Annotated in this window: 116 protein-coding genes and 1 pseudogene (2 of these 117 running past the window's edge); 27 read left to right on the forward strand and 90 right to left on the reverse strand. The window is 46.8% G+C overall.

Features of this window, described 5'->3' with window-relative positions; genetic code table 11:
- Positions 1-544, forward strand: the 3' portion of a protein-coding gene (locus MHH76_RS19165; RefSeq protein ID WP_020453178.1) for a class I SAM-dependent methyltransferase. 224 nt of this gene lie to the left of the window's left edge; the window shows 544 of its 768 coding nt (coding positions 225-768); its start codon lies off the left edge, out of view; its stop codon occupies positions 542-544.
- Between the two features lie 120 nt (positions 545-664).
- Here MHH76_RS19165 and budA read toward each other — a convergent pair whose 3' ends face one another.
- Both budA and alsS read right to left on the reverse strand, forming a co-directional pair.
- Positions 665-1,426, reverse strand: coding sequence for an acetolactate decarboxylase (budA, locus tag MHH76_RS19170; RefSeq protein ID WP_020453179.1), 762 nt, complete (start codon positions 1,424-1,426; stop codon positions 665-667).
- 52 nt (positions 1,427-1,478) lie between these two features.
- Positions 1,479-3,197 carry an acetolactate synthase AlsS gene (gene alsS / locus MHH76_RS19175; protein WP_020453180.1) on the reverse strand — a complete coding sequence of 573 codons (1,719 nt, stop codon included), beginning with the start codon at positions 3,195-3,197 and terminating at the stop codon, positions 1,479-1,481.
- A gap of 160 nt (positions 3,198-3,357) precedes the next feature.
- Between alsS and alsR the strand changes: the two genes are divergently transcribed.
- Positions 3,358-4,236: an acetoin biosynthesis transcriptional regulator AlsR gene (gene alsR, locus MHH76_RS19180; protein WP_020453181.1), complete on the forward strand. Its 879-nt coding sequence runs from the start codon at positions 3,358-3,360 to the stop codon at positions 4,234-4,236.
- Between the two features lie 86 nt (positions 4,237-4,322).
- Here alsR and ggt read toward each other — a convergent pair whose 3' ends face one another.
- On the reverse strand, positions 4,323-5,900 hold the full coding sequence (ggt, locus tag MHH76_RS19185) for a gamma-glutamyltransferase (RefSeq protein ID WP_020453182.1): 1,578 nt from the start codon (positions 5,898-5,900) through the stop codon (positions 4,323-4,325).
- A 237-nt stretch (positions 5,901-6,137) separates the two neighbouring features.
- On the opposite strand from ggt, the gene MHH76_RS19190 reads away from it, so the two are divergent.
- From MHH76_RS19190 to MHH76_RS19200, 3 genes are read left to right on the forward strand one after another with little or no spacing between them, the layout of a single operon-like run.
- Positions 6,138-6,614 (forward strand): Lrp/AsnC family transcriptional regulator, encoded by a 477-nt coding sequence (locus tag MHH76_RS19190; protein ID WP_020453183.1) that lies wholly within the window; start codon positions 6,138-6,140, stop codon positions 6,612-6,614.
- A 21-nt stretch (positions 6,615-6,635) separates the two neighbouring features.
- Positions 6,636-7,220, forward strand: a complete 585-nt coding sequence (locus tag MHH76_RS19195) for a chromate transporter (protein ID WP_020453184.1) — start codon at positions 6,636-6,638, stop codon at positions 7,218-7,220.
- Positions 7,217-7,753 carry a chromate transporter gene (locus MHH76_RS19200; protein ID WP_020453185.1) on the forward strand — a complete coding sequence of 179 codons (537 nt, stop codon included), beginning with the start codon at positions 7,217-7,219 and terminating at the stop codon, positions 7,751-7,753. Before MHH76_RS19195 ends, MHH76_RS19200 begins: the two co-directional genes overlap by 4 nt.
- Before the next feature lie 98 nt (positions 7,754-7,851).
- Here MHH76_RS19200 and MHH76_RS19205 read toward each other — a convergent pair whose 3' ends face one another.
- The 3 genes from MHH76_RS19205 to MHH76_RS19215 form a co-directional block, all read right to left on the reverse strand.
- Positions 7,852-8,604 carry a CpsB/CapC family capsule biosynthesis tyrosine phosphatase gene (locus tag MHH76_RS19205; RefSeq protein WP_020453186.1) on the reverse strand — a complete coding sequence of 251 codons (753 nt, stop codon included), beginning with the start codon at positions 8,602-8,604 and terminating at the stop codon, positions 7,852-7,854.
- 26 nt (positions 8,605-8,630) lie between these two features.
- The gene (locus tag MHH76_RS19210) at positions 8,631-9,353 is read right to left on the reverse strand and encodes a Wzz/FepE/Etk N-terminal domain-containing protein (protein WP_020453187.1); all 723 of its coding nucleotides are present in this window, start codon (positions 9,351-9,353) and stop codon (positions 8,631-8,633) included.
- A gap of 225 nt (positions 9,354-9,578) precedes the next feature.
- Complete coding sequence (locus MHH76_RS19215) at positions 9,579-9,722, reverse strand: hypothetical protein (RefSeq protein WP_020453188.1); 144 nt, start codon at positions 9,720-9,722, stop codon at positions 9,579-9,581.
- A 215-nt stretch (positions 9,723-9,937) separates the two neighbouring features.
- Here MHH76_RS19215 and MHH76_RS19220 point away from each other — a divergent pair, with 215 nt between their 5' ends.
- Together MHH76_RS19220 and MHH76_RS19225 are read left to right on the forward strand one after the other, a co-directional pair.
- Positions 9,938-11,536, forward strand: a complete 1,599-nt coding sequence (locus tag MHH76_RS19220; RefSeq protein ID WP_023857144.1) for an SWIM zinc finger family protein — start codon at positions 9,938-9,940, stop codon at positions 11,534-11,536.
- Entirely contained in the window at positions 11,523-14,288 is a 2,766-nt protein-coding gene (locus MHH76_RS19225) for a DEAD/DEAH box helicase (RefSeq protein ID WP_023857143.1), read from the forward strand. The genes MHH76_RS19220 and MHH76_RS19225 overlap by 14 nt, the downstream gene beginning before the upstream one ends.
- A 38-nt stretch (positions 14,289-14,326) precedes the next feature.
- On the opposite strand, the gene MHH76_RS19230 is transcribed toward MHH76_RS19225, so the two are convergent.
- The 15 genes from MHH76_RS19230 to MHH76_RS19300 form a co-directional block, all read right to left on the reverse strand.
- Positions 14,327-15,130 (reverse strand): YwqG family protein, encoded by an 804-nt coding sequence (locus MHH76_RS19230; RefSeq protein WP_023857142.1) that lies wholly within the window; start codon positions 15,128-15,130, stop codon positions 14,327-14,329.
- A gap of 50 nt (positions 15,131-15,180) precedes the next feature.
- Entirely contained in the window at positions 15,181-16,128 is a 948-nt protein-coding gene (locus MHH76_RS19235; RefSeq protein WP_025810669.1) for an ATP-binding protein, read from the reverse strand.
- Between the two features lie 11 nt (positions 16,129-16,139).
- Complete coding sequence (locus MHH76_RS19240; RefSeq protein WP_023857140.1) at positions 16,140-16,805, reverse strand: hypothetical protein; 666 nt, start codon at positions 16,803-16,805, stop codon at positions 16,140-16,142.
- 21 nt (positions 16,806-16,826) lie between these two features.
- Positions 16,827-17,816: a tetratricopeptide repeat protein gene (locus tag MHH76_RS19245; RefSeq protein ID WP_131824705.1), complete on the reverse strand. Its 990-nt coding sequence runs from the start codon at positions 17,814-17,816 to the stop codon at positions 16,827-16,829.
- A gap of 321 nt (positions 17,817-18,137) precedes the next feature.
- A complete protein-coding gene (locus tag MHH76_RS19250) occupies positions 18,138-19,016 on the reverse strand; it encodes a Cof-type HAD-IIB family hydrolase (RefSeq protein ID WP_023857138.1) in 879 nt (292 codons plus the stop codon).
- A gap of 15 nt (positions 19,017-19,031) precedes the next feature.
- Positions 19,032-19,802, reverse strand: coding sequence for a DeoR/GlpR family DNA-binding transcription regulator (locus tag MHH76_RS19255; protein WP_023857137.1), 771 nt, complete (start codon positions 19,800-19,802; stop codon positions 19,032-19,034).
- Between the two features lie 142 nt (positions 19,803-19,944).
- Positions 19,945-20,610: a transaldolase family protein gene (locus MHH76_RS19260; RefSeq protein WP_023857136.1), complete on the reverse strand. Its 666-nt coding sequence runs from the start codon at positions 20,608-20,610 to the stop codon at positions 19,945-19,947.
- 20 nt (positions 20,611-20,630) lie between these two features.
- Positions 20,631-21,416 (reverse strand): sorbitol-6-phosphate dehydrogenase, encoded by a 786-nt coding sequence (gene srlD, locus MHH76_RS19265; protein WP_023857135.1) that lies wholly within the window; start codon positions 21,414-21,416, stop codon positions 20,631-20,633.
- A gap of 14 nt (positions 21,417-21,430) precedes the next feature.
- Entirely contained in the window at positions 21,431-21,802 is a 372-nt protein-coding gene (locus tag MHH76_RS19270) for a PTS glucitol/sorbitol transporter subunit IIA (RefSeq protein WP_020453199.1), read from the reverse strand.
- 23 nt (positions 21,803-21,825) lie between these two features.
- Complete coding sequence (locus MHH76_RS19275) at positions 21,826-22,833, reverse strand: PTS glucitol/sorbitol transporter subunit IIB (protein ID WP_020453200.1); 1,008 nt, start codon at positions 22,831-22,833, stop codon at positions 21,826-21,828.
- A 16-nt stretch (positions 22,834-22,849) separates the two neighbouring features.
- Entirely contained in the window at positions 22,850-23,398 is a 549-nt protein-coding gene (locus tag MHH76_RS19280) for a PTS glucitol/sorbitol transporter subunit IIC (RefSeq protein WP_020453201.1), read from the reverse strand.
- A complete protein-coding gene (locus MHH76_RS19285; RefSeq protein ID WP_023857134.1) occupies positions 23,395-23,838 on the reverse strand; it encodes a transcriptional regulator GutM in 444 nt (147 codons plus the stop codon). The genes MHH76_RS19280 and MHH76_RS19285 overlap by 4 nt, the downstream gene beginning before the upstream one ends.
- Positions 23,835-24,797 (reverse strand): sugar-binding transcriptional regulator, encoded by a 963-nt coding sequence (locus MHH76_RS19290; protein WP_020453203.1) that lies wholly within the window; start codon positions 24,795-24,797, stop codon positions 23,835-23,837. The genes MHH76_RS19285 and MHH76_RS19290 overlap by 4 nt, the downstream gene beginning before the upstream one ends.
- A 219-nt stretch (positions 24,798-25,016) precedes the next feature.
- Complete coding sequence (gene ssb / locus MHH76_RS19295) at positions 25,017-25,364, reverse strand: single-stranded DNA-binding protein (protein WP_020453204.1); 348 nt, start codon at positions 25,362-25,364, stop codon at positions 25,017-25,019.
- Positions 25,365-25,468: 104 nt separating this feature from the next.
- Positions 25,469-25,840: a hypothetical protein gene (locus MHH76_RS19300; RefSeq protein ID WP_023857133.1), complete on the reverse strand. Its 372-nt coding sequence runs from the start codon at positions 25,838-25,840 to the stop codon at positions 25,469-25,471.
- Positions 25,841-26,021: 181 nt separating this feature from the next.
- Between MHH76_RS19300 and MHH76_RS19305 the strand changes: the two genes are divergently transcribed.
- On the forward strand, positions 26,022-26,435 hold the full coding sequence (locus MHH76_RS19305; RefSeq protein ID WP_020453206.1) for a YwpF-like family protein: 414 nt from the start codon (positions 26,022-26,024) through the stop codon (positions 26,433-26,435).
- A gap of 39 nt (positions 26,436-26,474) precedes the next feature.
- On the opposite strand, the gene mscL is transcribed toward MHH76_RS19305, so the two are convergent.
- From mscL to spoIIID, 6 genes are all read right to left on the reverse strand, one after another.
- On the reverse strand, positions 26,475-26,855 hold the full coding sequence (gene mscL, locus MHH76_RS19310) for a large conductance mechanosensitive channel protein MscL (RefSeq protein ID WP_023857132.1): 381 nt from the start codon (positions 26,853-26,855) through the stop codon (positions 26,475-26,477).
- A 70-nt stretch (positions 26,856-26,925) separates the two neighbouring features.
- The gene (gene fabZ, locus MHH76_RS19315; RefSeq protein ID WP_003185902.1) at positions 26,926-27,360 is read right to left on the reverse strand and encodes a 3-hydroxyacyl-ACP dehydratase FabZ; all 435 of its coding nucleotides are present in this window, start codon (positions 27,358-27,360) and stop codon (positions 26,926-26,928) included.
- 181 nt (positions 27,361-27,541) lie between these two features.
- The gene (locus tag MHH76_RS19320) at positions 27,542-28,369 is read right to left on the reverse strand and encodes a flagellar hook-basal body protein (RefSeq protein WP_023857130.1); all 828 of its coding nucleotides are present in this window, start codon (positions 28,367-28,369) and stop codon (positions 27,542-27,544) included.
- Between the two features lie 43 nt (positions 28,370-28,412).
- Positions 28,413-29,252 carry a flagellar hook-basal body protein gene (locus tag MHH76_RS19325; RefSeq protein WP_023857129.1) on the reverse strand — a complete coding sequence of 280 codons (840 nt, stop codon included), beginning with the start codon at positions 29,250-29,252 and terminating at the stop codon, positions 28,413-28,415.
- Between the two features lie 206 nt (positions 29,253-29,458).
- Positions 29,459-30,460 carry a cell shape-determining protein Mbl gene (gene mbl / locus MHH76_RS19330; RefSeq protein WP_003185909.1) on the reverse strand — a complete coding sequence of 334 codons (1,002 nt, stop codon included), beginning with the start codon at positions 30,458-30,460 and terminating at the stop codon, positions 29,459-29,461.
- Between the two features lie 185 nt (positions 30,461-30,645).
- Positions 30,646-30,921: a sporulation transcriptional regulator SpoIIID gene (gene spoIIID, locus MHH76_RS19335; protein ID WP_003185911.1), complete on the reverse strand. Its 276-nt coding sequence runs from the start codon at positions 30,919-30,921 to the stop codon at positions 30,646-30,648.
- A gap of 336 nt (positions 30,922-31,257) precedes the next feature.
- On the opposite strand from spoIIID, the gene MHH76_RS19340 reads away from it, so the two are divergent.
- From MHH76_RS19340 to MHH76_RS19350, 3 genes are all read left to right on the forward strand, one after another.
- Positions 31,258-31,686: a MarR family transcriptional regulator gene (locus MHH76_RS19340; protein WP_023857128.1), complete on the forward strand. Its 429-nt coding sequence runs from the start codon at positions 31,258-31,260 to the stop codon at positions 31,684-31,686.
- 3 nt (positions 31,687-31,689) lie between these two features.
- Complete coding sequence (locus MHH76_RS19345; RefSeq protein WP_035337863.1) at positions 31,690-32,883, forward strand: MFS transporter; 1,194 nt, start codon at positions 31,690-31,692, stop codon at positions 32,881-32,883.
- Between the two features lie 149 nt (positions 32,884-33,032).
- Positions 33,033-33,611 (forward strand): undecaprenyl-diphosphatase, encoded by a 579-nt coding sequence (locus tag MHH76_RS19350; protein ID WP_023857126.1) that lies wholly within the window; start codon positions 33,033-33,035, stop codon positions 33,609-33,611.
- 46 nt (positions 33,612-33,657) lie between these two features.
- Here the strand turns inward: MHH76_RS19350 and MHH76_RS19355 are convergent, their stop codons facing one another.
- On the reverse strand, positions 33,658-34,587 hold the full coding sequence (locus MHH76_RS19355) for a manganese-dependent inorganic pyrophosphatase (protein WP_025810664.1): 930 nt from the start codon (positions 34,585-34,587) through the stop codon (positions 33,658-33,660).
- 130 nt (positions 34,588-34,717) lie between these two features.
- Positions 34,718-35,539, reverse strand: a complete 822-nt coding sequence (locus MHH76_RS19360) for a manganese catalase family protein (protein ID WP_026580215.1) — start codon at positions 35,537-35,539, stop codon at positions 34,718-34,720.
- 129 nt (positions 35,540-35,668) lie between these two features.
- On the opposite strand from MHH76_RS19360, the gene MHH76_RS19365 reads away from it, so the two are divergent.
- The 3 genes from MHH76_RS19365 (at position 35,669) to MHH76_RS19375 (ending at position 38,056) form a co-directional block, all read left to right on the forward strand.
- The gene (locus tag MHH76_RS19365; RefSeq protein WP_039073053.1) at positions 35,669-36,397 is read left to right on the forward strand and encodes a DUF2071 domain-containing protein; all 729 of its coding nucleotides are present in this window, start codon (positions 35,669-35,671) and stop codon (positions 36,395-36,397) included.
- 118 nt (positions 36,398-36,515) lie between these two features.
- Positions 36,516-37,031: a TetR/AcrR family transcriptional regulator gene (locus MHH76_RS19370; RefSeq protein ID WP_035400336.1), complete on the forward strand. Its 516-nt coding sequence runs from the start codon at positions 36,516-36,518 to the stop codon at positions 37,029-37,031.
- Between the two features lie 77 nt (positions 37,032-37,108).
- Positions 37,109-38,056, forward strand: a complete 948-nt coding sequence (locus MHH76_RS19375; RefSeq protein ID WP_039073054.1) for an NAD(P)H-binding protein — start codon at positions 37,109-37,111, stop codon at positions 38,054-38,056.
- A gap of 81 nt (positions 38,057-38,137) precedes the next feature.
- Here the strand turns inward: MHH76_RS19375 and MHH76_RS19380 are convergent, their stop codons facing one another.
- Entirely contained in the window at positions 38,138-38,545 is a 408-nt protein-coding gene (locus tag MHH76_RS19380) for a CBS domain-containing protein (RefSeq protein WP_035337869.1), read from the reverse strand.
- 60 nt (positions 38,546-38,605) lie between these two features.
- Positions 38,606-39,562, reverse strand: coding sequence for a magnesium transporter CorA family protein (locus MHH76_RS19385; RefSeq protein WP_023857119.1), 957 nt, complete (start codon positions 39,560-39,562; stop codon positions 38,606-38,608).
- 160 nt (positions 39,563-39,722) lie between these two features.
- On the opposite strand from MHH76_RS19385, the gene MHH76_RS19390 reads away from it, so the two are divergent.
- From MHH76_RS19390 to MHH76_RS19400, 3 genes are all read left to right on the forward strand, one after another.
- Entirely contained in the window at positions 39,723-41,021 is a 1,299-nt protein-coding gene (locus tag MHH76_RS19390; protein ID WP_023857118.1) for a hemolysin family protein, read from the forward strand.
- 148 nt (positions 41,022-41,169) lie between these two features.
- The gene (locus MHH76_RS19395; protein WP_023857117.1) at positions 41,170-42,381 is read left to right on the forward strand and encodes an ammonium transporter; all 1,212 of its coding nucleotides are present in this window, start codon (positions 41,170-41,172) and stop codon (positions 42,379-42,381) included.
- An 18-nt stretch (positions 42,382-42,399) separates the two neighbouring features.
- Positions 42,400-42,750, forward strand: coding sequence for a P-II family nitrogen regulator (locus tag MHH76_RS19400; RefSeq protein WP_039073055.1), 351 nt, complete (start codon positions 42,400-42,402; stop codon positions 42,748-42,750).
- A gap of 47 nt (positions 42,751-42,797) precedes the next feature.
- Here MHH76_RS19400 and MHH76_RS19405 read toward each other — a convergent pair whose 3' ends face one another.
- The 3 genes from MHH76_RS19405 to MHH76_RS19415 form a co-directional block, all read right to left on the reverse strand.
- The gene (locus MHH76_RS19405; RefSeq protein ID WP_025810658.1) at positions 42,798-43,370 is read right to left on the reverse strand and encodes an ATP-dependent Clp protease proteolytic subunit; all 573 of its coding nucleotides are present in this window, start codon (positions 43,368-43,370) and stop codon (positions 42,798-42,800) included.
- A gap of 13 nt (positions 43,371-43,383) precedes the next feature.
- Entirely contained in the window at positions 43,384-43,989 is a 606-nt protein-coding gene (locus tag MHH76_RS19410) for an RNA polymerase sigma factor (protein WP_020453224.1), read from the reverse strand.
- 135 nt (positions 43,990-44,124) lie between these two features.
- Complete coding sequence (locus MHH76_RS19415; RefSeq protein ID WP_020453225.1) at positions 44,125-45,000, reverse strand: M23 family metallopeptidase; 876 nt, start codon at positions 44,998-45,000, stop codon at positions 44,125-44,127.
- A 193-nt stretch (positions 45,001-45,193) separates the two neighbouring features.
- Between MHH76_RS19415 and MHH76_RS19420 the strand changes: the two genes are divergently transcribed.
- Positions 45,194-45,691 carry a GNAT family N-acetyltransferase gene (locus tag MHH76_RS19420; protein WP_023857112.1) on the forward strand — a complete coding sequence of 166 codons (498 nt, stop codon included), beginning with the start codon at positions 45,194-45,196 and terminating at the stop codon, positions 45,689-45,691.
- A 50-nt stretch (positions 45,692-45,741) separates the two neighbouring features.
- Here MHH76_RS19420 and MHH76_RS19425 read toward each other — a convergent pair whose 3' ends face one another.
- The gene (locus MHH76_RS19425) at positions 45,742-46,185 is read right to left on the reverse strand and encodes a YwnF family protein (protein ID WP_025810657.1); all 444 of its coding nucleotides are present in this window, start codon (positions 46,183-46,185) and stop codon (positions 45,742-45,744) included.
- 247 nt (positions 46,186-46,432) lie between these two features.
- Here MHH76_RS19425 and cls point away from each other — a divergent pair, with 247 nt between their 5' ends.
- The gene (gene cls / locus MHH76_RS19430; protein ID WP_025810656.1) at positions 46,433-47,881 is read left to right on the forward strand and encodes a cardiolipin synthase; all 1,449 of its coding nucleotides are present in this window, start codon (positions 46,433-46,435) and stop codon (positions 47,879-47,881) included.
- 52 nt (positions 47,882-47,933) lie between these two features.
- Here the strand turns inward: cls and MHH76_RS19435 are convergent, their stop codons facing one another.
- The 12 genes from MHH76_RS19435 to MHH76_RS19490 all read right to left on the reverse strand — a co-directional run bounded on the left by MHH76_RS19435 (position 47,934) and on the right by MHH76_RS19490 (position 67,143).
- Positions 47,934-49,367 (reverse strand): MDR family MFS transporter, encoded by a 1,434-nt coding sequence (locus tag MHH76_RS19435; RefSeq protein WP_039073056.1) that lies wholly within the window; start codon positions 49,365-49,367, stop codon positions 47,934-47,936.
- Positions 49,364-49,588 carry an MbtH family protein gene (locus MHH76_RS19440; protein ID WP_023857108.1) on the reverse strand — a complete coding sequence of 75 codons (225 nt, stop codon included), beginning with the start codon at positions 49,586-49,588 and terminating at the stop codon, positions 49,364-49,366. The genes MHH76_RS19435 and MHH76_RS19440 overlap by 4 nt, the downstream gene beginning before the upstream one ends.
- A gap of 2 nt (positions 49,589-49,590) precedes the next feature.
- Positions 49,591-56,757 carry a non-ribosomal peptide synthetase gene (locus MHH76_RS19445; protein ID WP_035337875.1) on the reverse strand — a complete coding sequence of 2,389 codons (7,167 nt, stop codon included), beginning with the start codon at positions 56,755-56,757 and terminating at the stop codon, positions 49,591-49,593.
- Between the two features lie 14 nt (positions 56,758-56,771).
- A complete protein-coding gene (locus MHH76_RS19450; RefSeq protein WP_043054495.1) occupies positions 56,772-57,698 on the reverse strand; it encodes an isochorismatase family protein in 927 nt (308 codons plus the stop codon).
- 25 nt (positions 57,699-57,723) lie between these two features.
- The gene (locus MHH76_RS19455; RefSeq protein WP_020453232.1) at positions 57,724-59,346 is read right to left on the reverse strand and encodes a (2,3-dihydroxybenzoyl)adenylate synthase; all 1,623 of its coding nucleotides are present in this window, start codon (positions 59,344-59,346) and stop codon (positions 57,724-57,726) included.
- Positions 59,347-59,360: 14 nt separating this feature from the next.
- Positions 59,361-60,551, reverse strand: a complete 1,191-nt coding sequence (gene dhbC / locus MHH76_RS19460) for an isochorismate synthase DhbC (RefSeq protein WP_025810653.1) — start codon at positions 60,549-60,551, stop codon at positions 59,361-59,363.
- A 24-nt stretch (positions 60,552-60,575) separates the two neighbouring features.
- A complete protein-coding gene (locus MHH76_RS19465; protein ID WP_031305134.1) occupies positions 60,576-61,355 on the reverse strand; it encodes a 2,3-dihydro-2,3-dihydroxybenzoate dehydrogenase in 780 nt (259 codons plus the stop codon).
- A 221-nt stretch (positions 61,356-61,576) separates the two neighbouring features.
- Positions 61,577-62,425, reverse strand: coding sequence for an alpha/beta hydrolase (locus MHH76_RS19470; RefSeq protein ID WP_020453235.1), 849 nt, complete (start codon positions 62,423-62,425; stop codon positions 61,577-61,579).
- Between the two features lie 40 nt (positions 62,426-62,465).
- A complete protein-coding gene (locus tag MHH76_RS19475; protein ID WP_023857102.1) occupies positions 62,466-63,485 on the reverse strand; it encodes an iron ABC transporter permease in 1,020 nt (339 codons plus the stop codon).
- Positions 63,478-64,482 (reverse strand): iron ABC transporter permease, encoded by a 1,005-nt coding sequence (locus tag MHH76_RS19480; protein ID WP_020453237.1) that lies wholly within the window; start codon positions 64,480-64,482, stop codon positions 63,478-63,480. Before MHH76_RS19480 ends, MHH76_RS19475 begins: the two co-directional genes overlap by 8 nt.
- Positions 64,483-64,499: 17 nt before the next feature.
- On the reverse strand, positions 64,500-65,456 hold the full coding sequence (locus MHH76_RS19485; RefSeq protein WP_023857101.1) for an iron-hydroxamate ABC transporter substrate-binding protein: 957 nt from the start codon (positions 65,454-65,456) through the stop codon (positions 64,500-64,502).
- A gap of 91 nt (positions 65,457-65,547) precedes the next feature.
- A complete protein-coding gene (locus MHH76_RS19490) occupies positions 65,548-67,143 on the reverse strand; it encodes an AraC family transcriptional regulator (protein ID WP_023857100.1) in 1,596 nt (531 codons plus the stop codon).
- Positions 67,144-67,475: 332 nt separating this feature from the next.
- Between MHH76_RS19490 and MHH76_RS19495 the strand changes: the two genes are divergently transcribed.
- Positions 67,476-67,862, forward strand: coding sequence for a DUF5362 family protein (locus MHH76_RS19495; RefSeq protein WP_031305133.1), 387 nt, complete (start codon positions 67,476-67,478; stop codon positions 67,860-67,862).
- A gap of 45 nt (positions 67,863-67,907) precedes the next feature.
- On the opposite strand, the gene MHH76_RS19500 is transcribed toward MHH76_RS19495, so the two are convergent.
- Together MHH76_RS19500 and MHH76_RS19505 are read right to left on the reverse strand one after the other, a co-directional pair.
- Complete coding sequence (locus tag MHH76_RS19500) at positions 67,908-68,549, reverse strand: NAD(P)-dependent oxidoreductase (RefSeq protein WP_023857098.1); 642 nt, start codon at positions 68,547-68,549, stop codon at positions 67,908-67,910.
- A 74-nt stretch (positions 68,550-68,623) separates the two neighbouring features.
- On the reverse strand, positions 68,624-69,025 hold the full coding sequence (locus tag MHH76_RS19505) for an Rrf2 family transcriptional regulator (RefSeq protein ID WP_020453242.1): 402 nt from the start codon (positions 69,023-69,025) through the stop codon (positions 68,624-68,626).
- A 174-nt stretch (positions 69,026-69,199) separates the two neighbouring features.
- Between MHH76_RS19505 and MHH76_RS19510 the strand changes: the two genes are divergently transcribed.
- Entirely contained in the window at positions 69,200-69,583 is a 384-nt protein-coding gene (locus MHH76_RS19510) for a PH domain-containing protein (RefSeq protein WP_023857097.1), read from the forward strand.
- Positions 69,584-69,621: 38 nt separating this feature from the next.
- Here the strand turns inward: MHH76_RS19510 and MHH76_RS19515 are convergent, their stop codons facing one another.
- From MHH76_RS19515 to fdhD, 3 genes are all read right to left on the reverse strand, one after another.
- Positions 69,622-70,101, reverse strand: a complete 480-nt coding sequence (locus MHH76_RS19515) for a hypothetical protein (RefSeq protein ID WP_023857096.1) — start codon at positions 70,099-70,101, stop codon at positions 69,622-69,624.
- Between the two features lie 152 nt (positions 70,102-70,253).
- Positions 70,254-71,279, reverse strand: a complete 1,026-nt coding sequence (gene moaA, locus MHH76_RS19520) for a GTP 3',8-cyclase MoaA (protein WP_023857094.1) — start codon at positions 71,277-71,279, stop codon at positions 70,254-70,256.
- A gap of 14 nt (positions 71,280-71,293) precedes the next feature.
- Positions 71,294-72,085, reverse strand: a complete 792-nt coding sequence (fdhD, locus tag MHH76_RS19525) for a formate dehydrogenase accessory sulfurtransferase FdhD (protein WP_023857093.1) — start codon at positions 72,083-72,085, stop codon at positions 71,294-71,296.
- A 266-nt stretch (positions 72,086-72,351) separates the two neighbouring features.
- Here fdhD and MHH76_RS19530 point away from each other — a divergent pair, with 266 nt between their 5' ends.
- Together MHH76_RS19530 and MHH76_RS19535 are read left to right on the forward strand one after the other, a co-directional pair.
- The gene (locus MHH76_RS19530; protein ID WP_023857091.1) at positions 72,352-73,614 is read left to right on the forward strand and encodes an OFA family MFS transporter; all 1,263 of its coding nucleotides are present in this window, start codon (positions 72,352-72,354) and stop codon (positions 73,612-73,614) included.
- Between the two features lie 33 nt (positions 73,615-73,647).
- Positions 73,648-75,999: an FdhF/YdeP family oxidoreductase gene (locus MHH76_RS19535; RefSeq protein WP_023857090.1), complete on the forward strand. Its 2,352-nt coding sequence runs from the start codon at positions 73,648-73,650 to the stop codon at positions 75,997-75,999.
- Between the two features lie 50 nt (positions 76,000-76,049).
- On the opposite strand, the gene MHH76_RS19540 is transcribed toward MHH76_RS19535, so the two are convergent.
- The 28 genes from MHH76_RS19540 to MHH76_RS19675 form a co-directional block, all read right to left on the reverse strand.
- A complete protein-coding gene (locus MHH76_RS19540) occupies positions 76,050-76,706 on the reverse strand; it encodes a VWA domain-containing protein (RefSeq protein WP_043054609.1) in 657 nt (218 codons plus the stop codon).
- Positions 76,707-77,112: 406 nt separating this feature from the next.
- Positions 77,113-77,799 (reverse strand): VWA domain-containing protein, encoded by a 687-nt coding sequence (locus MHH76_RS19545; RefSeq protein WP_023857087.1) that lies wholly within the window; start codon positions 77,797-77,799, stop codon positions 77,113-77,115.
- A gap of 316 nt (positions 77,800-78,115) precedes the next feature.
- Positions 78,116-79,132, reverse strand: coding sequence for a stage II sporulation protein D (gene spoIID, locus MHH76_RS19550; protein WP_023857085.1), 1,017 nt, complete (start codon positions 79,130-79,132; stop codon positions 78,116-78,118).
- A gap of 196 nt (positions 79,133-79,328) precedes the next feature.
- On the reverse strand, positions 79,329-80,639 hold the full coding sequence (gene murA / locus MHH76_RS19555; protein ID WP_023857084.1) for a UDP-N-acetylglucosamine 1-carboxyvinyltransferase: 1,311 nt from the start codon (positions 80,637-80,639) through the stop codon (positions 79,329-79,331).
- Positions 80,640-80,671: 32 nt separating this feature from the next.
- Positions 80,672-81,415, reverse strand: a complete 744-nt coding sequence (locus tag MHH76_RS19560; RefSeq protein ID WP_020453253.1) for a YwmB family TATA-box binding protein — start codon at positions 81,413-81,415, stop codon at positions 80,672-80,674.
- Positions 81,416-81,551: 136 nt separating this feature from the next.
- Positions 81,552-81,785, reverse strand: a complete 234-nt coding sequence (locus MHH76_RS19565; protein ID WP_003186001.1) for a DUF1146 family protein — start codon at positions 81,783-81,785, stop codon at positions 81,552-81,554.
- A gap of 382 nt (positions 81,786-82,167) precedes the next feature.
- Positions 82,168-82,563: a F0F1 ATP synthase subunit epsilon gene (locus MHH76_RS19570; protein WP_020453254.1), complete on the reverse strand. Its 396-nt coding sequence runs from the start codon at positions 82,561-82,563 to the stop codon at positions 82,168-82,170.
- 23 nt (positions 82,564-82,586) lie between these two features.
- Positions 82,587-84,008: a F0F1 ATP synthase subunit beta gene (atpD, locus tag MHH76_RS19575; RefSeq protein ID WP_020453255.1), complete on the reverse strand. Its 1,422-nt coding sequence runs from the start codon at positions 84,006-84,008 to the stop codon at positions 82,587-82,589.
- 25 nt (positions 84,009-84,033) lie between these two features.
- Positions 84,034-84,888 (reverse strand): ATP synthase F1 subunit gamma, encoded by an 855-nt coding sequence (atpG, locus tag MHH76_RS19580; protein WP_020453256.1) that lies wholly within the window; start codon positions 84,886-84,888, stop codon positions 84,034-84,036.
- Between the two features lie 88 nt (positions 84,889-84,976).
- Complete coding sequence (gene atpA, locus MHH76_RS19585) at positions 84,977-86,485, reverse strand: F0F1 ATP synthase subunit alpha (protein ID WP_020453257.1); 1,509 nt, start codon at positions 86,483-86,485, stop codon at positions 84,977-84,979.
- 7 nt (positions 86,486-86,492) lie between these two features.
- Entirely contained in the window at positions 86,493-87,047 is a 555-nt protein-coding gene (locus MHH76_RS19590) for a F0F1 ATP synthase subunit delta (protein WP_020453258.1), read from the reverse strand.
- Entirely contained in the window at positions 87,044-87,562 is a 519-nt protein-coding gene (atpF, locus tag MHH76_RS19595) for a F0F1 ATP synthase subunit B (protein ID WP_020453259.1), read from the reverse strand. The genes MHH76_RS19590 and atpF overlap by 4 nt, the downstream gene beginning before the upstream one ends.
- Positions 87,563-87,736: 174 nt before the next feature.
- On the reverse strand, positions 87,737-87,949 hold the full coding sequence (gene atpE / locus MHH76_RS19600; protein WP_020453260.1) for a F0F1 ATP synthase subunit C: 213 nt from the start codon (positions 87,947-87,949) through the stop codon (positions 87,737-87,739).
- A 49-nt stretch (positions 87,950-87,998) separates the two neighbouring features.
- On the reverse strand, positions 87,999-88,730 hold the full coding sequence (atpB, locus tag MHH76_RS19605) for a F0F1 ATP synthase subunit A (RefSeq protein WP_023857083.1): 732 nt from the start codon (positions 88,728-88,730) through the stop codon (positions 87,999-88,001).
- A 7-nt stretch (positions 88,731-88,737) separates the two neighbouring features.
- A complete protein-coding gene (locus MHH76_RS19610) occupies positions 88,738-89,121 on the reverse strand; it encodes an ATP synthase subunit I (protein ID WP_020453262.1) in 384 nt (127 codons plus the stop codon).
- 400 nt (positions 89,122-89,521) lie between these two features.
- Positions 89,522-90,151, reverse strand: coding sequence for a uracil phosphoribosyltransferase (gene upp, locus MHH76_RS19615; protein ID WP_020453263.1), 630 nt, complete (start codon positions 90,149-90,151; stop codon positions 89,522-89,524).
- 127 nt (positions 90,152-90,278) lie between these two features.
- On the reverse strand, positions 90,279-91,526 hold the full coding sequence (gene glyA, locus MHH76_RS19620; RefSeq protein ID WP_025810647.1) for a serine hydroxymethyltransferase: 1,248 nt from the start codon (positions 91,524-91,526) through the stop codon (positions 90,279-90,281).
- A 227-nt stretch (positions 91,527-91,753) separates the two neighbouring features.
- The gene (locus tag MHH76_RS19625; RefSeq protein ID WP_020453265.1) at positions 91,754-92,296 is read right to left on the reverse strand and encodes a TIGR01440 family protein; all 543 of its coding nucleotides are present in this window, start codon (positions 92,294-92,296) and stop codon (positions 91,754-91,756) included.
- 15 nt (positions 92,297-92,311) lie between these two features.
- On the reverse strand, positions 92,312-92,761 hold the full coding sequence (gene rpiB, locus MHH76_RS19630) for a ribose 5-phosphate isomerase B (RefSeq protein WP_020453266.1): 450 nt from the start codon (positions 92,759-92,761) through the stop codon (positions 92,312-92,314).
- A 137-nt stretch (positions 92,762-92,898) separates the two neighbouring features.
- On the reverse strand, positions 92,899-93,354 hold the full coding sequence (locus MHH76_RS19635) for a low molecular weight protein arginine phosphatase (RefSeq protein ID WP_023857079.1): 456 nt from the start codon (positions 93,352-93,354) through the stop codon (positions 92,899-92,901).
- A 150-nt stretch (positions 93,355-93,504) separates the two neighbouring features.
- On the reverse strand, positions 93,505-94,065 hold the full coding sequence (locus tag MHH76_RS19640; protein WP_023857078.1) for a manganese efflux pump: 561 nt from the start codon (positions 94,063-94,065) through the stop codon (positions 93,505-93,507).
- A gap of 74 nt (positions 94,066-94,139) precedes the next feature.
- A complete protein-coding gene (locus tag MHH76_RS19645) occupies positions 94,140-95,183 on the reverse strand; it encodes an L-threonylcarbamoyladenylate synthase (protein WP_025810646.1) in 1,044 nt (347 codons plus the stop codon).
- Positions 95,184-95,340: 157 nt separating this feature from the next.
- Positions 95,341-95,784, reverse strand: a complete 444-nt coding sequence (locus MHH76_RS19650) for a hypothetical protein (RefSeq protein WP_023857076.1) — start codon at positions 95,782-95,784, stop codon at positions 95,341-95,343.
- A gap of 343 nt (positions 95,785-96,127) precedes the next feature.
- Complete coding sequence (spoIIR, locus tag MHH76_RS19655; RefSeq protein ID WP_020453271.1) at positions 96,128-96,787, reverse strand: stage II sporulation protein R; 660 nt, start codon at positions 96,785-96,787, stop codon at positions 96,128-96,130.
- A gap of 120 nt (positions 96,788-96,907) precedes the next feature.
- Positions 96,908-98,092: an MFS transporter gene (locus MHH76_RS19660; RefSeq protein WP_025810645.1), complete on the reverse strand. Its 1,185-nt coding sequence runs from the start codon at positions 98,090-98,092 to the stop codon at positions 96,908-96,910.
- A 74-nt stretch (positions 98,093-98,166) separates the two neighbouring features.
- A complete protein-coding gene (locus tag MHH76_RS19665) occupies positions 98,167-99,213 on the reverse strand; it encodes a Gfo/Idh/MocA family oxidoreductase (RefSeq protein ID WP_025810644.1) in 1,047 nt (348 codons plus the stop codon).
- A gap of 13 nt (positions 99,214-99,226) precedes the next feature.
- Entirely contained in the window at positions 99,227-100,075 is an 849-nt protein-coding gene (locus MHH76_RS19670) for an HAD-IIB family hydrolase (RefSeq protein WP_025810643.1), read from the reverse strand.
- Positions 100,062-101,375: a DegT/DnrJ/EryC1/StrS family aminotransferase gene (locus MHH76_RS19675; RefSeq protein ID WP_043054496.1), complete on the reverse strand. Its 1,314-nt coding sequence runs from the start codon at positions 101,373-101,375 to the stop codon at positions 100,062-100,064. The genes MHH76_RS19670 and MHH76_RS19675 overlap by 14 nt, the downstream gene beginning before the upstream one ends.
- Positions 101,376-101,481: 106 nt before the next feature.
- Between MHH76_RS19675 and MHH76_RS19680 the strand changes: the two genes are divergently transcribed.
- Both MHH76_RS19680 and MHH76_RS19685 read left to right on the forward strand, forming a co-directional pair.
- A complete protein-coding gene (locus tag MHH76_RS19680) occupies positions 101,482-102,471 on the forward strand; it encodes a LacI family DNA-binding transcriptional regulator (RefSeq protein ID WP_020453276.1) in 990 nt (329 codons plus the stop codon).
- A gap of 487 nt (positions 102,472-102,958) precedes the next feature.
- A pseudogene (locus tag MHH76_RS19685) lies at positions 102,959-103,197 on the forward strand (IS3 family transposase); the annotation flags it as partial.
- 41 nt (positions 103,198-103,238) lie between these two features.
- Here the strand turns inward: MHH76_RS19685 and prmC are convergent.
- Positions 103,239-104,105, reverse strand: a complete 867-nt coding sequence (gene prmC / locus MHH76_RS19690; RefSeq protein ID WP_025810639.1) for a peptide chain release factor N(5)-glutamine methyltransferase — start codon at positions 104,103-104,105, stop codon at positions 103,239-103,241.
- 1 nt (position 104,106) lies between these two features.
- Positions 104,107-105,177, reverse strand: coding sequence for a peptide chain release factor 1 (gene prfA / locus MHH76_RS19695; protein ID WP_020453279.1), 1,071 nt, complete (start codon positions 105,175-105,177; stop codon positions 104,107-104,109).
- Positions 105,178-105,312: 135 nt separating this feature from the next.
- Between prfA and MHH76_RS19700 the strand changes: the two genes are divergently transcribed.
- Both MHH76_RS19700 and racA read left to right on the forward strand, forming a co-directional pair.
- Entirely contained in the window at positions 105,313-105,696 is a 384-nt protein-coding gene (locus MHH76_RS19700) for a VOC family protein (RefSeq protein ID WP_020453280.1), read from the forward strand.
- A 135-nt stretch (positions 105,697-105,831) separates the two neighbouring features.
- Entirely contained in the window at positions 105,832-106,392 is a 561-nt protein-coding gene (racA, locus tag MHH76_RS19705; RefSeq protein WP_043054497.1) for a chromosome-anchoring protein RacA, read from the forward strand.
- Between the two features lie 51 nt (positions 106,393-106,443).
- Here racA and MHH76_RS19710 read toward each other — a convergent pair whose 3' ends face one another.
- The 8 genes from MHH76_RS19710 to fsa form a co-directional block, all read right to left on the reverse strand.
- Positions 106,444-107,400 (reverse strand): AEC family transporter, encoded by a 957-nt coding sequence (locus tag MHH76_RS19710; RefSeq protein ID WP_020453282.1) that lies wholly within the window; start codon positions 107,398-107,400, stop codon positions 106,444-106,446.
- A 177-nt stretch (positions 107,401-107,577) separates the two neighbouring features.
- Positions 107,578-109,281 (reverse strand): oxaloacetate-decarboxylating malate dehydrogenase, encoded by a 1,704-nt coding sequence (gene malS / locus MHH76_RS19715; RefSeq protein WP_023857066.1) that lies wholly within the window; start codon positions 109,279-109,281, stop codon positions 107,578-107,580.
- Positions 109,282-109,619: 338 nt separating this feature from the next.
- The gene (locus MHH76_RS19720; RefSeq protein ID WP_020453284.1) at positions 109,620-110,204 is read right to left on the reverse strand and encodes a thymidine kinase; all 585 of its coding nucleotides are present in this window, start codon (positions 110,202-110,204) and stop codon (positions 109,620-109,622) included.
- 78 nt (positions 110,205-110,282) lie between these two features.
- Positions 110,283-110,483, reverse strand: a complete 201-nt coding sequence (gene rpmE, locus MHH76_RS19725; RefSeq protein ID WP_003186051.1) for a 50S ribosomal protein L31 — start codon at positions 110,481-110,483, stop codon at positions 110,283-110,285.
- Positions 110,484-110,610: 127 nt separating this feature from the next.
- Entirely contained in the window at positions 110,611-111,894 is a 1,284-nt protein-coding gene (gene rho, locus MHH76_RS19730; RefSeq protein WP_003186053.1) for a transcription termination factor Rho, read from the reverse strand.
- A gap of 450 nt (positions 111,895-112,344) precedes the next feature.
- On the reverse strand, positions 112,345-113,310 hold the full coding sequence (gene glpX, locus MHH76_RS19735; RefSeq protein ID WP_023857065.1) for a class II fructose-bisphosphatase: 966 nt from the start codon (positions 113,308-113,310) through the stop codon (positions 112,345-112,347).
- Positions 113,311-113,376: 66 nt separating this feature from the next.
- Positions 113,377-114,666 (reverse strand): UDP-N-acetylglucosamine 1-carboxyvinyltransferase, encoded by a 1,290-nt coding sequence (locus tag MHH76_RS19740; RefSeq protein WP_023857064.1) that lies wholly within the window; start codon positions 114,664-114,666, stop codon positions 113,377-113,379.
- 256 nt (positions 114,667-114,922) lie between these two features.
- Positions 114,923-115,343: the 3' portion of a fructose-6-phosphate aldolase gene (fsa, locus tag MHH76_RS19745; RefSeq protein ID WP_020453287.1), read on the reverse strand. Its footprint extends 215 nt past the window's final position; the window shows 421 of its 636 coding nt (coding positions 216-636); its start codon lies off the right edge, out of view; it ends in the stop codon at positions 114,923-114,925.

Below are 115,343 nucleotides of genomic sequence, written 5' to 3' on the forward strand. Positions count from 1 at the left end.
AACCGCGGCTCAATTTGCCAAACAGAAAAATGCTGAAAATGTGGTTTTTCTTCAAGGCGATGCAGCACAATTGGATTTTGCAGACGAGTCCTTTAATATTGTCACATGCCGGTATGCAGCCCACCATTTCCCGGAGATCAGCCGGGCCATGCAGGAAATAGCGTGCGTCTTGAAAAAAGGCGGCTCCTTTCTCCTCATCGATCATTGTGCTCCGGAGGACGAAGCTTTAGACCGATTTATAAATCGGCTCAATCAATTGAGAGACCCGTCACACGTAAGGGAATATTCAGAGAGCGAATGGCAGAAGCTGTTTAAAGAGAACGGACTTGATTTTGCCGTCCGGGAGAGATGGAATCTTCCGATCGATTACGAGAGCTGGCTTCGAAGAGGCGCCGTACCTGAACAAAGAAAGGCAGCCATCCATGCCCATTTGTCAGAACCGTCCCAGTCGTGCCGTGACATGTTTAACATCGTCCACGATGAAAACGGGCATCCGGTGTCTTTTTGTCTGAAAGCGGTATTGATTGCCGGAATGAAAGCATAAGCAAAACGGCCCGCTGGATTCCGGACTTTTTCACCGTCACCTCTCAGCATACGCAACAGTATTTTTAAGGAAGCAAGCGAACGCAAAAAAGCCCCCTTTTCAAAGAGGGGGCTTTTTCATTTACTCGGGATTGCCTTCGGCCGCTTCGATTCCGGCTGCAAGATCATGTTTATTGAGATCCGCTTTAAAGAAATCTTGCGTATTCGGCAATCTGAGATTCATATTGAGTTTTTGAGAAATTTGCACCGTGCATTCTTCGATTTCATAATCGAAAACGTGTCCGCCGACATTGCGGTCTTCATCAATAAAGTGAAGATGGAAGCCGGAAACTGCGATTCCGTTGGCATATTGCGGCGTCCAAAAGCCGACGATCGTCCCTTTAATATCATTAAAATCAAAGATCGGCTGCGATTTTACCGCATCGACCATCGGCACGTACGGTTTTTCCTGCAGTTCAACCGTTCTCGTTTTGACTTTCTTAAAGATTCCGTCCATGCGGATCGCGTAAAACAGGTTTTCACTCGGCATGATCCGTTTCATTTCTTCCTCGAACGCCTTAAGCGGCATCCGCTGCTTGATTTCGTGATAAATATCCGGCCGGAAGAAAGCGAGCGAGCAAAACGGAGAACAATCGCTTCCTTGAACAGGATAGGCTTTGCCATCGGAACGAAGACGGTAAAACTCACCGTCGAAACCGATCAGCTCACCGTCGAGCCGGTTGAATGTTCCGATTCCGAAGTCTCCGTAATCCTTTGCTTCAGACATGTAAAAATCCCCGTCATAAATCCCGTCCAATAACGATATCATCGTTGAGACCTGAAAGACCTGGTCGAGGTTCTTGTCAACGGGCTGAACCACTTTTTGTTTGCTTGCACTTTTCATTTTCCTCTTTTCACTCCCTTGATTTTGTTTGTTATGACTGGACTTGCTGTGATCAAGATTGCTTAGAGGCTTGTTTACTAAAATGTTCCTCAAAGTTTTTTGGAAAACGCTGATCAGCCAAATGAACGTTGTCGCTGTAATCAACCGGAATATCAATGACAACCGGACCCTCTGCATCAAGACCAGCTTTAAGCACCTCTGCCAATTCGTCTGGCGAATTGACCCTTAAACCTTTTGCTCCAAAGCTTTCAGCATATTTTACAATATCGATTCCGCCGAAGTCGACTCCGGACGTCCGCTTGTATTTCATCTCCTGCTGAAACGCAACCATATCGTATGTGCTGTCATTCCAGACAATGTGAACGATCGGCGCTTTCAATCTGACCGCTGTCTCAAGCTCCATCGCGGAGAACAGGAAGCCTCCGTCCCCGGAAACAGACACGACTTTCTGTCCCGGATTGACCAGTGTTGCTGCGATCGCCCACGGCAAAGCAACGCCCAGCGTCTGCATGCCATTTGAAGTCAGCAGTCCATACGGACGGTATGTGCGGAAATATCTCGACATCCAAATCGCATGGGAGCCGATGTCGCAAGTCACTGTTATATCATCGCTCAGCAAATCACGCAAATCGCGAACGATTTGCAGCGGATGAACAAGATCCGTTTTTGTTTCTTTAGGCGGCTCGCTTTGCTCCTCCAGCGCTTTCTTCAAATAATCAAGTACAGGTGCAAATGATTCATCGATGGAAACCGGCAAAGAATCATGTTCAATATGGTTTAATGTCTCTGCGATATCGCCGATCAGCTCAATTTCAGGCTGATAGTCATGATCGATATCGGCTTGTATTTCATCAAGATGAATCACGCTGCGCTCGCCTTTTCCGTTCCAAAAGACGGGGTCGTATTCAATCGGATCATAGCCGACCGTCAAAACGAGATCCGCTTTTTCCAACAAAATATCTCCGGGCTGATTGCGGAATAATCCGATCCGGCCGAAGTACTGGTCTTCTAAATCGTGAGACAGCGTACCCGCTGCTTGGTATGTTTCAACAAACGGCAGTTTCACTTTTCTCAGCAGACGGCGGACCGCTTCAATCGCTTCAGGTCTTCCGCCTTTCATCCCTACAAGCACGACGGGAAGGTTCGCATTGTGAATTTTGGCGATAGCCGCGCTGATCAGTTCATCCGGAGCCGCGCCCAGCTTCGGCGCCGGCATGGTTTTCACCGGCTTGGCAGTTGCCGGACCGGCCGTAACGTCCTGCGGAAAGCTGAGAAACGCTGCCCCGGCCTGTCCGGAAGCTGCCGCTCTGAATGCATTGGTTACCGCCTCAGGGATGTTGTTCGCATCTTCCACTTCTGCGCTATATTTTGTAATCGGCTGAAACAACGCCGCATTATCCATCGATTGATGAGTTCTTTTGAGACGATCCGCTCTTTTTACAGCACCCGCCAGGGCAACAACCGGATCTCCTTCTGTATTGGCTGTTACAAGACCGGTCGCTAAATTAGACGCTCCCGGACCCGAAGTCACCAGGCAAACACCGGGCTTTCCAGTCAATCGTCCGACTGCCGCCGCCATAAATGCTGCATTCTGCTCGTGACGACAAACAATCAGTTCAGGCCCCTTGTCTTTCAATACGTCATATACCGCATCGATTTTCGCTCCCGGAATACCGAAAACATGAGTGACACCTTGCTGAATGAGACTATCCACCACAAGCTCTGCTCCTCTTACAGTAAGAGTTTCATTTTTAGCGGCTACATTTTTCAAAGCCCTCACTCCTCCATTTTCATTCGTTTACAATGAATTTTTAATAAAATTATTGTATTATTAAATATACATCTTGTGGAAATTGTTTTCCAATACTTCTTTGTCTTACAATTAATATGTAAAACGACTGAAATCGCATTCAGAAAGGAATGAGTGAATAATGGAGCTGCGCCATCTTCGTTATTTTATGGTTGTTGCCGAAGAACTGCATTTCGGAAAAGCAGCTCTTCGGCTGAACATGACTCAGCCTCCGCTCAGCCAGCAGATTAAACAGCTAGAAAGTGAAATAGGCGTCACCTTGCTGAAGAGGTCAAAAAGAGCCGTCAGGCTGACGGCGGCAGGCGGGGTCTTTTTAAAACAAATCAAGGAAGGACTTTCCCAGATTGATCAAGCCGTCGACATGGCTCAGCGGACGGCCCGCGGGGAGCTGGGTAGACTCGTGATCGGCTTTGTCGGCTCCGCAACATACGAGATCATGCCTCCCATCATCAGGGAATACCGAAACCGGTACCCGTCCGTCCAGATTGATCTTCGGGAGCTTTCAACCCCCAATCAGGTCGAAGCACTGCTAAACGGACACATTGACATCGGCGTGCTGCATCCCCCGTTGGGAAACGACGAGCTAAAGTCATACACAGTGAAGAAAAGCCACTGTGTCCTTGCACTTCCGAAACACCACCCGCTGACAGAAAAACCCCGGGTACATTTGAAAGATCTTGAAGACGAATCGCTGATCGTCATTGCCAAAGAAGCGTGGCCCTCTTTATACACGGAATTTAATTTCTTGTGTGAAAAAGCCGGGTTTATCCCCAACATCGCCCAGGAAGCTACAGAATACCAAATGGTGATCGGCCTCGTGACAGCCGGAATGGGAATCGCCGTTGTGCCTACAGCGGCTAAACGATTATTTAACCTCGATGTTGTATACAAAGAAATCGAAGACTTTCCCCTTCGCGCAGAATGGATTACCGCACATCGAAAAGACAACCGCAATCCGGCGCTTAAGCATTTCATCGAAATCTCGGATCAATACTCATAGCCGGATAGAAAAAAACCCGTGGACAATTCCTCCTTGTTCACGGGGTTTTTTTCTCATATTGACGTTTGCGCGTTTTGAAAACGGAGTTAACTGCCGATTGCCGCCCCATCGCTTCTCGGATCGCTTCCCCCTCTCAGGAAACCTCGATCATCAATCTCGATGATGCCGGCATGACCCATCACACCGTCAAAGTCGCCGACAATGGTTATATGATGCCCATGCTTTCGCAGTTTTTCAATCACTTCGGGCGCCACTCTGCTTTCCATTCTTACACCTTCCACCCGTTCTCCCCATGTTCTGCCCCACACCCATCTCGGTTCATGAACGGCGGTTTGCGGATCCATCCCGTAATCTATCATTCTCGTGATAAGAGCCGTCTGCGTCTGCGGCTGTCCTTCTCCCCCCTGCGTTCCGTAAAGAAATTTCGGCTTGCCGCCTTTGAACGCCATGGCGGGCATCAGCGTATGAAAAGTTCTTTTTCCCGGCTCCAGTGAATTGACATGGCCGGGATCAAGCGAGAAAAACGACCCTCTGTTCTGCAAAATGACACCGGTATCTCCAGCTGTCACACCTGAGCCGAATTCGAAATACAAACTTTGAATAAACGAAACAGCATTCCCGTCTTCATCTACTGCTGCAGCATAAGCCGTATCGCTGCCGAGCGGCTGGCTCTCCGCCTGAAGAGCCGGCAGTCCGATTTTTGCGGCCAGCTCCCGCGCATACCCTTTGTCAAGCAGGCGCCCCAGCGGAATTTGGGAAAATGCCGGGTCAGTCAATACTTTATTGCTGTCGGAAATACTTAATTTCAATGCTTCGATGAGCAGATGATAATACTCGAAAGAACCGTGCTCGATCATGCCAAAGTCGTAGTTTTCCAAAATATTCAATGCCATAAGACCGGTAAATCCTTGTGAATTCGGAGGCATTTGATAGATCGCATATCCTCTGTATGTAGAGGAAAGCGGAGACACCCATTCCCCTTGATGCCGCTCGAAATCTTCCAGGGTCAAGATGCCTCCGTTGTTTTGCAGATAGGCTGCTGAAGCTTGGGCAATTTCCCCTTTATAAAAGGCGTCTCTTCCTTTCTCAGCGATCATCGCCAAAGTGCGCGCGAGCTCTTTTTGCACAAAGCGCTCACCTGGAGAGGGCGGGTTTCCTCCCGGAAGATAAATATCTGCAGTGATCGGCATACCGGAAAGCCACTCGGCGTTTTTCACCGTGTTTTGACATTGATCCGGCGAGACCGGGAAACCCTTTTCTGCATACATGATCGCCGGCTTCAGCACCTCCCGAAGTGATAAACGGCCGTATGCCGCCAGTATTTCGGCCCAGCTGTCCGCCATCCCCGGCACGGTAATCGCACTGCTCATGCCCCTGACCGGAATGGCGCGCTCTCCTTTATACTGATTCCGGTCCGCTTTCCGCCCCGACCGCCCGCTGCCATTGTATCCTTTGATCTCGCCGCTTCCATTGTGATACATCAGCCAAAAAGCATCCCCTCCGAGTCCTGTCATATGCGGATAGACAACAGCAAGGCACGCGCTTACTGCCACAGCCGCGTCAAACGCGTTTCCTCCCTTCTCCATGATGCTGTGCCCTGCAAGCGAAGCGAGATAATGAGGACTGACAACCATTTGTTTCGAACCGATCTTCAGCTTCTCCATAGCTCCCTTCCTTTCTTTCAAGCATCCATTTGTGTTTGAAGTATAGTGGCCCGTTTAAGGAGGCGCTACTTTCAGGGAAGAAAAACTAACAACCCTTTTTCAATAAGTATTAAAAAAACGTTAAAATGATTCATATCGAAATCCGTATTATGATACAATTTACAAAATGTTCATTTATAACGTGATTGACAAGCAATTTCGTATGATCAATGACCAAACAGAAAGGAAGGGACATTTGTGAGCCTCGACTACCATATGCCAAATTTAATTCTTGATGAAACGGATAAAAAAATCCTTTCGATCTTGCATGAGGAAGGAAGAATCTCTTATACGGATTTAGGAAAGCGCGTGGGACTTTCAAGAGTTGCCGTACAAACGCGGATCAACAACTTGATTGAAGAAGGCATCATTGAAAAATTCACAGCCGTCATCAATCCAGTCAAAGTTGGAATTCATGTATCGGTGTTTTTCAATGTTGAAGTCGAACCCCAATATTTAGAGGCTGTTGCCGTTGCTTTAGAAAGAGAGCCCGCCGTGACAAGCCTCTATCATATGACAGGGCCGAGCAAACTGCATATGCACGGCATTTTCGCAAATGATCAGGAGATGGAGGAATTTTTGACGAAGCGCCTGTACCCTCTGAAAGGCGTCGTGAGTGTCGACTGCCAGATGCTGATTAAACGATATAAGAGCCGAATGGGAATGAAGCTTTAACTGAATAGGAGGAAACGCGAAATGAAGCACCCTTACCGGGAACTGATCATCGCAATGACAAGAACGGGGATATTGGGATTTGGCGGCGGACCGTCCGTTATCCCGCTGATCCGTCATGAAGCCGTTTCAAAGTTCAATTGGATCGATGATGATGAATTCGGGGAAATTTTGGCGATTGCCAATGCGCTGCCCGGACCGATCGCTACAAAAATGTCGGCATATTTAGGTCATAAAGTCAAAGGCGTTCCGGGCGCTGTCGTGGCTACAGCGGCCCATATCTTGCCGACGTGCGTTGCGATGGCCGCCTTGTTCGCAGCCGTTAATGTGCTCAGCCACTCCAAAATCGTAAGCGGCATGATCGGCGCTGTTACCCCTGTCATCGCCGTCATGCTCGGCATCATGGCTTACGAATTTGGGCAAAAAGCATTGAAAGGCTTCGGGTTGCTTGCCGGCGTGCTTTTCTTTATTCTTGCATTTTTGGGTCTTCAGGTGTTTTCCATCCATCCCGGCATCATTGTCATCCTGTTTTTAACGTATGGCGCGTTCCACTTTAAATTAAAAAGAAAAGCGGCCCGGGAAAAAGATAAGGGAGTGTCCGCTTCATGATCATCTTTTATTTATTTTGGGCTTTCTTTATTGCAAATTTATTGGGCTACGGGGGCGGTCCGGCTTCAATTCCGCTTAATTTTGAAGAAGTTGTTCAGCATTTTCACTGGCTGTCAAAAGAAGAATTTTCAAACATGCTTGCGCTCGCAAACGCACTGCCGGGTCCAATCGCGACAAAAATCGCCGCTTATGTCGGCTACAGCGTGCTCGGATGGCCCGGTGTCTTCATTGCTCTTATCGCAACTGTGCTGCCTTCGGCCATCGCGCTCGTTTTGCTGCTCAAGCTGATCGGCCGCTACCGCCAGTCGCCGGTCGTCAAAGGAATGACTTTGGCGGTTCAGCCGGTTATCGCCGTGATGATGCTTATTTTGACATGGGAAATCGGCGGTGACGCGATCCGGTCGATCGGCATGGTTCAATCACTTGTCATCGCGCTGATCTCTTTGGCGGCCTTGACGAAGTTCCGCGTCCATCCGGCTTTCCTGATCGTGGCCGCCTTCGCTTACGGCGGGCTTGTCATTCCGCTGTTGTAGAGAGGGATATCCGGTCGCTTTCTAACAGATGATATAAAAAATCAGCGCCGCATAACCGACGCTGATATTCTGGCTGACGGGCTTTTGTGAACAACCTTTCACAGCAGGCCCATCAGCTTTTTCTTTTTGACGGGACGGGGTGTTTCTTTATGAATCTCCCGGTTTTCCAGGAGAAGGCCCGCGTTTTTTGTAAACACGTATAAGAAATCGCGGCCGTAATCGCTTTCCACTGCATCAAAAAAGAAAGATCGGCTCGTGAGGTTGTGGGCGTCTGATGCGATAAAGTGGACGAGGTTCGCTTCAAGAAAGCGGCGGGCAAGCCGTTTCACGCTTCTGCCAAAGCGGCCTGTAAGACTTGAACATGTCAGCTGGGCGCACGCGCCGTTTTTGACGAGGCGGTACAGCAGATCAGGATTCTCCATCAATTCAAGGTTCCGCTCGGGGTGTGCGATAATCGGAATGTAACCATTTAACTGTAGATCGAACAACAGCTTTTCGGCATATCGCGGAACATGGTGGTAAGGAAGTTCAATCAGCAAATACTTTGTGCCGGCGAGGCTGAGCAGTCTGCCGCGCTCAAGATCACGCTTCAATTCGCCGTACAGGCGGATTTCCTGTCCGGGAGCAATAAGCACCGGGATGTTTTCCTTTTGCACCCGCGTCTTTAAACTCGAAACAGCTGCCAGAATGGCCTCTTTTTGGTGTTCGTATACACCGTTTCGGTGGTGAGGTGTGGCGATAATCGTATGAATCCCTTGACGGGCGGCTTGTTTAGCCATTTCTATACTGTCATACATACATGCTGCCCCATCATCAATGTCCGCTAGAATATGGCAATGAATATCGATCATAGGCGGCCTCCCCGTGTTTTCCCGTTTTAGATCGTATGGTCTTTACCGATAAAGCTTTCCAGCTTCCGGGCTTGTCCTTTTTTCGGTTTTACATACAGAATATTTCCCAACACATGAACGTTCAGCTCTTTTTCGATGTCTTCTTCATTTCGAACGGTATTTTTCAAAAGCTCGAGTAAAAATGCAAGCCCTGCGCCAAACAGCAGGCCGAATCCCGTAGAAACAGCGATGTTGAACTTCTTGTTCGGGCTGACGGGAGCAGGCGAATGTTCGGGGTTTGCTTTCGCAACAAGGCTGACTTCGGTATTTTCACCCATAATGCCGTCAATGTCCCTTTGGAATACGGCGACGACCGTGTTCGCGATGTCCGCCGCCTTGGAATAATCCTTGTCAGTCGCGGAGATACTGACAATCTGTGATTCATTTTCGCTGATAACTGTGATTTTTTGCTTCAAGTCTTCAGCCGTTTCCGGAAGGTTTAGTTCGTCTTTAACCTTATTTAAGATGAGCGGGCTTTTCATAATCACGTTATAAGTGTTGATTAGCTCAAGGTTGGTCTGAATATCGGTGAAGTTCGACGTTTGACGGCCGTTGATGAGGATTTGGGCGGATGCCTGGTAGACGGGTGTGAGCCAATAAAAGTTGACGGCAGCGCTGGACAGAGCGGCCGCAATGGTGATCAGTGCGATCAGAACGAATCTTTTTTTCAAAATGATGAACACATCTTTAAAGCCGATATGATCTCTCATAAAAGCCTCCCTCTAGGATTCGCGTATTTATTTAAATTTTCAGCAAATTAAACACCTCCCTTTGATTATACATGGTTCTTTCGTTTCCGAAAGAAATGAATCCTGACAAATAACGGGAGATACCGGGGAAATCGCGTCTTTATATGGTATTAAATATCGACTTTTGCAGGACCTGCGCGCTTTTTGCTGAACGAAAAAGTGTGCAAACCGAAGTTTGCACACCTTTTACGTCGTATATCCATTTTTGATATGAAGAATGAGATCTTCAAGAAGTTCTTTCGTCGTTATGTCTTTTGATTTTTCACCAATGTCATACGCATGCATAAGAATTCTCAAAAATTCTTCCTGATTCAATTCCTTGTCATCCATATCCTTTTCCTTTCAGATTCCATAAATTAAAACATTTCTGATTATATTTCAAATTATATGATGTAAAGAATCAATTTGCCATAGTCTATTACATTATTCGACAGCCATCCGTTTTTATGTCCTTTTCCTGAGAAAATCTTTTTTGGACGGATTGATTAAGCTATAATAGAGAGATTGGAAACTTTTTAAAAGCCATTCGGTTAGGAGCGATAGACATGCTTCAAGACATGATTTCAAAAACGGTTGTGATGGATGCAGCTGAACAGTTTAAGCATGTACTGCCGTGCACAGAAGCTAACATTCAGCTCATGAAAAAAGCCCTTATTTTATACAGACAGGATTCCGTCTATCGGGTCAAGCCGATGAGCGGGCATACGGTCAGTGCTTACGTTCAGGATGTGGTCCCGGTGAAGGTCTTCATCGACCTCGCCGACGTTAAAAAAAGCAGCTGTTCCTGCCCTGCTCAAAACATCTGCCGGCATGTGCTTGCCGTTTATTTATATCTGTATGCACAATATGATCGATTGGGAACGTTTACGGAGTTTTGGAAAGAAGCGCAAAAACGCCGCGAAAACAGGGATATTCTCGGACAGCTTCAGCGTGGAATGAAACCCCGCAGCCACACGCTCGATCAATGGACATCGTTTTTCAAAACGGAGTTCAGACGATGGGAAGAGCATACGCCTAAAAACCAGCAAACGATGCAATACCTTTACTACGGGTATTTTTCAGCTTTAAAAAAGCGGACGCCTGCGGAGCCGGAGCTGAAAAAAATGTACCAAATCCACGCGGCTCTTGCGACATGGCTTGCCATGCATTCGCTCGTCGAGAAAGGGCGCATTGATCCTGAAAAAGATTTTTACTCGCTGAATCCTTATATCGAACAGCTGATGGACACGATCTACAGCTCAATCGATGAACTGAAAACATATGCGCTATCGTTCTCCCTTGATCCGTTTTTAGAAAAAACCCCCGGCGCGATTCGGGAACTGCTGCTCAAGAAAGACATTTTTCAGTATGAAAGGCTGCGGATTTTCGGGGAAATCTGGAGTGCGCTTCTGTCCCGGCCAAACTGGCTGAAGCGGGAGCTCGATGTGCTGAACGATCTGGAGCCGTCGCCTGAAATACAATTCGGCAGGCTGCATCTTGAATTTCTGCTAAAAAACGACGATGTGATTCTTGATCAAGCCGGATCGTTTTCACCTGAGATTCTTCCTTATACATTTCAATGGCTCAGCGTCATGACCGCCAAAAAAGACTGGAAGCGCCTTAAAAAATGGTACGAACACCTTGAACAGCTTGCATCCGGCTTCTGCAGACTGGATAAACCGTACCGGGAAATACGCGATGTTTTAAGCGAATTCTTCCTGTTTCTGAGCGATTACAGCAAAAACGCAAAAGAAGAGCATGTATATGAACGGTACTGCAAAAAGTGCCTTCCTTATACGTTTACTGAATACAGCCATTTTTTATATAACAAAAACCGCTTTACGGAGTGGATGGAGATCCACAGCCTTGTCGGTTTTTCTATCTCTGAGATCGGACAGAACGCCTTGAAAGATATCGCAGCAGCAGCCCCTGAAGCTTTGATTCCTTCCTATCACAGAGAAATTTCCGGGCTGGTTGAACAAAAAAACCGCTCAAGCTACAAAGAAGCCGTCAAACAATTAAAAAAACTGCGCTCCCTCTATAAGAAATCGAAAAAACAGGATGTCTGGAACCGGTTTATGGAGCAGTTTTCAGCTCGCTATAAACGGCTGAGAGCCTTCCAGGAGGAACTTAAGAAAGGAAAGTTGATCGATGGCGAGTCTTAAGGAAATCGTGATACATGTCGAACAATCAGAAGACTATACATTCATTTTATCTTGTCATGACGAGGATCATCAGTTTCTTACGCGGAATGAAATGGAAAGGTATTTGTTTCAGTGGCACGAATCGTCTTTTTACGGAACGTTTCTCGAAGATGCCGGTTTAGAGACTCCAGCGGTTCTGCTGTCTCCGTGGATGGCGGTCGAATTTCTCGGCAAAAACTCATTTAATTCGTACAGCGACATCAATCTCACCGAGGAAACCGAACCTTTGATGAAAACGGCTTCCACCATTTATGAGTTTATCGCAGATGAAGATTTTCTTCCCGACTATGAAGCATGGAAGCAAGAGGTGCTGCGTTGGAAAGATAAAGAAGGGATTTTGGAAGGCTATACAGCTGAATGGTTTTCACACGCTGTCGAAGACTACATCAACTACAATGACGAGTTAAAAGCAAAATGGGAATCGATTGTCGCACATTCTCCCGCCGTCACCACATTTCAGGGCCACTTTCTTGATGAAGACGATTTTCTTGAAACGATCGGCTGGCATGAAAACCCTGTGCCGTTTACTGTCGGACTCCGCTTAAATGAACCTGACTTTGACGGAGACGATTGGAAAATCGAACTGTTTTTGCGCGACAAAAAAAGCGGAGCCATTCAGTTCTTTGAAGGCTTGAACAGGCTGAAAAAATCGTGGCAGGCATACGCTGATAAAATCGCTCGGGAACAAGACAGATTCCGCCAAATCGTGCCGTGGCTAACGATCGACTCGGGAACGACGCTTTTAACGGAAGAGGAAGCATGGATCTTCCTATCCGAAGCAAGTGAAACTCTTGTCAGCATGGGGATTGAAATTTTGCTGCCGTCATGGTGGCAAATCGTCAGAGACAGCAACATGCTGCTGAAAGCGAAAGTGTCATCGGCTCCCCGCGGCGAGTCCTTTGTCGGAATGAATGCATTGATGGACTTCAACTGGCGTTTTGCTACGAACGGAATCGAACTCACAGAAGAAGAATTCGAGCAGCTTGTCGCCAATAAAAGACGGCTTGTCAACATACGCGGGCAGTGGATTAAAATCGATCCGAATTTTATCAAACAAATGAAAAAGCTGATGGAGCGAGCAGAAACAGAGGGGCTTCATATGTCTGACATCCTGGCGCGCGAGCTGACGGAGCGGAGCGAAACCCGCGAGGATGATGATCTGTTCGATGCTTCCGCATTCAGCGAGGTGCGGTTTGAACTGTCCTATCAGCTGAAAAACATGATCAAAAAGCTGAGCCAGCGCGATGATCTCCCGTCATACCCGGTCAGCAAATTTTTTGACGGAACGCTCAGGGCTTATCAGGAAGACGGTTTGAACTGGCTGATCTTTCTCAGAAACTGCGGCTTCGGCGCCTGCCTGGCAGACGATATGGGTCTTGGAAAAACCATCCAGATGATCGCCTATTTCGCCTATTTAAAAGAACAGGGACAACAAACGCCATCTCTCATCATTGCGCCGACTTCCGTCCTCGGGAACTGGCAGCGCGAACTTGAGACCTTCGCGCCCGACCTGACGGCGGCGCTCCATTACGGGCCAAAACGCCCTAAAGGTGAAGCGTTTCAGGAATGTTACAAAGATGCAGATATCGTCTTGACGTCATACGGCCTCGCCCAATCCGACTTTGACGATCTCAGCAGCGTCGCCTGGAACTGCATCTGCCTTGACGAAGCCCAGAATATTAAAAATGCGCACACGAAACAATCCCGCTCAATCAGAAAGCTGAAAGGCATGCATCATATCGCGCTCAGCGGGACTCCGATGGAAAATCGCCTGACGGAGCTGTGGTCGATCTACGATTTCATGAACAAAGGCTATCTCGGAAGCCTTGGCAGCTTCCATAAGCGATTTGTCCTGCCGATTGAAAAAGACCGCGACGAAAAACGGATCGAACAGCTCCAGCAGCTGATCAAACCGTTTTTATTAAGGCGGACAAAGCAGGACAAGGAAGTCGCGCTCAACCTGCCTGAAAAACAGGAAGAAAAAGAGTTCATCCCGCTCTCGGCAGAACAGGCCTCACTATATGAACAGCTTGTCAAAGATACGTTTGAACATATGTCAAGCCTCGCCGGAATGCAGCGCAAAGCTCTCATCTTAAGCATGCTCGGCAAGCTCAAACAAATCTGCGGCCATCCTGCCCTTTACTTAAAAGAGACCGGGAGCGAGCTCCTTAACGGAAGGTCAGTCAAGCTCGAAAAACTGTTGGAACTGACGAAGACGATTCGCGAAAGCGATGAAAGCTGCCTGATTTTCACCCAATATCTCGGGATGGGAGATATGATGAAACGCCTGCTCGAGAAATCATTCGGCGAACCGGTCAAGTTTCTGAACGGCAGTTTATCCAAGCTAGAACGGGACAAAATGGTGGAGCAGTTTCAGAACAAGGAATTTCCGATTCTGATCTTATCATTAAAAGCCGGCGGCACAGGCCTCAATTTGACGGCCGCCAATCACGTCATCCACTATGACAGATGGTGGAATCCCGCGGTTGAAAATCAGGCGACAGACCGCGCCTACAGAATCGGACAGAAACGGTTCGTCCACGTTCATAAACTGATCACCACCGGCACAATTGAAGAAAAAATCGACCACATGCTCGAATCGAAGCAATCGCTGAACGATCAAATCATCCAAAGCGAAAATTGGATCACCGAGCTTTCCGAACATGAACTAGAAGAGTTATTTACCCTGAACGCTTCGGCTATTACGGGTTAAACAAAACAGCTGTCTGAAATAGACAGCTGTTTTTTGTGTTAATGACAGTCCCAATTATATAATACGTTTGAAAAGTCCTTATTCTTTAAATCATCAGGCCTTATAAAAAAATTGGCAATCCCGACATCTCCCCACATCGCGTCAATGTTCTCATCAGAATCAATTTGCAATAGCAGAACGGTATGATCCGGATAATCGCCTTCCCGCGGATCATCTTGCGTAAAGGCTGCGTAGCCCCCGATCTTATGGGAGAAGCCGCCGTACATTTCACTGTATTCTTCGAACACCGTTTCCTCTTGATCGCCGAATTGCTCAAAGAACGTCCAAGCATCCTTTCCCGCGTATCGCTCAAATTGAAAGTCGGACGCAGAGACAAGTTCAGACCCTGTGTCAGGTGTGAGTGAGGATTCGCATCCAATCGGAAAGGCCAGCTCATCCTCAAGCTTCACAAACGAAAAATCGTCGACAAGCTCGTCTTCATTTTCGATGACATTCTCAAAATACTTGATGCAAAAACTCGACTGTTCACACGGATCATCAAAATTCAATCCGTAAACATCATCACTGACAGAGATAAAAAAAAGCAGAATACCGGATTCCGGGAAATTCTCAAGGCGGGGCATGTCTGAAAAATTAATTTGCGCAAGCAGTTTCATCGGTTTTCCCTGTGAATCGACAGGATACTGTTCAGACTTTGGAAAATAAGGATCTCCGGCCAGTTTGCTTTCATATCGGCCTGTTTTTCCTTTTCTCGTGTCCAGCTTCAAAAAATCCCGCGCTGATTGTTCAAATTGCCCGCGGTATCGGGCCATTTTTTCGGGCAATTGAAACGGCTTTTTCATACTTATCATTCTCCTTTTGACCGAGTGACACTTTAAAATGCGGAGGTCACCTATTTGAGCTTATTTCTCTTCATATAATCAAGAACGGATTGATATGCTTTATTCGCATCACTAAACATGGCATAGTTTTTCGCTGTTGAAAACCATTCAAGCGTTGAAGGCACTCTCCCTTGAAGGCTGCTTTCAAGATCTGTCTGATGGACAGGCGACAGCTTTCCTTGCTGAAGCGACCGTTCGATCGCCTGATCTAAAGCATCGCTGACCAATTGTTCTAAATCAGCCCCCGAAAAATGGCAAGTCTTTTTGGCAATTTTCAGTACATCAATCTGATCATGCGGCTTGCCGGACAGCTTTAAATTTAAAATGTCGACACGTTCTTCTTCAGATGGGGGCGGCATAAATACCATCTTATTAAATCTGCCGGGACGGCGTAAGGCAGGATCTAAATACCACGGTGTATTCGTTGCACCGATCACATACACACCGTCATTAAACGTCCCTAAACCATCTAATTCTATCAGCAACTGATTGACCAGCACCCTGTCATGATGCTGGCTCATTCCCTGCCGATTCCCCCCGATCGAATCAAGCTCATCAATAAAAAGAACGCAAGGACTGTTATCACGCGCTTTTTCAAAAATATCATGCAGATTATGTTCGCTCTGCCCAACATACATGGACAATATCGCTTGAAGCTCCAAGTGTATAAAGTTTGCTTTGATCTCGCCGGCAATCGCTTTCGCGATAAATGTTTTGCCGCATCCCGGCGGGCCAAACAGAAGAAGACTTCCCCCCGTCGCTTTTCCAAACGCTTTAAAATATTCAGGATTTTGCAAAGGCAAAATAAAGTCCATGTTGATTTTCTTTTTAATATCTTCTAATCCGCCGACATCAGCAAAAGTTTCACAGTGTTGTTCTAATTCGGTTAAAGCATGTTGATGTTGATCAAACTGAATGACTTTCACCTTTGCGCGTTTTTCCGTATCATCCCTCTTCATATTTATCCTTCCTATCTATGATTTGTACCGGTTAAGATCCTTTTCACCACTTTATAGTTCGCCTTGGAACCCGCATGTTTTTCTAGCTGGGCCTGATCTTTCTTTTTGATTCCGCTTCTTTCAATATGTATTCCTTGCCGCTGCAGGAGCTTATCAAGTTCATCAGCTTTATTGTAAAACTCGTCGGACAAGGCGGCATCGATTTTTTTTCCGTCATTTAACGTCAGATCATACTTCAGGTAAAGTGCCCCTTTTAACCCTTTTTGATAATAGGCATGGACAGAAGTGACATCTTCCATATCGTAATGTTTGGTGCTGGAAATTAGCCCTTCTCTCATGACAATGCTGTTTTTCCCGATATTTTGATATTGAAAAAAAGCATTGCATAGCAGCGTCAGCCCTACCACTAGAAGAATCAAGGATAAAGGCAGCTGCAAGCGCCCCTGATAGCCTTTGGAAGTTATCACTTTTCTAACGGTGTAAGGTATACAAATGAAGGTCAGCAACAGGCTGTAAAATATGCTTACATCAGAGCAAAAAAGCAAGTTGTCGGAAGCCGCCAGCATTTTCATTTGAAGATTCCCAAATCGGTCATACAAAGACATCGTGCCGACAAAACTGAGCAGTCCGAAAAAAACAAAAAATAGAGTTCCCGGTTTATCTTTATGTATTTCCATTATTTCCACTCTTTCATTCATTTAAAATATCAATCTGTATAAGAATGATATGATCCCTATCACAATAATCAGCAATACAAAAAGGATCCAAATCGGTGTGTACTTCAAAAATGTGAGGACCGAACTACCTCGCATTTGTTCGGGCAATTTTCGCTGCATGAAGGCTCCCGCCAGCCCGTTCATCATATAAGGTGTACTGTAGACGACAAACAGGTATGGAATCGTAAGCCACTTGAAGACCAATGTCACGATGACTAGAAGCGGCCAAAACAACACCGGTTTTTTAACACGCAGCTTCTCATGGAAGCGCCTGACTTTCAACGGGTATTTCATAAACCAAAAATTACACATGTTGTATAACGCTAAATTGGGTACAATTCCTGGATTGTTCGGATTGATTTGTAGAGCTGTTTTGTTTAAAGTCAAGGCTTGTGCATAATCTCCTCTTCGATACGCCGCAGAAGCGGCCATTCCCGTGAACATGGCATTATCAGCATTTTGGGCAAGCGCTCTGTCTGAACACGCTCTTGATAATCGATCCTCAAAAAACACCGCCAAAATTTCACTGTATACGACAAGAGAAAATGGATCGTCAGGTTCTAATTCCACTGCCTTTTCTATATAAAAACGCGCTTTTTCATACTCATTTTTATCATGAAAAAGAAATTGAGCGTGCATTGCATAAGTGTAGTGATTATCAGGGTACTGTGAAATCAATAATTCATTTATTTCCTCATGCTCTTCGTACATTCCCAATTCATAGTATGCGAGAGCCAAGATAACCAAAATTTCAAAGTTCATCGGATCTAAATTTAAAGCCTCTTTTGCAAACTGTACCGCTTTTTCATATTCTTTCGCATTAAAATATATATTTGAAAGCAATTGATAGCCTTCTTGTGAGTCGGGGTAACTGGATAAAAACTGCTCTGCTTCCTTCAAGGCTTCCTTTGTTTTCCCCCACTTTGAAAGCCGCTCTGCTTTCTCATACATTATGCTCATTTGATTATCCAAATCGATCACCTGTTATTTACTCTTTTTCAATGAGTTCTAGTATCTTTTTCTAAATTCGAGGATTTAAACTAATGATAAAGTCACCTTCCATTCTTGGAATTTGAAATAATAGTTAAATAGTAACAAACATCACCACATCAAACAATGAATAAAAAGTAACGAAAATAATACTTCATAGTTCACGAGTCAGCGTTAAAATAAATAAAGGCCGCCGACATTGTCGGCGGCCCGCGGATCAATAACATCCGCTGCTTAACCGCACTCCTTCAATCGTTACGCTGCCATGTACCGGCATCACGCCGATTTGAAAGGATGTACGAATTAAACCGGTTTGACTTGTTGTTCAATCAGCTGATTCAGGATGTGAGCGACGCCATTTTCATCATTAGTGAGCGTCACCTCATCAGCCATCTCTTTAATGTCTTCGCGCGCATTGCCCATGGCAAAGCTTTTCCCCGCGATCTTCAGCATCGAAAAATCATTGAGACTGTCTCCGACGGCAGCTGTTTCCTGAAGGGAAATGCCGAGCTTGCGTGAAAGCTTTTCCAACGCCAGCCCTTTTGACGCCTGAAGATGCTCAATTTCAAAGTTATGCTCGGCTGAAGTGACAAGCGTAATATCTTGCGCATCGTTAAATCGCTGCCATCCCGTTTCCAGTTTTTCTTTATGAAAAGAAAAAGCTAATATGTTATATACATTGACATCTTTTCCCGCTAAAAACAGGTCGGTATAGGAGCTGATGTACGCGTATCCGTTTTGACTGAGCTGCTGTTCAGCAGCGAGTTCCAGTCTTGAAAGATCGGCCCCGGGATTTGCGCTTTTCAAGCGGTCCAGCTCAATGTCAAGCAGCTCGCGGCCGTTTTGCGGCGTGAAGATCGCTTCATCGCTGAATACCTCATAATAGTAATTCTTTTCTTCAAGCCATTGAAGAATTCCTTCCGCCCGTTTCCTGTCAAGCGGCACCGAGTGGTAAAGGCGGCCTTCAGGATCATGAATCACCGCTCCGTTGGCACTAATAATCCATGTTTTAATACCTGTCGGCTCAAAAATCGTTTGAACATCGAAGGATGCTCTCCCTGTGGCAACTACTACTTCAATCCCGTGTTCCCGCGCTTTTTTAATCGCATCGATGTTTTCTTGTGAGATCTTGCTTTCACTGTTTAACAACGTCCCGTCTAAATCGACCGCAATCATTTTCATCTGCTGTTTTCCCCCTTAAATATCGTGATGTTCAGCCACGAGCAGCTCCACATCATGTTCATCAAGCAGTTTCTGAAACGGTTTCGGCGGCAGCCGGTCTGTAATGAGAAGGTCGATGTCACTGAGTTCAGCATACCGGTAAAAATCCGTTCTCCCGATTTTCGAATGGTCGGCAAGCGCTATGACTTGTTTCGCTTGGGAAATAATTTTCCGCTTCACCATTCCATCCTCCTCATGGGCAATTGTAAGCCCGTGTTCGGAAACCCCCACCACGCCGATCAGCGCTTTATCAACATGATAGCATGACAGCTTTTCAATGACGGAGGCGCCGTACAAAAAGCGGTGCTCTTTTTGAAGCTTCCCTCCAAGCAGGTGGATATCAGCACCTTTTCTTGAGGAAAGAACCTCCGCAAGGTTAATCGAATTGGTGATGATCGTGCAATTGACATCCGGCAAATGCTCGGCGCACGATTGGACTGTCGTGGAAGCATCCAAAATCATACGGTCGCCTTCTCTGATTAAAGAAGCGGCTGCTTTTCCGATCATGCTTTTCTCTTCGGAAACCATGCCCAGCCTGCCCGAATAGTCTTTGACCTCATCATGAACGGTAGGCAGAATCGCCCCTCCCCTTGTTCTGATAATAGCGCCTTGCTCCTGCAGTTTGACCAGATCCCGCCTTGCCGTATCTCTTGAAACTCCGAATAAAGAACAAATTTGTTCAACGGAAATCCGTTTACGCTCTTTTAAATAGTCGATGATGGAAATTAACCTTTCCTCTTGATACACTCGATCATTCCTTCTTTACACAAGTAAAATTCATTATTTATAAGTGATTATAAGTTATTACACAGAATAAATCAAGAACACATAAGTAATTATAAGTAAAAATAAAGCCTGAGTCCGGTTTCCCGATCCTCAGGCTCGCATGCTAAAATGAAAATGATCCATATTGAGAGTGCCAAATTTCACGAAACGCATGGATATCACGGTCTACAGCCGGATGATCAGCCAAATGGCTTAAAAGCTCAGGGCTGATTGTCGCCTCGTGGCTCCCCGCTTCCATGACGGCAAGAATTTGACGGTTATGTTTAAAGCTTGCCGCAAGCACTTTGCAATTTAAACGGTATGTGTTAAATAAGTCGACAATTGTTTTGACAACGCCCGCCCCATGACCATACTCTTGATCAATACGATTGACATACGGCGCGACATAGGAGGCGCCGGCTTTTGCGGCCAGAACAGCCTGTGCAGCGGTATAAACCGTTGTCCCGGTGGTCTGGATGTTTTCAGCCGCGAGCTCTCTGATCGCGTAAAGTCCTTGAGCCGTCACCGGAATCTTTACCGACACGTTTCCATCCAGCCAGTTATAGAGCGCCTTCGCCTGATCGGCTATATCCCGCCAATGGTCGGCGATCACTTGGGCATGGAGAGGCAGATGCTCGGGAAGGAGCCGCCGAATATCTTGAATCTGCTGTTTAAAGGGCTGCTTTTCCCTTGCGATCAGCGCCGGGTTTGTCGTGACGCCGCCAGCGGGAAATGAATCCAGCAATCTTTCAATCTCCGGTATATGCGCTGAATCAATCAGCATGTTCATCATCGCTTCCCCCTCGTGTTTTAATGCATGACCTGCCCTCCGGTTACATTAATCGACTGACCCGTCATATAGGATGCTTGATCAGAAGCGTAAAATAAGATGGCATTGGCGATGTCATCATACGTACAGCCCCGTCCGAGCGGCACTTTTTCGGTGTACACGCGCTCTACTTGGCTCTCTGGAATGCCGAGCTTTTTCGCGTATTGCGGAATCAAGCTTTGGAACATCGGCGATTTCAACAAATTTCCCGGCATAATGCTGTTCACGCGAATGTTGTGTTCGGCAAGATCGAGCGCGAGGCTTTGAGTGAGACCGACACCTCCAAATTTGGAAGCTGAATAAGCTGTATTATGTTTGCTGCCGACCTTTCCCGATTTGGAGTTAATTTGAATGATTGACCCGCTTCCCTGCTCAATCATGACCTTCGACGTTTCCCTCGCGCAAAGAAAATACCCGGTTAAATTGACTTCGATGGTCCGTTCCCAGTCTTCAAGCTCAAAATCTGTGATCTTATTGCTTTTGGCGATTCCCGCACTGTACACCATCACATCGATTTTATTGAATTCCTCCGTGATCCTGCCGATCATTTTTTCCACATCGGCTTCTTTTGTAAAATCTGCTTGAATCCACAGCGATTTGACCCCGTATTGACCGGCTGCATGTTCAGCCGTCCTTTCGGCGTTCTCGCCGTTGATGTCTGCGACCGCGATGTTATATCCCGCCTCTGCCATGCGGTAGGACAGCGCTTCTCCGAGACTTTGGCCGCCGCCGCATATCAATGCCACTTTTCCTTTATTCATCTCCATATTGCACCCGCTCCTTATGAGAATCTTTTAACTTGAATACAGTCTCCTGCTGAAACCTCCGGCAGTTGTTCCTTTCGTTCAAGGTACAGCGTTCCCGGCAGCTCGGCTGAAGCCGATCCGTCAAATTTCAGCGTAATATGCCCGAGATTCGCCAGGTTCTGGCGAACGGCTCCCCCAACGGCTGTGATTTTGTAGGACTCGCCGCCCAGTATGAGCTTATCGCCTTCATTGAAGTCGCCTTCTACAGGCTTTATATCAATTGATAAACAATAATCTTTCAATTCATCCGGAGCGCCTTCGCCGAATAATATAAGCATCTTTTCATCTGAAAATGCCGTTGCTTGATCTCCGATTCTGTTTATTTTTGTTTCATACAGCATGACCATAATTCTCCCTCCTTAAGAAAACCTCAGCTGTCATACATGCCAAAGCTGGCCAGCCAAGCAATGAAAACGGTTGGCGCCCCAGTCAAAAAACGCGAATACAGCACCGACGGCACCCCGACTTCAACCGTTTCGACTTCCGCTTCCGCAAGACCCAGGCCGACCGGAACAAAGTCGGCAGCTGCTTGCGAATTGATCGCAAATAACGCCGGCAGCGCCAAATTCGGCGGAATGTTTCCTTTGCCGATCTCAACGCCGATCAGCGAACCGACAACTTGTGCAATCACCGCCCCGGGTCCAAGAAACGGGGAAAGCAGCGGAAATGAACAAACAAGCGAGATTAATAGCAATCCGGGCAGTGACCCTGCAAATGGTGATAAATATTTGGCAAAAATGTCTCCGATGCCTGACTCTTTAATGATGCCGATCAATAGAGCCACAAAAGCCATGAACGGAAGAATTGTTTTGATAACGGTTTCAATCGCTTCCCGTCCAGCTTGATAAAACGTGCTGACGACCGATCCCATGGCCATCCCGATTGTCGCCATCATCCCTTTCGGCGACTGCTGTTCACTAATTTTTTTCTCTGTGCTATAATGGTTTTGTTTATTTTGCATTTGTTTTTCTTCTGGAATATTAGACTGTTCAGGCTCCTCCACAGCTCCCAGCAGTTTAATATTCTCTTTTTTTACTCCGGAAACATATATATCTTCTGTAATATGGGCGGCAAGCGGCCCGCTTTTTCCGGTCGCCATCACATTGATCGTCGGAATTCGCTTTTGCGGGTAAAGTCCGCAGCGCAGCGTCCCTCCGCAGTCGATGATCACAGCGGCCATTTCGTTTTCGGGTACTGTCGTTTTAAAGCCGTCGACCAGGGTGCACCCCGTCAGCTCAGCTAAATGATCCGCAAAATCGGGTTTGTTTCCGCCGGTGACGTACACGATTTTATTTCTCTCTTCATCAGGCGTGATCACCAGAGGCCCGCCAAACCCTCCCGGCCCTTTTGAAACTTCAACCGAACGATAGGAACTCATCTGTAAACCGCCTTTCTTATTTAAGATCAATCGAATCTTTCAAGGCAATGCCCTGCTGTTTCGCGACATAAGCCGTTGTCATATCCGTTACCCAGCCCCTGAGAAAGTTTGTTACAATCCCGACCAGAAGATAGCGGAGAGCGAGCTCGGTCGTTTCATGCCCCAGCGTCGTAATTCCTGCGGAAATCCCGAGGAAAACAAACAGCTCGCCCGGATTCACGTGCGGGAAAAGTCCGTTATGCGTGTGACAAGAATAGGATGCAGCCGCATAATAGCTCGGTTTGTATTTTTCAGGCAAGAACCTGCCAAGCGACAGCGTCATTGGATTTGCAAGCATGAACGTACCAATGACAGGCAAAACCATGTATCTCGTTAATGGATTTTTTCCCGACTTCCTCGCGAGCGCTTCGACGCGCTTTTCTCCTATCAGGCGTATCAGGGCATTCATGGCGACAAGAAGCATAATCAATAAAGGAACGATGTCTGTAAGCATACTGACAAACACTTCTCCGCCATGTCTGAATAAGTCCATAAACTTCTCCGCAAGCCATGTTACGTTTTTCATAATTCACCTCTTTTTTTGATTTGAAAGCTCATCAGTTTTTGAAGCCGCGTTTTCTTCTGCGGGACATCACCCCCTTTCGTGATGATGTCGAATGTTTTCAAGGCATCTTCAATTGCGAGCCGTGTGAGGCGGTCGTGCCGGACAAGCTCCGCTTGTCCGATCTTCAACAAATACTTTCCTTCAAACCCTTTTAAAGGCTTGATTCTTGAAAAGACAGTGACACCTTGCATTTTTGACGCCTTTAAAATTTTATTGCGCTTGTCAATGACAAACAGGACGACCGTTCCGGCTCTGAATAAGCCGGTCTTCCTTCCGACCGCGACTCTTCCCATACGTCTGTATGCGGCGAATGTTCGGTTGAAATGCCTGATTTGCAAAAAACCAAAAATACTTTGGAGAAGCCATGCAGCTCCAAGGGCGATGATAAAGTAAATGATCATAATTGGTTTCTTACCTCCTCGGCAATTTCTCTGGCTGTTTCGGCAGTTGTCACCAAAATATTAATATAACGGCCTTTTGCAGCCCCGATAATAGAAGGGACTTTTTCATGGGATTCAGCAAGACCGATGGAATACTCCAAATTCTTTAACCTCTTGATGTCTATCGCGATGGTTCTGTCATGAATCTCTGTTTCTACCAACGCTCCCGACCGATCAAAGAAACGCGAGCATATATCTCCGACCGCCTGCTTTTCTTCAAGGCGCTCGATATCCTGATCGCCGTAAAATCCGGTCCAGATCATATTTGAAGAACTAAGCGGCGCTCCGATCCCGACGGCTGCCACGGTAAGGCCGTTCCACAGACTTTCTATTTTTTTAAAATAGTGGGACTTGACGATTTCCTCTTTCGTTTCTTTTTTTTCGACAACGGCTGCCGCGTCTATAAAGTAAGGCGTTCCTCCAAAGTCACCGGCAATGCTGTATACGATGCTGTTCACGTGATATTTCGTATCCATGGCGCCCGGACCGCCGACAAGCGGCACAAATGAAGCGCTCCGTTTTTTTACGCCGTGAAACTCCCCGATCATTCCCGCCATCGTCGTCCCCCATGCAAAGCCTACCGTATCTCCGTCTTTCACGACGCGTTTTAAGATTTCGGCACCGGCTTTGCCGACGAGTTTCTTCTTGTCTTCAGATGTTTGTTCCGGTTTTGCGTCGCATATGTACACTTCTTTAAGCCCAAGCAGCTGTTCGAGCTCCCGTTCCAAATCGTAGTGTGTCCCGACATGGTCATCGATCGTGATTTTAACGATTCCTTCCTCGCGCGCTTTTTTCAGCATACGTCCGACAGTTGTTCTGTATATCCCTGTTGCGTTTGCAATCTGGCTCTGTGTCATATCCTCTTCGTAGTACATTTTGCAGACTTTGATCAGAAGGCGTTTATCATCCTTTATTTCCATAACATCACCCTTCTTTTGCACATTTGTGCAAGCATTTGTCATTTGTCGTTGTATCCGCTTACATTATACATACGGAATTTTTGGGCGTCAATTTAAATTTGTCTATTTTTTGTCTAAAATAAAAAAACCGGTCATTAAAAACCGGTCATAAGGGGGATAAAATTGGGGATAGTAATTGATTTTTTTTAAGAAAGGCGTTTGCAGAAGGAATTTTACGGTTTAAGCTTCCGACGGCTCATGGGCTTTTCGGCTTTCTCCCAAAAATCTGACTGATCGGGCGACAACTTCTGTAATAAAGACGCGTTCGCCTTCTGAATTGACGTATTGGCGAGTCTGGATTCTTCCGCTCAGCCCGATGATGGAGCCTTTTTCGCAATATTCGGCTGTATTCACGGCAGTTTTGCGCCACAGGGTGCAATTGACAAAGTCCGCTTCAATTTCGCCTGCTGCATTTTTGAAAGGCCTGCTGACAGCCAGCGTCACATTTGCAACAGGGACACCGTCAGATGTGTACCGAAGTTCGGGATCTTTTGTCAAACGCCCGACCAGCATGATCTCATTAAACATTTCGTGCCTCCCTTCCTGTTCGGGTATCCCCAGTTTATAAGAGATCGGTATTTAAGGAAAATCATCATAAAAGAAAAATAACCTGGAAAAAACCCGGGTTCGCATCATAATTTTTGTTTCTTTCTGCCATTAATTAAAAAAATCATCTCATTGTTATTTGAGAAATACGTATTTTTCAGAAACTGAAAAAAAACAGGAGATGCCAGCCACCGCTCTGAGTATACGCGGACATATGAGCCCCCGTCCCAAGCATACAAACGGAATGACAACTCTTTCTGTTTAATCGTTACTTGAAATTCGTATATTTCCATTCTGTCTTTTGTTTCATAGCGAAACACGATGCCTTCATTGGCATACGTGCTGATCTCGTGCTTTTTGTTTCCGGCTGAAAAGCAAATCATAGGCATATATTGACGGCAGTCAGCAGCTGGATTGCTTGCGATCACAAATACTTCTTTTAAGAAAAAATGGTTCATAAGTCACCTCCTGCTCAATATCACCTAAAGTATAAATAAAAATAAAGCATTATAAAATACTTTTTGCAAAATTTAAAATACGAATATGCTCCTATTGCATAAACAAACCAGGGTCAAGAGTTCTTCCAAGCGAATGTGCTATAATGGTTATACAACTATGGAAGCTTGTGAGGTGATACTAGTGAAAACCTTTAGGCTTATTGATTTAAAAATTGTCCGCCAGGATGAAACTTCAAAGCGGCTCGAGGAGTTCCCGCTGATCGACGGCCTTATCATTAATAAAGAAGACGGAGAAAACCACTGGATGGTTGAGGGGCTGGTTTCGAAAGAGTACCGGTATTTTTTCGAATACCTCCTTCAGGAAGGCAAAGAAGTGAAAACATATGTAACGATCACGAAAAAAAGCAACCGCCCCGCACAGCTGTTAGCGAAGGTCAAAAAGATCACGGTACTAGGCGAGCATGTTTCCGTCTTATTGGACGGCAAAATGGTCAGCTCAAAGCTGAGGAAAGGCTCCGACAAGATCTTGGAAGATTTAATGAAAGAAGGATATTCCGGAGACCGGCTTCTTGAAGCATTTAAACAAAATATATAGAAAAGGCTGTCTTCGCCGGACAGCCTTTTCGCTATAGCTCTAAGAGCGTTTCGTCTGCTCTTTTAACAAATCCCGTATTTCCTTAAGCAATTCTTCCTGCGGATCAGGAGCAGCTTTTTCTTCTTCGGCATCCTTCTTCTTCAGCTTAGAGATATAACGGATAAATAGAAAAATGGAAAACGAAATAATAAAGAAATTGACGATCGACTGAATGAACAGCCCGTATTTAATGTCGGCATCAACAAATGTGAACGACAGCGCTGAAAAATCCAGGCCTCCTAGCAGAAGACCGAGGAGCGGCATCATTAAATCATTGACAAGCGAAGTCACGATTTTTCCAAAGGCGCCTCCTATGATAACCCCGATTGCAAGATCGATTACATTTCCACGAATCGCAAAGCTTTTAAATTCTTTCCACATGAATGATCACCTTTTCTCTTTTATGATAAAAAAACAAAATGGGCTTTTACGGAAACCCATTCTGTTTGCGTTATTCCTGTTTTTCGCCAAGAGAAAACATCAATTCGGCTTCACACACCACTTCTCCATCCACTTTCGCGACTCCTTTTCCTTTGCCGATGGAACCGCGGAAACGAAGCACTTCAAGCTCAAGATGGAGCTGATCGCCCGGTTTGACCTGCTTTTTGAAGCGGCAGCTGTCGATCCCCGCAAAAAACGCGAGCCTTCCGCGGTTTTCTTCCTTCATCAAAAGCGCCACGGCACCCACTTGCGCAAGCGCTTCAACAATCAAAACGCCAGGCATCACCGGATAATCCGGAAAGTGTCCGTTAAAGAATTCTTCATTTACTGTCACATTTTTATAACCCGCTGCCCGTTTTCCTTCCTCTACTTCTGTCACACGGTCTACCAGCAGAAAGGGATAGCGGTGGGGAATGATTTCTTTAATTTGCTGAGCATCAAGCATTGCCTTGACATCTCCTTTTTCGAAAAATATGTATAGAATGATATGTCAGTGCCTTATTCTGTACATCTGGAAGTATATTATGAAACGGAATCTTTTTCAACAAAAGATGAAAGACAACGCTGAAAATGAAAATAAAAAGAGCCTGAACCAAACGTCGTTTGGCCGGCTCCTATTTGCTTTGCTAGCGAACTGAATTGATCAGCCCCATCATTTGATCGCCCATCGTGATGGCGCGGGAATTCATTTGATAAGACCGCTGCGAAGAGATCAGGTCGGTCATTTCCTTCGATACATCGACATTTGATGATTCGAGGAATCCCTGTTTTAGAGAAATGTCCTGCCGCCCGGCTCCGTTCAGATTGATGAGAGCCGTTGCTCTCAATTCATCGCTGACAGAAAAAAGATTGCTTCCTTCTTCCGTAAGAGCCTGAGGTTTGACAGCCCGGACGATTCCCAAGTTAAAACGCAATGGCGCTTCACCTTGATTGTCTGACGAAACGGTGACACTACCCGAATCGTCAACTTTGATGTGTTTATAACGCTGGTTGAAACGGATGGGATTTCCGTTTTCGTCAAGAACAGCATGCCCTTCTTTCGTCACCAGCTGCATCTGGTTGGCGTTTCCAGCCGCAGGCGTCAGGTAAAATGCTCCGTCTCTTGTATATTGCACTTCCCCGTCGACATTGACCTGGAAGTACTGATAAGGAGAAGTCAGTGCGATATCAAGATCGCGGCCAGTTTCTTTAAGGCTTCCCTGTTTATGTGTCAGCCGGTCGGTCATCACGGCTCCGACGCCGAGCCGAAGTCCGGGCGGCGTCTTTCTGCTTGCCGCTACTTCATTATTTTTCTCGTTTACCTGTTCAATCTGCTGCCTGATCAGCTCCGAAAAGCTCGTGTTTTTCGCCTTATATCCCGTTGTATCGGTATTTGCAAGATTATGGCTGATATTATCAATTTGTTTTTGCAGTTCAAACATTGTGTTTGAAGCCGTGATCATGGATCTAAGCATCGTTTTTCCACATCCTCCATTTACGCTGATCGCGATCGGTCATTTATCCGATCCTTCCAATCTCATTGGCCGCCTTTTCCATGCTTTTATCATAAGCTTGAAGAACTTTTTGGTTGGCTTCAAACGAGCGGTAGGCAGCGGTCATTTCCGTATAAGCTCTCGTCACGTCGACATTCGACCGTTCCGTCATCCCCTGCTTGACAGAATAAGCGACTGCGGGATTGCCGACTGCGCTTGGCAGCGCCTCACCGTTTTCAGTACGATACAGATCATCGCCTTCTCTTGCTAAATTTCTCGTATCGAGCGCGATTCTGACATCGATCCTTCCAAGGTTTTGGCCGTTTTCAGTCACCGTTCCGTCCTCAGCGACTTGAAAATTCTCGCTTCCCACCGTAATCGGCTGGTTTTCCGTTGAAAGGACGAGTCGGCCGTTTATTGTCAATTGATTATTTTCATTTAAAGAAAAACGGCTGCTTCTTGAATAGCGTACATCCCCATTTTCAAGCCGGACCGCGTAGAAAAGCGCTGCTTTATCGTTTGTTTCCCCATTGACCGGAACTTCGGTTTCGCTGATTGCAATATCCGTCGGCTCATTCGTGCTTTGCAGATCGCCTTGCGAGAATTGAGGCTTCAGTTCCTGCATGTAAACTCCTGTATTGATAGAACCGATCGGCGTCTGTGTTGAAAACGAACGCGAAGCGCTGCCGGCCTTGACAGAATCGGATTCAATCCGGCTCAAAAGCATTTCCGGGAAAGAACGGATTGACCCTTGGTCTTCTTTATATCCCGGCGTATTTGCGTTCGAGATATTATTCGTCAGCATCTCTGTGCGGCGCTGCTGGGTGATCATTGCAGAAGTCGCTGTATAAAGTCCTTTTAACATCATTTCACCTCAAATAAGTGTCATGCTCCAGAGTTTCTCATCGAAAAACCTCTTTTGCGAAAGGCTTGCAATTTATATTTGCTAACACAGAACATTTGTTCTATAATGGTATTCAAACATACTACTCTTTTTATCGGCAGCCATTCGCTTCCTTTAAAGCATTTCACATAAAAAACCTCATTCTAAATAAAGAATGAGGTTTCTGATCAGCTCAGTTTGCGCTTAGGTAGCTTGTCCATGTTATCAAGCATGACACCCGTACCAACTGCCACACAATCCATCGGATTTTCGGCAACGAGAACTGGCACTTTCAGTTCTTCGGCAAGAAGCTGGTCAAGACCGTTTAACAACGCGCCGCCTCCTGTAATGATAACGCCTCTGTCGATAATATCGGCTGACAGCTCAGGCGGCGTTCTTTCGAGCACCTGCTTGGCAGCCTGTACAATGACAGATACAGATTCGCGCAGCGCTTCTTCCACCTCTTTGCTCGTTACCGTAATGGTTCTCGGCAATCCTGTGACCATATCGCGGCCGCGGATGGAAATTTCCTCGTGACGTGCGTCTGGGAAAACAGTTGCGACTTTAATCTTAATGTCTTCGGCTGTCCGTTCGCCTATGAGCAGCTTGTACTCACGTTTGATGTAGTTCAAGATTTCAAGATCAAACTTGTCCCCAGCCATTTTAATAGAAGAGGCGGTGACAATATCGCCCATTGAGATGACTGCGATATCTGTCGTTCCACCGCCGATATCAACTACCATGTTTCCGCTTGGCTGGAAAATATCCATTCCCGCTCCGATTGCGGCCACCTTAGGTTCTTCCTCCAAATATACATGCTTTCCGCCGCTTTTCTCGGCAGCTTCTCTGATAGCCTTCTGCTCCACAGAAGTAATATTTGTAGGGCAGCAAATCAGCATGCGCGGCTTTGAAAAAAGACCTTTCACATTCAGCTTGTTAATGAAATGCTTCAGCATGGCTTCCGTTACTTCAAAATCGGCAATGACGCCGTCTTTTAATGGACGTATCGCAACAATATTCCCAGGTGTACGTCCTACCATTCTCCTTGCTTCTTCACCGACAGCGAGCACTTTCCCATTGTTTTTGTCAAGAGCAACGACTGATGGTTCATTTAAGACAATACCTTTTCCTTTGACATGGATCAGCACATTCGCTGTACCAAGGTCAATACCAATATCCCTTGCAAACATCTATCTATATCCTCCTCGAAATCTGTTTCACAGCAATGTCCACATTCTGCCCTAATTATATATTTTATCATAAATATTAGAAAAAAAAGAGAGCTTATTAAAGTTCTTCATAAAATTTTTGTGGCTTTTTACGGAGGATACCGGGAAATTCTGATAAACGGTGCTCGTTTCTGAGCCATTATTCCTTATTGCACGGGTTCTCTTTCAAAGATTTCCTCTTTCTTATATTTTAGTTTTGTCGCTTCTCCGCCCCGCAAATGTCTGATTGATTTATGATAATCAAGAATTTCTTTTACTTCATTGGCCAGGTCAGGATTAATTTCAGGCAGCCTTTCTGTCAAATCCTTGTGAACGGTACTTTTGGAAACACCAAACTCCTTCGCTATCACACGAACTGTTTTTTTCGTCTCCACGATGTACTTCCCTATCTTGATTGTTCGCTCTTTGATGTAATCGTGCACACCACTCGACCTCCCTAAAATGGATGTGAGAAGTGTGAAATGAGATCCGTCTTGTGAAAAAATTCGCTATTTACGCAGCTTCTTCGTTTTATGCTTTTCCAAGTAGAATTTTGAAATACTCCCACGATCCCTCACCTCAAACACTCTCTTTGTTAGGTTTGTATCAGTGTATTAGCATTCAAATGGGATTATGCTAAAAACTCAAGGAGGACAAGGGGTTTCTCTGATAATTTTATTTCGGGTTTCAAAAATTTTAACTTTACACTAATCTTGGCTTCCGGTAAAATGAATAAAGTTTATTATTTACCTAGGTAACTATTTTGAAGGAGTCCGGGAATGGAACATATCAATCGAAAGATTATTCACCAGCTCAATCAAAGCACGCGGATGGTTGCTAAAAAAACGAATGAACAGCTCGAAGCATACGGCCTTTACGGTTCACAGTGGTCGATCCTATACTGTCTTCACACCTGCGGACCGATGACGCAAAAAGACATTTGGACTTACTTGCACGTTGAGGCGCCGACTGTGACGAGAACCGTCAGCCGCCTCGAAAAAAACGGCTGGGTAGAACGGATACAGGGCGATGACAAACGGGAAAAAGTCGTCAAAATGACAGAAGAAGCCAAAATTAAATATGATGACATTCAATTAAAAATGCAAGAATTTGAAGAGGAAATGCTTTCCGTATTTGAAGAACGGGATAAAAAAACATTTCAAAGGCTGTTAAATCAATTATTAGAAGGACATCAGGAGGAGTTGTAGCCTATGAAGCAAACTGAACCCATTTGGACCAGGGATTTTATCATGGTCGTTTTGATTAATTTATTTATATTCGTCTATTTTTACGCACTGTTGACCGTGCTTCCGGTCTATGCAATGCAGGAGCTCGGCGGTTCCGAGTCAGAGGGCGGCCTTTTGATCAGCGGCTTTATGCTGTCCGCGATTTTTGCGAGGCCGTTTTCGGGAGCCGTTATTGAACGTTTTGGCAAAAAAAGAATGGCGCTCATCAGTGTCGTGCTGTTTACTTTAGCATCATTTCTTTATATCTATATTCACGATATCTACCTGCTGCTTGGTATTCGCTTTTTCCAAGGCATTTGGTTCAGCATCATCACGACAGTGACGAGTGCAATTGCAGCCGATTTAATTCCGCCGGCCCGCCGCGGGGAAGGTTTGGGCTACTTTGCCATGTCGATGAATTTGGCGGTGGTCATCGGTCCGTTTATCGCGTTGAACCTGCTGGATAAAATGAGTTTTTCCGATCTGTTTATTTTATTTTCAGGAATCGTCACTGTGGCCATCCTTTGCACGGCACTGGTCAGGATTCCTAAAGGAAGCGACATCCGTTCGGCTGTGTTCAGGTTGTCTTTTTCCAACATGTTTGAAAAGGGCGCGATTCGGATTGCCACGGTCGGATTGTTCGTGTCGTTTTGTTATTCAAGCGTCATTTCCTTCATCTCTGTTTATGCAAAATCTCTCGGCCTTATTGAAGCAAGCAGCTATTTCTTTATGGTGTTCGCAGTGACAATGATGATCACGCGGCCGTTTACGGGAAAACTGTATGATAAAGTCGGCCCCGGAGTCGTCATTTATCCGTCCATTATCATTTTTTGCGCCGGGCTTTTCCTGCTTGCTTTCACAAACAGCAGCGGGATGCTCTTGCTATCCGGAGCTGTCATCGGCATGGGCTACGGATCTATCACGCCGTGCCTTCAGACCTTGGCGATTCAAGCTTCGCCGCCTCACCGGAGCGGCTATGCAACGGCGACTTATTTTACGCTGTTTGATACCGGGATCGCAGTCGGATCCTATGTTTTCGGGTTGGTTGTGGCACAAGCCGGTTTTTCAAACATCTATTTATTCTCAGGCGTTTTTGTGCTCATCAATCTGTTTCTGTATACATGGAGCCAAAAACCCGCACTCGCAAAGGAAAAGCGGGATATATCAATGGCTGAATAAGCCGTTCAACCTCGCCGGGCCGGGATTACCCGGCTTTTTTCATGCCGGCTGATACAGTCCGATCTGTCATTTAATGAAACTTTTGCAAAATCAAATACGTCTCCTAACTGTCTGACCAAAAACTACTACTCTATTAAAAAGGTGATTTTTTGAACTATTGGCTTTTTACACGTATTCATCAATTATCAAACCACAACCACATCCTGGACAGCGCTATGATTTTGATTACAGAAAAAGCAATTTACATGTATGCGCTCATTTTGCTTTTGATCTGGATCTTCGGAAACCGTTCTTATAAAATAAGCGTTCTTCAGGCAGGTGTGACGGGTATTCTCGGATTGGCGGCAAATTATTTGCTGTCATTGGTTTACTATGAGCCGAGACCGTTTGTCGCTCACCATGTGGACGTATTAATTCATCATGCGGCCGACGCCTCGTTTCCCAGCGATCATACAACCGGGGCGTTAGCCATTTCGATCGCTTTTTGGCTTTATCATCGGAAAATTGGAACCTGCCTGATTGCTTTCGGGTTGTTGACGGGCTTTTCCCGTATTTGGGTCGGACACCACTACCCTGTTGACGTTTTAGGCAGCATTTTGGTCGCTTTATTTGTATCACTCGTTATATTTAGATTCTCAGCGTATGTGCAGCCGCTTTTTGAACGTATCATCTCACTCTACGAATCGATCTTGCGGAAATTGCGGAAAGCCGTATCCAGAACGGCATAAGAAAACACCCGAATCTCATGATTCGGGTGTTTTTCATTTCCTTTCCTTAACCTTTTAAGGCTTCGGTTAACGGCGGAACAATTTGTTTTTTGCGGGATACAACGCCTTTCAGTGTTGCTGTGTTGTCTGACAATGTGACATTGAACGCTTTCTCCACTGCTTGTGCAGCTTGTCCTGAAGCGACGACAACCGAGTCGTTTGTTAAAATGTCGGTTACGACAAACACAAATAAATCCAATCCTTTTTCAGACACCACTTTTGCAAGTTCTGCTTCAACTTCTGCTTTGCGGGAGAGAACGTCGTTTGTATCAACAGTGTTAACTTGCGCGATCTCCACTTTATGGCTTCCCATCGTAAACTCTTTTGCGTCAAGAGAGAGAAGCTGAGGAATCGTTTTTGCGCTCAAATCTGCTCCAGCCTTCAGCATATCGAGTCCATAGCTGTCGGCATCAACGCCAGCAATCGCAGCCAATTCTTTTGCGGCTTTGACATCTTCGTCCGTGCAAGTCGGAGATTTGAATAAAAGGGAATCTGAGATGATCGCCGACAGCATCAATCCTGCGATATCTTTTTTAATTTCGACGCCGTTTTCTTTATAGAGCTTGTTTAAGATTGTTGCCGTGCAGCCTACAGGCTCTGCGCGATAATACAGAGGATCGCTCGTTTCAAAATTGGCGATCCGGTGGTGATCGATGACTTCAAGCACGCGAACTTGATCAAGGTCATCGACGCTCTGCTGGCGCTCATTATGGTCAACCAGAATCACGCTGTCAGTTTCATTCGCAACAGTGTTCACAAGGCGGGGTACTTCTGCATTGAATTTCTCAAGCGCGAATTCGGTTTCGCCGTTGATTTCGCCGAGGCGGACGGGTTCTGCGTCCATGCCGAGCTCCTTTTTTAATTCGGCATATGCAATCGCTGAACAAATCGTATCCGTATCCGGATTTTTGTGGCCAAAAATAAGTACTTTACTCATGATATAACTCCTTACTGTTGTTTTTATAGTAAGCTTACCTGACAATAAAAAAATCTGCAAATCTGTCACTTATTTTAATATTTACGGAGTGTTTTGTCATTTTAAAAAATAAAAAAAGAGCCGTTCGGCTCTATTCTCCATAGTCAGGTGTATTGTGGCTTCGTTTTGGAGCGGGCTTCAAGACCGGTTTTTCTCCATATGCGACAGGGCCGCTCTCGTAGTGGAATTCCGCTCCGTCCGGCGCCTTCCCTTTCAGCCAATCAAACTGCGCGCTTTCTTCTCCATCCGAGAAATTGTATAAAGTATGCGCAATGTCTTCTTTTTCATTTTCATCCGAAACCGTGCCGGGCACGATGACACCTTCTTTTTCTTCCAACTCTTTGATCGCGGCGATCCACTGGTTTTGGTGCATCGTGTCTCTCGCTAAAAGAAAACCGAGCATATCTTGTACACCATTGTCATCCGTCATTTCGCGCAGCCGCGCGACTTGCAGTCTGCCTTGCGATTCAGCGTTGACATTTGCGCGCAGATCGGCCAGAAGGTTACCGCTCGCTACAATATAGCCTGCATTCCACGGAACGCCGGTGCTGTTTTCAGGCATGGCTCCCAGTCCCGAAACGATCGCATGGTGAGGGTTCATTCCGCCCATAATTGCACCGATGACAGGATCGTCTGCGGCTTTTTCCTGCTCGTAAACCGGTGCGTCTTCAAGCAGGCGCGCGATCATCGTCGCAATCATTTCGACGTGTCCGATTTCTTCTGCCGCCGTATCCATGAGCAAATCTTTATACTTTTCATTTCCCCTTGTATTCCACCCTTGAAAAAGGTATTGCATGGCCACAGATATTTCTCCGTACTGACCGCCGAGTATTTCCTGCATTTTCTTGGCGAAGACAGGATCGGGTCTTTCAGGTTTTGCAGGGTACTGCAGCACTTTCGTATGCTTGAACAAATCACATCACTCCTCCGTTTTTTGTATCCTCGTTTTTGAATTAACCGTAAAGGGAAATGATAAAACCGTACAACAGGCTCGGGATGTGTTGCAGACGGGTCAACATTCGAATCGAAGGAGTGCTGTTCTATGATTAAAAATACTTCACACCGCCCTTTTCCGCCGCCTGAAGGACCGTGGGTGATGACGCAAACATGGAATCATGTATTATTTGCCCATTGGGCTGTTGATTCTGAAGCCATTCGCGGACGAATACCGGCGGCCTTGGAACTGGAGACATTCAATGGAAAAGCATGGATCGGCATTTTGCCTTTCCTGCTGACAAATATGCGCCCCCGTTTTTTGCCCCCCTTTCCTTTCGTCAGCAGATTTCCCGAGCTGAACGTCCGGACATATGTATCATATAAAGGCGTACCGGGCATTTATTTTTTCAGTCTTGACGCCGCTTCGCGCTTAGCCGTCGCCGGCGCGCGCGCAATGTTCCACTTGCCTTATTTTCACGCCGGGATAAACTTTGTAAAAGAAAAAAACCATATTGAATTTTCCAGCAGAAGGGATGATTCAAAAGCGGCCTTCCGCGCCAGCTACCGCCCGCTGTCAGATTCCTTTACCGCCCAAAAGGGGTCCATCGAATACTGGCTGACTGAAAGATACCGCCTGTACACCACGTACAACAACCGGGTCTACTATGAAGACATTCATCATTCTCCATGGACGCTGCAGCGGGCCGAAGCCGAAATCCGACAAAACACGGTGCCCGGAGCAAGCGGTCTCATATTGCCTGATACCGCTCCGCTTCTCCATTACGCCAAACGGCAGCACGTCTTATTTTGGCCTTTGCAGCGGGACCGGGGATGAAAACTGTTGCACCAATAGATACATGTTTTAAAAATTACGTGCTTGAATCTTGAATCGAAATCTGTTACGATCTCAGTAAGTAATCAATCAATAACAAAATGAAGGGAGGCGGCATATCATAAGACAGAGTAAGGAAAACCGAAAGGAGCAAATACTTGAAGCTGGATTAGAGGTGTTTGCAGAAAAGGGATATTATAATACCACGACAGCACTCATTGCTGAAAAAGCCGGTATTTCCCAGCCCTATATATTTAGGTTTTATAAGACGAAGGAAGAGTTGTTCGTTGCCGCGCTCGATCGGGCCTTTGAAAGAATCCTCCAAACGTTTCAAAATGTCGAATCCAGCTCCGAACAGATCGTAGCAAACATGATCAAAGCATATGAAGAGTTGTCTGTATCACACCCTAATGAAATAGCCTTACAGGTCATCGGACTATCCGTTACGGAGGAATCGATCAGAAATTGTTCAAAAACGGGCTTATCACGTATTAGAAACTATACGCTGGAAAGGTTCCAGGAAGCGAATGTTCCGAATGCAGAGAGGGAAGTTACGACTTTCCTGGCAAGAGGGATACTTTGCAACATTTCCTATTTCTTGGATTTGCCGGAGATCATGCACGGCCAAACAGAATAAAATAACCGATTTGTTTCGGTTTTTTATTTAAGCATTAGTTATTGATTGATTAATAACAAAACCAAGGGGGAATTTCAATGGAAAAAGCAATTGTTTTAGGCGCAACAGGTGGAACAGGTCGAGTGATAGTTTCAGAATTGCTGTCAAGAAATATTCCGGTTATCGCTTTCGGCCGTTCTGAAAATAAACTAAAGAATCTCATAAAAGAACATCATTCAACACCGCTATTAACATATCAGCTTGGCGATGTCTTTGATGCACAGACCATCAGTGAAGCAGCGAAGGATGCAGATGTGATATTTCAATGCGCCAATGTTCAATATCATGAAATGGCAGATAAACTCCTGCTTCTCGGTGAAAGTGTAATGAAGGCTGCAAATATTTCAGGCAAGAAAATCGTGATTGTGGATGGAATATATGTTTACGGCCGACAAATTGCCAAAGGAGACGAAAATCATCCGAAACTGCCCCATACAAAAAAAGGAAAGCTAAGAGTAGACTTTGAAAACTTAATATTCGATAAGAAATGGAAAAATGCCAAACCATTAATCGTCAGACTGCCCGACTATTATGGAAAAACTTCGCAAAATTCTTATTTACAGCCTACATTAACCGGAATGGCAGCAAATAAAATAGCTGTTTTTATCGGCAATCTAAAAACCCCCCGGGAGTACGTATATTTGCCTGATGCCGCAAAAATGATTGTGGAAATCGCAAGTAAAGACGATTCTTACGGTGAAAACTGGAACATTCCCGGCGCCGGACTGATTTCAGGTAAAGAAATCATAAAAATCGCACGCCAAATTACCGGAAATAATAAATTAGTAATACCATTAAATAAACTTGCCATTCGTATAAGCGGATTATTTGATCCAGTAATGAAAGAAGTAGTAGAAATCATGTACTTAACTGAAGAAACATTCATTCTCAACGGGGAAAAATATGAAAAGAGAATAGGAAAAATTCCCGCTACACCTTATCAAGAAGGGCTGAAAGAAACATTGAAATGCTTAATGAAAACTTAAGCTGAATTTTAGTTATTGATCAATCACTAAATATTGCACTATAAAAAAGGAAGAGCTGAAAACGCTCTTCCTTCAACCTGTTTAAGCCGGTTTTGAAATTTCGCTTAAAGCTTCTCCCGCTTTCTCATCCGCATGTGAGACGGAGAGATCCCCCAAAGCAACGATTCCGACAAGACGGCCATCTTCAACAATCGGCAGCCTGCGAATTTGGTGTTCCGCCATCAGATCACCAGCCTCTTCAGCAGACATATCCGGGCGCCCTGTCACCATCTGTGTGCTCATGATATCCCGAGCAGCCGCATCTGTTTCATTTTCAGCTACACATCTGATAACAATATCCCGGTCTGAAACGATCCCCGTCAATTTTCTGTTCTCGCAGACCGGAATTGAACCTACATTGTAATCACGCATCTTACCGGCAATTTCCGCAATCGGAGCAGAAGGTTCGCAGCATTCGGCATTGGTTGTCATGATGTCCTTCAGTTTCATTCGGAATTCCTCCTTTACTGGGGTTATTATGTGCTTTTCCGATATAACACGGGCCTAAACCTATTTAAAAGAGCCCTTCCTTTTCATATATCGTTTTTTATCCTTCAATAAATCGCCGGTCCACCCTTTCTTCCTCAAATACCAGTACACAAGAACGGTAGAAACGGCAATTAAAATAAGCGAAAATAAATAGCCGTACTTCAATGAGAGTTCAGGCATGACTTCGAAGTTCATTCCCCACAGGGCGCCGAAAGCCGTCATCGGCGTAAAGATCGTCGTGAAAATCGTCAGCGCTTTAAAGATTTCATTGCCTCTGTGGGATGTCACCACTTCCTCGGAATGGAGCAAATAATTGATTTCATTCGCATACTCTTTGATCAATGACATGCCTCTGTCGATTTCGTAAAACGTCCTGCGCTGTTCGATTTCGTCAAACGATTTGCTTAAAAAAGTTTCTTTAAGGCCCATTGCTACCTTTTTCATCGATAAAATTAAACTTCTTATGACGAGCAGTTCGTGACGCCGTTTATGAATCAGTTCAATGATGCTTTTATTGTTGTCATGGTGAAATCCCCATCTTACTTTTCCAAGGTGAACTTCAAAGTGCTCAAGTTCCTTCAAATACATTCTCATCAGTTCGCCCAGCAGAATCAGAAACACTTCTGGGGCGTCTTTGCATCGCTTTAAGTGTTGATCGATCGGCCTTCTGTTTGTCTCTTCAAATTGCGAGATATCTAAATTCATTGTGAAAAAATAGTCTTTCGTTAAGTAAAAATGAAATGCTGTCCGATTTTGTTGAACTTCCGCTTCCTGATCGTAAATATATGAACCGTAGATCGCTTCCTTGCCTTGAACGGCAGCATTGATATCAATGCAATTGATATTGGCCGATGGAACGCCTTGAAACCAATTTCGGCATTCCGGCCAATGATCGGGCTGGATCAGCCCTTGTGCTGTCGCTTTTTCGTGAGGGCCGAGCTGATACCATGTCCAGCCCTCTCCCTGAAAAACTCTCATATTTCGTCTCCTCCTCTTCCGGCCCATTCGTTTTATATTTCTTTGCCCGCCCTCCGCGTAAATAAACATCATGTTTGCCGCGCTGCGGCACGTGGTATGAAGCCAGTATGAGTTTTTCATAGAAAAGGAGGTGGCGCCTTCTTTTTGAGAAGGCGGGGCATTGGAATTACTGAAGCTGATTGCAGTGGCAGGATTAATCGCATTAACGGGCTTTTTCGTCGCGGTCGAATTCGCCATCGTCAAAGTAAGGCGGACAAAGATCGACCAATTGATCATTCAGAAAAAAAAGGGCGCGCTTGCCGCAAAAGAAGTGACCTCACACCTTGACGAATACTTGTCAGCCTGCCAGCTTGGAATCACCGTGACGGCATTGGGCCTCGGCTGGCTTGGTGAACCGACGATGCAGACCTTGCTGCATCCCCTTTTTTCCAAAATCGGCTTGAACGAGTCGATGACACATATTCTTTCATTTTTGGCCGCTTTTTTATCGGTCACTTATCTCAATGTTGTGATCGGAGAGCTGGCGCCAAAAACGATCGCCATTCAAAAAGCGGAAACCGTTACTCTGCTTTTTGCACAGCCGATGATCTGGTTTTACAGAATCATGTTTCCTTTTATATGGCTGCTCAATCATTCAGCCCGCATGATCACAAGTCTGTTCGGCCTGAAGCCGACCGGTGAACACGAATTGGCGTATTCGGAGGAAGAGCTGCGAACACTTTTATCTGAAAGCTATCAAAGCGGGGAAATCAACCAGAATGAATTGAGATATGTAAACAACATTTTTAAATTCGACGAACGTACGGCAAAAGAAATTATGGTGCCCCGCAATGAAATGACCGTCCTGTCTCTTGACGACAGTGTAAAAAAAGTGAAGCAGCTCATCAAAGAAACAAAGCACACCCGCTTCCCCGTCATGGAGGAAGACAAGGATCACATCAGCGGAATGATCAATATAAAAGAACTGCTGCTGGCTGAGCTTGCAGGCGGGTTTTCTTTAGAAACAAAACCGTTAAAGCCATATATCCATCCGGTTATCCATGTGATTGAAACGATTCCCGTCTACCAGCTGTTCGTCAAAATGCAAAAAGAGCATACACATATGGCGATTCTCGTAGATGAGTATGGCGGAACATCCGGCCTTGTGACGGTTGAGGATATCGTCGAGGAAATCGTCGGCGATATTCGCGATGAATTCGATACTGAAGAAGTATCGGCTGTTCAGAAACTGGAAGATGACCATTACATCCTCAGCGGTAAAGTACTAGTCAGCGATGTAAACGACCTGCTCGGAATTCATTTATCAGATGAGGAGATTGATACAATCGGCGGCTGGATGCTGACGCAGAATATTGAGAGCAAGCCCGGAACGGCGATCGAAAGTGAAGGATTCCGTTTCAAAGTTAAAGATATGGACGGACATCGAATCGTTGCAGTTGAGGTTGAAAAAACCGATTAATCCCCCTTTCAGCCTCTCCCTGTCCGCTTTTCTTCCTAAAAATCATGTGAGGAAATCTGACATGTTCATCATGATATCTCCCTTTTGTCACTATAATGAAAGAAAAAGAGATCTGCTCTCAATCTAAATGACTACGGAGGAATGAAACATGCAGATGGGGGATACAGTATTTATGTTCTTTTGCGCTTTGCTCGTATGGCTGATGACGCCGGGCATCGCTTTATTTTACGGAGGACTTGTCAGGAGCAAAAATGTGCTCAGCACCGTTATGCACAGCTTATCTTCAATCGCCATCGTTTCCATCATATGGATTTTGTTCGGCTATTCGCTCGCTTTCGCTCCCGGAAACCCATTGATCGGGGGTTTGGATTGGATCGGACTGCAAGGTATCGGATTTGAACCCAATGCCGATTATTCGGAGACGATCCCGCATACGCTTTATATGATGTTCCAATTGACATTTGCCGTACTGACGACTGCGATTATTTCCGGAAGCTTTGCGGAGCGAATGCGCTTTCCGGCCTTTATTCTTTTTTCGGTGCTCTGGGCGGTTTTCGTTTACTCGCCGGTCGCCCACTGGGTATGGGGTGGAGGCTGGCTTGACGAGCTGGGAGCGATCGATTTTGCCGGCGGCAACGTCGTTCACATCTCTTCCGGTGTAGCCGGCCTGGTTGTTGCGATTGTTCTCGGCAAGCGGAAAAATATCAGCGATACCGCCCCTCACAACCTCCTTCTGACTTTGCTCGGGGCGACTTTGATCTGGTTCGGATGGTTCGGGTTCAACGTCGGAAGCGCCCTGACGATCGATGAAGTCGCCATGACCGCTTTTATCAACACGAATACGGCTGCGGCTGCGGGGCTGATCGGCTGGATTTTGGCAGAATGGCTGATCAATAAAAAGCCGACGATGCTCGGCGCCGTCTCGGGAGCAATCGCGGGACTTGTCGCGATTACACCGGGCGCAGGCTTTGTTACGCCTTTCTCATCCGTATGGATCGGGCTCATCGGTGGAATCGTCTGTTTCTGGGGTGTGTTTTCGCTGAAGAAAAAATTCGGCTACGATGATGCGCTCGATGCCTTCGGACTTCACGGGCTCGGCGGAACATGGGGCGGAATCGCGACGGGCTTGTTCGCGACGACATCAGTCAACGCAGACGGAGCAAACGGGCTTTTTTACGGAGACATCAGTCTCCTTTGGAAACAGTTGATTGCGATTGCCGCAACATATTTGTTTGTCGCAATCGTCACATACGCTATTATTAAGATAGTCAGTATTTTCTTTAAACTCCGTGCCTCAGAGGATGAAGAATCATTAGGCCTCGATCTGACGCTGCACGGCGAAAAAGCGTATCAAGATTAATTTGTCAGGAGTGATGGTATGAGCGGTCAAATGTATAAGGTGGAAATTGTAACTCGTCCTACAAACTTTGAAAAGCTGAAAACGGAGCTGGCCAAAATCGGGGTAACGTCCATTACGTTTTACAATGTACACGGATGCGGCCTGCAAAAAGGGCATACAGAGCTTTACCGCGGGGTCAAACGCGAAAGCAATGTATATGAAAGGTTAAAAGTCGAAATCGTCGTCAGCAAAGTGCCTGTCGAAATGGTGGCCGAGACGGCGCAAAACGTCCTGAAAACCGGGGAACCCGGTGACGGCAAGATCTTCATATACGAAATTAAAAACACCATCAACATCCGCACAGGCGAGGAAGGTCCTGACGCTTTATAAAAAGATCGAAGCTCCCGGCTGAAGTTAAGCCGGGAGCTTTTCTGATGTTATAAAACGGCGTCAATCACACCGTATGCCTTCGCTTCGTCCGCATCCATAAAGTAATCGCGTTCCATGTCGGCTTTTAGTCTTTCAATGGGCTGGCCCGTTCGTTCGTGAAAAAAGTGCTCGATTTTTTCCCTCAGTTTGATGATCCGCTTCGCTGAAATCTCCATGTCTGTCGCCTGTCCTTTGACGCCGCCGAGCGGCTGATGGATCATGATTTCGCTGTTTTTGAGCGCATACCGTTTGCCTTTTGTTCCGCCGGCGAGGAGAATCGCTCCCATGGAAGCTGCCATTCCGACGCAGATCGTGCGGACATCCGGCTTCACATAGTCCATCGTATCCAAAATCGCATATCCCGCGGAAGTTGATCCGCCCGGGCTGTTGATATAGATCGAAATGTCTTTTTCATTGTCTTCGGCTGACAAAAACAGCAACTGGGCGGTGACCCGATTGGCGAGGTCATCGTTGAATTCAGAGCCGATCATAATGATCCGGTCTTTTAAAAGTCTGGAAAAAATATCGTACGATCTTTCACCGGCAGCCGTTTTCTCAATGACGTAAGGTATGGTGTTCATAGCCTTTTTCCTCCTAGGCAGCACACCTCATCATGCTGATGCAGGACGGCTGTGAAGCGCCGAAAAGCCATGTCTGTTTGGCAAATTCGAGCAGAGCATCGGGGTTGTGATACAATATCGCCCGAACAAGCAGGTCAATGTGTTCGTCATCCCGGTCCGCCGCTTCCCTTTGCAGAACATCCGGAGAAAGCCTTTTTAATCGCTGACGCGATCTGAATAAAAGCGATTTGACGGATGATTCGGGCTTACCGAGCGACTCGGCGATTTCGTGCAGCTGAAAGGAAAACACATCTTTGAGCAGAAAAATCGTTAATTGCTTCGGCGTTAAAATACCGGAAAGCTGTTTCAGCAGGTGCTCGAAGTCATCGGCCGCCTTCATGCGCTCTGCCCTCCCGTCTTCCAGATTGTCTTCAGACAGAAAGATTTCGCGTTTCCTTTTTCTGAGCAGGTCAATCCATTTATGCTTTGCCACCGTCTTTTGATAAGCATGTGAGGCGTCTGTTCGATTGATTTCGATTAACTTCAGGATGGTATCCTGGACTAAATCCTCGGCATCCCATTTATCACCTGTCATTCTCATGCAATACTTCATCAGCGCTTGCTGTTCTAGCTCATTCATGAATGCATTCACACTCCTTAAAAGAGGCCTCTTACTTAATAAACGGCTGGCTCTGCAAATTTGATACGGGTTTTTTATGATTGTAACAAAAAAGGCGCCTATCGTATTTGATAGGCGCTCTGAGGGAAGCGTGCCTTATGACTGGCTTGAATCGTCAGACTGGGTTCCGTCTTGATTTTCTGACCCTTCAGACGAATCTTCCCGTTTGGTTTTGTCGTCTTTTCCACCTGTTTGATCTTTCGCTTTGTCTTCTGTTTTTGACTTTTCTTCAACAGAAGGCTGAGCAGGTTCCTTCATTTCAGCCGCTTGTTCCTCCACCGCTTTTTCGATGCTGGAGACCGGCTTGTCCATGAAGTTCAACGGGTTTAGCGCAACACCGTCTTTGCGGATTTCAAAATGCACATGGTTTCCGCCTTCTTCATTGTAAAGGTTTTTGCCTGCTTTTCCGATGACTTGATTTTGTTCAATCTTGTCACCTTGTTTGACGCTTACTTCAGAAAGAGACTGATACACAGTTGATAAACCATTTTCATGTTCAACTTCAACAACGTAGCCCAGTACAGGGTCTTTTGCAGCTTTGATGACCGTACCGCTGAGAGATGCGGAAACATCGAATGTTTTTCCGTCTTTCTCAGCCAAGTCGATACCTTTGCTCATGCTGTACGTGTTATTATAGTTTACAAGTGCTGCTTCTTTCTCTTCTTTAGTTGCGTCAGTTTCAAAGAACTTTTTAACGACAGTAACATTTTCAGAATCAGCAACCGGCATTGCGACATTTTCGACTGGTTTGCCTACTTCTACCGCGTCATCCCGGTTATCATAGGCTGATTTCTTACCATCGTCAGCAAGCTGATCTTTTACATCGTTGTTAGAAGCCGATTGATACCAAAGAACGGCGGTTAATACAACGACGGCACTTGTCAAATAGATGGCCGGAAATACCCAGCGTTTGCGAAAAAACTGTTGCAGCTTTGTGATTTTGGAAGTACGATTCTTTTCTTCCTCTTTCATTACTCATCACCTCAGCAACATTCTGAACACTTTTCAGAAAATATATACATTTACAAAAAACTTTTTTTCAAGTTAGTCTGCACCGGCTGCTTCGTTTTTATGTAAAAACCGCCCTAAAACCTGAAATTTCACCAATGTGCATGATAACGGGAAAAACGCCGAAGATATAACATATGAAGAAAGGACAGAGAGAATGAAACTACGGATCGCCAATCGGGAAGACCTTCCCGCAGTAGTCGATATTTACAACTCCACCATTGCGTCGCGAATGGTTACGGCAGATACAGAACCCGTCACACCTGAAGAAAGGCTGAACTGGTTTTTGAACCATACCGAGGCAAGGCCTCTTTATATTGTGGAAAATGAACAAGGGGATATCGCCGGCTGGATCAGCTTCGAATCATTTTACGGTAGGCCCGCCTATAACAAAACCGCCGAAGTCAGCATTTACCTTCATGAAGACCACCGCGGCAAAGGGGCGGGTTCAGCGGTGCTTGAAAAAGCGCTTGAAGTCGCGCCAAAGCTTGGAATCCGTTCTTTAATGGCGTTTATTTTCGCCCACAACGAACCGAGCATCAAGCTTTTCAAAAAATACGGCTTTACCGAGTGGGGACACTTTCCCGGAATCGCCGAGATGGATCGAATACGGTACGATTTAAAAATATTAGGAAAAGAATTGAATGAAGCCTGATCATCATGGCACGAAAAAAAGAGCTGTCATGCAGCTCTTTTTTTCTTTCATCATTCAGCCAGCCTGCGCCTTCTGATCTCTTCTTCATTTAAAAATTCCAAAAAGCTTCTCATCACAGTAAACGGCTCTTCTTTGACCGCCTGAACGTACCGGCTTTTCCGTTCATCGGAAAGCACTTCGCTTGTTTGCATCCGTTCCAATATATATTTCATCACCGATTGCTGAACATTTCTTTTTTGGTAAGACGACTCTCTGAACAGCGCCATGCCGAAAGCTGCTGCTGCGGCAGCGCAGCCGATTTTTATCATTGAATCGGTTCCATAGGATGCCTGCCCCCAAAAAGAAGAAAGATAAACCAATGAAGCAACAAGCAGCGGAATCGCGATAAAAAGAAATATCAGCCTTTTCTTTAAGAACGGCGCCGCCACATGCTTGAGGTTATCCATTTCTTCTTTCATAAAAGCCGGCATTTGATGGAAACGTTCCATATCCATAATCAATCCCTCCCGATTTGGTTAAAGAGGCGTTGTTTCGCTGATTAAATCACGCTTTTTATATGTATATCGTAACTTAGATCCAACATGTTTTACAGTTTTTTGCCTTTCCCCTTTTTATTAGGAACTTTCCGTCCCCCGCCCCGTATAACATGAGATAGTTGCTTGAAAGGGGAGTAACTGTTATAAATGGAATGTATAAAAACAAATCCGTCTTGTGAGGTTCAATATGGATATTATTAAAAATATCAGCATCACATCGATATTTCTCGGCTTTATATTAGTTTTAAACACGCTATTGGCAATCGTTGTGATCTTTAGGGAACGCCGGGATGCAAGCTCCTCCTGGGCCTGGCTCTTGGTACTCTTCTTTATTCCCGTTCTTGGCTTTATCCTCTATTTGCTCTTCGGCCACAATTTGAGCAGGAATCACCTTTTTCAATGGGAAGACCGAAAGAGGATCGGGATGGAAAAAATATTGGAACAGCAGCTGACCAAGCTGAAAAACCGCGAGTTTGAATTTCGCAATAAAGCGACGGCGGACAGCAAAGACTTGATTTATATGCACATTCTGAATAACCACGCCGTTTTCACGGAAGACAATGCGGTCGAGCTGTTAACGGACGGACGCCAGAAATTCGACAGACTGCTTCGCGACATTGAAAACGCCAAAGACCATATACATCTTCAATATTATATTTATAAAGGCGATGAGATCGGAAAAAAGCTGCGGGACGCGCTGATCAAAAAAGCAAAAGAAGGCGTTGAAGTCCGCGTTTTGTATGATGAATTGGGATCAAGAAGCCTCAGGAAAAGCTTTTTCAAAGAGCTGAAAAAGGCGGGAGGATTTGTCGAAGTTTTTTTCCCGTCGCGTTTTAAATTTATCAATTTGCGCATGAATTACCGCAACCACCGCAAGCTCGTCATCATCGACGGCGTCATCGGCTATGTCGGAGGATTTAATGTCGGGGACGAATACCTCGGTCTAAATCCGGCTTTTGGCTATTGGCGGGACACGCATCTCAGAATCAAAGGAACGGCAGTCCATTCGATTCAAACGCGTTTTATCCTGGATTGGAATCAGGCCTCTCACCATCACGATATTACATATATGCCAAACCACTTTCCTGACATCGATTCCAACGGAAACATCGGCATGCAAATCGTCACCAGCGGCCCCGATTCAGAATGGGAGCAGATTAAAAACGGCTATATTAAAATGATATCAACGGCAAAGCGGTCGATTCTTATACAGACGCCTTATTTTATTCCGGACGCAAGCCTGCTCGATGCCCTCAGAATTGCTTGTCTGTCCGGCGTTGACGTGAGAATCATGATTCCTAACAAACCCGACCATCCTTTTGTGTACTGGGCTACCTATTCTTACATCGGCGAACTTTTAAAAGCCGGCGCTTCCGTATTTATTTACGACAACGGATTTATCCATGCGAAAACAATTGTTGTAGATGAAGAAATTTCATCAGTCGGCACGGCAAATATTGATATGCGCAGCTTCAAGCTCAATTTTGAAGTGAATGCTTTTTTATACGATGAGGAAATTTCGAGAAGCCTTGTCCTATCATTTGAAAAAGATCTGCAAGTCTCAAGGGAGCTGACCTATGAGGAATATTTAAACAGAAGCAAATCGATCCGCTTCAAAGAAGCCATTTCGATCCTGCTTTCGCCGATTTTATAGCGCGTCATTCATGCGGTAAAAAAATCCTCCCGGAAACGGGAGGATTTTTGTTTTACTTACCGGAAGCCGCCGCACCCTTGGAAACTGAAGCATGCTTGTCCATTTGACGTTCAGTGTCAGCGTCCTTGAGCTTGAGTGCGATGAAAAATGCTGCCATGAGGAAGCCGGCTGCACCGAGCAAAGCGGTCCGGTAAGCTGATAAATCGGGCTCTATCCCTGCGCCAGGCTGACTGAGCACAGCAAGGACGCACGACATGACGGCAACTCCAAAAGCAGATCCGAGCCGGTTTTGCACATTAAACAGCGTCGTTGCCCGACCCATTGATGAGGATGAAATGTTGGCAAAACAAACAACCTGCGCAGCGCCAACCGCATGCCCCAGAAAAAAGCCCGCCGAAAACAGCAGCAGCCTGAGAAGCCACAGATTTGACCCGTATCCGGTCAGGCTCAGCAGCCCAAACAATACAGCGGCGCCTAAAAGCGCAACGGAAATGACCCGCCTCGGCCCGAGCTTATCTAACGACCTCGGCATCAGCTGGGAGGCCAGCATCAAGCCTAATGCTTCGGGAAACGTGATCAAAGCGGTATCGGTCGCAGAATAGCCGAGTGCTTCCTGGCACAACAGCGGAAATATATAGAGCATGCCAAGGAGTCCGCCTGCTGTCAAAAGCGAAATGACGCTCATCTTTCCAAAAACCCGGTCCTTCAATAAGCGCAGTTCAATCAGCGGATGCTCAGCCTTCAGCTCGACAAAAACGAGAATGGCGAGGAGAATCACTCCCCCGGTTCCTGAAACAAGCACATTCGGAGAGCCGAAGCCCTGCACAGGCCCCTGGCTGAGTGCAAAAACTGCCAACGCCATTCCCGGCCCAGCCAAAAGAAATCCTAGCCAATCAAATCTCCCCGCTTTCGGCTCCATATGTTCATGAAGATATAACAGGCCAAACAGCAGAATGATCATACCGATCGGAATATTAATGTAAAAAATCCAGCGCCATGACAGCTGATCCGTCAGAAACCCGCTGATGATCGGCCCAACCGCAGGCGCGACCGCAATCGGAAGGACGAGAACTCTCGAAATTTCAGCCCGTTCGTGCGGAGGAAACGTCCTGAACAAGATTGCCATTCCCACTGGTGTGATCAATCCGCCGCCGGCTCCCTGGATCACGCGAAATACGTTTAATGCCGCCAGATTGTCAGCGATTCCGCATAATGCGGATGCAGCCGTAAATATGGAAAGCGCGGCAAGGAAAACACGCTTTGTCCCAAAGCGGTCTCCAAACCAGCCGGCTGCGGGAAGAAAGACCGCCAAGCTGACTAAGTATCCGATGTTAATTGTGCCTGCAGCAGACGGCAAAGTTTGAAATTCGTTCATGATGGCGGGCAATGCCATGTTAATGACACTCGCATCCATTGCAGCCATAAACATGGCCGTTACATATACAATGCTGACAACCGTCCTTTGATTGAACGGCCTTCTCTTCATTGCTGACCGCCGTGAACTTCTGCAGCCGGCTTCAAGCTGTTCGGCGAGAGATCGGTCCAATTCGAGCTGATATAGTCGATGCAGGCGCTGCGGCTCGTTTCCCCGCAGACAATCTCCCACCCTGCCGGAATATGAACAAAGGCGGGCCAGAGTGAATACTGGCCTTCCTCATTCATTAAAACAACATATGTGCCCTGTTCATTTTCAAAAGGATTTGTCATCGTTATCTCTCCCTACTTGTCCGTATCTTTTTCAAGCCGTCCAGTTTTTCCGCAACATGACGTCCGATTTCGGCCAGCGGCTCCGGCTGGCACAAATCTTTATGCCGGCAATCCATATCATGAATATCAATGTTTCCGTTCAGATAAGGAAGCCATGACTCCGGATCGATCGGATCAAACCATTCCGGTATCACGGTAGATTTGAAGAACAGGATATCACCATGAAAGACGCGGGGCTTATATTCGCTTAAAATCCGGACGGAATTCACATAAGTCTCCTTTAAATTCAAGATCGCAGCCTCATCCAGGCTGGCAAGCGCACTGCCGTCTCGGCGCAGTATATCGATCGCACTGGAAAGTTTCAGCGGTTCCCCGTTAAGGCTGTCCGGATCGTATCCTCCCAATGCCAAGAGTGCAATCAATGCTTCCTGCTCATCAGGTGCATCTTTAATTGGAAGGAAGTGATTCGGGTATGCATCAAGCATGACAAGAAGCGAAATGTCTTCCCCTTGTTCCTGCAGCTGAGTTGCGATCGCATGTACAACATTGCCTCCGAGAGACCAGCCGAGAAGACGATAAGGCCCTGTTGGCTGAATCGTACGAATGTGCCTGATATAATCCGCGGCCATGTCGTCGAGCGTATCAGGAAGCTCTTCCTGCCTTGCGATCCCGCGAGCTTGAAGGCCGTATATCGGATATTCCTTCCCGAGTGCCGTCATTAAACCGGCATAACACCAGCTGAGGCCCCCGGCCGGATGCACACAAAACAGGGGATCCTGACTGCCTCCGGTTCTCAGCGGAAGCAGTACATCCAGCGCACTTTGCCCGCCGCCGGATTCAAGCCGTTCAGCGAGTCCGCTGACAGTAGGCGCTTCAAGCAGGTCGCCGATGCCGAGCTCGACGCCGAGCGCTTCACGAATGCGGCTCATCAGCTGTACGGCGAGCAGAGAATGACCGCCAAGTTCGAAGAATCCGTCATCAATACCAATCCGCGGCACATTGAGGATTTCTGAAAAAAGATCGCATAAGATTTCTTCCTGCGGTGTTCTTGGCCCCCGCCCTTTAACAGCCGCGGCAAAATCAGGCTCAGGCAGCGCTTTTCGATCAAGTTTGCCATTTGGAGTCAATGGCAGGTCTGCAATTTTTACAAATGCAGAAGGCACCATGTACTCCGGCAGAGTGCCTGCGGCAAACCGGCGCAGCTCAGCCGGATCAGTTTCTTCTTCAGACGTCGGGACAACATAGGCGATCAGGCGCTTGTCCCCGGGCTGGTCTTCCCTTACAACTACAGCAGCTTGATTCACCTTGTGATGGCGGACAAGCACCGCTTCTATCTCGCCGAGTTCGATTCTAAAGCCGCGGATCTTGATCTGCTGATCGGCCCTGCCCATATAATCAAGAGAGCCGTCTTGGCGCCTGCGGGCAAGATCGCCGGTTCGGTACATCCGGGTTCCGGGCGGACCAAACGGATCAGCGACAAAACGGTCTGCCGTCAAATCGGGTCTGCCCAAGTAACCCCGTGCGAGGCCGCCCCCCGACACATACATCTCTCCGGTGACGCCCGGGGGTACCGGTTCAAGGTATTCATCAAGCACATATACACCTAAATCGGGAATCCCTTGACCGATCAGGCTGTTCGCTTGAAGTGCTGCAGTCTGCTGATCGAGGGAAATATAGCTGACATGTACCGTCGTTTCTGTAATTCCGTACATATTAATCAGCCGCGGGAAATGCTCCGGATGGCGTTCATACCAATCTTCAAGCCTCTTCAGTTCGAGCGCTTCCCCTCCAAAAATGATAAAGCGCAAGGAAAGGCACTTTCCTGTCTCAGCATTGTCCCGGTCAGCCTGCATCAATTGATAAAATGCGGAAGGGGTCTGATTGAGCACAGTCACTCCCTCGCGTACGAGAAGATTGAGAAAGTCGGCCGGCGAGCGGCTGATTGTATGAGGCACCACGACAAGCCGTCCCCCATTGAGCAGCGCTCCCCAAATTTCCCATACCGAAAAGTCAAATGCGTAAGAATGAAACATCGTCCAAACATCGTCAGAGCCAAAATGAAACCATTGGTCAGTCGCTCCGAACAGCCGCACGACATTTTGATGTGGAACGATCACTCCTTTCGGCTTGCCGGTCGAACCGGATGTGTAAATGACATACGCCGGGTGAAGAGGCAGCAAAGGCTTCGTACGGTCGGCATCAACCGGATTCGCAGAAGCGCATCCGTTCAGTTCCTCTTGTATGCAAGGGTCATCAAGGACAATCCGTTCAACAGATGCGGGAACAGAAAGGCATGATTCGACCGCTGAACTCGTAACGATGCAGGCAGGATGTGCATCATTCAACATAAACGCTATCCTTTCTGCCGGGTAGTCCGGATCCAGAGGCACATATGCCGCGCCAGCTTTCAGCACTGCAAGCAGTCCGACAACCATATCCAAAGATCTTGGCAGCGCCAGGGCAGCAAATTGTTCGGGACCGACCCCTTTGGCGATCAGGAGATGGGCAAGCCGGTTAGCGCGTCTATTGAGCTCGCCGTATGTGAGCGAGTCATTTTCATATATAACCGCAACGGCTTCCGGGTCCTTCGCAGCCTGCTTTTCAAATAAAACAGGCAAAGATGAACAAGGTATGTTGTTGGACGATTTGCTCCAGTCAGCCAGCATGTTTTCACGTTCGGCCGGAAGGAGAATATCAAGTCTTCCAATCGGCTGATCAGGGTCGGATACTGCTGAATCCAGCAGTCTGACAAGCCGTTCGGCCAATGTTTGAACCGTATTTCGCTCAAATAAATCTGTGCTGTATTCCACAAATCCGCCGATACCTGCGGGTGTTCCATCCGCTTTTCGATGTTCCCGAAGCTCAATCGTCAAATCAAACTTGGCTGCGCCGACACTGCGAATGTCAATGTCTGATTTAAGGCCGGAAAGTTCAAGCTCAGGTTCAGGCGTATTTTGATAGGCGAGCATGATTTGGAACAGCGGATGTCTCGCTCTTGACCTGGCAGGATTGAGCACTTCAACAAGGCGCTCGAACGGAAGGTCCTGATGCTCATATGCTGCAAGATTTACTTTTCTAACTCTGTTCAGAAGTTCCCGAAAACTTGGATTACCCGATGTATCTGTTCGGAGCACAAGCGTATTAACGAACAATCCGACAATTCCGCCTAAAGCATCATCGTTTCTTCCCGCTATCGGGCTCCCGAGCGGAATGTCGTGGCCTGCTCCGAGCCGTGTCAGCAGTGAGGCAAGGGCCGACTGCAAAATCATGAACATGCTGACTCCGGTGCTGCGGGACAAACCGAGCAAACGGCCGTGTAGCTGTTCGTCAATGCTGAGATCAATCGTACCGCCTCTGTAGCTTGATTCCGACGGACGCGGGTGATCAGTCGGAAGCTCCAGCTGATCAGGCAGATGTTCCAATGCCTTTGACCAATACCCGAGCTGCTTGGCAATCAGACTGTCCGGATTGCTCTCATGTCCAAGCAGATGTTCCTGCCATACGGCATAGTCGGCATATTGTATAGAAAGCGGCTCCCAAGCAGGTGCCTCACCATTCAGACGCGCATTGTAGGCGGTTTCCAAATCGCAGGTCAGCGGCGTTAAAGACCAGCCGTCGCCAATCATATGGTGCAAAAGCAGAAGAAGAACAAATTTGTCCGGTCCGAGTACGAATAGCTGGGCGCGAAACGGAGGTTCCTTTTCTAAATGAAAACGGTGCCGAACAGCCTCAGCCAGGACTTTTTCCAAATCATGTTCGCTGACATGGGATACAGCGAGTTCGGGACGTGCTTGATCCGCTTCCAATATCAGCTGGTGTGTTGTCCCCTGCTGATCCGGAAAAATTGTTCGAAGCGGCTCATGTCTTGCTGCTACATCGCTCAGAGCGGTTGTCAGCGCCTCTCGGTCCAAACGTCCGGTTAAATGAACGACAACCGGAATATTATAGGTCGGGCTCGGTCCTTCCAAACAGTGCAAAAACCATAGGCGCCGCTGCGCGAAGGACAGCGGAATTTCTTCCCGGCGCTCTCTTTTACGCAATGCCGGACGGGCGCTCTGCGCCTGATCAAGCTGTTTGGCAAGCCCGGCGGCTGTGGGCTCATCGAATAAACGGCCGATTCCGAGTTCGACGCCAAGCGTTTCCCGAATCCGGCCGACAAGCCTGCCTGCCAGAAGCGAATGTCCGCCGAGATCAAAAAAGCTGTCATCAATACTGACTCGCGGCACCCCCAGCACTTCAGCGAATAAATCACACAATATTTCCTCTTGAGGTGTCCTTGGCTCACGTCCGCCTGTATGCATACTCAATGCCGGAGCCGGCAGGGATTTGCGGTCAAGCTTTCCGTTCGGCGTAAGCGGCAGTTCATCAAGAATGACAAATGCAGACGGAATCATATAGTCGGGCAGTGTTTCACCAACGTAGCCGCGAAGCTCGACAGGATGAAGGCTTTCTCCCGAAGCGGGAACGACATACGCAAATATACGCGGATCACCGGGCTGGTCTTCACGAACAATAGCAGCAGCTTGTTTAACAACCGGATGATTTGCAAGCACCGCTTCTATTTCTCCCATTTCAATGCGGAATCCGCGAATTTTGACTTGATGGTCCGCACGGCCGATATAATCAAGCGACCCGTCTTCGCGCCAGCGCACGAGGTCGCCCGTCCGGTACATCCTCGATCCAGGCGGCCCGTATGGATTCGCAATAAAGCGTTCAGCCGTGAGAGCATGACGGTTCAAGTAGCCGCGCGCCACTCCTGTTCCTGCCACATAAAGTTCTCCAGCCGCTCCCGGAGGCACGGGCTGCAATCCGGCGTCTAGAACATACAGCTGCGTATTCCAAATCGCACGGCCGATCCCCGGAGATTTCGTGCAGTTGCCTCCCAGCGCGGCGGCTGTAGACCAAATCGTTGTTTCCGTCGGTCCATAAAGGTTCGTTAATGTGCATCCAAGCTGCTGCAATTGCCGGGCCAAGCTGGCTTGCAGAGCTTCCCCTCCGACAAGCGCACGAAGACCTTTAAGCTTCTCCGGAGCGCTCGAGGCCAATGCATACCAAAGGGTCGGTGTGGCCTGCATCATTGTGATTCCGTATGTTTCAATCATTTTAGCCAATGCGGAGGGGTCTTGTACCGTCTCCTTCTCGGCAAGAACGACTGCCGACCCGCTGATCAGTGGCAAATAAATTTCGAGTGCTGAGATGTCGAATGCAATCGTTGTGACGGCCAGCAGCCGGTCGTCTTGATTAAGCGGGAACATATCCTGCATTGAAAGCAAAAAATTGAATAAGCTTTCAGCTTGTACAACTACGCCTTTAGGTCTGCCGGTTGATCCGGATGTATAAATCATATATGCCGGCTGAGCGCCGGAATGCTGTCTGCCGGGATTTCCTTCAGAACATCCGGAGATTTTTTCCATAACAGTTTGTTCATCAAGGATGAACTTCGGCGTTTGCGAACTGATCATGTCTTGTGCTTTTTTGCTGGTGATGACAAACAGCGGCTGTGCATCATTGAGCATATACTCGATCCTGTCAGCCGGATAATCGGGATCTATAGGTAAATAAGCCGCTCCAGCCTTGAGAACGGCGAGCATGCTGACAATCATTTCCGCTGAGCGCGGCAGGGCCAAAGCAACGAATGTCTCGGGTTTCGCCCCCTTATTGATCAGCAGATGAGCCAGTTGATTTGCCCTTTTATTTAATTCGGAATAGGTGAGAACCTCATCATTGGAAACGACTGCCGGAGATTCAGGGTACTCCTTCGCCATCATTTCAAATCGTTGCGTAAGACTCTCATTTGGAAGACCGCGGTCTGTTTGATTCCATTCGATCAAAATTTGAGCGCGTTCTTCCGGGAGAAGAATATCCAACGTCCCCACCGGCTGAGTTTGCTCGCAATCGGCAATCGTTTTCAGAAGAGTAAGAAAACGATGAATATGATGTTCAAGTTCATCCGCATGATAAACAGCGGGGTTTGCATCCATGTTTATTTTCAACCCGCCTCCGTCCGGGCGGCCGTAAATGTTGATTGACAGATCGTCCACAGGTCCTGTGGCAAGATTATGCACGATGCCTTGACAGCCGGCAAAATTCAAGCGTTGCTCAAAAGGCATCAAATTAAGCTGCGGACCGAACAGCCGCTGATTTTCGCCAAGCAGCTTGAGTTCCCGGCGCAGTTCTTCGTGGCGGTAATGCTGATGACGCCTCAGCTTCATCATCTCTGCTGAGATTTGCTTGACCAGCTCTCCTACGCTCATGTCCGGCTGCATGCCAATCCGAAGCGGAAGGAGATTCATGACCATACCCGGAATATGGAGAGCGGCTGACCCAAGGCGGCACATCATCGGCATCCCGAGAACGACGTCATTTGCCCCCGTCAGCCGATGAACATATATTGCAGCTGCTGCCATCACGGTTTCGTGCCAAGTTGCTCCCATTCTGCTTGCGGCAGACAGAAGACGCTCAGCATGTTCACTCGGCAGATAGTCAGACCTGCGAAGAAAGCTTGAAGAGGTGCGCGGCGCCCTTTCGGCAAGACTGACTACCTCCGGTTCATCGCTGAATCGCTCAAGCCAAAATTGCCGATCTTCCTGATACTTCTCTGATGCGCGGTAAGCCGTTTCCTCCGCGAGAATCAAATCGAGGGAGCCAAAGGCTCCGCTCTGATCGATCGATTTGTTCTGCATCAATGCGGTATATATTTTTGACAGCCGCTCGGCGATCAATGTAAAGCTGAACCCGTCCGTTGCGATATGGTGAGTTCGCTGATACCAGAAGTAATGATCCGGCGCCGTTTTGAAAAGCGCTTCTGTAAAAAGCGGACCGCGAGTCAGATCAACCGGACGGGCAAGGTCATCCTTCATCCAGCTTTTCGCCGCCTGTTCCGGATCGGTTTCTGAGCTGACATCAACATAATGAATCGGAAAATCTGCCGACGGAACGATCACTTGCCACGGTCCGTCTTGATCTTCTCCAAATCTGGCATGGAATGATTCAGCTTCTTTCATGACATGGCGCAGCGCTTTCTCGAAAAGCTCTTGATCAAGCGGGCCTTTAATTTCAACGTATTCAGCTGTATTGTAGATCGGATTTTCCGGATCAAGCTGCTGAGCAAACCAAATGCCGGCTTGCGCTCCTGATAATGGCTTTCGGTTATGTTGACATTCAAGCATTAAGGCGACCTCCTTCATTGATAGTCTGCATTCGGCAAGGGTGCTTCTTTAGAGGAGGACAACAGTCTCCACCAGTTTTCAATCGAAGGGTCCTCCGCAAGCTCCACAAATGACACCTCCCGCCCCGCTCGGCGCCAGCGCTCCGCGAGACTCATGATTCTCACGGAATCAAGTCCCCTGTAAATCAAATTTTCGCTGTCGCTTATCTTTTCCGGTGATTCAAGAAGAAGCGATGCGACCTGTTCGCGAATGATCTGTTTTGTCAGTGCATGAGAGCTTTCTTTTGCGTGTTCATGGCTTGCGTCATCTTTCAGCTGGCTCAAAAGCTGTTCCGCAGTGATTGTGACGCTGCAGCGGTCAGCTGCGTATGTGATGGCCATTTCATGATGCTTTAATGAGAAATCTGCCACCGCATCGGCGACAAAAAACGTTTCAATATCTTGCATAAACGCATCACATGCCGTCATCAGGCAGCCGATATGGGCATAGATGCCGGTGATGATGAGCTGATCCCGACCTTGCTCCTCCAGCATACCTAAAAGGTTGGTTTTTCTGAACGCATTGTACCTCCACTTGGTCAGAACGATGTCGCCTTCATTCGGTTTCAGCTCATCTACGATCTTCTGCTCATCGGAATCAGGACCGATTCCGGGTCCCCAAAAATCTTGGAGAAGCCCCCGTTCTTCCGGTGTCTGAGCGCCTGGCTGAGCCGTGAAAATAACCGGAATGCCAAGCTCGGCACATCGCTTCCGAAGCTTCTTAATATTAGCCAGCAGATCTGTTACCGGAGACTCGCCGCAACGGTAAGCGTTGAGAAAATATTGCTGCATATCATGGATGAGAAGTGCAGCGCGCTTCGGATGAGGAGTCCATGACACCTTGTTTTTCGGCATATTTGATGCTTCTGGCATTTGGTACGGTAAGATGGCAGGAATGGCCATCAAATCACATCCTCTCATTTTTTTATCACGTGATATTCTTAGCTGCAGACATTTTTTCAGCAATCGCTGTACGCAGTTCTTTTTTGCTGACTTTTCCTACGCCTGTCTGCGGGAATGCTTCAACCATTTCCACCCGGTCAGGTATTTTGTAGGCTGCAAGGCCCCTTTCTCTCAAAAACGATTGCAATTCAGCCTGAGCAGGTGCAGCGCCGCGTGGAATAACATACGCACACGTTCTTTCACCGAGAAATTGATCCGGCATCGAGACAACCGCCGCATCGAGTACGGCGGGATGTGCGAGCAGGTGGTTTTCCACTTCTTCCGCGGCAACCTTCTCCCCGCCTCTGTTGATCTGGTCTTTGGCTCGTCCTTCAACAATCAAATAGCCTGATGAATTGACTTTGACCAAGTCGCCCGTACGGTAAAACCCGTCTTCTGTGAACGCTTTGGCATTATGTTCCTCAGCTTTGTAATAGCCGCGGATCGTATAAGGACCTCTTGTCAGAAGCTCCCCGGTCTGTCCGGGTCCAAGTTCGCGTCCTTCTTTATCCACAATTTTAATTTCGTCAAACGGAGACATCGGTCTGCCTTGTGTGTGAACGATCGTGTCTTCAGGATCATCAAGTCTGGTATAGTTGACCAGACCTTCTGCCATGCCATAAACCTGCTGCAGTTTGCAGCCAAACACCGATGTGACGCGTCTGGCGGCTTCGGCACTGAATTTCGCTCCGCCGACTTGAAGGACCTGGAGACTTGACAAGTCGTCCCGGCGCGCCGGAGCAGCGTCAAGCCAGATTAGCGCAAGCGGCGGTACGAGACCTGTGATCGTTACCCTCTCCTTTTCGATCAGAGGAAAGGTTTCATCCGGGCTGCCTCCTGACGCAAGAACGACTCGGCCTCCCGCATAGAGTGTACCGAGCACTCCCGGCGAACTGAGCGGATAATTGTGAGCAATTGGAAGAGCGGCAAGATACACGCTGTTGTGATCAAGCCTGCAAATCTCTGCGCTGACCCTCAAGCTGTATATATAATCATCATGCGTCCTCGGGATCAGCTTAGAAAGACCTGTGCTTCCCCCTGACAACTGAAGAAAAGCGACATCTTCTGAATGGACGTTCTGCGGAGGTGCAGGCTGATCATAAAGGCCCGACAGCGCTTCAAACTCCTCCGATTCGCCGGCGACAATGACATGACGAAGCCCCCGCAGCTTTCCCTTTACCTGTCTCGCCAGCTTGCGGTAGTCAAACCTTGCGTGATGATCGGGAATCACATAAGCAGCAGCTTCAGAAAACTCGCAAAAATACGTGATCTCGCTATGTCTGTGCGATGGAAGCGCAAAGACAGGCAGAGCTCCGATTCGGAAGAGTGCAAAGCAAACTTCAAAAAACTCGATGACATTCGGCAGCTGGACAACGACGCGGTCATTTTTTTTGATCCCAAGCTTTAAAAGACCGCCGGCCAAAGAGTCGGCTCTCTTGTCTAACTCTTGATAGCTTAAATGGGTATCTCCGTATGTAAGGGCAATGCGGCTGCCATGTTTTTCGGCCCGTTCCCTCAGCATTCCCCCAAATGTTTCGCCTCGCCAGCATCCCTCCTTCCGATATTTATCCGCAAACTCCTTCGGCCATGTTGGGCACCCTTTCAACATCCTTTATCCCTCCGTTATTCACTGTTCATTCCCATCGCAAGAAGCATCGTCCGAAACTTTGCAGACGTTTCGGCAAGTTCTTCTTCAGGCTTCGATCCGGCGACAATTCCGGCGCCTGCGTACAGCCGCAGCGCGTGTTCCTCCGCCTCAGCACAGCGAATCGTTACGACCCATTCACCGTCACCGTCCGCGTCACACCAGCCGACCATACCTGTAAAAAATCCGCGGTCAAACGGCTCAATCTGTTTAATCGCTTCTTTCGCCGCATTCGTCGGCGTGCCGCAAACAGCGGGCGTCGGATGAAGAGCGGCGGCGAGCTCTAATGAAGATACAGAAAGATCTGTAAGCTCTCCCTTCAATTCAGTTGAAAGATGCCACATCGTCGGCGTGCTGATCAGCGATGGTTCCGGCACCTCCAGCTTTCGGCAAAACGGCTTGAGCGCGGAAGCAACCGCTTCGACTACGACCGCATGTTCGTGACGGTCTTTAGGAGAAGCAAGCAGTTCAGCCGCCCTTCTTCGATCTTCTTCAGGATCATCGCTTCGAGGTCTTGAACCTGCTAAAGGATTTGCCGTAACGCGGAACCCGGACCGTGATACAAGCAGCTCAGGACTTGCGCCTATCAAAGTGGTACGAGGCGCTTCCGGCGATTGCCCGGTTAAGTCAACGGCAAAGTTGTACCCGCTTGTATTGCGGCGGGCAAGATTTCGCAGCAATTGACCGATATCGACTTTGATCGGCGAGGTCAGCTGCAAAGACCGGGAAAGGACGATCTTACTGTATTCTCCTGCTGCTATACCTGCCAACCCTCGTCTGACCCCGGTCATATACGCTTCCGGGCTTGGAATCTGCTCGATATCATAGGGGTACAGGGCAGGTTCAGGCTCCTCTTTACCGTCTTCTTCACATGTCAGCGGCCCCGCCTGCCACGCTTCGACCGGCACGGTTAACTGCGCCGGCTTTGTATCGTCAAACGGTACAGCTCCGACCACCATCGGATTTTTCTGCCCGTTCTCCCTCGCTTTTTTCAGAACTTCCGCAGCCCGCTGAGCAAGGCTTTGCTCTTCCGTTTGAGAAACAGAAGCCAAAACACCTTCCGCCAGAATGGTCCGCTCAGGGGAAGAGAAAAAGAATGAAGCTCCGGCCTGATATTCCTTCAACAGCTGATCGGCAAGCGCTTCTGACACGACATGACGTTCTATCATCATTAAAACCTCCTTTAGATTGAATCAGGCTCCAAGCGTTGCTCCGCCATCGACGCGCAAATCGTGCATCGTAATATGACGAGCCCCGTCAGACAGCAAAAATACTACAGCATCTGCAATATCAGCCGGCGAAGCCAATTTTCCGAGCGGAATTCCCGTTTTGAATGTTTCAAGTGATCCTTCAATTACGCCTTGCGCAGCTTCCTCACCTTGCCATAGCGACCGCTGCATCGGCGTATCGGTTGATCCGGGCGATACGATATTGCAGCGGATATTGTACTCGGCAAGTTCAAGGCCGAGACATTTCGTAAACATTAAAGCGGCCGCCTTAGAGGCCGCATAGGCGGCCATATGCATCCGCGGCACTGCCGCCGCATTTGATCCGACAGTCACGATCGCTCCAGTTCTGCGCGGAATCATCCGGCGGGCGACGGCACGCGATACGTTAAAAACCCCGGTAGAGTTGGCGCTGAACGTCTTCTCCCAATCTTCATCACTCAATGAATGGATCAGACCCGTTCTGAGCACGCCGGCTACATTGACAAGCATGTCTATCGGACCGATCTCGCGTTCAACATGGGCCACAAGCTGATCGACGGCGGCACTGTCTCCCACATCCGCGGCAAAACCGGAACCCTGCAGATCTTTTCGTTCAAGTTCGGCTTCAAGTTCAAGCAGCCCTTTTCGATTTCGATCAGCTGCGGCAACAAACACCCCACGTTCAGCAAGCGACAGAGCCACTTCTTTGCCGATTCCTTGCGAAGCCCCAGTCACCAAAGCAACCTTGCCTTTCACTCTTATCATTTCCTTTCTTAAAAACGGCAGCTCCCAAGTCTCAAAGAGTCACTGCCAGCTAAATCCTTAATTGATAATGATAATCATTATCGTTTAAAAATATAATATACCAATAAATGCAAACGGTCAAATCGTTTTCGATTGTTTATCCGTATCAATGCTCATGGTATATTATCTGTTATCCATTCTTATCTTTTCTTAAAGCTCGGGGCGCCGGAAGCGCCCCGCTGTCAAACAGGCTTGAAGGCAAACTGGAGCGCTCTGCTGATTAACACAGGCAGAACCGATATATGACCTTCCCCTTTAAATTCATGGTACTCCGCACGAATCCCCTGCTTTTCCAAGGCGGCCAAGCGGGCGGCCAGCCTTTTTGCATTGTCGTTCATCCCGCTTTTATGCGTCTTTTCAAGCTCTCCCGCCCCGAGCAATACCTTTACATCGCAATCCGCTTCCTGCAGCTTCGAAATAAAGTCATGCTCTTCATCAAAAAAGGACGGATGCCAATGGATGGACGGACTTCCGGCGATATATGTCTGAAACAGGGCCGGTTTTGTAAACAGGGTCTGCAGAACAAAAAGTCCGCCAAGGGAATGACCGAAAATCGCCTGCCTTTTCACATCAATCGTGAATTCCTGTTCGATCTCCGGCTTTAACTGCTGTTCGATGAAGGACAGAAAAGCTTTCGCCCCGCCCGGCTCCGGCCAGTCTGCTCCATCAGGTCTCCTGGGCAGCTCGGCGCCCGAATCCGGCAGAGTAAAATCGTAATATCGCCCCCGGTCAAAGGGAGCGTCGGTTTCATAGCCGATGCCGACGATAACGGCCGGCACGACGCCGGTTTTATCGGGACGACGCGACTGCATCCGCAATGCCTCCACCATTGTTCCAAACACGGAATTGGCGTCAAGCAGATAAATTACGGGATATCCTGCGGGCGGCGGTTCCCCAAATGGTTTCGCAATAAAAATCCGGTATGTGCGGCTCCCATCCGTTGAACGCATGCACCGCTGTTCTGTCCCCGGTATCGCCACCGGAATACATTCAGCAGCATTGACAGACTGCTGAAGTTTTTCTTGAGCCATGTGATTCTCCCTTCCCCTCTTTGATTGAGCTAAAAACAGTCTAATGAACCGTCTTTTTTTGTTTAAACAGTAAAAATAAGAAGTAAGGCACACCGAAAATGGCGAGGATGATACCCGCCGGCACTTCGGACGGCTGGAACAGCAGCTTTCCGGCAAAATCAGCGCATAATACGAGAAACATCCCGATCAATCCGCTTAACAGCAATGAGTGGCGGTGCAGAACGCCGACGAGCCTCCGCGAGATGTGCGGAGCAATCAGGCCGACAAATGCCATGCTTCCAGAGATAGCCACACAGGCGCTGATGATGCCGACACAAGCCGTCAGCAGCACCACTTTTTCAACATTGGCGGATACGCCGAGACTCTTCACCGTATCTTCATGAAAGCGAATGGTATCGAGCAGGCCGGATTTTGTCAGCAGGAATGGGATGAGAAGCAGCAGCCACGGCAGTGCCGCTTGAATATACGTCCAATTCGCCGACCAGATGCTTCCGTTTTTCCAAACCATGGCCATTTCGTGGTCATTCGGATTCATCTTCAATGACAGGTACAGCGAAATAGCGCTGAAACCCGAATTGATCGCGATCCCAACGAGAATAATTCTGCCCGAATCCAAGTTGCCGCCATGCCAGGCAAACATAAAAATGAATATCGCCGCCAAAATGCCCCCGATCAAGCCGAAGAATGGCATCCCCATTGCAGCGAGCAGGCTTGTCGTTTCAGTCTGGCCTTGAAAGATCAGCATGTAGCCGACGATTGCTGCACCCGCACCGGCATTAATCCCCAGGATTCCCGGGTCAGCCAGTCCGTTCCTTGTCATCGCCTGGATAACGGAACCGGCAATGCCGAGCCCAAGACCCACGAGTGCTGCCGTCACAATCCTTGGAAGACGCAGCTCAAAAAGAAGAATGGCGTATTGCTCATTCGGATTGATGTGAAGCAATGTTGATAACAGCTCAGCCGGATGTGCGGCAAACGATCCTATTGTTATGCTGAGATAACAGATTGTGAGAATCAGCACAATAAAAACAGCATAGATGACTGCAACCTTTTTAGGCACGCTGCTCCCCTCCTTTTCTTTTGATCAAATAAAGGAAGAAAGGAACGCCGATCACCGAAGTGACGACTTCAATCGGTGTCTCAAACGGATAGTTGAGCAGCCGGCTGAGAAGATCGGCCAGCGTCAAAAAAATGCCGCCGAGAACGCAGGAGCATGGAATCATCCGGCTGTAATCCGCCCCGACGAGAAAACGCGTAATATGCGGTACAATCAGTCCGACAAAAGCAATTTTTCCCGCCATGGCGACGGAGCAGCCTGTCAGAATGACAACCGCTGCCATCGCTGTCCATTTGACGGCCTGCTTTTTCTGGCCGAGGCTTTCGGAAATGTCATCTCCCAATGATAAAGCTGTCACTTTTTTGCTGAGAGAGAGCGCCAGAATGATGCCGATCACAAAAAACGGCACAGCATACTTCAGCAGCTCGGGATTCAATTGATGCAGCCTGGCGCTGTACCAGAAGCTGACGTCCTGGGAAATTTGAAAGTAAATCGACATCGCCGCTGACAGACTGCTGAGCAGCATGCTTGTGACCGTTCCGATGATGGCAAGCTGAACCGGCATAAAACCGTTTGGAATCACCGAGGCGAGGCCGAAGACGAGGCCGGCGCCAACGGCTGATCCGATAAACGAATAGCCCATCATCTCCAGGGAGGTCGAACCCGGAATCACCACCATCAGCAGCGTGATCACAAATGCTGATCCGTCGGAAACGCCCATAATCGACGGAGAAGCTAAATAATTTCGGGTGATACCCTGCATAAGCGCACCGGACACCGCCAGCGCCGCTCCGATTAAAAGAGCGCCGGCAGCGCGCGGAAGGCGGGAATGCCAAATGATTTGATGATCTGTGTTGCCCGGATCAAAATGCAGCAGCGCTGAAAAAATCACTTCGGGCTCAAGCTGTTTTGCACCGTAACATACCGACAGAAAAACGGACAGCAGTATGGCAAACGGAGCAGAAATCATAATGATGCGGGTCATTTGCTTTGAATGCATCGTTCAAGAAACCTTTTCTATTTGTTCTGCGCCAATTTCTCAGCTGCAGCCTTTAAAAATTCAACCTTGCTCCATGCCGTGCCGCCCTGCGCAAGCGGATCTACAGCATTGACAAATACATGGTCATTTTTCACTGCAGAAATGCTTTTCCAAATTGGATTATTCTCTAGATCTTTCAGCGCATTCGGCTTGTCTGCATTCTCATCGTCAGAGAATTGAACAAACATATAGTCCGGATTCATTTCGCTCAGTTTTTCTAAAGAAACCAACTCCTGGGCTTTTGCCGCCTTGACTTCTTTTGGAGCTGTGAAGCCGAGCTCGCCGTATAATGTGGAATTAAAGAATACGTCTTCCGGATAGATAAAGACATTGCCTTGTCTAATTCTGACAACGAGCGCTTTTGTATCTTTGGCCGTTTTCTCAAGCTTTGTTTTTGCTTCCTTAAGGTCTGCTTCATAATCCGAAATAATCTGCTTCGCTTTATCTTCTTTGCCTGTCAGTTCAGCCAGCAGATTTAAATTGTCTTTCCAGTTTGAAGAAACGTGGGAAACAGGAATCGTCGTCGCGATGTTATCCAGTTTTTTCACCACTTTTTCCGGAAATTTCGTTGAAGCCAGGATGACATCCGGTTTAAGCTCAAGAATTTTCTCCAGATTCGGTTCTGTTTTTTCACCGACGGCAGCTGCTTTGTCAGTAATGCTCTTGAACAGGTCCGGGAACTTTCCGGAGAAGGAAATGGCACCGGCCGGGTGAACATCCAGAAGCTTGGCATCTTCCATCGATTCCACGCTTCCCGTAATGACGATTTGTTCGGCCGGGGTCTTCACCTTGTATGTATGATCGAGGTACTCGATGCTTTTCTCAGCTGATGCTGAGCTCTTGCCATCGCCGCCCGCCTTTTCTTTGCTGTTCCCGCATCCCGCTGCGCCAAACGCGAGAAGGAGAATAAATAATAAGATTGATAGTTTTCTCATCTGACTGAGACCCCCTGATTTAATTGATAACTATTATCAATTAAAATTATAGGGTTGCCTCTTCGATAACACCATGGATTATATCCGGCAATTAAAATGGATTTTTTCCGGACAGCAGCCGAACCGCCTGGCGAATGATTCGTTCATGGCTGCATGCGGAATATTCCCGCCAAGGATCTGAATTCACCTGATACACCCGGTGATGCCGCACCGCTTTCAAATCCTGCCATGCAGCCGACTGCTGCAGCTCCCGGTAGAATGCCAGCGTCTCGGGCTCTTTAAAAATGAAAATCATGATGATATCCGGCTGATATGCCGCAATCGTTTCGATGGAGACGGACCGGTCAATCGGTTCTTCCAGCGATACAGCAGGTTCAAAGCCAAGGTCGCCGAAAAATACATCTTGAACAGAGCGGTTATGCGCCAGATAAATCTCGTGTTTATGCAGGCGCAAAAACAAAAAACTTCGGCGTCCGCAGATTGGATAAAGCGTTTCTTTTGCGGTTTCGGTGAGACGCTGGTAAGACAGCAGCCATTTCTGAGCCTCCGCTTCTTCATCCAAATGGGATGCGGTCAGCATAAAATGCCTCCTCCATTGTTCCTGTGAAGGCAAAAAGAAGACATCGGCGATCGACTGGAGTTGTTTCCGTTCCTCGTGAGACACGCTGTCCATGCTGATAATGAGCTCAGGGGCAGCCGATGACAATGTCCGCAGGTTTTCTTCCCACGGCTCGTGAAAGCGGTAAGCGCTCAGATGAACCGGAATATCTGCCGCGTAATGTTTATAGTAATACGATGTCCACTTCGGATGCAGAGAAGCTGCGTAAGGAATGAGGTGCAGCGGTATCAGCTGACCGATCGTATTCTGGCCGTAGGCCGCCAGTTTCCTGCGCCTTTTTTTCATATAAACGGTCGGGGATAAGCCCGTATGCTTCTTAAATGTCCTGCTGAAATAAAATTCATCCTGATACCCGATTTGGCTTGAGATTTCCCTCAGCTTGTAGCTTGCTTTTGCCATCAGCTGCTTTGCTTTCGTCATCCGCGTCTCAGTGATAAACTCTGTCACGCTTCGACCGTACAGCTTTTTGAACGTTTCGCTGTAGTGCTTCGCGCTGATTCCGGCCATTTGCGCGAGTTGATCAAGCGTCAGGTGTGCATCTGAATGCTCTTCAATATACTCCTTTGTTTTTCCTATGGCTGATGCGGTGTTTTCGGGATGGGTCAGTTTAGCCGAATAGATATCGTACAAAAGCTGCTGCAGGTCTGCTTGGCATTTCAGCTCCTGGAGTGCTGAAGATGCCGGCCATAAGGCGGAAAGTTCCTGAAGGCGGGAGGCCAGATTTCCGACAGAATGGACATTCATCATCTGAAGGTCGGAAAAAACGTCAGGATCGGTGTCTGCTTCAAGTGTCAGGCGGCGGTCGTCATAGCTGTAGGGCTGCAGCCTGATGAGATACCCGCTGATTTCAGCTGACGAAGCTGTGATTCCGAATGTTTCATAAGGCGGAACAATATACAGCGTTTCTTTTTGGAGCGGACTGCCTGATGCCTGTATATCAATTCTCCCTTCACCCTTCAAGTGAAAGATCAAAACAAAAGAGTCTGCCAGCTGCTGTTCATCCGGAAGATCGCCGGGCTTTCTTATATGATCGACTTGCAAGAGACGATAGAAATAAGAAGATTTCATAGAAAAACCGCCTTTCTTAACACCAGTAATATCACAAAAATAAAAATGCCCCTAAAACAATATGGTAAATTGGTTGCGGGGTTCTGGTCCGGCACAAAATACCAGTTTGCAAGGTGCATTTCACATCACTTATAGCAATATGCTTCTTACGATTTACTATAACACAGTCGCTTTTATTGGGGAATAATGTTGTCAGTGCGGTCATTTGCCCAATGTGCACTTTAAAATATAATAAAAAATCAATACTTATCATTTCAATATCTTTTTGCCTGGTGTATAACTATAGAGAAATGACTATATTTAAAGGGAAGGCGTGACTTCTTATTTTGGAAATGACATCCAGCATGAAAAAATCGCTTGATGCGATTGCAAAATGGGGGAAAATAACCGGCGTTTTTATGATTATCGGCGGAGGCATCTATGCCTTCTTCGGAATTTCTTTGCTTATCATCGGAGCCGCTCCAGGTGTGCTGATGATTTTTTCGGGGATCTACCTTATAAAATCGGCAAACGCCGCTCAGAAAATGAGTGATGACATGCCGCAAGAACCGCATGAAGCCTTGCTTGACAACTATGTGAAGTTTATGAAATGGCAATTTTTCTTCTTACTATCCATTATTGTGATCTTTATTTTATGCATAGTCGCCTTTTTCTTCCTCATCTTTTTAGGTATTCTTACTGATTTACACAGCGGATATGATCCTTATTATTATGAATGAAAATCAAAAGCCTGTCTCGGGAATTGATCCCAAGACAGGCTTTTATTATTCGGCTTCACCGACAACAGTGAAACGCTCATTGATATGCTCGCCTTTTTCAGCCTCGTCCACCACTGCAATGGCATAGTCTGCATAGCTGATGTAGCTTTCTCCGGCGGCGTTTACGATTAAGTTTTCCTGACCTTTTTGATATGAACCTGTTCGCTTTCCTTCCGGATTGAAAAATGCCGCCGGGCTGATGAACGTCCATTTCAGTCCCTCCGCTTCTTTCAAATCCTGAAGGTTCTGCCCCTGATTTTTAGCCGTCGGCAAGTATTCTTTAGGAAACTCAGGCGTATCGTACAGCTGGGTTGTTTTTTCCTTATCGACATAAAGGCTTCCTGCACCGCCTACGACGATTAATCTTGTTTCAGGAGCCTGCTTAAACAGTTCAATCAGCTTTCTTCCAGCTTCAACATGGAGATGCTCCTGCCCTGGAGCCGCGCCGAATGCATTGACGACAACATCCAATCCTTTGATGTCTGCCGCTGTTAGGTTGAAAATGTCTTTTTCAACGACAGTTGCACCGCTGTTCGCCATTTTTGACGCACTTCTGACAATTGCCGTCACTTCGTGTCCTCTTTCTGATGCTTCTTTTAAAATCATGCTGCCCGCTTGACCGCTTGCACCGATAATACCAATTTTCATAATCGCTTCCTCCAATAATTTAAGTATTTGTAACAAAATAAGTTACATGTTGATGATGAAACATCATCTCTTATTTAAAAGAGATGAGTTAAGACGTCTTTAAGAGACTTGCTGGCCAATTCGTTCTCCATCGCCTGCTGAACGCTGTGAAACGTTTGGTCAAGCGTTGTTTGAATTTGTCTTCCAACCGGACAGTTTGGATTCGGCTTGTCATGAATCGCAAACAATTCCTCTTGCGGCTGAACCGCGCGGTAAATATCCAGCAGAGATATATCTTCAGGATCTCTTTTCAGGGTTGCCCCGGCCACTCCCGGCCGCGACGTCAGAATACCGCCTTTTTTGAGCTGGCTGATCATGCGTCTGATCACAACCGGGTTCGTATTGACGCTCCCGGCGATCATTTCCGAAGATTCCCGCGGGTTTGCAGCGATTAAAGACAAAATATGAATGGCCACTGAAAGACGGGTGTTCACCATAAGTTTTCACCACCGATGTAATTATTATAGTTACAGGATAAGTTTTTTGTCAACTATTATCATATCCTTAATAATCGTAAGAATAAATAAAATTTTTTTCAAACCACCTTCATGTCTCACTTTGGAACTTTTTCATAGGATCTTTCGTATTGATTGATGAAAGGAGTGTTTTCAATGAAAGAGATAGCAGAAGGAAAAGCAGCTTTGGATGTCCGGCTTGAGCCGAATGAAGAGATCAGATCTATTATTCTTTGCGCTTATAACGCGAGACTGTCTGCACGTTACACTCCTTACAGAGGCGTGCTTGCGGCCACTGACAGGCGGCTCATGTTTTATTCTTCTCTGTTTGGCGCCCCTTTTCACCTTGACATCCGCTATGATACCATCTCCTCGTTCCGCCGAGAAAAAGGGCTGATAACAGGAGGCGATCACCTCGTCGTGATGAACGACGGGGATCGGGAAGCATTTCAATATTTTAGCGGCTGTGATCCTTTGGAAACATTCATCGAATCCGTTCGAAAGCTAAGGAAACTGCCTGAAGACATCATGCATGTCTGAAAAACGCCGGCTTCGGGTTGTGCCCGCAGCCGGCATACTCAATTATTAATCTCGTACTTCTCCCCATATCTCAGCACTTTATAAATTGCCATTCCATCAGATAGATGATTTTCGGAATATCTCACGGGAATCAGAGCAAAAAATACATAATAGGTTGAAAAATAAACAAACTGGTAGAAAAAAATATTTTCGGGTATGATGTCTTTGATAATCAGCAGATTGACAATAAAAATAGACGCTAAATTAAACAGCGATCCGCCGGCATAAATCATCGCATTCGTAAAACGGTTATCGTATTTCAGATCTCCGTATTTGCAGAAGGAATCCATGAAGTAAACACTTCTGATTTGCACAGGGCCGATTTTCAGCAATTTTTTGCCCATCCCGATTTCAAGCGAAGATTTCCCGCCGAACAACACCGCCATGACGCTGTGGCCCAAGACATGAAGCACCGACACGGCGGGAAAAACGATCAAGAACGACCAGAAGAATTTGACAATATCCTGCAGTCCGAACATTCAATCATCCTTTCTGTTTCAGCCCATGTTTTTTAAAGAATTTCCGCTTTTCCCCCCGTATCAAACCTGTCAATATGCAAGTCAAGCCGGCCTCTGAAGCATGAAAAAAACCGCCCATCTTTTCAATGGACGGCTCTCTCCAAGGCGGTCAATTATCCTCCTATATAGGACATTTCAACCTTTTTCCGCGGAGCCGCTTTTGAAAGAGCGCGGTCGAGCGAATACTGGTCATCGCGATTCCGCCAGACGGTGCCGATCGCCTTAGCCAGCTCCTGATCGGTCTGCCCGCTTCTGATCAGAGTTCTTAAATCAAACCCGCTCGATGCGAAAAGACATGTGAAAAGCTCGCCTTTCGCTGATAGTCTTGCTCTGTTGCACGTGCTGCAAAAAGCATCGGATACAGAAGAGATAAAACCGATTTCTCCTGAACCGTCCAGATATCCGTACCGTTTGGCGACTTCTCCTTTGTAGTTCGGGTCGATCGGTTCAACCGGCATGTCTTCATTGATGATCCGGATGATATCCGCTTTTGTCACCACTGACTGACGGTTCCATTCATTTGTGTTCCCGACATCCATAAACTCAATAAACCGCAAAATATGGCCTTTTTCTTTAAAATAGCGGGCCATCGGCAAAATATCCTTTTCATTGACCCCTTTTTGGACGACCATGTTGATCTTGACGCCGAGTCCGGCCTCTTTCGCCGCTTCAATTCCGGCCAGCACCTTGCTGACGGAGACGCCTCTGCCGTTGATCGCTTTGAAACGCTCGTCATCCAGGGAATCCAGGCTGACCGTAACCCGTTTCAGCCCCGCTTTTTTCAGCTTGTCAGCGTAAACCGGCAGCAGAACGCCGTTCGTCGTCATCGCAATATCGCGAATCCCTTTGATCTCCGCAAGCTTCCCGACCAATTCCGGCATATCTTTTCTCATCAACGGCTCGCCGCCGGTGAGGCGGATTTTTTCCACCCCGAACTGATGAACAAACAGCTTGGCCAATCGTTCAAGCTCTTCAAAGGACAACAGTTCGCCTTTTGGCAAAAACGGATAATCCTGTCCAAAGATTTCGGCAGGCATGCAATACGTACATCTTAAGTTGCAGCGGTCGGTGACAGAAATTCTTAAATCCCGAAGCGGCCGGCTTTTCTGATCCAAAACTTGTTCACTGTTGTTGTTCACGCCTGTTGCCTCCTTTATGTTAACTGAATTCGCTCGTGATGCGTATATACATTAAATGACCGGTTCCTGGCAAAACCAATCGTCATGATATTCAGCTCCTCTGCCATTTGAATGGCCAGCTCGGTCGGCGCCGACTTGGAAATGACCGCGGAAACCCCGATTTTTGCGGCTTTAAGCAGCACTTCCGAAGAAATTCTGCCGCTGAACACGATCAGCTTGTCGCGCACAGGGACCTGGTGAAGCAGACAATATCCGTACAATTTATCAAGCGCATTATGTCTTCCGATATCAGATCTGACTGCAATCAGCTTGTCAGTGCTGCACAAAGCGGCATTATGAACGCCCCCCGTATGGCGAAAAAGCTTGCTGTTTTTCTGCATGTCGCGCATCAGCGCCAAACAGTTCTCAGGCGTAATGGTCACGCCGTCAATCGCCGTTTTTGCGGTTTTGACGTCCTGCTGGAAATAAAAATGCCGCCCTTTTCCGCAGCAGGAGCCGATCACCCGCTTCGTGTAATCCTTCAGTACCAGCTTTTTTGAGCTGACAAGGTCGACATATGCGAATCCGAGACTTTCATCTATTGTAAACCTTTTAATCTCATTTTTAAATCGGATCACACCTTCAGACGCGAGAAATCCGATCACCAGTTCTTCCAGGCTGTCCGGCGAACAAACAAGCGTGACAAATTCCTCACCGTTCACCATGACAGTCAGGGGGAATTCCGTTGCCATCTGATCTTCTTGCTGTGTCATCTCTCCATTATCATAACGGAAAATTTTTCGGCTTGTTGTGATGTTTTTCCCCATGAATAAACCCCGCCCCTTTGTTTCTTATCATATCTATTACTATACTCGTCTATCATGCCGTTTCACAACCGTCAGGTCAAATTTGGAAGCTTCATCTTGTTGATAGCTTGAAAACATGATATTATTTTTTAAAAGTTCAAAAAATATACACTTTTCAAACAGACTGCCTTTCTTCGCAGCAACCCCGGAAACCGCTTTCAAACAATCGCTCCCCGGCAGCCTTCTGTCTTTATGACAAGCCTTTCTTTTCCACAGGAGGTTCTCGCATGAAAAAAGTGAAAAACAGGTGGCTCATTGCTTTATGTGCTGTAGGTATTCATTTGTCTATCGGGTCTGTATACGCATGGAGCGTCTTTACAAACCCGCTCGCTGAAACCTTCGGCTGGAGCCTCAGCCAGATCAGCCTGACGTTCAGCATCGCTATTTTATTTCTCGGTCTTTCAGCCGCATTTTTGGGGCACTTCGTCGAAAAGCACGGCCCTAAAAAAGCAGGCATGCTTGCCGCTCTTTTCTTCGGAGCTGGCGTGACGTTTTCAGGCTTCGCCGTTCAGATCGGCTCCCTTCCCCTGCTTTATTTGTTTTACGGCGTCTTCGGAGGAATCGGACTCGGCGTCGGCTATATTACGCCCGTATCTTCGCTTGTTAAATGGTTTCCTGACCGCCGCGGCTTGGCTACGGGGCTAGCCATTATGGGATTCGGATTTGCGGCCTTGATCAGCAGCCCGATCATACAGATGCTGATCTCAGCGGTCGGTATAGCCAATACCTTTTTTATTCTCGGCATTTGCTACTTTCTTGTGATGATGCTGTCTTCGCTTTACCTCGCTCCGCCGGAAGACGGCTGGAAGCCTGAAGGATTTTCAACCGAAAAAAACGGAAAGGCGCAAAGCGCCGATATTTCCCAGCTGACGGCAAATGAAGCCATTAAAACGAAACGCTTTTATTATTTATGGCTGATGCTTTTTATTAATGTTACGTGCGGAATCGCCATCATATCCATCGCTTCGCCGCTGGCGCAGGAAAGTGCGGGCATGTCCGCCGCCGCTGCTGCCGCTCTCGTCGGCGTTTTGGGCGCATTTAACGGCTTAGGGCGGATCGGCTGGGCCTCAGCATCTGATTACATCGGCCGGCCGAATACGTATACCGTCTTTTTCGCTGTACAGCTGATCGCCTTTCCGCTTTTGCCGTTTATTTCTGACAAGGCCGTATTCTCTGTTTTGATGGCATTGATCTATACGTGCTATGGAGGCGGGTTTGCCGCAATTCCGGCTTATATCGGGGATTTGTTCGGAACAAAGCAGCTCGGTGCAATTCACGGATACATTTTAACGGCATGGGCGGCGGCAGGACTTGCGGGCCCGATGTTCTCTTCTTGGGTGCGTGATGCAACAGGAAGCTACAGCCAGAGCCTGACGGTTTTCGCAGCACTGTTCGCCATCGGCCTGTTCATTTCGATCTTCATTAGAACCGACATTAAACAGTTGCGAAAAAAAGCGGCGGTTCATGTCTCAAACTCGATAAAAGGATGATCTGGCAGTATCCGCTGGAAAGGAGAGAATGGAATGGGAAAAACAAAGCATGAAGGTCCGATGAAGCTGAATAAAAAACCCGCGCCAAAACTGTGGGCGTCTTGGGCGCCGCTGGGACTCGGAAAGGTAAAGCCAAAGCATATCAGAGATACGATGAAAACGGCGTGGGACAATAAAGACAACCTTTCGTACGCCTACAGAATTTTGACGCAAGGCGTGTGCGACGGCTGTGCGCTCGGTGTATCCGGGCTCCGTGATCAGACGCTCGCAGGGCCTCATCTATGCACGACGCGGCTGAACGTCCTCCGCTTAAATACGATGCCTGCGATCGAGGACAAATGGCTGTCCGCCGACATTGAACAGCTGAGAAAGCTGGATAGCACCGAGCTGAGAAAGCTCGGACGTATCCCTTATCCGCTGTCGAGAAAAAAAGGAGAACGGTCGTTTTCGAGAATTTCATGGGACGAAGCACTCAGCCGAATCGCGGACAAAATCAAATCGATTGATAAACGACAGCTCGCCTTTTATTTAACGGCCAGGGGTATTACGAATGAGGTATACTATACAGCCGCAAAAGCGGCTCGGTTTATCGGCACAAACAACATTGACAACGCCTCGCGGATCTGCCACTCGCCAAGCAAAACGGCTTTAAAAAGGTCCCTTGGCATCGGCGCCTCAAGCTGCAGCTACCGAGACTGGATCGGGACGGATGTCCTCGTCTTCTGGGGATCTGTCGCCGCCAATAACCAGCCGGTGTCAACAAAATACATGTATGCCGCCAAAAAAGCGGGAACAAAAATCATTATGATCAACCCGTACCTGGAACCTTCGATGGAGAAATACTGGATTCCATCGATAGCTGAGAGCGCCCTTTTCGGCACCAAAATCACTGATGACGTATACCAAGTCAATATCGGCGGCGACATTGCCTTTATGAACGGGGTAATGAAGCACTGGTTTGAAATGGAACGGGAGGCCCCCGGTTCAAGCATTGACCGCGCTTTTATCGAAGCACACACAAACGGATTCAATGAGCTTAAACAGCATATCGAAAAACAAAATTGGAAGACGCTTGAAGAGTCATCCGGCATATCGAAAGATAGAATGAAAGAATTCGCCATCTTGCTGGCCCGGGCGAAAACCGGCGTTTTCATTTGGAGCATGGGACTCACACAGCACCGTTTTGCGACCGACAACATTTCACAGGTGGCAAATCTCGCCCTTTTACAAGGATTCATCGGCAGAAAGCATTGCGGCCTTATGCCGATCAGAGGGCACAGCGGTGTGCAGGGTTCTGGAGAAATGGGTGCCGATCCTTTCGTCCTGCCAGGCGGTGATTTTGACGAAGAAACTACCGCACGGATCGAGAAGATTTGGGGCTTCCGTATACCGACTTGGCAAGGCGATACGATCGGCCAGACAATCGAAAACATGCTGCTGCCGAACGAAAGCGAAAGAAAAGTAAAAGTGTTTTATACGAGCGGAGGCAACTTTTTGGAAACGATGCCGAACCCCGATTTTATCAAAAAAGCATTACAGGAAGTTGAGATGAGAGTCCATCAGGACATCATCTTCAATACTTCCACCCTTGTCGATGCCAAAGAAGAAGTTATCATTCTCCCCGCAATGACAAGATATGAACAGCCTGGCGGAGGAACCTCGACCAGTACGGAACGGATGGTCTATTTCAGCCCTGAAATTAAAGGACCGCGCATCGGAGAAGCCCGTTCTGAATGGGAAATTTATATGGATCTTGCCAAACGGGTTCGGCCCGCAGACAAAGAACTGATCCATTTTGACGACGCTGCAGAAATCCGTGAAGAAATCGCTGCTGCCAACAGGAATTATGACGGGATTCAGCATTTAAAAAAACGCGGAGATGTCTTTCAATGGGGCGGCGCCTGGCTTTGTGAAGGCGGGATGTGTCCGACGGCAGACGGTAAGGGTAACCTGATCCCCGTCGATCTTCCTGAAAACAGACAAACTGAAGGACGCTTCCTCGTGACGACAAGGAGGGGAAAACAGTTCAACTCGATGATTTATAGTGAAAAAGATCCTTTCAACGCGGCAGATCGCCGGGATGTCATGATCAATCCAAAAGATGCCGAGGAGCTTTATATTCAAGATGGAGAAGCGATCGTTCTATTCAACCGCTACGGAACTTTCCAAGGCCGGGCAAAATATGCCACCGTACAACGCGGAAACACGGCGGTCTACTGGCCGGAAGGAAATGTCCTGATCCCTAAAGGCGTATACGAAAACCATGCCCGTATTCCGGAATACAACACGGCGGTCATGATTGAAAAGGCGGAGATTTTCCATTCAAGAAAAGATCCGCGCTATGCAGAAAAACGAATCGAAGAACTCGAAATGTCGACAGATTAGCTTAACAGAAGGTCGGGACGGCACTGCGGCCGTCCCGCTCTCGTACGGAGTTACTGAGACAGTTTTACGCCTTCTTCTTTCCATACCTTTTTAAAATCAGAAGCTGAGTCGGCTTCAATCAATTTTCCGCCGCCAGCAGCAGCTACTTTTTTAAGCTTAGCTTTTTCTTTCACGGTTTTCACATCAAGTCCAACAATGTTGACGATTGTTTTAATGTTGGATTTGCGCAGATCTTTCGCTGCCTGAACAGGGTCTCCTCCGCATGTTTCTTCACCGTCTGTCACGATGTAAACATAATTCTTACCATCTTTATCGGCAAGATCTTCTTTTACATCATAAAGAGATTTTGCAATCGGAGACCAGCCTGTAGGCTTAATTCCGCTTAAAGCGTTTTCGAACGAGTTGGAAGAAAACGGCTGCAGATCATAGACGGTTTCCGTCGTACCGCAAGATAGTTCTTTTCCGGAGTTTTTATTGTTGCCTTTATGTCCGAACACATTCAGCATAACATTCGCATCGCTTGAAAGCAGGTCAGCAAAGTCGGTTACGGATTCTTTGGCAATATCAAATTTTCTTTCTCCTTCAACCTTTTGTGCCATGCTGCCGCTTGCATCAAGCACAACTGCAACATTGACATCTTTTTTGCTGTTGTCCGCATTTCCGTCTTCAGCCGCGAAAGCAGCAGCCGGAGCCAATGACAAAAGCATGGTGAACGTTGTTAACAGAGTAAACCTTTTTTTCACCTTTCTCACTTTCCTTTCCGCACTTTTTTTCGGACCGAACTTCCGCATGAGATCTAGTCCACCAACATCGTAAAAGAAGGCTTGATAGAAATAAATAGGCCGGATCTCCTTTTCAAATTCACAAATTCTTCATAATCCTTACGATAATCGACCGACACTTCCACTTAAGTCCTACCAAAAAAGTCCGCTAAAAGACCGTTTTCGTCCCAATAAAACAACAGTTACGACAAATTACCCCTCCAAAGGATTCAGCGGGGTTCAACGTTCTGAAACAATAACTTAATATTTGTAAAGTGTTTTACTTGACTTTTGACATTCTTTTCATCAAAAAAGGAAAGCTGCGGAAACATGTCCACAGCTTTTTTCCAGTTTATTTAGAAAGCTCGATTGCTTCCTGAGTGAAAATTCTTTTGATGTCATTTTTGGTTTTTGCTTGGAAATATTCACCGCCGCCAGCTGCTGCGATGCTTGTCAATTGTCCGTGAAAATCTCCTTCATAATCAAAGCCGATTACGTTGACAACCGCATTAGATTTGCGCAGTTCTGTTGCGACTTTTACCGGGTTGCCTCCACATGTTTCCTCACCGTCTGTCAGCAGATAGACGACGTTTTTCCCGTTGTTGTTCTGCTGGTCAAGCGCGTTTTTGGCATCTTGCAGCGCGTTTGCGATCGGTGTCCATCCAGTCGGTCCGATGCCGTTTAATGAATTGCGGAAGCTTTGCTCGTCATACGTTTGGAATCCGTACACTCCTCTGATTGCATTGCAGGATTGTACTTTTCCGGAGTTTTTATTGTTTCCCTCTGAACCGAAAACCCTCATGAGCACGTTTGCATTTTCAAGCTTTGAACCAAAGCTGAACGCCTCATTTTTGGCAAGCTCGTATTTTGAGACTCCGCCGATCTTTTTAGCCATACTGCCGCTTGCATCAAGCATAATCGCGATGTTAGGCGAATCTTCAGCAACTGTTACCTCCTGTTTTTTCTCAGCTGCGAAAGCAGGTGAACCAAGGCTAAGAACCATAGCGGTCAAAATCCCTAATGTCAGCTTCTTCTTCATTTCTCCCTTTCCCCTTTCTTAAATAAAGTCGTTAACACATTAATATCGTAGAAGAACACCAGGGAGAAATAAATAGGGCATGTCTCCTTTTCCTCGTTATTCATTTCAGCATACAACAAGCAGATAAAATAGACTTTATAGCCTGTGAACCCTTATATTGACAAGAGATTCACGGCCTTTTGACGCTGTTCAGCAAGCCCTCCGGCACATGATTCTTGAAATATTTGTATAATATTTTGGCGCACATCAACTTCATGAGAATGCCAAATTTGATGACATTCAAAAAGACGCCGCCAATGAGGCAGACGTCTCTTTATTATTTTTTCGCCATGTATTTATTTAAAAATTCATCAGCATTGGATACGGCTGTTCCTTTGTAATAATACTTGACGATGGCTTCCGCTTTCTTGCCGTCTTTCGCCATATAATGTGCGCCGTATTGGCTCATTCCTACTCCATGTCCAAAACCCCTCGTCGTGACGGTAATCTGATTCCCGTCGCGTTTCCAATCAAAGTCTGCCGATTTGAGGCCGAGCTTTTCACGAATATCTCTTCCCTCAAGCTTCTTTCCATTAATGACAGCAGTCGCTACGCGTTTTCCCGGCGTTCTTTCAGTGATCTTCCCAATGCTGTTTGAGCTGGGCAGCTTCACGCCGAGCTTTTGTTCAAATTCAGTGACAGTAAACGTTTTGTGGTTCAGGAATTTCGGCGACTTTGTATCCCAGGAGCTTTTCACGCTTTGCAGGTACGGAATATCACTTGTCCAATAAGCCCCCGCATTCTCGGTGTACCCGTTGCTCGTCGAGAAAAACGAAGCGTCAATTGGCTTATGATCATAGGTTAAAATTTTGCCTTGCGTACTGGCGACAGCTTCGGTCACTTTTTTGATTTTCCAATCGTAATCTTTCTTCCACAGCCTGCGGAGCTCTTCTTTGTTTTTATACACCTGGAACATCTGCGTATCATCGACGAGCGAGCCCTTCGGCGATCGGACAGCCTGCTCTGATACCATTTGCCTCACAATATATGTGCGGGCCGCGAGCGCTTGTGCTTTCAAAGCTTCGATATCGAAATCAGCCGGCATTTCCGAAGCAACGACACCAATGACATACTCTTCAAGCGGAATGTCTTCAACTTTCCGGTCAGCCGTTCTGTAGACCGGAATTGAAACGGGAGACTCTTTTAAGGTGACTTTCTTTTTTTCCTCGTGTTGCTGAGCGTGCTTTTCTGTTTTGATTGCCCCCGGTCCCCCGTGAAAAGGGAGGACAAGCAGTGTTGGTATGAGTAAAATCAGCATGCAGATTCCTGCTAGTACAATAAATAGCTGTTTCAAATCAGTGCCCCCATTTCTGTTTTGTCTCTTTCATTTTATGGGCGGGGACAAGCTAATATGACTGTACTTTTCAACTGCGGCTGCGTATTTTAAAAGCCATTCTTGTGCATAATGATAGATATGGGAGGCATACTGATATAGAATACTTGAAACATAAAAATCAGTATGCCGGATGACATACTGATTTCACGTTGATTTATGCGTTTAAATCGGATACAACTTCTTTATTTTCAATATGAACCGCTTCTTCATCGTTAACGCGCTCAATATCAGCACCGATACCGGCAAGTTTTTGGTGGAAGTTGACATATCCCCGGTCTAAATGTTTTAATTCGGTTACGCGCGTATGACCGTCAGCGACAAGGCCAGCAAGGATAAGAGCTGCGCCGGCGCGAAGATCCGTTGCGGCCACCTCAGCACCTTGTAGCTGCACAGGACCATTAATAATGACAGAACGGCCTTCGATTTTAATATCTCCGTTCATACGGCGGAATTCTTCCGCATGCATGAAGCGGTTCTCAAAGACGGTTTCTGTGATCATGCTGGTTCCATTTGCGCGCATCAAAAGAGCCATCATCTGAGACTGCATATCAGTCGGGAAACCTGGATGTGGCATTGTTTTTAAATCAATAGGCTTCAATTCAGAAGGACCGATGATCCGAAGACCGTCTCCTTCTTCCATGATTTGAACGCCCATTTCTTCCATTTTCGCAATTAAAGATGTTAAGTGCTCAGGAACCGCTCCCTTTACCAGTACGTTCCCTTCGGTAATCGCAGCGGCAACCATGAACGTACCCGCCTCGATCCGGTCAGGAATAATGGTATGTTTTGTACCATGAAGCGCCTTAACGCCTTCAATTTTAATGGTGCCTGTACCGGCACCCCGAATTTTACCGCCCATTGCATTGATATAGTTAGCCAGATCAACGATTTCAGGCTCTTTAGCAGCATTTTCGAGCGTTGTCGTGCCCTCAGCCAAAGCTGCAGCCATAATCAGGTTTTCAGTTGCTCCGACACTAGGAAAATCAAGATAAATTTTTGCGCCTTGAAGGCGGCCTTCTACAGTCGCTTCAATAAAGCCGTTTCCGACTTTAATTTTTGCGCCCATTGCTTCAAAGCCTTTCAGATGCTGATCGATCGGTCTTGAACCGATTGCACATCCTCCAGGCAAAGCCACTCTCGAGTGACCTGTGCGAGCAAGAAGCGGACCCATCACCAATACAGATGCGCGCATTTTACGAACATATTCAAACGGAGCTTCCGTAGACAAAGTGCGAGATGCATCAACCGTTACTGTATTATTTTCAAAATGTACACTTGCGCCTAAATGACGTAACACTTCGTTAATCGTATATACATCGGAGAGCGTAGGCACATCACATATTACGCTTTTTTCTTCACTGGCTAATAAAGATGCAGCGATAACTGGTAAAACGGCATTTTTTGCTCCTTCAACTTTGACTGTGCCGTTTAACTTTCGACCGCCGCGGACGATGATTTTTTCCAAGGTATTCCCCTCCGCGTCCCAATTTCTCTATATTAATATTCAGTCGTAACGATTGGTGTGCCAACCGTGACGGTAAGTTTTTCGCCCATTCCCGCATTTCTAAGCGAGACTTGCAGATTCATACGGTGTTTTTCTGTCTTGATGGATTCTTTCCACTCGTTAGTGTAAGCAGAAATAGAAACGAAATTTGGTTCGATTAAATCTTCAACTGACTTTGCATCAAATTCATGTACTAGTTCATTTGCTTTTTTTTGCAAAACAACATTCATCATACCATTTAAATGGCCCTTTAGACAAGTAAAAATTGCGGTCTTTTCTCGCATTATGTCGAATGCATCCCGTTCAAACTGCTTATATGTAGTATTCCAGTTTTCCCGTGGTCCCGCGCCTTTTTGCTCATACAATAAATACGAAACAAGTCTCTGGTTTTTGTGGGTGGATACCAAATGTATTTTGGAATTGATGTGATTTTTTTTGTCCTGAAAAACACCTGTTGCTTTAACTGTATCATCGTCTTCCCGCGTTATAGTCCATTGATATTGTCGATGCTGTTTCTTGAAATGTTTCAGTTTTGCAAAAAAATCTTTTTCACTTAGGGTAAGCTGCTTTTTTGTGTGCAGGGTCCATTCTTCAAGCTCGACATCATGGCGGCTCAAACCTTCCGCCAGCTGTTCCAGCGGCGTATTGCCCGCTGCTTCAAGCGATTGAAAGACATGAACAATTAAAAATAAAACCACAATAAAAATGAGGGCATTAACCGTTTGTTTTGTCTTCATTCCGCATCATCCTCTCCTACTCTCCATTGTTGACGGATCGTAGGAAAAGCATACGTGGAAAAACAAGGTCCCCCGGTGATTTTGCGGAATGCGGCGTTACCCACATTTGTCCATTCCCAAAAATTCTTTTACTCAATCATGAAAATAAATTTTGAAGCTGTCTGGAATAATAAAGATAGTCCAGGAAAAAATTGCTGACGGTGGAGCCGACGGCGATTGTAATGATGATCATTAACACCCTCGCCTGAATGACTTTTCCTTTCCTGATAAGCGGATCAATATTGACCGCCAGAAGAGCCCACCAAGTCAATGCAATAAAAAAAAGATGAACGATGATACTGACAGCAGCCTGTTGTCCGATCTCTTCCATTATTGATGACGCCTCCTTACGTTCCAGCCGGTTTGGTGGCTCCGGCCTGCCTAGTCTCTTCTGCTGTGGGATAAAGGAATAATGCCGGTCATTTCAAGTCATTTTAACAGTTTTGATGTTTCATGTTAAGACGTTCATGGATAGAACTTTTTCCCATAGATGGAGTGATCCTCTGTTGCCTGAGGCCAATGTTGAGGAGTTTGCTTGAATGTCTTACATCCTCTTTCTGGCGGAAGAGAACATAGCTTACTATTTTGTATTATAGATAGATTCAAACTAAAAAGGCGAACAATTTGTGAACTTTTTTCAACATTTTCAATTCTGTTTAATCATGAATATAAAAGAACCCTTCCCATCCTTAATATGGGAAGGATCCTCATCTTTATCTCGCAACATCCAACCGGTTAATCGCGCGTTTTAAAGCAAGCTCTGCCCGAATAATGTCAACATCTGGCGTATGCTTTTGCAAACGTTCCTCGGCACGCCGTTTTGCGGCCAAGGCGCGTTCTTTGTCAATTTGTTCAGATGTTTCCGCCGTCTGGGCCAGAATGGTGACATGGTCAGGGCGGACTTCAACTATGCCCCCGCTGACGGCAACCAGCTCAGTTTGACCGTCTTTTTTCAGACGGACTGCAGCAATTTTTAGCGGAGCAACCGTCGGAATATGGCCGGGTAAAATACCAAGCTCACCGCTCTCTGCTCGAACGCTTACCATTTCTATATCCGCATCGTATACTGGGCCGTCGGGAGTAACGATATTGACTTTTAAGGTCTTCATGCTTTTACCCTCCTAGGACCAGATTATACTTCTACACCCATTTCTTTCGCTTTTTCGACAACTTCTTCGATTCGGCCGACAAGACGGAAAGCGTCCTCTGGAAGGTGATCATACTTACCTTCAAGGATTTCTTTAAAGCCTTTTACCGTTTCTTTGACAGGAACGTAAGAACCTTTTTGTCCTGTAAACTGTTCAGCTACGTGGAAGTTTTGCGATAGGAAGAACTGTACGCGGCGCGCACGGCTGACGACAAGCTTATCATCGTCAGAAAGCTCATCCATACCGAGAATCGCAATGATATCCTGAAGCTCTTTATAGCGCTGCAGGATTTGCTGTACTTGGCGGGCCACTTGATAGTGCTCTTCTCCGACGATTTCTGGCGCAAGTGCACGAGAAGTTGAAGCCAGAGGGTCAACCGCAGGGTAAATACCCATTTCAGACAGCTTACGCTCAAGGTTTGTTGTCGCATCCAAGTGAGCGAACGTTGTTGCCGGTGCCGGGTCAGTATAGTCATCGGCAGGAACGTAGATCGCCTGAATCGATGTAACGGAACCGACATTTGTAGAAGTGATCCGTTCCTGAAGCTGACCCATTTCAGTTGCAAGCGTCGGCTGATAACCAACCGCAGACGGCATGCGTCCAAGAAGTGCAGATACTTCAGATCCGGCTTGAGTGAATCGGAAGATGTTATCGATAAAGAACAATACGTCCTGGCCTTCTTTATCACGGAAATGCTCTGCCATTGTAAGTCCTGTCAAGGCAACGCGCATCCGCGCACCAGGCGGCTCGTTCATCTGACCGAAGACCATTGCCGTTTTGCCGATAACGCCGGAATCTTTCATTTCATAGTAAAGGTCGTTTCCTTCACGCGTACGCTCGCCGACACCCGCGAATACAGAGATACCGCCGTGCTCTTGAGCGATGTTGTTGATTAGCTCCTGAATCAAGACGGTTTTTCCAACTCCCGCTCCTCCGAAAAGACCGATTTTTCCGCCTTTAATATATGGAGCGAGCAAGTCGACGACTTTAATACCCGTCTCTAAGATTTCAACCTCTGTTGATAGCTGATCAAATGTTGGAGCTTCTCTGTGAATCGGATCTTTGGCAGCATCAGCCGGAAGCGGCTCATCCAAATCGATGTTTTCCCCGAGTACATTAAATACGCGGCCGAGTGTCACGTTTCCGACCGGAACGGAGATCGGCTCTCCCAGGTCGATGGCTTCCATTCCGCGTGTAACACCGTCAGTTGAAGCCATTGCAATCGTCCGAACTGAATCATCACCCAAGTGAAGCGCTACTTCAAGGGTAAGTTCGATATCTACTTCATTCTCGTTCTGCGCTTTATGTGTAACTTTAATCGCATTATATATTTCAGGCAAGTGACCGTCTTCAAAACGAACGTCTACGACCGGTCCCAATACCTGGCTAACGCGTCCTTTTTTCATCTCTATCCCTCCTGACAAGCTTTTTCTATTCTAAGGCAGCTGCACCGCCGACAATTTCCGTAATCTCCTGCGTAATCGCCGCCTGACGAGCACGGTTGTAAGACAGTTCGAGGTCAGCGATAAGCTCTTTCGCATTGTCCGTTGCGTTTTTCATCGCTGTCATCCGCGCAGCATGTTCACTCGCTTTACTGTCCAGAATCGCGCCGAAAATCAAGCTCTCAGCGTACTGAGGCAGAAGCACTTCCAAAATTTCTTCTTCGTCCGGTTCAAATTCATAGGAAGTTCTTTTTTTGTTTGGCGCGATATCTGATAATGGCAGCAGCTTTTTCTCCGTCACCTCTTGAGAAATCGCGCTGACAAAGTGGTTGTAGAACAAGTAAAGTTCATCAAATGTCTCATCGATAAACATTTGTATCGTACTGTTCGCCAAATCCTTAATTTCTGGAAAGGAAACTTCGTCCCTGATGCCGGTCATTTCGGAAATAACCGGGATGCCGCGTTTTTTGAAGAACTCGCGTCCCATTTTTCCGATCGCGATGACCGCATATTCGTCTTTTGACTGATGGCGCTCCTGGATTTTCTGGTACGCTTTGCGGAGAACGTTAGCGTTAAAAGCGCCGGCAAGTCCGCGGTCAGATGTGATGACCAGATAGCCGGTCCGCTTCACGGGACGGCTCGACATCATCGGATGCGTTCCGGTGTATCCAAGCGCAATATCAGCAACGACTTCCTGCATTTTCTCCATGTATGGAACGAACGATTTCGCTTTACTCTCAGCGCGGTTCAGCTTTGAGGCAGAAACCATTTGCTGAGCTTTGGTGATTTGACTCGTTTTTTTATTTGAAGTAATTCTGGATTTAATATCCCGTAATGAGGCCAAAAGGTTTCACCACCTTTTTGTTTTCAAATTCACTCCGAATTTACGTGAAAAAGAGAGAAAAAGAAGATCTTTTTCTCACTTCAAATGTTTAGTTGCTAGGTGCAAACGTACGTTTAAAGCCTTCGATCGCAGCCTTCATGTCCTCGTCGGCCGGAAGGTTTCCTGTCTGAGCAATTGAATCAAGGAGATCTTTATGGTTTTGATCAAGGTACATAAAGAACTCTTCTTCAAAGCGTCTGATGTCCTCTACAGGCACATCATCAAGGAATCCGCGGGTCAGGGCATAAAGAATGGCAACCTGCTTTTCGACGCGGAGCGGCTGGTTCAGATCCTGTTTCAGAACTTCCACTGTACGGGCTCCACGGTTCAGCTTGGCCTGCGTCGCTTTATCAAGGTCAGATCCGAACTGTGCAAATGACTCAAGCTCGCGATAAGATGCCAAGTCAAGACGAAGCGTACCGGCTACTTTCTTCATCGCTTTGATTTGCGCAGATCCGCCGACACGGGATACCGATAATCCAGGGTTGACGGCAGGGCGCACGCCTGAGAAGAACAAATCAGACTGCAGGAAGATCTGTCCGTCTGTGATTGAGATGACGTTTGTCGGAATATAGGCTGAAATGTCGCCAGCCTGCGTTTCAACAAACGGCAATGCTGTTAAAGATCCTCCGCCTTTAGCGTCGCTCAGTTTCGCAGCGCGCTCAAGCAAGCGGGAGTGCAGGTAGAATACATCTCCAGGGAATGCTTCACGGCCTGGAGGACGGCGCAGAAGCAAGGAAAGTTCACGATAAGCCGTCGCTTGTTTTGAAAGGTCGTCATACACAACCAGCACGTGTTTTCCGTTGTACATGAATTCTTCACCCATCGTAACACCCGCATACGGCGCTAGATACAATAGCGGTGCAGGCTGTGAAGCGGAAGCTGTGACAACGATGGTATAGTCAAGAGCGCCTTTTTTGCGCAGCGTTTCAACGACACCGCGAACAGTCGATTCTTTCTGACCGATCGCAACATAGATACAAATCATGTCCTGATCTCTTTGGTTCAAGATCGTGTCAATCGCAATCGATGTTTTACCCGTCTGACGGTCACCGATGATCAGCTCACGCTGACCGCGGCCGATAGGAATCAGCGCATCGATCGGTTTAATTCCCGTTTGAAGCGGTTCATGAACGGATTTACGATCCATAACACCAGGTGCCGGGCTTTCGATCGGACGGGTTTTGCTTGTGAGAACCGGGCCCATTCCGTCTACAGGCTGACCGAGCGGATTGACAACGCGGCCGAGAAGCTCTTCACCGACGGGAACTTCCATGATCCGTCCGGTTCTTTTGACTTCGTCACCTTCACGGATGTCTTTGTAAGGTCCCAAAATAACGATACCTACGTTTGATTCTTCAAGGTTCTGAGCTAAGCCCAGCACACCGTTTGAAAATTCGACAAGCTCACCTGCCATACAGTTATCAAGGCCGTGCACGCGTGCGATACCGTCACCGACCTGAATTACCGTACCTACGTCGTGAACTTCTATTTCAGACTGATAATTTTCAATTTGCTGTTTAATAAGAGTGCTAATTTCTTCAGCTTTGATGCTCACTTAGGTTTCACCCCTTCTTTCGATTTTCGCCTGCTAATTGACGTTCTATCCGGTCAAGCTTTCCTCTTACACTGCCGTCATAAATACGGTTCCCGATGCGGATTTTTACTCCGCCGATCAGATCCGGATTCACTTCGTTTCTGACGCGCAGTGAAGCGGCGCCTGCTTCTTTTGCAAACACTTGAGAAAAAGAGGAAATTTCCTCTTCGCTGAGCGGTTTTACAGAGTATACGATCGCGTCTTCCGTCCCGCGGAACCGGTTCGCCATTTTTACATAATCGTCCGCGAGATCCGGGACGATTGACGTGCGGCTGCGGTCAACGAGAAGATAAAGCGTATGTAAGACTGCAGTCGAAACAGATCCGAACGAGTCTTTTAAAATCTGCTTTTTCTTTTCAGCGGGCACTTTAGGATGACTCAGAACGGCATTGAGGTCTTTATGATCAATAAATATCTTCTTAACGACGGTCAGCTCTTCTTCTATTTCATTGACCTTCTTGGATTCAAGGGCAATGTCAAACAAAGCGGCTGCGTAGCGTTTGGAGACAGCTGATTGGCTCATCGGCTTTCTCCCACTTCTTTAAGATAGTCTTGGATCAATTTTTCCTGGGCTTGTTCGTCAAGCTCTTTTTCGATCACTTTCGAAGCGATCATCACAGACAGTGATGCAACCTGCTCACGCAGCGCGCTGACAGCCTGGTCTCTTTCTTTGACGATCTCGCTTCTGGCTGATTCTTTCATGCGTTCTGCTTCCTGGCGCGCAGCCTTGATGATTTCATCCTTTTGCTGTTCTCCCAGTTTTTTCGCGTTTTCAATCAGAGAATGGGATTCTTCACGCGCTTCTTTCAAAAGCGCCTGCTGCTCTTCAATGAGCTTCTTCGCTTCTTCATTCTTTTTCTCGGCAGAGGAAATCTCTCCGGTAATGTAGTCTTCACGCTCTTTCATTATATTTAATAGCGGCCCTAAAGCGTATTTCTTCAAGAGCGCTAACAAAATCAGCATGGCAACAAGCTGGAACAGCATAGTTCCGGCATTAAACCCTACTCCTGCACCCATAACCTGTGGTAAAAAAGACATCGAATACGGCAACTCCCTTCTTGCAGATTATCTCTCCGAGGCCATCGAAAAAATGTTCTCCCTCTTTTTTCAAGAGGTTGTTTCTTCCGGCCGTTATGACAGTTCAAGCAACCATAAAGCAATGGCGAAGGCCTCTTGCAGTGATCTTCGCCATTTTACTAGTTATATAAGTTTTTAGCCGAAGAATGCTAAGAACGCGATAACAACAGCGATAATCGGAAGGGCCTCAACCAATGCTACCCCGATGAACATAAGCGTTCTTAATTCTTTACCAGCCTCAGGCTGACGTGCGATTCCTTCTACTGTACGTGATACGATAAGTCCGTTACCAATACCTGCACCAAGTGCACCTAATCCAATTGCGATTGCAGCTGCTATTAAATTCATGAAAAAGTTCCTCCTTTAAATTGTTATCCTTTTCGGATATGTCTTGTTTTTAGTGTTCATGACTTACTTTGTGAGACATGTAAACCATTGTTAACATCGTGAAGATGAATGCCTGGATTGTACCTACGAACAAGCTGAACGCCTGCCATAAGATCATCGGCACAACCGCTCCAATGGTTCCAACCAGCCCCATGAAAATGCTTTGAGAATAGAAGTTGGTTGCCATTCCGGCAAGAAGGCCGAGCAGAATTTCGCCGGCGAAAATATTACCGTAAAGACGCAATCCCAATGTTAATGTATTCGCAAATTCTTCAATAATTTTGAGCGGCACTAAATACGGAATTGGTCTGAAGAAATCTTTGGTATACTCCCCCAACCCTTTTCTTTTCACTCCGTAGTAATGAGTGAGGCCTACTACCATGACGGCGAGGGTTAAAGTAACCGCCGGATCGGCTGTCGGGGATTTCCACCATAATTCATGGCCTACTGTAATGGAAAACGGAAGGCCGAGCATGTTGGCAACAAATATGTACATCAGCAGGGTTATGCCAAGGGCGAGAAAGTCTCTGCCGACTTTAAGATCCATTGTGCTGCCGATAATATTGCGAACAAAGTCGACAATCCACTCCATAAAGTTCTGGGCTTTCGTCGGCCGGATCGCAAGTGTTCTTGTGGTCAGCACCGCTATCAGAAAGACGATGATGCTTGTCACAGTAATCATTAAGATACTTGATACATCAAAGTTAAGGCCTAAAAAGTTAACAACTCTTGATTCGTGCAAAGGGTCTTCACCTCTCTTCCATTGATGAACGTTTTAGCTGGATAAAGGAATCTATCATAATGACAGGATAAATTGTCATCAACCCCACAATGACGCCTGCCAAATGAATATATTCAGGGTATTTATAAGCAATGGCCGCCGCGATAATGGCGTTGCACAATCTGGAAGCAGTCCCGAGAGAACGGATCATTTTGCCTTTTGCCACTGCTTTATCGAAGGCCTGCATCCTTTTGGTCAGCAGCCAGAGATTGAAATAGCTGAAAACAGTGCCGGTAATCAGGCCTAAAAAAATCGCCTGAAATGGCAGAAATCCATAGCCTAACACGCAGACTGCTAAAATATATAGGACATATTTTTGTTGCCTACGGAATGAAAGACTCGCATCGGTCATCAAATACGCTCCTGATGTGAAAATTTTAAATCTATCTTACGATTACGGTAAACTAGGCGGTCTGACCATTTTACAGAACGTAGTGTTCTGTTCAAGACTTCACACACTCCGAAAATTCTCGGGCCGGTGATCTGTCTGTCGCCTGCAAATATGGGGTTTTCAAAGGATTTTAACAGAGGACTGGTCATTATGATAACCGCTATGAAAACCTTATCATAATAGCCTATTTTAGCATACAATAGCCCCCCTGAGGTGTCAATCTGTTTAAAGTTAAAAAACTATTCATAATCACAGCGTCTCTCACAAAATGTTCACAAATTCGCCCCATTTAAGACGCACACATGTTTAATTATGGTATAAAACACAAAAAAAGAAAACCCTTTTTCAGGATTTTCTTACATTATTTCGTTCCGAACATGCGGTCTCCGGCGTCGCCCAATCCGGGAACGATATATCCTTTTTCATTTAGTTTCTCATCCAAAGCGGCAATGTAAATGTCAACATCAGGATGATGCTTCTGAACTTCGTCTACACCTTCCGGAGCAGCGATCAGACACATAAAACGGATATTTTTTGCGCCGCGTTTCTTCAAGCTGTTCAGTGCCTCTACCGCCGAACCTCCGGTAGCCAGCATCGGATCGACGACGATGAATTCGCGTTCTTCAACATCGGATGGAAGCTTGACATAATATTCAACAGGCTTCAATGTTTCAGGATCACGGTAAAGCCCGACATGTCCGACTTTTGCAGCGGGAATCAGCTTCAAAATTCCGTCTACCATTCCCAGTCCCGCTCTTAGAATCGGAACAACCCCGAGTTTTTTTCCGGCGATGACGTTTGACTTTGCCATTTGCACAGGAGTTTCTACATTCACTTCCTCCAGCGGCAGGTCCCGCGTAATCTCAAATGCCATCAGCGTTGCAACCTCATCAACAAGCTCTCTGAATTCTTTTGTTCCGGTCTCTACATCCCGGATGTATGTAAGCTTATGCTGTATAAGAGGGTGGTCAAACACATATACCTTTCCCATATCCGTTTTCAGCTCCTTTTTTTCACACACTTCTATTGATTCTACATAAAAAAACAGCTTGTTTCAACAAAAATCAGGAGACAATTTTATGAAAAAAGCCGCCCCTTTTGGGAGCGGCACAAATATCTTAGTAATCAAGCCCGGTATATAACGGGTATTTGCTTGTCAGCGCTTCTACGCGCTGTTTTGCTTCTTCCAGCTTCGCTTCGTCTTCATGGTTTTTAAGGGCAAGCGCGATGATCGCTCCCACTTCTTCGATCGCTTCCAGATCAAAGCCGCGGCTTGTCACGGCTGCTGTACCTACGCGGATTCCGCTCGTTACGAAAGGTTTTTCAGGATCATAAGGAATCGCGTTTTTGTTGACGGTGATGCCGACTTCATCAAGAACATTTTCAGCCACTTTTCCGGTCATGCCGAGAGAGCGCAGGTCGACCAGCACAAGATGGTTATCCGTTCCGCCTGATACGAGCTCGATGCCCTCTTTTTTCAATGTTTCAGCCAAGTGCTTCGCATTATTGATGACATTTTGGGCGTATGTTTTGAATTCGTCTTTTAAAGCTTCGCCAAAGGAAACAGCCTTTGCAGCGATCACGTGCATTAACGGTCCGCCTTGAATTCCAGGGAAGATCGACTTGTCGATTTGCTTTGCAAACTCTTCACGGCAAAGAATCATGCCGCCGCGCGGTCCGCGAAGCGTTTTATGAGTTGTCGTCGTCACAAAGTCAGAGTAAGGAACAGGATTCGGGTGAAGACCTGCTGCTACAAGTCCGGCGATATGCGCCATGTCTACCATCACATAGGCTCCGACTTCATCAGCGATTTCGCGGAACTTTTTAAAATCGATGGTGCGCGGATACGCGCTTGCCCCGGCCACGATCAGCTTAGGCTTATGTTTAAGCGCTTTTTCACGTACATCTTCGTAGTCAATATACTGCGTCTCTTTATCAACACCGTATTCAACGAAATTGTACTGAACACCGCTGAAGTTGACAGGGCTGCCGTGCGTTAAATGTCCGCCGTGAGCAAGGTTCATTCCCAATACGGTGTCACCGTGCTCTAAAATCGTGAAGTATACCGCCATGTTCGCTTGTGCGCCGGAATGCGGCTGAACGTTGACGTGCTCGGCGCCGAAAATCTGCTTGGCGCGGTCGCGCGCGATATCCTCTGCGACATCTACATGCTCACATCCGCCGTAGTAGCGTTTACCAGGATATCCTTCCGCATATTTATTTGTTAAAACCGAGCCTTGAGCTTCCATAACCGCTTCGCTTACAAAGTTTTCAGAAGCGATCAGCTCAATCTTCGACTGTTGACGTTTCCGCTCATCTTGAATGGCGCTAAAAACTTGTTCATCTTGCGCAGGTAAATGTTTCATCAGCGAGATCCTCTCCTATCTGTTTCCATTTCGTTAATTATACCATCTCATTGTACACGGTTTTTCATGCAAATGTAAGAGATTATTTTTAAAAATCGTTTTTTATTATTGGAAAAACCGAATATTAAACGAATAGACAAATCATATAGTTCGACATATCATTTGTTCAAAAAATTATTTTAATAAAGAAAAAAAGCCTGTCCGGCTCTTCCCCCCCGCTTCTTCCGCTACTCCGCTTCATAGACGGCGCGAACGCCTCCAATCAGCTTCGGCCTTGTCCGCGCAAGCGTCACATGCGCTTCACCCAGCTGTTTTTGAGAGACGCGGACAGGAACGGCCACAGGCTTTAAATGCATCCCTATAAACGTGTCGCCGATGTCGATCCCCGCATCGGCCTCTATTTGTTCAACAAGGACAGGAGCCTTCATATGTTGATAGGCATATGAAGCCATGGAACCCCCCGCTTTCGGAACAGGAACAGCAAAAACAACGGGAAGACGGTATGCTTTCGCCGTTTCTTCCTCGACAACCAACGCCCTGTTTAAATGCTCGCAGCATTGAAAAGCAAGGGCGACTCCTGTTTGATCCCTGAGCTCTTCTAAGCCTTTGTAGACCGCTTCAGCGATTTGTCCGCTTCCCGAAGTGCCGATTCGCCTTCCGGCCACCTCGCTTGTGCTGCATCCGATGACGACGATGTGGCCGTCGCGTAAATTTGCCTGCTGATGAAATTCATCTAATATAGAACGCCATGTTTGTTCGAGATTCTTCATGATTGACGACACCCTTTATTCATGCTTGTCTTCATAATCGGCGATTTTTCCGATGCGGACAGCGTGCCGCCCGGCTGAAAACTCAGTCGTAAGCCAAACCTTTGCAATCTCTCTCGCTAAACCAGGGCCGATCACCCGTTCACCCATCGCAAGAACATTCGTGTCATTGTGCTCTCTTGTCATTTTCGCGCTGAAAACGTCGTGGACAAGGGCGCAGCGGATGCCTTTTACTTTATTGGCGGAAATGCTCATGCCGATTCCTGTTCCGCATATTAAAATGCCTCTGTCAGCTTCCCCGTCCGCCACTTTTTGCGCGACCGGAAACGCATAATCCGGGTAGTCCACAGATCCTGAACCGCATTCGCAGCCGTAATCTTCGTATTCGATGTTCAATTCATCCATCAATGCCATAATTTCTTTTCTGATATTGATTCCGCCGTGATCTGAAGCAATGATTACTTTCATTGGAATGACTCCTCCTCGTTTGATGTGCCGCCAAAAGTCTCGTGCAGACCGTTAAGCAGTATACAGCCGCTATATATTTCTGATTGATCATGTCTATTGTACCCGCTGCCGCTCGATTTGCAAACGCTCCTTAGCTTCTATTCCCGAGATTTTCCCGCCAGCATTTCTGCCAATTTTTTCAGCAGCTGCTCCAGCTCATCTCTCGTTTTTTGATAGTCGCTGAGAGATCCGCCGAACGGGTCAATGATGTCCCCGCTTTCTCCTTTGACATACTCTTTCAGCGTATAGATTTTATCTCGGCTCTTTGAAAATTCATGTACTGCCACCTGTTTGTGCTGCTCCGTCATCGTCAACACGAGATCCGCCCATTCAACCTTCTCCTCGGAAAGCTGTGAAGATGTATGATTCAGAGCGATGTTTTTTTCAAAAAGCGCTTCGACTGCATATAAAGAAGCTTTTCCGTTTTCAGGAGCAAACAACCCGGCAGATTTGACGGAGACATCCAGTTTTTTTTCGGCAGCCGCAGATTTAAAAAGCGCTTCCGCCATCGGGCTGCGGCACGTATTTCCAGTACAGACAAATAGTATGTTCAATCCTGTTCACTCCTTTGTTCATATTATAAAGGATTCAGCCGGAAAATAATAAAATCCGCTCCAGAAATCAAAAAAGAGAGGATCTCTCCCCTCTTTTTCTAAGTTTCATTATGTTATGCAAAGTGGGAAAAAGATTTTCTCCTCTTTCAATTAAATGGGCAGCAAAAGCTTCAGGCCGAAGCTCAGTAGGATGGCTCCTCCGAGCGCTTCGCTGTAAGCTCCAAGCCACGTTTGAACCTTTTTTCCAAGCAGCAGACCCGCCCAAGTTAACACCATGCTGAACAAACCGAACAAAAAGATCGTTAATAGCGGTTTCGTCCCGTAGAGGCCGAGGCTGAGACCGACTGAAAAGCTGTCGAGGCTGACGCCGACGGCAAAAATGAATAAGCCGAAGCCGTGCGGAGAGATGATCTGCTCCCCGCTTTTATTAAAAGATGCGGCAATCATCTGAATGCCCAGCACCAATAAAAGCGCTCCTCCAAGATACCCCGCAAGCGCACCAAGCGCGCCCGAAAGAAACTGTCCCGCAATCATACCGCCAAGCGGCATGATGACATGGAACAATCCAATAATGACGCCGATTTGAAAGATTTGGTTCCTTTTCAGCTTGGCCATTCCCATTCCAAGACCGACTGAAAAGGCATCCATGCCGAGTGCAAAAGCCATGATCGAGAGCGTCAGGATTTCGCCTATTAACACATCAACATTCATGCAATTCCCCCTTGGACACGCCAGCTTTTCTAGCTTATGCACGTCCAAAGGCGGATAGAACAACCCTGCTTAGGCTACGCTTCGATTACGCGATGGCCTGCAGCTTTCAAGAGCCGGTTCATAATCGCCCGGCCCACCCCTTCCTCAGGGAAAGACTCAGCAAAAATAAAATCGAGCTGTTCTTCGTCAAAGCTGCGGAGAATGTCATACAAACCGGCGGCAACCGTTTCAAGACGGTCTCTTCTGCCGCAGATGCGGACGGCATCCGCCTGATAGGCACCGGCCCGTTCCTCTGTCGTAAGGACGCCGACTTTCATGCCGTCTTTCTGATATTGGCCGATCAGCCGTTGAATATCTTCAACGCTTCCGTTCACAATGGCAAGCGGGGCTTCCGGTGCATAATGCGCATATTTCATCCCGGGAGACATCGGCGCCTTTTTTTCGTCGGTGAGGCCCTGGTCAATCAAGACAGAGCCGGCCGCTTCTTCGAGCTGCTCTTTTGTGACGCCGCCCGGCCTCAAAATGACCGGAATTTCCCCGGTGCATGAAACAACTGTTGATTCAACCCCTACTCCTGTAGGACCGCCGTCAACGATACCTGCAATCCTTCCATTTAAATCGTGAACGACATGCTCGGCTTTCGTCGGACTCGGTTTCCCGGACAGATTGGCGCTCGGGGCGGCCACCGGAACGCCGGCCTGTCTAATCAGCTCAAGGGCAACAGGATGATCAGGCATTCTGACCGCGACCGTATCGAGCCCCGCCGTCACCTTTGTGGATAACACCCCGGGTCTGCAAGGCAGCACAAGGGTCAGCGGTCCGGGCCAAAAACGCTTCATCAGCATTTCGGCCTGAGGCGAATCAACCTCTGCAAATTCTCCGAGCTGTTCAATTTCAGCGATGTGGACAATGAGCGGATTGTCGCTCGGACGCCCTTTCGCTTCGTATATTTTAGCTACTGCTTCGCTGTGTTTGGCGTTTGCACCAAGACCGTAAACAGTCTCTGTCGGAAAAGCAACCGTTTCATTTTGCTTGAGCAGTCTTGCCGCTTGTGCAATTTGTGGACAGTTTGTGGACAAATCACGTTTTACATCCACAGTCCATACTTTTGTTTTCATTAACATCAAAACTCCCTTAACAAAACACTAAAAACGTTAATCATTCATGTAAATCCTGTTGAAAGTATAAAAGATGAAGAAAAAGAAAACAAGCGTTGTCCACATTTTGTGGATAACGCTTTTGAATCCGTGGATATCTCTGTGTATAAGTTAACGGCTAATTAGACGTTTTCTCCATCAAAACGGCTCCGTTTACGCTCAACGAGTCTGAAACATGCTCTGATCCATCAAGCTCTTCCGGAATTGCCGCAGCTTGTTTAAAACCGAGCACTTCAAGGAAATCCATCGATGTTCGTTTATTGGCAACTAAATACAGGGTTTGGATTCCCCGCTTTTCACACAATACCTGCATGCTTTGAAACAGGGAAACGATGTGGCCCTGGCTGAGCTTGTCAGACACGACAAGCGAGCGCAGCAGCCCTTTTTTGTTTTCAAATTCCTCCATTCCGAGGCAGGCGACGATTTCATCGGGAGGGTCTTCCATCATGATAAACTGGCTCTTCGCTTCCTCAATGCCTTTATGGCTTGTCCCCGCCTTTTTTAAAAACGCTTCGATCGCATTCATGTCTTTCATTTCCGCTAACCTCAATTGGTAGAACATCTTTTCACCCCGTTTTTTAACTTCTCTATCCAATCTATGAGGGCGACAGTAAAATATACCTTTTGATTTGGAAGAAAGCCGGCAATTCATTTTTCAATTTTGATTAGCAGGAACTAATGCTTTGAATGAGTATGCAAATGAACTCTGTACTGGTGATAAGACAGTTTCTCTTTCTACCGGGCAATGTAATTGACACATCAGAAAGGGGCAGAAGGTGTATATTCGAAAAGCAGTATTTTCCCTGAACCGTTTTGGAAAATTATATCATATTCAAAAGCGTGAATAACCATCATGAAAAAACAAACAGTAAAAAACCGCCCTGCACGAAAGCACGGCGGTTCCTTTAAGAAAAAAGCCCGGTAATCCATTCGACAAGAAAAAATTTCACTTCTTTGTCTTCTTTATCTTTGCCAGATACCGCTTCATCTGCAGCGACTGTTTTTTCTTCCCGGGCGTTTTCCCCGGCATCGGTTTGTTCGTCTTCAGGCGACTTTACGGCTTCCCCATTGGAAAAATCAAGAAAGCAAAGCGGCGGAAACAGGACACACCACCAGTTGGCTCCCTCTCCCTTGCCTAATGTAATTAAAACAGCCTCATATTCTCCGGCTGGATACACCATATTGCCGTATAGCTTTGTCGGAAATGAAACTCGATCAAAACGGACAGACACGGATTGCCGGACATTTTCGCGCTTCATAACATCCTTGGCAACCTCTTTGATTTCGGGCAGCTTCGACCTGATGACTTGTCTCGCTTCCTCAACCGAGGTCAGGTTTTCCACCCATTTCGTAATTTGTTTATTGACCTCATCCCTGATTTTACGTTTGACGCTTTGGTCGCTCCCGCTGTCGCTGTTTGCCAAAATCCGCAGCCGAATCGCTTCATCTGGAATCACGGCAGGCTTCCCGTCTGATGATTGGGCCGTCTCTTCCGTCGTGAGATTTGCAAGCGCTCCTATTAATAAAAGAAAAATATACATACAGGCAATGTTTGATTTCTTCATTTTCCCCACCGTTCCTCTCCGTTCTTCAACCTTTTCTAGCAATATTATGGTCAAAGATGGAACGGTTTAAACGGATGCTGAAAAAAATTCTACTAAGCTTGTAATCTCTTCCTAAAAGGTCTACATATCCAAATGGCTCTGCTTGTTTTTTTGCAGGCCGGATAAAAAAATCACCGCGCTGATCACGAGCAGCAAGCCCCCCAATCCGCCGAACAGCAGAAACGGGAAGACAGCCGCTGCGCTTGCATCAATCGCCCAGCCGATCAAAAATGAAAGAAGCGCTCCTCCCAGACTTGCGGATGAAATGAAGAGACTGGTGATTTCCTCTGTAAAAGGCTTTCCAGCCAACGAGGCCAGAGTGACGGCGCACGGAAAAATACCGGCTGCCGAGAGCCCGATGAAAAATACGAGGAGCAGCTGTGTTTGATGAAGCGGAAACCATACCAGAATCAAAAGCAAAACAGTCAAGGCTCCGGCACTGAAGATCAGAAAGGCAACGGAAGTCAAGCGTCCGCCAAAAATACTTGTCAACAAACGCCCGCACACCATTCCCGTCCAAAAAAACGAAACGCTGATCACGCTGATTTCTTCTGCTCCTTTTTCCAGCATCAGCGCCGGCAAAAAGTTTGCGAAATTGGTCTCGATACCCGCATATACAAAAGCGAATATGAGAAAGAGGAAAATGCTTTTTTCTTTCCTTCCGGTTTCAAATATGGCTGACACAGTCGGTTTTTCCTGATAAGTCATTTGACCGGAAGCAGTGTCAGGGGTTTTTCTGCACAAATAAACCACCCACATACACGCAAGCACAAAAACGAAGATAAATAAAGCATACAAGGGGAAATGCCAGGCATATCGTTCCGTAAGGATATAAATAAGAAAAGGAAACAGCAAAGCGCCCAATCCGAAAAAAACCTCTAAAATATTCATCCCCTTCGCATTTTTATCTTGGGCAATCACATACGCTCCCATCGTCGTTTCTAAAGTACCGGCGCCAAAGCCGAGCAAAAACCCCATGATGACAAAAAAGATGAACATATCAAAAAGGAACACGCCTAAAAGCGTTACGAGAATAAGAAGAAGGCCAAACGTCAATACAGCCGCATGAGAGGTGCGCCTGACAAATATCGGCGCAAGCAGGACACCGATTAGAAAACCGGTGAATTGGAAAAAGATCAGGAAGGATAGATCATGAACATCCCGGTGATATTCTTGAATGATATAAGGTGACAGGCTCCCCAGCAGGATATGGATAACCCCTACGAGAAAATAAAACGAACAGCCGAATAGAAATATTTTTTTCATTAGACTCACTCCTTCGTTGCAGACCATAAAACCCTTGCGGCTATTGGCACGGCCGGCAAGGGTTTTTCGCAATGCTAGTTTGCTTGTTTTGAAAGGGACAGCTGCTGACCTTTATTGAAAAATTCATTTAAGTAGAACTGCGTCTTGTATCCATCATCAAAAGTGGCAAGAGGTGCGAAATTGCGATCCCGAACTCCGTTCATCCATTGAATCAGCTGAACTCTGAAGGAATCGGCCCATCCGTAAAATTCATTTTCAGGGTCTGTCAGCCACGTGTCCGGCATTGTTATCATCCGCTCCGTCAATCCGGTCCTCAGCAAAAACTGATTTTTCTGCCGTGAATGATAGTAGAATACGCCGTTTTGGCCATTGACCTCGATGCTAAAGCCGCATTCATCCGCTTTTGTGCATTTTGACGTAATCATATTGACAAACACATGATTTTCAAGCTGGCCGTATACTTCAGAATGATCATCAACATATACCTGTTTTTGTTCTTTTTCTTTGACGACCGTCATCATTTTGACTTTTAAACTGTCCAGTTTAAACGGGCTGTCGAACAAATAAAGAATGAGATCGATTAAATGCACACCCAAATCTCCTAATGCCCCGCTCGTTTTATTGCTTTTCGAATGATCGCGCCAAGTATATTTTTTTCTTCTCAAGGCGCTGTTTTTCTTAAAATGGACATTGATGGACAAGATATCTCCAAGTTCATTGCCGGATAGCATATCTTTTAGGCGCTGAACAAATGTGAGATGGCGGTAATTGAAGCCCATGATCGGAATATAAGCAGATTGAGAAGCCCTGTTTTTCATCTCCTCCGCTTCCTCCATTGAGACAGCCATCGGTTTTTCACACAATACATACTTACCTGCGGCCATCGCTTCAAGCACATGTTCTTTATGGCAAAAGTTCGGCGATGAAACGATGACTGCCGTCGACTGATTCAACAGCTCCTGCATACTGTTAAATGCGGTTCCTCCATATTCAAACGCACATTTGCGCGAGGCAAGCGAGTTGATATCAAAAAACCCGGAAAGCTCGGCACCTTTGACTGTTGAAAGAGCTTTCGCATGAGCTTTTGCAATTCCTCCGGCTCCAATAATTCCGATTTTCATCTAAGGACACTCCTTATCTTTTGATATGGGCTTTTAGCACTTCTAAAATTCCAGCCGTATAGCTGCCTTCTGTCATACGGGAATGGAGCGACTTTGCTTCTGCTGTCGCATTCCCCACCAGATAACCATGTCCGGTTTTTTTAAGCATATCCACATCGTTTCCGCTGTCGCCGAAAGCAAATGAATTCTCCCTCTCTATCGCGAATTTATTCAATATAAAATCCACAATGTACGGTTTGCCTGTCCGCAAAGGGATAAAGTCCACATCATAGCTGTTTTCCGGATCGCCTGCCAAAGGGTTGCAGCGATTGATATTTACTCCTATTTCATGCTCTCTTGCAAGCCGTCTGATGGCTTCAAGCGCCCTCTTATCTGTGTTCTCATCCGACGATCTATAGTAATAGTTGATTTTATAGCGGGAAAAACCATGCTGAGTCTGAGGCACAAGCTCAATCTCATATTTTTTAGAGAGAGTCTGCTTGATTTCTTCGACCAGATCATGGGAGAAATTCGATTCTTGCAATCGGGCTTCCCAATCTTTATCAGAGACTTGGCCTTCTTCAGAGAAATACGTGATCTCAGTGCCAAGGTCACTGGCGACAAAATGCGGAAGATATCGAAAGCCTCCCCGCTTCATTTTTGCAAGAACAGATGACAGGCTGCTCCCGGTCACCCAGCCGAGCAAAATCTTGTGATCGAGATGGTTCGAATGAATAAATGTTTCAAGGTCCATGAGCGCTTTCCTCGATTCATCGGTGATGCTGTGGGCGAAATATGTCTCATCAAAATCGCAAAATACGGCGTACTTCGGCTTGTTTACTTGCTGCAAAGTGTGAAAAGAAAGTGTTTCATGATACGACATCAATTAAGGCCTCCATTACTTTGTCTTGTTCTTCTACGGTGAGTCCCGGATAGAGAGGAAGCTGAAGCATTTGTTTATGCACTGATTCAGTGACCGGCAGCGATATATGCTGATAATCGGCTTTTACAAGTGGTGTGTTTTGATGATGGGATAAAATCGGGTAGTATATATCTGTTTGGACATTATGAAATTTAAGCATCATATCTTTGACTTGGTCTCGATTTCCGCTTATCATTTTAATTGTAAACAAATGCCATACATGATCATCGGTCATTTGAGGCAATTGGATCAGACCTCTGTCTTCATACTGCTGCAAATGCGTAATATAACGATCTGCTAAATATAAGCGCTTCAGATTATTTAATGAAAGATGTTTCATCCTTGCCAGTCCAATAGCGGCTTGCAGATTATCAATCTTAGCGTTAAAGCCGTAATCAGCAGCCTTTTTATTTTTTTGATTCAGTTCAAAGCCGTGGTACATATATTCCATGCATGCGGATGCAAATGATGGATCATCCGTCACAATTGCGCCTGCTTTTCCGCAAGTGCCGAGATTTTTATACGGATTAAAGCTTAATATGGAGCAAAGGCTGTTTTTTCCCAGATCGGAAACGCCGATCGACTGGCAGGCGTCTTCAATAATCGGGATGCCGTATTTATCAGCGATTTTTGCAATGCCTTCCATGTCTGGCAGCTTTCCATAAAGGTGTACAGGCAAAATGCATTTCGTTTTCAAAGTGATGCATGCTTCAAGTTCAGAAGGATCCATGCAAAATGTAACAGGGTCAATATCGCAGAAAACCGGAGTGCCTCCAGCTGCAAGCACGGCGTTTTCCGTTGCAGCAAAGCTGTTTGCAGGCATAATGACTTCATCACCTTGTCCAATACCCGCAGCTTTCAGTGCGACAATCATGGCATCGGTTCCGCTGGAGGAAGCCATGACATGCTTTTTTCTCAAAAGAGCGGCTATTTCAGCTTCAAATACACCGACATAAGAACCGCTTGTAAATTGCCCGGTCGGCAGCACGCCTTTCACCGCATGAATCACGTCATCTACTTCTTCTTCTGTGATCAGTCGATGAAGCGGCATAAAATCAACTCTGGAGGGCGGAGAATCCATTCTGTTTAGCAAATTGGCGGTCAAGTCGAATTGATCCTGCTGCAATGTCTCTTTTAATTTTTGATTAGCCAGTGTGTCGTCTATACGGCATTCACCAGCGTGCTTCCCTTCCTTCAAATCATTCAGAAGGACAAATAGCTGTTTGCTTGTGCAAGTCATGTTTTCGCTTGCGGTTTTCATCAATTTCACCCCATTTTTATTATTTTGGGAAATTGTCATATTTCATGACATATCTTAAATGATGGAATCGATACCATAACAACTCTTTTTTTCAGGAAGTGACTTTATGCCTACGATTGACGAAATTGCAAAATTAAGTAATGTGTCAAAAACAACTGTTTCAAGAGTACTGAACGACCATCCTTATGTATCTGAAGAAAAAAGGAAGCGTGTTTTGGAAGTCATCGAAAAATTGGACTACATTCCGAACACCTCTGCACGAAAGCTCAGATCCAACAAAACGATGTTTCTCGCAGTGTCTGTCCCTCACGCGGACCATCCATTCTTCGCGCAGCTCATGAAGCATGTGTCCGCTGAAGCGCTGAAACACCAATACAAAGTCATTGTGTTTCAGACGTTTTATCAAAAGCAGAATGAACTGAAAGTACTGGAGCTGCTCAAGAGGAAAGAAGTCGACGGGCTTATGTTATGCAGCCTTGAAAATGAGTGGGAAGACATCAAAAAATACGTCAAATACGGTCCTGTGGTCTTGGCAAATGAATTCCACGCCGAAGCGGACGTGCCGGTGATCTGCTATGACGAATTCGAAGCCGGATATAAAGGAACGGAGCTTTTTATTCAAAAAGGGCATCATTTAATGGCCTTTTGCTGTGACACGATACACAGCAAGGCCCAGATTATGAGAAAAGAAGGGTTTATGAAAGCATTGTCTGATGCGGGTTTACATTTCCAGGAGAAGTGGATGTTCAGCCACGCATTTACCATTCATGACGGCTTCCGTATTATGGACCAGATCCACAACATGTCTGAAAAGCCGACCGCCATTTTTACGGGAAACGACCAAGTGGCCGCAGGAATTATTAAAAGGGCCCGCTATTATCAATATGAAGTGCCAAAGCAGCTTGCAGTGCTTGGATATGATAATCAATCGATCTGTGAGGTGACCGATCCGGAAATCACGACAATCGATATACCTGTTGAAGAGCTGGCTCAAAAAGCCGTATGTGCAATGGTAAACCACCTAAATGGGGAAAGCGGATTACAGAGGGATGTCGTGACTCTGTCTCCTACATTAAAAATCAGACAATCTGTTTAGGGTATATATTAATCTTGAACTATTTTTTATTTTATTCAGATAAAATTTTTGTTAAAAAATGGTGAAGAAGACCTTCTGAACGGTCATGGCTGCGGTTGCTGTTTTTTAACAAAAAAGACCGCCGGGAATTTGAACTGCCCCTCTTTTGTTAGACACACTTCACAATTGGAGGTGCAGTTTTTAAAATTTACAGTTGAGGAAATTCGCACAGTGTCTTTCATGGGTGGATTCGCAATACCGATATCATGGAGAAGACGCGTCTAAAAAGCCTATACAAGCTATTCTGCCGAAGATAAACCAAAAGGTACTTCACTCGAAAATGGGACATCTATCCGTGAAACAGCTTGAAACCGGAGGAATAGGTACCCTAAAAAGCGGCGTTTACCTATGAAGAAGGATCAGACGAAGGGACCCAAGCGGAAATTGAACGCCTGCGGATGGAGAATGCCTGCTTAAAAAAGTTGAAAGCCTTAGTTCAAAACAACGAAACATCACACAAAGCATGTCCCGTAAAGGCAACTGTCACGACAATGCGGTGGCGGAAAGCTTCTTTTAGCATTTTAAAATCAGAATTCATTTATTTTAAAGAATTTGGAGCGTCGAACATTTCAAAAAAGGACCCGCATAGTATATTGATTCTCTACAATCACAAACGGATCAAGATCAAATTAAAAGGCATGAAACCTGGTACTATACCGGAATCATGCCAGTCAAACTGCTTCATGAGATTTTAACTTTTTAGGGTCGCTTCATTTCCGGCGGTTTCCTTAACGATGTTGCTCAATTACCGCGCAGACGATACGGTCTTTTCCATTAAGATCCTTTTTCACCCGTACGTCAGCATCAGGAAAGAACCGGTGAAACATGTCTTTGACGGCATTCCCCTGAGTCCAGCCGATTTCAAACACCACCAGTGCCTGATCTGCGATGACAAATGGAATTTCTTTCATGAAACGCTTATAAAACTGCAATCCGTCAGCACCGTCCGTCAAAGCCCCGGCGGGTTCATGAAGACGTACGACATCTGACAGCGTCTTCATGTCTTCCTCAGATATATAAGGTGGATTTGAAACGATGACATCAGCTTTCTTCTGTCGCTTGATAAGCGGCTCAAGCAAATCGCCGCCGATGAAATCCACTTTCGCCCCAAGCCGGTCAGCGTTGTGTCTTGCCGTGCTTAAAGCTTGTTCCGAAATATCCGTCGCCGTGACGGAAAAACGCGGGCTCTCAAGCGCAAGAGTCACCGCAATCGCCCCGCTTCCTGTACCGATATCGACGGCTTTAAGGCGATCTGTTCCGTGAAAAACTCTTTCCGCTTCAGAAAGAACAGCTTCAACGACTTCCTCTGTTTCAGGACGCGGAATCAAAACGTGTTCATTTACGGAAAATTCCCGTCCGTAAAAGGATTCATTTCCGGTGATATATTGAACAGGCACTCCTTGATGATGAAGCTCGACAGATTTTTTAAACCGCGAAAAATCAGACTCTGATATGACATCATGGAAGCTTGCCAACAGTTTGCTGCGGTCGATGTTCAGCTGATCTGTCAGCAAAATTTCCGCGGCATTCCGGTCTCTTCCCGCTTCGGCCAAATAAGAAGAAGCCCATTTAAGGGCTTCAAATACCGTCTTCATCTCAGCTTTCCGCCTCTTGCAGCTTGCTTGCCTGGTCTTCTACGATCAGCGCGTCGATGACTTCGTCAAGCTTGCCTTCAAGGATCTGGTCGAGCTTTTGGATCGTCAAGCCGATCCGGTGATCAGTGACGCGGTTTTGCGGAAAGTTATACGTGCGGATGCGCTCTGAACGGTCCCCTGTTCCGACTGCGGATTTTCGGTTTTGATCATATTCAGCCTGAGCTTCCTGCTGAAATTTATCGTAAATTCGCGCGCGCAGAACTTTCATCGCTTTTTCTTTGTTTTTGATCTGAGATTTCTCATCTTGGCAAGACACGACAACACCTGTCGGAAGGTGGGTCAGACGGACGGCTGACATCGTCGTATTGACGCTTTGCCCTCCCGGACCGCTCGACGCGAAGGTGTCGACACGGATGTCTTTTTCATGAATATCCACTTCTACCTCTTCAGCCTCAGGAAGACAGGCTACCGTTGCCGTGGATGTATGGATACGCCCGCCGGATTCGGTCTCTGGAACGCGCTGTACGCGGTGTGCGCCGTTCTCATACTTCAGCCTTGAGTATGCGCCGTTCCCATTGATCATAAAAATGATCTCTTTATATCCGCCTGTGCCTGTCATATTCGCTTCCATCACTTCTGTTTTCCAGCCTTGGAGCTCTGCGTAGCGGCTGTACATGCGGTACAGGTTGCCGGCAAACAAAGCAGCCTCTTCTCCGCCCGCTGCGCCGCGGATTTCCATGATAACGTTTTTGTCATCGTTCGGATCTTTCGGGATCAGCAATACCTTCAGCTGGTCTGTGAGCGACTCGATTTCTTCCTGCAGTTCGGAAATTTCCTCTTTAACCATCTCGCGCATATCGGAGTCCAGCTTTTCTTCAAGCATCGCTTTGGCATCGCTCAGCTGTTCCGACGCGCTCCGATAACGTCTGTATACTTCAACTGTTTCCTGTAAATCAGATTGTTCTTTCGAATATTCTCTAAGCTTCTTCGGATCGTTGACAACTTCCGGATCGCTTAATAGTTCATTTAATTTTTCGTACCGGTCCTCTATCGATTTTAAACGGTCTAACACGCTATTCACCTCTGTTTGCTGTGCGTAACATTCTAATTATAGTACAGGGACTCCTCCCCGTCAAAACAACTTCGCCGTTATCGGCAGCTGCCGCGTCTTTTTGCTATACTTTTAAGAAAAAAGGAGCTTAACTCAATGCTGGAATCGATTCATCACATCGCCATCATATGCTCGGATTATGAAGCATCCAAAACATTCTATGTCGACAAGCTCGGACTTGAGATTCTGAGCGAAACGTACAGAAAGGACCGGGATTCATATAAACTGGATCTCTCATTAAACGGCCGCTATGTCATCGAGCTGTTTTCTTTTCCAGATCCGCCCGAGCGCCTTACCAGACCAGAAGCTGCCGGGCTCCGCCATTTGGCTTTCACAGTGGCCGATCTTGATCAGACCGTCAAGGAGCTCAAGCAAAAAGGCATCATTGCCGAACCGGTTCGCACCGATCCCGGAACAGGCAAGCGCTATACGTTCTTCTCCGATCCGGACGGCCTGCCTTTAGAGCTTTACGAGGCATAGCAACGCCTTCGCCATCTGTGGAAAAACCGCTTTCTTTGCCGAATCCCTTCTTCTTTTGTCTAACAGGAAGGAAGCTTTTCATTCAGGTCGAATACCCTTTTTAATGAACAGTTACAGGTTAAAAGGAGGTATCATATGAATACTGCTGATGCGGCAAATGAACTCGGGGTATCAACCAAAACGGTGCAGCGCTGGGTCAAGCAGCTGCAACTGCCCGCTTCCCGAAATGAGCTTGGCCACTACTTTTTCACGAAAGACGATATCGCCATTTTAAAAGAAGTAAAAGAGCAGTTAAAAAACGGTACGCCTATGCAGGATGTCACAGTCAAACGCCCGAAAAAAACCTTCCTCATCAAGAAAAACGAAATGGTTCAAACGGAAGAGCCGGCACCCCCGTTGAATGAGCGGCTCGAAGAAAAGCTGCAGCGTTTTTTAGAGCACGAACAGCTTGAACGCGAGCTGCTCCAAAAGAAAATCGCCGAGCTGGAAAGAAAGCTTGAACAAAAAGCGGACGATGTCGTCTCCTATCAGCTTCTGCAGCAAAGGCGCGAACTGGAAGAAGAACGGCAGCAGATCAAACATCTCGAACAGAAAATCAGTGAATTGGAAAGCATGAACCGCCACGAAAAAGATACAGCCGGCAGAAGAGAAGAAAAAAAACCGAAAAGCAAATTGAAATCGATCTTCTCTTTTTAAAGCGCAAAAAAGCTTGCAAGGCCATAAAACGGCTTCTTGCAAGCTTTTTCATTATGCTGTAATGGCAATCAATATCGGCAGTGAAATAATTGACAGCACCGCACTGATCACAAACGCGGATGCCGTTTCTGCTTCCTGGCTTTCAAAGTTTGTAGCAATCATAGCCGCCACGGCAGATCCAGGGAATGCCACAAGCAGAACCGCTTTTGTCATGTCGGCGGAAGAAAGGCCCACGACCATCGCGATCACAAACATTAAAGCAGGTTGAGCAGCGACTTTTAATAAAGCGATGCTCAAAGCAGGCATGCTGAATTTGATTTTACGGATTCCGACAGTCACCCCGACTGCGAAAAGAGCGATACCTGAAGTCGTATTTCCGAGCATATCAAGCATTTTCTGCGGCAATTCAGGAATTTGCAGACCGAATAATACAAGAATGATACTTGCAAGCGGTGCAAAAGCGAGCGGTTCAGACAAACCGTGTAAAATTGATTTTCCTGTCACCTTCCAAATGCTGTCTGTCGTTTCCGCTTGTTTTTTAGAAGAACGGCCGACAGTTCCGACGATGATCGCAAGAGGATCAAGCATCGCATTCACGACAATTCCCGTAATCGCGATCGGAATCGCAACTTCCTGCATGCCGAACAGGCTGCCCAATACCGGAATTCCCATAAAGGCGAATGTCGGCTGAGCTGAGTTTAATGAGAACATTGAAGCATCTGTTAAATCGTACTTAAATAAAAATCGTAAAAGAAGCAAAATAATTACGTAAAATCCAACGATACCGATGACCAGTGAAATCATCAGCGGAATCTGGCTGTAAAACTTATCTTTTGGCGTTGACAAAATGCTTGAAACAAAGTGGGCCGGAAGCGCGTATTTCGTAACGAGCGTACTTACCCCTTTTGCAGATTTAGCATCATAGCTTCCAAAGTGACCCGCGAACCATCCCAGCGCAATAACAAAAAATATTGGCGCAAGGAGGATTAAAATATTTAAAAAGTCCAAGACTGTTTCCTCCTCTATGTTGTCCCTTTCAGGGACGAATTAACGGCGGCTGATAAACGCGGTCGCCCTGTTACACAGCCGTCGATCCCATTTTTCATCTTTGATTGGTGCAGCCCGGTGACAAAATATCCGGACCCGGGCTGCTGTTTCTTTTTATCGTTTCCTCAGTATTGAATATTAGTCGCGTTTTGCAACAATTGTTTGATATTCCGGACGCCACATGGCTTCGCGAACCGCCTTTTCGACATCTTCAGGCTGAACTTGGGCCACGCCGTCTTTAATGGCAGCTTTCACAACATCAATTGCCACTTGAACGGATACGTCTTGCAGGTCGTCAATTTTCGGCAGCAGGCCTGCACCCGGTTTTTCATGGTCAACCATGTTCGCGACCGCGTTTGCAGATGCTGCAAACATGCCGTTTGTGATGACTTTCGCCTTCGAAACGATTGTTCCCAGGCCTAATCCAGGGAATACGAAAGCATTATTGGATTGTCCGATTTCGTGTTTCACGCCATTGTACTCAACAGCTTCAAACGGGCTTCCCGTCGCCACAAGCGCTTTTCCGTCCGTCCATTTGAACAAGTCTTCAGGAACAGCTTCAGCCAAATGTGTCGGATTGGACATCGGCAGAATCACCGGACGTTCAGTATGAGCCGCCATCTCTTTGATAATTTCTTCAGTGAAGGCGCCGGCAACACCTGATGTACCAATCAGAATGGTAGGCTTCACTTGACGGATGACTTCCTCAAAGGAAATCTCTCCCTTTTCATTGCGTTTCCATTCTTTCACTTCTTCGGTATCGCGCAAATACGGTTCTTGGAAATCCAAAATTTGATCCATGCCTGTCGTTAATAATCCTCTGTAGTCGACTGTCCAGAATGCGCGGCTGGCTTCTTCTTCTGAAAGCCCTTCAAGCACCATGGTGTCACGGATTTGGTCAGCAATTCCGATACCCGCAGAACCAGGTCCGAAGATGACGACGCGGTGGTCTTTCAAAGACGTGCCGGTCTTTTTAACAGCTGCTAAAATCGCTGCCAGCGTGATAGCTCCTGTTCCTTGGATATCATCGTTAAATGTCGAAATTTTATGGTTATATTTACTCATAATATTGCGAGCGTTTTTATTTCCGAAATCTTCCCAGTGAAGAAGCGCATTAGGGAAAAACTTCAATGCTGTTTCGACATAAGCGTCGATAAATTGTTCGTAACGCTCACCTTCTACACGCGGATGACGGTTTCCGATATAAAGCGGATCGTTTAGCAGTTTTTCATTATTCGTTCCGACATCCAGTACGACTGGGATGACGCGGCTCGGATCGATTCCTGCTGCCGCCGTATATACTGCAAGCTTACCAATTGCAATGTTGATGCCTCCGACGCCCCAGTCGCCGATGCCCAAGATGCTTTCGGAATCGGTCGCAACGATCAAATCGATGTCATCAGCAGACGCCTGCAGGTTTTTAAACGCCGTTTCGATTCCGTCTATATCATCGATTGACAAGTAAACACCGTGCGGTCTGCGGTATTCGTGGCTGTATTCCTGAATCGCTTCACCGACAGTTGGCGTATAGACAACCGGAAGCATTTCACGCAGATGGTTTTGCAATAATTTATAGAAAAGCACTTCGTTTCTGTTTTGCAGATCGTTCAAATATACATTTTGACGAAGTCTGTCAGGTTGACGGGAAAATTGTTCATAAGCCCGTTCCGCCTGCTGATCAAGGCTGAGAACAGTCGGCGGCAGAAGCCCTTCAAGACCAAGGTTCTTTCTTTCTTCAAGCGAAAATGCAACACCTTTATTAAGCGTCGGAATGGAAAGAACGTCTTTTCCCCGCAAAGAAGTCTCCAAATATCCTTCCTTCGTTCTTCTCATGTTGTTCACACTAATTACCTTCTTTCTTAAAATATTAATGAAGTGAAATAAATACGGTAAACAATATAGAACATTTGCCTTTTTTACACATGTAGATTGTCAAATATGTAACGCGCGTTTTTGACAAAAAACTGAACATTTCTTAAAACCTATTTACTTTTTACTGACTACAGTAAGTCATTTTATGCCTGACTTTGTCAAAATTCAAGCGATGAAAATTAGTTAATTTTTTCGTATTCTTAATTAAGTTTTTTAATTACATTAATTCCTATAAAAAGGATTCAATAAAAAAAACACTTGTTTTTACCAAGTGTTTTTTGCGTGAAAATCTATGTGTTTGTCCGATTTCATTTTGGCTTTCCAGGCACTTCATGATGGTGGCGACAGCGTGCTTCATATGCTTCGGAAGCCCCCACCAAAATGACCGGATCGTCATAAGAAGCAGGTTTTCCATTGATCAGCCTCTGCGTACGGCTGGCCGGAGATCCGCAGACAGAGCACACCGCTTGCAGCTTCGTCACCGTTTCCGCTAAAGCCATAAGATCTGGCACGACACCGAAAGGCTCGCCCCGGAAGTCCAAATCAAGACCTGCTGCAATCACACGGTAGCCCTGATCAGCCAGAGAAGTTAACGTGCCGACAATCGATTCGTCAAAAAACTGGACTTCATCGACGCCGATGACATCCGTTTCTTTGCTTATGTATTGAAAAATTTCTTCCGGAGATGCGATGGCATGGCAAACAATGGATGTCCCATTATGCGAAACAACCGATTCGCTGCTGTAGCGATTATCAATGGCCGGTTTAAACACTTTAACTTCCTGTCTCGCAAACGTTGCCCTTTTGATCCGGCGGATAAGCTCCTCTGACTTGCCCGAAAACATGCTTCCGCATATGAGCTCAAGCCATCCGCTTTGCTTCATGATGTACATCCAACTAACTCCTCTCCAGCGATTATTGCAAGTAAAAAAACAGGCAAGACGAATCCTGCCTGTTTATCATATCTATTATTACTTAAGACCGTATTTTTTGTTAAAGCGATCAACACGACCATCAGCAGAAGCGAATTTTTGGCGGCCAGTGTAGAACGGATGGCATTCAGAACAAATCTCAACGCGTACCTCTTCTTTTACTGAACCTGTTTCAAATTCGTTTCCACAAGCGCATTTGACTGTTGCTTTTTTGAACTCAGGATGAATTCCTGCTTTCATATCTGTCATCTCCTTCCGCCCTGAATCCAATTCGGAAACAGAGTTATTATTCCGGGACAAAACCTCCGGAACGCACATGATGAAATTATAACAGCGATTCGGACGTTTTGCAAACTAAAGTTTTAAATCAGCGCCTTGCAGCCGACATATTCGCTTGCTTCCATTCCTGGATCAGAATATCGAAAAACTCCTGATTCGTTTTCGTCTTTTTCATTTTTCTCATAAATTTCTCGACGAAATCAGGCGTGTCAGACATCGTTTTCCGGATGGACCACAGACGGTCAAGGTGCTCTTTCGGAACGAGAAGTTCTTCTTTACGCGTACCCGAACGGCGAATATCAATGGCAGGAAAGATTCTTCTTTCCGCAAGAGAACGGTCAAGATGAAGCTCCATGTTCCCTGTCCCTTTAAATTCTTCATAAATGACGTCATCCATCCGCGAGCCCGTGTCGACAAGCGCGGTCGCCAAGATCGTTAAGCTGCCGCCCTCTTCGATGTTGCGGGCTGCTCCAAAGAAACGCTTTGGACGGTGGAAAGCGCCGGGATCGATTCCCCCTGACAACGTTCGGCCGCTCGGTGGAATGACTAGGTTATAAGCGCGGGCAAGCCTTGTAATGCTGTCCATTAAAATGATGACGTCCTTTTTATGTTCGACAAGCCTCATCGCACGTTCCAATACGAGCTCGGCCACCTTGATGTGGTTTTCAGGCACTTCGTCAAACGTGGAGCTGACGACGTCTCCTGCAACCGAACGTTCGATATCAGTCACTTCCTCAGGCCTTTCATCGATAAGAAGCACGATCAGCTCCGCCTCCGGATGGTTGGTTGTGATGCTGTTCGCGATCTCTTTCAAAAGCATGGTTTTACCTGCTTTAGGCGGAGCGACGATCAGACCGCGCTGTCCAAATCCGACCGGCGCCATCATGTCCATGATCCGTGTTGACAGGTGATTCGGTTTCGTTTCAAGCACCATCTGGCGGTCTGGATAAAGAGGCGTTAACGCTGGAAAGTGCACGCGCTCTTTTGCCGATTCAGGATCGTCGCCGTTAACCGCTTCAACATGCAGAAGGCCGTAATACCGTTCGTTTTCTTTTGGAGGACGGACCTTTCCGGACACTTTGTCACCGTTTCTCAAATCAAAACGGCGGATTTGCGAAGCGGAAATATAGATATCCTCTGAACTAGGGGAGTAATTGATCGGTCTGAGAAAGCCGAACCCTTCAGACTGGATGATTTCCAATACGCCTTCCATGAACAGCAGATCTTCCTGTTCGGCGTTCGCTTTCAGAATGGCAAAAATCAGTTCCTTTTTTGTCAGTTTGCTGTAATAAGAGACTTTATAATGCCTTGCAAGCTCATACAGCTCTTTTAATTTCATATTTTCCAAAGATGAAATGGATACATCTTTCACTAAGAACACCACTCTTTTCTAATCGAATAATTTACTTTGTCTCATCAATTTCATGAAAGACGCTTGATTATACTGCCGATTCGTTTACCGGCAACGCTTCTACCCATATATATCGACGTATTGAAAAGGATTATAAGTATGAGTCGAGAAAGAAGCGAGGACTTAACAAGAGAAGATAATCGCATATCTGATAGATGCGGCAGGATTTTGGCTCTCTAAGAACCAACATGTGCAGAAAATTTCGCAGCACTCTTTAGTTTTACCCCATTTGTCGTACATATTCAACTTCATTTACGATTTGACATGAAATTGATAGAGATGACCCTGTTTTGAAAATGCCTTGACATAAAGAAGAAAAGCCGTTAGCTATTGTATCAGAGTATGAACCTTGATTCAATTCGTGAAGTGAAATACAAGGGAAAAGCGGGTCATCTATATCCCCGCTTTTTCTTATGGCCGGATGACCAGGTTAGGTTTTTTCTTGAGACTGTGTCTTCCGTCCACAAACCGCACCGTACCGGATTTCGCTCTCATGACTATACTGTGGGTCGTTCCAACAGATCCTTTGAATTGCACGCCTTTTAAGAGCTCTCCGTCTGTGACACCGGTTGCAGCAAAAATCGCGTCGTCTCCTTTGACGAGGTCTTCCATGCGGAGCACTTTGCCCGTATCAAGCCCCATCTTTTCACAGCGTCTCAGTTCTTCTTCGTTTTGAGGAAGAAGCTTTCCGTGAATTTCTCCTCCGAGAGCTTTGAGTGCGACAGCAGACAAGACGCCTTCCGGAGCTCCTCCTGAGCCGAATAAAATATCGACGCCTGTATGATCAAAAGCGGTGTTAATGGCACCGGCCACGTCCCCGTCGTTGATCAGCTTGATTCGGGCGCCTGCTTCGCGAAGCTCATGGATGATTTCCTCGTGCCGCGAACGGTTCAAAATCGTGGCTACGACATCTTCTACATCTTTATTTTTTGCTTTTGCCACAGCTTTTAAGTTATCAATCACAGGCGCTTCAATATCGATGCAGCCGACAGCTTCAGGACCTACAGCGATTTTATCCATATACATGTCAGGCGCATTCAGCAAGTTTCCGTGATCAGCCACAGCAATGACTGCGAGTGCGTTCCATCCGCCGCTTGCGACGATGTTCGTCCCTTCGAGAGGATCTACTGCTACGTCTACGCGAGGGCCGTAGCCGTTGCCGAGCTTTTCTCCAATATAAAGCATCGGCGCTTCGTCCATTTCCCCTTCTCCGATTACGACCGTTCCCTTCATAGGAATGGTGTCAAATACATCCCTCATGGCGCTTGTCGCAGCGTCGTCGGCCTCGTCCTTTTTACCTCTACCCATCCAGCGCGCTGACTTAAGCGCAGCCGCTTCTGTCACACGCACCAGTTCCATCGATAAGCTTCTTTCCATTCCTATCTAATCTCCCCTCACCCGTATGAAATCGTTTTATGTTTGATCTATCACAGCATTTGTCCATCAGGAATTTTGCAGCTGTTCAATTTCCTGGTCTGTCAATTTTTCGCGCCAGACAGTGGCCCCAAGCTTTGCCAGCTTTTCTTCAAGCTGGCTGTAGCCTCTGTCAAGGTGCTCCAAACCGGTGATTTCCGTGACTCCTTCCGCCATTAGACCCGCAACAACGAGACACGCTCCCGCCCGCAGATCGCTCGCTTTCACCTTGGCGCCCTGCAGAGGAACGGGACCGGTAATAATCGCCGATCTGCCTTCGACCTTCATCGACGCGCCCATGCGCCTCAGCTCGTCAATATGTTTGAAGCGGGCGGAATAAATGGTGTCAGTGACGACGCTCGTCCCGTTTGCCTTCGTTAAGAGCGATGTCATCGGCTGCTGCAGATCTGTCGGAAAACCGGGGTATACGAGCGTTTTTAAATCGACGGGTTTCAGCTCTTTCTGTCCGCCGACCATTAAAATCTGCTCGCTGCTTTCTTCGATTCGAACTCCCATTTCGCGGAGCTTGGCGATTAACGATTCCAAATGCGTCGGAATCACATTATCAATCAGCACTTCTTGTCCCATGGAAGCAGCTGCGATCATGAAAGTGCCAGCTTCGATCCGGTCCGGAATAATCGAGTGTCTGCACCCGTGAAGCGACTCAACGCCTTCGATGCGAATGACATCCGTACCGGCACCTTTTATTTTTGCTCCCATGCTCGTTAAAAGGGTCGCAACATCGATAATCTCAGGTTCTTTCGCAGCATTTTCAATTACGGTTCTGCCTTTGGCAAGCACGGCGGCAAGCATGATGTTGATCGTTGCTCCAACACTGACGACATCAAGATAAATGCGCGCGCCTTTTAATTCCTCCGCACGCAGATAGATCGCACCCTGTTCGTTCGTCACTTCGGCTCCGAGCGCCTCGAAACCTTTGATATGCTGATCAATCGGTCTCGGACCGAGGTGGCAGCCGCCCGGAAGGCCGATGACCGCTTTCTTAAAGCGTCCGAGCATTGCGCCCATTAAGTAATAAGAAGCCCGAAGCTGTTTCACTTTTCCATTCGGCAAAGGCATGCTGATCATCGGCGCAGGATCAACGACCATTTCTCCCTTTTCAAAGTGAACGTTTCCGCCGATCTCTCTCAGCAGATCGCGCAGCGTCAAAATGTCTGAAATATGGGGAAGGCCTTCAAGCGTAACCGTCGAATCAGCCAAAATCGTCGCGGGTATGAGAGCGACAGCGCTGTTTTTCGCTCCGCTTATATGTACTGTGCCATTGAGAGGATCGCCGCCGGCTATATTTAACTTTTCCATGATCGTCTCCTTCCTTAAAGAAGATAGCTAATGGAGCGCTTCATAATGAGATTTCCTTCAGACTCAAAATAAATGGTTCATTTCAAAATCTATCCAATTAAAAGAGAAAGAATACAAACATTTTAAATTTATCGGGAAGAAAAGTAGCGAAGCAGACTGCGGCAAGGTTCTCTTCTGCAAAACATTCATTTCTCTTTGTAAGACAAAATGGTGACAAACGGAGGGAGCCCCTCCACTTGCCACCCACATGAAGCAATTATTTATTCCAGTCAGCTAAAAACTGTTCAATCCCTTTATCAGTCAGCGGGTGCTTTGTAAGCTGATGAATGACTTTGAGAGGCATCGTACCGATATGCGCTCCCCTTAGCGCGGCTTCAGTCACATGCTGCGCATGGCGGATGGACGCGGCGATGATTTGCGTGTCCAAACCGTGCACATCGAAAATTTGTTTAATTTCACTGATCAAATCGAGGCCGTTGTGGCCGATATCGTCAAGGCGTCCCAGGAACGGGGAAACATACGTAGCTCCTGCTCTTGCGGCAAGAAGCGCCTGGTTTGCGCTGAAGATCAGCGTGACGTTCGTTTTAATCCCGAGATCGGTTAATGCTTTAACAGCTTTCAGGCCGTCAGACGTCATCGGAATTTTCACCGTAATATTCGGCGCGATTTTCGCAAGC

Origin of the sequence: Bacillus sp. FSL L8-0193 (assembly GCF_037976065.1) — a bacterium.
Lineage (GTDB): Bacteria > Bacillota > Bacilli > Bacillales > Bacillaceae > Bacillus > Bacillus paralicheniformis.

Excerpts from the sequence above, each read along its gene's own strand:
- budA (WP_020453179.1), bottom strand. The coding sequence starts at position 1,426 with ATGAAAAGTGCAAGCAAACAAAAAGTGGTTCAGCCCGTTGACAAGAAC.
- alsR (WP_020453181.1), top strand. The coding sequence starts at position 3,358 with ATGGAGCTGCGCCATCTTCGTTATTTTATGGTTGTTGCCGAAGAACTG.
- ggt (WP_020453182.1), bottom strand. The coding sequence starts at position 5,900 with ATGGAGAAGCTGAAGATCGGTTCGAAACAAATGGTTGTCAGTCCTCAT.
- MHH76_RS19195 (WP_020453184.1), top strand. The coding sequence starts at position 6,636 with ATGAAGCACCCTTACCGGGAACTGATCATCGCAATGACAAGAACGGGG.
- MHH76_RS19200 (WP_020453185.1), top strand. The coding sequence starts at position 7,217 with ATGATCATCTTTTATTTATTTTGGGCTTTCTTTATTGCAAATTTATTG.
- MHH76_RS19205 (WP_020453186.1), bottom strand. The coding sequence starts at position 8,604 with ATGATCGATATTCATTGCCATATTCTAGCGGACATTGATGATGGGGCA.
- MHH76_RS19210 (WP_020453187.1), bottom strand. The coding sequence starts at position 9,353 with ATGAGAGATCATATCGGCTTTAAAGATGTGTTCATCATTTTGAAAAAA.
- MHH76_RS19215 (WP_020453188.1), bottom strand. The coding sequence starts at position 9,722 with ATGGATGACAAGGAATTGAATCAGGAAGAATTTTTGAGAATTCTTATG.
- MHH76_RS19220 (WP_023857144.1), top strand. The coding sequence starts at position 9,938 with ATGCTTCAAGACATGATTTCAAAAACGGTTGTGATGGATGCAGCTGAA.
- MHH76_RS19225 (WP_023857143.1), top strand. The coding sequence starts at position 11,523 with ATGGCGAGTCTTAAGGAAATCGTGATACATGTCGAACAATCAGAAGAC.
- MHH76_RS19230 (WP_023857142.1), bottom strand. The coding sequence starts at position 15,130 with ATGAAAAAGCCGTTTCAATTGCCCGAAAAAATGGCCCGATACCGCGGG.
- MHH76_RS19235 (WP_025810669.1), bottom strand. The coding sequence starts at position 16,128 with ATGAAGAGGGATGATACGGAAAAACGCGCAAAGGTGAAAGTCATTCAG.
- MHH76_RS19240 (WP_023857140.1), bottom strand. The coding sequence starts at position 16,805 with ATGGAAATACATAAAGATAAACCGGGAACTCTATTTTTTGTTTTTTTC.
- MHH76_RS19250 (WP_023857138.1), bottom strand. The coding sequence starts at position 19,016 with ATGAAAATGATTGCGGTCGATTTAGACGGGACGTTGTTAAACAGTGAA.
- MHH76_RS19260 (WP_023857136.1), bottom strand. The coding sequence starts at position 20,610 with ATGAACATGCTGATTGATTCAGCGCATATACCGGAGATTGAAAGATTG.
- srlD (WP_023857135.1), bottom strand. The coding sequence starts at position 21,416 with ATGGAGATGAATAAAGGAAAAGTGGCATTGATATGCGGCGGCGGCCAA.
- MHH76_RS19270 (WP_020453199.1), bottom strand. The coding sequence starts at position 21,802 with ATGGTCATGCTGTATGAAACAAAAATAAACAGAATCGGAGATCAAGCA.
- MHH76_RS19275 (WP_020453200.1), bottom strand. The coding sequence starts at position 22,833 with ATGAGTTCCTATCGTTCGGTTGAAGTTTCAAAAGGGCCGGGAGGGTTT.
- MHH76_RS19280 (WP_020453201.1), bottom strand. The coding sequence starts at position 23,398 with ATGAAAAACGTAACATGGCTTGCGGAGAAGTTTATGGACTTATTCAGA.
- MHH76_RS19285 (WP_023857134.1), bottom strand. The coding sequence starts at position 23,838 with ATGATCATTTACTTTATCATCGCCCTTGGAGCTGCATGGCTTCTCCAA.
- MHH76_RS19290 (WP_020453203.1), bottom strand. The coding sequence starts at position 24,797 with ATGGAAATAAAGGATGATAAACGCCTTCTGATCAAAGTCTGCAAAATG.
- ssb (WP_020453204.1), bottom strand. The coding sequence starts at position 25,364 with ATGTTTAATGAGATCATGCTGGTCGGGCGTTTGACAAAAGATCCCGAA.
- MHH76_RS19300 (WP_023857133.1), bottom strand. The coding sequence starts at position 25,840 with ATGAACCATTTTTTCTTAAAAGAAGTATTTGTGATCGCAAGCAATCCA.
- mscL (WP_023857132.1), bottom strand. The coding sequence starts at position 26,855 with ATGTGGAAAGAATTTAAAAGCTTTGCGATTCGTGGAAATGTAATCGAT.
- fabZ (WP_003185902.1), bottom strand. The coding sequence starts at position 27,360 with ATGCTTGATGCTCAGCAAATTAAAGAAATCATTCCCCACCGCTATCCC.
- MHH76_RS19320 (WP_023857130.1), bottom strand. The coding sequence starts at position 28,369 with ATGCTTAGATCCATGATCACGGCTTCAAACACAATGTTTGAACTGCAA.
- MHH76_RS19325 (WP_023857129.1), bottom strand. The coding sequence starts at position 29,252 with ATGTTAAAAGGACTTTATACAGCGACTTCTGCAATGATCACCCAGCAG.
- mbl (WP_003185909.1), bottom strand. The coding sequence starts at position 30,460 with ATGTTTGCAAGGGATATTGGTATTGACCTTGGTACAGCGAATGTGCTG.
- MHH76_RS19340 (WP_023857128.1), top strand. The coding sequence starts at position 31,258 with ATGGAACATATCAATCGAAAGATTATTCACCAGCTCAATCAAAGCACG.
- MHH76_RS19345 (WP_035337863.1), top strand. The coding sequence starts at position 31,690 with ATGAAGCAAACTGAACCCATTTGGACCAGGGATTTTATCATGGTCGTT.
- MHH76_RS19355 (WP_025810664.1), bottom strand. The coding sequence starts at position 34,587 with ATGAGTAAAGTACTTATTTTTGGCCACAAAAATCCGGATACGGATACG.
- MHH76_RS19365 (WP_039073053.1), top strand. The coding sequence starts at position 35,669 with ATGATTAAAAATACTTCACACCGCCCTTTTCCGCCGCCTGAAGGACCG.
- MHH76_RS19375 (WP_039073054.1), top strand. The coding sequence starts at position 37,109 with ATGGAAAAAGCAATTGTTTTAGGCGCAACAGGTGGAACAGGTCGAGTG.
- MHH76_RS19380 (WP_035337869.1), bottom strand. The coding sequence starts at position 38,545 with ATGAAACTGAAGGACATCATGACAACCAATGCCGAATGCTGCGAACCT.
- MHH76_RS19385 (WP_023857119.1), bottom strand. The coding sequence starts at position 39,562 with ATGAGAGTTTTTCAGGGAGAGGGCTGGACATGGTATCAGCTCGGCCCT.
- MHH76_RS19395 (WP_023857117.1), top strand. The coding sequence starts at position 41,170 with ATGCAGATGGGGGATACAGTATTTATGTTCTTTTGCGCTTTGCTCGTA.
- MHH76_RS19400 (WP_039073055.1), top strand. The coding sequence starts at position 42,400 with ATGAGCGGTCAAATGTATAAGGTGGAAATTGTAACTCGTCCTACAAAC.
- MHH76_RS19405 (WP_025810658.1), bottom strand. The coding sequence starts at position 43,370 with ATGAACACCATACCTTACGTCATTGAGAAAACGGCTGCCGGTGAAAGA.
- MHH76_RS19410 (WP_020453224.1), bottom strand. The coding sequence starts at position 43,989 with ATGAATGAGCTAGAACAGCAAGCGCTGATGAAGTATTGCATGAGAATG.
- MHH76_RS19415 (WP_020453225.1), bottom strand. The coding sequence starts at position 45,000 with ATGAAAGAGGAAGAAAAGAATCGTACTTCCAAAATCACAAAGCTGCAA.
- MHH76_RS19420 (WP_023857112.1), top strand. The coding sequence starts at position 45,194 with ATGAAACTACGGATCGCCAATCGGGAAGACCTTCCCGCAGTAGTCGAT.
- MHH76_RS19425 (WP_025810657.1), bottom strand. The coding sequence starts at position 46,185 with ATGGATATGGAACGTTTCCATCAAATGCCGGCTTTTATGAAAGAAGAA.
- MHH76_RS19435 (WP_039073056.1), bottom strand. The coding sequence starts at position 49,367 with ATGAAGAGAAGGCCGTTCAATCAAAGGACGGTTGTCAGCATTGTATAT.
- MHH76_RS19440 (WP_023857108.1), bottom strand. The coding sequence starts at position 49,588 with ATGACAAATCCTTTTGAAAATGAACAGGGCACATATGTTGTTTTAATG.
- MHH76_RS19445 (WP_035337875.1), bottom strand. The coding sequence starts at position 56,757 with ATGCTTGAATGTCAACATAACCGAAAGCCATTATCAGGAGCGCAAGCC.
- MHH76_RS19450 (WP_043054495.1), bottom strand. The coding sequence starts at position 57,698 with ATGGCCATTCCTGCCATCTTACCGTACCAAATGCCAGAAGCATCAAAT.
- MHH76_RS19455 (WP_020453232.1), bottom strand. The coding sequence starts at position 59,346 with ATGTTGAAAGGGTGCCCAACATGGCCGAAGGAGTTTGCGGATAAATAT.
- dhbC (WP_025810653.1), bottom strand. The coding sequence starts at position 60,551 with ATGATAGAACGTCATGTCGTGTCAGAAGCGCTTGCCGATCAGCTGTTG.
- MHH76_RS19465 (WP_031305134.1), bottom strand. The coding sequence starts at position 61,355 with ATGATAAGAGTGAAAGGCAAGGTTGCTTTGGTGACTGGGGCTTCGCAA.
- MHH76_RS19470 (WP_020453235.1), bottom strand. The coding sequence starts at position 62,425 with ATGGCTCAAGAAAAACTTCAGCAGTCTGTCAATGCTGCTGAATGTATT.
- MHH76_RS19480 (WP_020453237.1), bottom strand. The coding sequence starts at position 64,482 with ATGCATTCAAAGCAAATGACCCGCATCATTATGATTTCTGCTCCGTTT.
- MHH76_RS19485 (WP_023857101.1), bottom strand. The coding sequence starts at position 65,456 with ATGAGAAAACTATCAATCTTATTATTTATTCTCCTTCTCGCGTTTGGC.
- MHH76_RS19490 (WP_023857100.1), bottom strand. The coding sequence starts at position 67,143 with ATGAAATCTTCTTATTTCTATCGTCTCTTGCAAGTCGATCATATAAGA.
- MHH76_RS19495 (WP_031305133.1), top strand. The coding sequence starts at position 67,476 with ATGACATCCAGCATGAAAAAATCGCTTGATGCGATTGCAAAATGGGGG.
- MHH76_RS19500 (WP_023857098.1), bottom strand. The coding sequence starts at position 68,549 with ATGAAAATTGGTATTATCGGTGCAAGCGGTCAAGCGGGCAGCATGATT.
- MHH76_RS19505 (WP_020453242.1), bottom strand. The coding sequence starts at position 69,025 with ATGGTGAACACCCGTCTTTCAGTGGCCATTCATATTTTGTCTTTAATC.
- MHH76_RS19510 (WP_023857097.1), top strand. The coding sequence starts at position 69,200 with ATGAAAGAGATAGCAGAAGGAAAAGCAGCTTTGGATGTCCGGCTTGAG.
- MHH76_RS19515 (WP_023857096.1), bottom strand. The coding sequence starts at position 70,101 with ATGTTCGGACTGCAGGATATTGTCAAATTCTTCTGGTCGTTCTTGATC.
- fdhD (WP_023857093.1), bottom strand. The coding sequence starts at position 72,085 with ATGGGGAAAAACATCACAACAAGCCGAAAAATTTTCCGTTATGATAAT.
- MHH76_RS19530 (WP_023857091.1), top strand. The coding sequence starts at position 72,352 with ATGAAAAAAGTGAAAAACAGGTGGCTCATTGCTTTATGTGCTGTAGGT.
- MHH76_RS19535 (WP_023857090.1), top strand. The coding sequence starts at position 73,648 with ATGGGAAAAACAAAGCATGAAGGTCCGATGAAGCTGAATAAAAAACCC.
- MHH76_RS19540 (WP_043054609.1), bottom strand. The coding sequence starts at position 76,706 with ATGCTTTTGTCATTGGCTCCGGCTGCTGCTTTCGCGGCTGAAGACGGA.
- MHH76_RS19545 (WP_023857087.1), bottom strand. The coding sequence starts at position 77,799 with ATGAAGAAGAAGCTGACATTAGGGATTTTGACCGCTATGGTTCTTAGC.
- MHH76_RS19560 (WP_020453253.1), bottom strand. The coding sequence starts at position 81,415 with ATGAAGACAAAACAAACGGTTAATGCCCTCATTTTTATTGTGGTTTTA.
- MHH76_RS19565 (WP_003186001.1), bottom strand. The coding sequence starts at position 81,785 with ATGGAAGAGATCGGACAACAGGCTGCTGTCAGTATCATCGTTCATCTT.
- MHH76_RS19570 (WP_020453254.1), bottom strand. The coding sequence starts at position 82,563 with ATGAAGACCTTAAAAGTCAATATCGTTACTCCCGACGGCCCAGTATAC.
- atpD (WP_020453255.1), bottom strand. The coding sequence starts at position 84,008 with ATGAAAAAAGGACGCGTTAGCCAGGTATTGGGACCGGTCGTAGACGTT.
- MHH76_RS19590 (WP_020453258.1), bottom strand. The coding sequence starts at position 87,047 with ATGAGCCAATCAGCTGTCTCCAAACGCTACGCAGCCGCTTTGTTTGAC.
- atpF (WP_020453259.1), bottom strand. The coding sequence starts at position 87,562 with ATGTCTTTTTTACCACAGGTTATGGGTGCAGGAGTAGGGTTTAATGCC.
- atpE (WP_020453260.1), bottom strand. The coding sequence starts at position 87,949 with ATGAATTTAATAGCAGCTGCAATCGCAATTGGATTAGGTGCACTTGGT.
- MHH76_RS19610 (WP_020453262.1), bottom strand. The coding sequence starts at position 89,121 with ATGACCGATGCGAGTCTTTCATTCCGTAGGCAACAAAAATATGTCCTA.
- upp (WP_020453263.1), bottom strand. The coding sequence starts at position 90,151 with ATGGGAAAGGTATATGTGTTTGACCACCCTCTTATACAGCATAAGCTT.
- glyA (WP_025810647.1), bottom strand. The coding sequence starts at position 91,526 with ATGAAACATTTACCTGCGCAAGATGAACAAGTTTTTAGCGCCATTCAA.
- MHH76_RS19625 (WP_020453265.1), bottom strand. The coding sequence starts at position 92,296 with ATGAAGAATCTCGAACAAACATGGCGTTCTATATTAGATGAATTTCAT.
- rpiB (WP_020453266.1), bottom strand. The coding sequence starts at position 92,761 with ATGAAAGTAATCATTGCTTCAGATCACGGCGGAATCAATATCAGAAAA.
- MHH76_RS19640 (WP_023857078.1), bottom strand. The coding sequence starts at position 94,065 with ATGAATGTTGATGTGTTAATAGGCGAAATCCTGACGCTCTCGATCATG.
- MHH76_RS19645 (WP_025810646.1), bottom strand. The coding sequence starts at position 95,183 with ATGAAAACAAAAGTATGGACTGTGGATGTAAAACGTGATTTGTCCACA.
- MHH76_RS19650 (WP_023857076.1), bottom strand. The coding sequence starts at position 95,784 with ATGTTCTACCAATTGAGGTTAGCGGAAATGAAAGACATGAATGCGATC.
- spoIIR (WP_020453271.1), bottom strand. The coding sequence starts at position 96,787 with ATGAAGAAATCAAACATTGCCTGTATGTATATTTTTCTTTTATTAATA.
- MHH76_RS19660 (WP_025810645.1), bottom strand. The coding sequence starts at position 98,092 with ATGAAAAAAATATTTCTATTCGGCTGTTCGTTTTATTTTCTCGTAGGG.
- MHH76_RS19665 (WP_025810644.1), bottom strand. The coding sequence starts at position 99,213 with ATGAAAATCGGAATTATTGGAGCCGGAGGAATTGCAAAAGCTCATGCG.
- MHH76_RS19670 (WP_025810643.1), bottom strand. The coding sequence starts at position 100,075 with ATGTCGTATCATGAAACACTTTCTTTTCACACTTTGCAGCAAGTAAAC.
- MHH76_RS19675 (WP_043054496.1), bottom strand. The coding sequence starts at position 101,375 with ATGAAAACCGCAAGCGAAAACATGACTTGCACAAGCAAACAGCTATTT.
- MHH76_RS19680 (WP_020453276.1), top strand. The coding sequence starts at position 101,482 with ATGCCTACGATTGACGAAATTGCAAAATTAAGTAATGTGTCAAAAACA.
- prmC (WP_025810639.1), bottom strand. The coding sequence starts at position 104,105 with ATGAAGACGGTATTTGAAGCCCTTAAATGGGCTTCTTCTTATTTGGCC.
- MHH76_RS19700 (WP_020453280.1), top strand. The coding sequence starts at position 105,313 with ATGCTGGAATCGATTCATCACATCGCCATCATATGCTCGGATTATGAA.
- racA (WP_043054497.1), top strand. The coding sequence starts at position 105,832 with ATGAATACTGCTGATGCGGCAAATGAACTCGGGGTATCAACCAAAACG.
- MHH76_RS19720 (WP_020453284.1), bottom strand. The coding sequence starts at position 110,204 with ATGTACATCATGAAGCAAAGCGGATGGCTTGAGCTCATATGCGGAAGC.
- rpmE (WP_003186051.1), bottom strand. The coding sequence starts at position 110,483 with ATGAAAGCAGGAATTCATCCTGAGTTCAAAAAAGCAACAGTCAAATGC.
- glpX (WP_023857065.1), bottom strand. The coding sequence starts at position 113,310 with ATGGAAAGAAGCTTATCGATGGAACTGGTGCGTGTGACAGAAGCGGCT.
- MHH76_RS19740 (WP_023857064.1), bottom strand. The coding sequence starts at position 114,666 with ATGGAAAAGTTAAATATAGCCGGCGGCGATCCTCTCAATGGCACAGTA.